97 protein-coding genes and 1 pseudogene (2 of these 98 running past the window's edge) are annotated in these 113,982 nt (G+C 67.4%); 58 read left to right on the forward strand and 40 right to left on the reverse strand.

All coding sequences use genetic code 11. The annotated features are described in order from the left end of the window. The 3 genes from M5C98_RS06620 to M5C98_RS06630 form a co-directional block, all read left to right on the forward strand. A protein-coding gene (locus tag M5C98_RS06620) for a cupin domain-containing protein (RefSeq protein ID WP_272551744.1) crosses the window boundary here: on the forward strand, positions 1-946 show its 3' portion. The gene continues 188 nt to the left of window position 1, outside the view; only the last 946 of its 1,134 coding nucleotides appear in the window; its start codon lies beyond the left edge, outside the window; its stop codon occupies positions 944-946. A 34-nt stretch (positions 947-980) separates the two neighbouring features. After that, positions 981-1,502, forward strand: coding sequence for a hypothetical protein (locus M5C98_RS06625; protein ID WP_272551746.1), 522 nt, complete (start codon positions 981-983; stop codon positions 1,500-1,502). Positions 1,503-1,702: 200 nt separating this feature from the next. After that, positions 1,703-1,981 carry a hypothetical protein gene (locus M5C98_RS06630; protein ID WP_272551748.1) on the forward strand — a complete coding sequence of 93 codons (279 nt, stop codon included), beginning with the start codon at positions 1,703-1,705 and terminating at the stop codon, positions 1,979-1,981. A gap of 172 nt (positions 1,982-2,153) precedes the next feature. Here the strand turns inward: M5C98_RS06630 and M5C98_RS06635 are convergent, their stop codons facing one another. The 6 genes from M5C98_RS06635 to M5C98_RS06660 all read right to left on the reverse strand — a co-directional run bounded on the left by M5C98_RS06635 (position 2,154) and on the right by M5C98_RS06660 (position 7,078). After that, on the reverse strand, positions 2,154-2,933 hold the full coding sequence (locus M5C98_RS06635; RefSeq protein ID WP_272551749.1) for an MBL fold metallo-hydrolase: 780 nt from the start codon (positions 2,931-2,933) through the stop codon (positions 2,154-2,156). A 17-nt stretch (positions 2,934-2,950) separates the two neighbouring features. Continuing rightward, on the reverse strand, positions 2,951-4,039 hold the full coding sequence (bamC, locus tag M5C98_RS06640; protein ID WP_272551750.1) for an outer membrane protein assembly factor BamC: 1,089 nt from the start codon (positions 4,037-4,039) through the stop codon (positions 2,951-2,953). A gap of 52 nt (positions 4,040-4,091) precedes the next feature. Then, the gene (dapA, locus tag M5C98_RS06645) at positions 4,092-4,985 is read right to left on the reverse strand and encodes a 4-hydroxy-tetrahydrodipicolinate synthase (RefSeq protein ID WP_272551752.1); all 894 of its coding nucleotides are present in this window, start codon (positions 4,983-4,985) and stop codon (positions 4,092-4,094) included. 35 nt (positions 4,986-5,020) lie between these two features. After that, a complete protein-coding gene (locus M5C98_RS06650; protein ID WP_272551754.1) occupies positions 5,021-5,587 on the reverse strand; it encodes a class I SAM-dependent methyltransferase in 567 nt (188 codons plus the stop codon). Positions 5,588-5,652: 65 nt separating this feature from the next. Then, positions 5,653-5,841 carry a hypothetical protein gene (locus M5C98_RS06655; protein WP_272551756.1) on the reverse strand — a complete coding sequence of 63 codons (189 nt, stop codon included), beginning with the start codon at positions 5,839-5,841 and terminating at the stop codon, positions 5,653-5,655. Positions 5,842-5,857: 16 nt separating this feature from the next. Further along, positions 5,858-7,078: an MFS transporter gene (locus M5C98_RS06660; protein ID WP_272551757.1), complete on the reverse strand. Its 1,221-nt coding sequence runs from the start codon at positions 7,076-7,078 to the stop codon at positions 5,858-5,860. A 136-nt stretch (positions 7,079-7,214) separates the two neighbouring features. Between M5C98_RS06660 and M5C98_RS06665 the strand changes: the two genes are divergently transcribed. From M5C98_RS06665 to M5C98_RS06680, 4 genes are all read left to right on the forward strand, one after another. Continuing rightward, the gene (locus M5C98_RS06665) at positions 7,215-9,197 is read left to right on the forward strand and encodes a DNA topoisomerase IV subunit B (RefSeq protein WP_272551759.1); all 1,983 of its coding nucleotides are present in this window, start codon (positions 7,215-7,217) and stop codon (positions 9,195-9,197) included. 69 nt (positions 9,198-9,266) lie between these two features. Beyond that, on the forward strand, positions 9,267-10,049 hold the full coding sequence (locus M5C98_RS06670; protein ID WP_272551761.1) for a lytic transglycosylase domain-containing protein: 783 nt from the start codon (positions 9,267-9,269) through the stop codon (positions 10,047-10,049). Between the two features lie 15 nt (positions 10,050-10,064). Next, on the forward strand, positions 10,065-12,416 hold the full coding sequence (parC, locus tag M5C98_RS06675) for a DNA topoisomerase IV subunit A (protein WP_272551763.1): 2,352 nt from the start codon (positions 10,065-10,067) through the stop codon (positions 12,414-12,416). A gap of 135 nt (positions 12,417-12,551) precedes the next feature. Continuing rightward, on the forward strand, positions 12,552-14,393 hold the full coding sequence (locus tag M5C98_RS06680) for a methyl-accepting chemotaxis protein (protein WP_272551765.1): 1,842 nt from the start codon (positions 12,552-12,554) through the stop codon (positions 14,391-14,393). Between the two features lie 89 nt (positions 14,394-14,482). Here M5C98_RS06680 and M5C98_RS06685 read toward each other — a convergent pair whose 3' ends face one another. After that, on the reverse strand, positions 14,483-14,941 hold the full coding sequence (locus tag M5C98_RS06685) for a RidA family protein (protein WP_272551767.1): 459 nt from the start codon (positions 14,939-14,941) through the stop codon (positions 14,483-14,485). A 205-nt stretch (positions 14,942-15,146) separates the two neighbouring features. Next, positions 15,147-16,811, reverse strand: a complete 1,665-nt coding sequence (locus M5C98_RS06690) for a methyl-accepting chemotaxis protein (protein WP_272551768.1) — start codon at positions 16,809-16,811, stop codon at positions 15,147-15,149. A gap of 178 nt (positions 16,812-16,989) precedes the next feature. Here M5C98_RS06690 and M5C98_RS06695 point away from each other — a divergent pair, with 178 nt between their 5' ends. From M5C98_RS06695 to M5C98_RS06705, 3 genes are all read left to right on the forward strand, one after another. Then, positions 16,990-19,539 (forward strand): DNA internalization-related competence protein ComEC/Rec2, encoded by a 2,550-nt coding sequence (locus M5C98_RS06695; protein WP_272551769.1) that lies wholly within the window; start codon positions 16,990-16,992, stop codon positions 19,537-19,539. Positions 19,540-19,635: 96 nt separating this feature from the next. Next, positions 19,636-21,096 carry a circularly permuted type 2 ATP-grasp protein gene (locus M5C98_RS06700; RefSeq protein ID WP_272551771.1) on the forward strand — a complete coding sequence of 487 codons (1,461 nt, stop codon included), beginning with the start codon at positions 19,636-19,638 and terminating at the stop codon, positions 21,094-21,096. 40 nt (positions 21,097-21,136) lie between these two features. Further along, complete coding sequence (locus M5C98_RS06705) at positions 21,137-22,111, forward strand: alpha-E domain-containing protein (RefSeq protein ID WP_272551772.1); 975 nt, start codon at positions 21,137-21,139, stop codon at positions 22,109-22,111. 28 nt (positions 22,112-22,139) lie between these two features. Here M5C98_RS06705 and M5C98_RS06710 read toward each other — a convergent pair whose 3' ends face one another. From M5C98_RS06710 to M5C98_RS06720, 3 genes are all read right to left on the reverse strand, one after another. After that, positions 22,140-22,511: a DUF4148 domain-containing protein gene (locus M5C98_RS06710; protein ID WP_272551774.1), complete on the reverse strand. Its 372-nt coding sequence runs from the start codon at positions 22,509-22,511 to the stop codon at positions 22,140-22,142. Positions 22,512-22,674: 163 nt separating this feature from the next. Next, on the reverse strand, positions 22,675-23,004 hold the full coding sequence (locus tag M5C98_RS06715; RefSeq protein WP_272551776.1) for a VF530 family protein: 330 nt from the start codon (positions 23,002-23,004) through the stop codon (positions 22,675-22,677). 118 nt (positions 23,005-23,122) lie between these two features. Then, positions 23,123-24,034 carry a LysR family transcriptional regulator gene (locus M5C98_RS06720; protein ID WP_272551778.1) on the reverse strand — a complete coding sequence of 304 codons (912 nt, stop codon included), beginning with the start codon at positions 24,032-24,034 and terminating at the stop codon, positions 23,123-23,125. A 166-nt stretch (positions 24,035-24,200) separates the two neighbouring features. Between M5C98_RS06720 and M5C98_RS06725 the strand changes: the two genes are divergently transcribed. The 9 genes and pseudogenes from M5C98_RS06725 (at position 24,201) to M5C98_RS06765 (ending at position 36,132) form a co-directional block, all read left to right on the forward strand. Beyond that, on the forward strand, positions 24,201-25,040 hold the full coding sequence (locus M5C98_RS06725) for an alpha/beta hydrolase (RefSeq protein WP_272551780.1): 840 nt from the start codon (positions 24,201-24,203) through the stop codon (positions 25,038-25,040). A 235-nt stretch (positions 25,041-25,275) separates the two neighbouring features. Continuing rightward, the gene (locus M5C98_RS06730; protein WP_272551781.1) at positions 25,276-26,523 is read left to right on the forward strand and encodes an efflux RND transporter periplasmic adaptor subunit; all 1,248 of its coding nucleotides are present in this window, start codon (positions 25,276-25,278) and stop codon (positions 26,521-26,523) included. A 25-nt stretch (positions 26,524-26,548) separates the two neighbouring features. Beyond that, positions 26,549-29,788, forward strand: a pseudogene (locus tag M5C98_RS06735) (efflux RND transporter permease subunit). Positions 29,789-29,805: 17 nt separating this feature from the next. Beyond that, positions 29,806-31,299 carry an efflux transporter outer membrane subunit gene (locus M5C98_RS06740; RefSeq protein ID WP_272551782.1) on the forward strand — a complete coding sequence of 498 codons (1,494 nt, stop codon included), beginning with the start codon at positions 29,806-29,808 and terminating at the stop codon, positions 31,297-31,299. Positions 31,300-31,483: 184 nt separating this feature from the next. After that, on the forward strand, positions 31,484-32,920 hold the full coding sequence (locus M5C98_RS06745) for an NAD-dependent succinate-semialdehyde dehydrogenase (RefSeq protein ID WP_272551783.1): 1,437 nt from the start codon (positions 31,484-31,486) through the stop codon (positions 32,918-32,920). Between the two features lie 151 nt (positions 32,921-33,071). Further along, a complete protein-coding gene (locus M5C98_RS06750; protein ID WP_272551784.1) occupies positions 33,072-33,698 on the forward strand; it encodes a LysE family translocator in 627 nt (208 codons plus the stop codon). Positions 33,699-34,126: 428 nt separating this feature from the next. Then, entirely contained in the window at positions 34,127-34,651 is a 525-nt protein-coding gene (locus tag M5C98_RS06755) for a GNAT family N-acetyltransferase (protein WP_272551785.1), read from the forward strand. Positions 34,652-34,686: 35 nt separating this feature from the next. After that, on the forward strand, positions 34,687-35,664 hold the full coding sequence (locus M5C98_RS06760; RefSeq protein ID WP_272551786.1) for a hypothetical protein: 978 nt from the start codon (positions 34,687-34,689) through the stop codon (positions 35,662-35,664). A 3-nt stretch (positions 35,665-35,667) separates the two neighbouring features. Next, the gene (locus tag M5C98_RS06765; RefSeq protein ID WP_272551787.1) at positions 35,668-36,132 is read left to right on the forward strand and encodes a hypothetical protein; all 465 of its coding nucleotides are present in this window, start codon (positions 35,668-35,670) and stop codon (positions 36,130-36,132) included. A 142-nt stretch (positions 36,133-36,274) separates the two neighbouring features. Here the strand turns inward: M5C98_RS06765 and M5C98_RS06770 are convergent, their stop codons facing one another. The 7 genes from M5C98_RS06770 to bfr all read right to left on the reverse strand — a co-directional run bounded on the left by M5C98_RS06770 (position 36,275) and on the right by bfr (position 44,968). Continuing rightward, positions 36,275-38,380, reverse strand: coding sequence for a TonB-dependent siderophore receptor (locus tag M5C98_RS06770; RefSeq protein ID WP_272553186.1), 2,106 nt, complete (start codon positions 38,378-38,380; stop codon positions 36,275-36,277). A gap of 272 nt (positions 38,381-38,652) precedes the next feature. After that, positions 38,653-39,372: a DUF4198 domain-containing protein gene (locus M5C98_RS06775; protein ID WP_272551788.1), complete on the reverse strand. Its 720-nt coding sequence runs from the start codon at positions 39,370-39,372 to the stop codon at positions 38,653-38,655. Between the two features lie 141 nt (positions 39,373-39,513). Next, the gene (locus M5C98_RS06780) at positions 39,514-41,637 is read right to left on the reverse strand and encodes a TonB-dependent siderophore receptor (RefSeq protein WP_272551789.1); all 2,124 of its coding nucleotides are present in this window, start codon (positions 41,635-41,637) and stop codon (positions 39,514-39,516) included. 141 nt (positions 41,638-41,778) lie between these two features. Beyond that, entirely contained in the window at positions 41,779-42,105 is a 327-nt protein-coding gene (locus M5C98_RS06785; protein WP_272551791.1) for a DUF3325 domain-containing protein, read from the reverse strand. A 5-nt stretch (positions 42,106-42,110) separates the two neighbouring features. Then, positions 42,111-43,799: a PepSY-associated TM helix domain-containing protein gene (locus M5C98_RS06790; protein WP_272551792.1), complete on the reverse strand. Its 1,689-nt coding sequence runs from the start codon at positions 43,797-43,799 to the stop codon at positions 42,111-42,113. Continuing rightward, positions 43,796-44,101 carry a DUF3649 domain-containing protein gene (locus M5C98_RS06795; protein WP_272551793.1) on the reverse strand — a complete coding sequence of 102 codons (306 nt, stop codon included), beginning with the start codon at positions 44,099-44,101 and terminating at the stop codon, positions 43,796-43,798. Before M5C98_RS06795 ends, M5C98_RS06790 begins: the two co-directional genes overlap by 4 nt. 390 nt (positions 44,102-44,491) lie before the next feature. Continuing rightward, positions 44,492-44,968 carry a bacterioferritin gene (bfr, locus tag M5C98_RS06800; RefSeq protein WP_272551794.1) on the reverse strand — a complete coding sequence of 159 codons (477 nt, stop codon included), beginning with the start codon at positions 44,966-44,968 and terminating at the stop codon, positions 44,492-44,494. 282 nt (positions 44,969-45,250) lie between these two features. Between bfr and ahpC the strand changes: the two genes are divergently transcribed. Together ahpC and ahpF are read left to right on the forward strand one after the other, a co-directional pair. Beyond that, positions 45,251-45,826, forward strand: a complete 576-nt coding sequence (ahpC, locus tag M5C98_RS06805) for an alkyl hydroperoxide reductase subunit C (RefSeq protein ID WP_272551795.1) — start codon at positions 45,251-45,253, stop codon at positions 45,824-45,826. A gap of 176 nt (positions 45,827-46,002) precedes the next feature. Further along, the gene (gene ahpF, locus M5C98_RS06810) at positions 46,003-47,571 is read left to right on the forward strand and encodes an alkyl hydroperoxide reductase subunit F (RefSeq protein ID WP_272551796.1); all 1,569 of its coding nucleotides are present in this window, start codon (positions 46,003-46,005) and stop codon (positions 47,569-47,571) included. Positions 47,572-48,030: 459 nt separating this feature from the next. Here the strand turns inward: ahpF and M5C98_RS06815 are convergent, their stop codons facing one another. Together M5C98_RS06815 and M5C98_RS06820 are read right to left on the reverse strand one after the other, a co-directional pair. Beyond that, complete coding sequence (locus M5C98_RS06815) at positions 48,031-48,912, reverse strand: substrate-binding domain-containing protein (RefSeq protein WP_272551798.1); 882 nt, start codon at positions 48,910-48,912, stop codon at positions 48,031-48,033. Between the two features lie 47 nt (positions 48,913-48,959). Next, positions 48,960-49,931: a Bug family tripartite tricarboxylate transporter substrate binding protein gene (locus M5C98_RS06820; RefSeq protein ID WP_272551800.1), complete on the reverse strand. Its 972-nt coding sequence runs from the start codon at positions 49,929-49,931 to the stop codon at positions 48,960-48,962. Between the two features lie 109 nt (positions 49,932-50,040). Between M5C98_RS06820 and M5C98_RS06825 the strand changes: the two genes are divergently transcribed. Continuing rightward, entirely contained in the window at positions 50,041-50,937 is an 897-nt protein-coding gene (locus tag M5C98_RS06825) for a LysR family transcriptional regulator (RefSeq protein WP_272551801.1), read from the forward strand. An 80-nt stretch (positions 50,938-51,017) separates the two neighbouring features. Here the strand turns inward: M5C98_RS06825 and M5C98_RS06830 are convergent, their stop codons facing one another. Further along, positions 51,018-51,530, reverse strand: coding sequence for a GAF domain-containing protein (locus M5C98_RS06830; RefSeq protein ID WP_272551802.1), 513 nt, complete (start codon positions 51,528-51,530; stop codon positions 51,018-51,020). Between the two features lie 293 nt (positions 51,531-51,823). On the opposite strand from M5C98_RS06830, the gene M5C98_RS06835 reads away from it, so the two are divergent. Next, a complete protein-coding gene (locus M5C98_RS06835; RefSeq protein ID WP_272551803.1) occupies positions 51,824-52,165 on the forward strand; it encodes a hypothetical protein in 342 nt (113 codons plus the stop codon). 57 nt (positions 52,166-52,222) lie between these two features. Here the strand turns inward: M5C98_RS06835 and M5C98_RS06840 are convergent, their stop codons facing one another. Both M5C98_RS06840 and ppsR read right to left on the reverse strand, forming a co-directional pair. Beyond that, positions 52,223-52,519, reverse strand: coding sequence for a hypothetical protein (locus M5C98_RS06840; protein ID WP_272551804.1), 297 nt, complete (start codon positions 52,517-52,519; stop codon positions 52,223-52,225). Between the two features lie 111 nt (positions 52,520-52,630). Continuing rightward, entirely contained in the window at positions 52,631-53,452 is an 822-nt protein-coding gene (gene ppsR, locus M5C98_RS06845; protein ID WP_272551805.1) for a posphoenolpyruvate synthetase regulatory kinase/phosphorylase PpsR, read from the reverse strand. Positions 53,453-53,670: 218 nt separating this feature from the next. Here ppsR and ppsA point away from each other — a divergent pair, with 218 nt between their 5' ends. From ppsA to M5C98_RS06865, 4 genes are all read left to right on the forward strand, one after another. Further along, the gene (gene ppsA / locus M5C98_RS06850) at positions 53,671-56,061 is read left to right on the forward strand and encodes a phosphoenolpyruvate synthase (RefSeq protein ID WP_272551806.1); all 2,391 of its coding nucleotides are present in this window, start codon (positions 53,671-53,673) and stop codon (positions 56,059-56,061) included. A 19-nt stretch (positions 56,062-56,080) separates the two neighbouring features. After that, a complete protein-coding gene (locus M5C98_RS06855; protein ID WP_272551808.1) occupies positions 56,081-56,437 on the forward strand; it encodes a DUF4212 domain-containing protein in 357 nt (118 codons plus the stop codon). Beyond that, on the forward strand, positions 56,430-58,520 hold the full coding sequence (locus tag M5C98_RS06860; RefSeq protein ID WP_272551809.1) for a VC_2705 family sodium/solute symporter: 2,091 nt from the start codon (positions 56,430-56,432) through the stop codon (positions 58,518-58,520). Before M5C98_RS06855 ends, M5C98_RS06860 begins: the two co-directional genes overlap by 8 nt. 146 nt (positions 58,521-58,666) lie before the next feature. Beyond that, the gene (locus M5C98_RS06865) at positions 58,667-59,158 is read left to right on the forward strand and encodes a hypothetical protein (RefSeq protein WP_272551810.1); all 492 of its coding nucleotides are present in this window, start codon (positions 58,667-58,669) and stop codon (positions 59,156-59,158) included. Between the two features lie 63 nt (positions 59,159-59,221). Here the strand turns inward: M5C98_RS06865 and M5C98_RS06870 are convergent, their stop codons facing one another. The 4 genes from M5C98_RS06870 to M5C98_RS06885 form a co-directional block, all read right to left on the reverse strand. After that, positions 59,222-60,301: a TIGR03118 family protein gene (locus M5C98_RS06870; protein WP_272551811.1), complete on the reverse strand. Its 1,080-nt coding sequence runs from the start codon at positions 60,299-60,301 to the stop codon at positions 59,222-59,224. Between the two features lie 216 nt (positions 60,302-60,517). Then, on the reverse strand, positions 60,518-60,877 hold the full coding sequence (locus M5C98_RS06875) for an FKBP-type peptidyl-prolyl cis-trans isomerase (protein WP_272551812.1): 360 nt from the start codon (positions 60,875-60,877) through the stop codon (positions 60,518-60,520). 145 nt (positions 60,878-61,022) lie between these two features. Continuing rightward, positions 61,023-61,328: a winged helix-turn-helix transcriptional regulator gene (locus M5C98_RS06880; protein ID WP_092744314.1), complete on the reverse strand. Its 306-nt coding sequence runs from the start codon at positions 61,326-61,328 to the stop codon at positions 61,023-61,025. 202 nt (positions 61,329-61,530) lie between these two features. Continuing rightward, positions 61,531-62,442, reverse strand: coding sequence for a LysR family transcriptional regulator (locus M5C98_RS06885; protein ID WP_272551813.1), 912 nt, complete (start codon positions 62,440-62,442; stop codon positions 61,531-61,533). A gap of 88 nt (positions 62,443-62,530) precedes the next feature. Between M5C98_RS06885 and M5C98_RS06890 the strand changes: the two genes are divergently transcribed. The 3 genes from M5C98_RS06890 to M5C98_RS06900 all read left to right on the forward strand — a co-directional run bounded on the left by M5C98_RS06890 (position 62,531) and on the right by M5C98_RS06900 (position 65,869). Further along, complete coding sequence (locus tag M5C98_RS06890) at positions 62,531-63,532, forward strand: hydroxymethylglutaryl-CoA lyase (RefSeq protein ID WP_442867241.1); 1,002 nt, start codon at positions 62,531-62,533, stop codon at positions 63,530-63,532. A gap of 18 nt (positions 63,533-63,550) precedes the next feature. Next, complete coding sequence (locus tag M5C98_RS06895) at positions 63,551-64,780, forward strand: CaiB/BaiF CoA transferase family protein (protein WP_272551816.1); 1,230 nt, start codon at positions 63,551-63,553, stop codon at positions 64,778-64,780. A gap of 78 nt (positions 64,781-64,858) precedes the next feature. Continuing rightward, positions 64,859-65,869, forward strand: a complete 1,011-nt coding sequence (locus M5C98_RS06900) for a tripartite tricarboxylate transporter substrate binding protein (RefSeq protein ID WP_272551818.1) — start codon at positions 64,859-64,861, stop codon at positions 65,867-65,869. 85 nt (positions 65,870-65,954) lie between these two features. Here the strand turns inward: M5C98_RS06900 and M5C98_RS06905 are convergent, their stop codons facing one another. The 4 genes from M5C98_RS06905 to M5C98_RS06920 form a co-directional block, all read right to left on the reverse strand. Continuing rightward, a complete protein-coding gene (locus M5C98_RS06905; protein WP_272551820.1) occupies positions 65,955-66,437 on the reverse strand; it encodes an SgcJ/EcaC family oxidoreductase in 483 nt (160 codons plus the stop codon). 168 nt (positions 66,438-66,605) lie between these two features. Further along, on the reverse strand, positions 66,606-67,289 hold the full coding sequence (locus tag M5C98_RS06910; RefSeq protein WP_272551822.1) for a response regulator transcription factor: 684 nt from the start codon (positions 67,287-67,289) through the stop codon (positions 66,606-66,608). After that, positions 67,286-68,923 carry a sensor histidine kinase gene (locus M5C98_RS06915; RefSeq protein WP_272551823.1) on the reverse strand — a complete coding sequence of 546 codons (1,638 nt, stop codon included), beginning with the start codon at positions 68,921-68,923 and terminating at the stop codon, positions 67,286-67,288. Before M5C98_RS06915 ends, M5C98_RS06910 begins: the two co-directional genes overlap by 4 nt. 152 nt (positions 68,924-69,075) lie before the next feature. After that, the gene (locus M5C98_RS06920; RefSeq protein WP_272551824.1) at positions 69,076-70,029 is read right to left on the reverse strand and encodes a LysR family transcriptional regulator; all 954 of its coding nucleotides are present in this window, start codon (positions 70,027-70,029) and stop codon (positions 69,076-69,078) included. A gap of 115 nt (positions 70,030-70,144) precedes the next feature. Here M5C98_RS06920 and M5C98_RS06925 point away from each other — a divergent pair, with 115 nt between their 5' ends. The 5 genes from M5C98_RS06925 (at position 70,145) to M5C98_RS06945 (ending at position 75,191) form a co-directional block, all read left to right on the forward strand. Further along, entirely contained in the window at positions 70,145-71,083 is a 939-nt protein-coding gene (locus tag M5C98_RS06925; protein ID WP_272551826.1) for a dihydrodipicolinate synthase family protein, read from the forward strand. A gap of 85 nt (positions 71,084-71,168) precedes the next feature. Next, positions 71,169-72,137, forward strand: a complete 969-nt coding sequence (locus M5C98_RS06930; RefSeq protein ID WP_272551827.1) for a Bug family tripartite tricarboxylate transporter substrate binding protein — start codon at positions 71,169-71,171, stop codon at positions 72,135-72,137. After that, positions 72,127-72,840, forward strand: coding sequence for an SDR family NAD(P)-dependent oxidoreductase (locus M5C98_RS06935; RefSeq protein WP_272551828.1), 714 nt, complete (start codon positions 72,127-72,129; stop codon positions 72,838-72,840). The genes M5C98_RS06930 and M5C98_RS06935 overlap by 11 nt, the downstream gene beginning before the upstream one ends. 28 nt (positions 72,841-72,868) lie before the next feature. Beyond that, positions 72,869-74,035 (forward strand): mandelate racemase/muconate lactonizing enzyme family protein, encoded by a 1,167-nt coding sequence (locus M5C98_RS06940; protein ID WP_272551829.1) that lies wholly within the window; start codon positions 72,869-72,871, stop codon positions 74,033-74,035. A 256-nt stretch (positions 74,036-74,291) separates the two neighbouring features. Further along, on the forward strand, positions 74,292-75,191 hold the full coding sequence (locus M5C98_RS06945) for a LysR family transcriptional regulator (RefSeq protein WP_272551830.1): 900 nt from the start codon (positions 74,292-74,294) through the stop codon (positions 75,189-75,191). Positions 75,192-75,215: 24 nt separating this feature from the next. Here the strand turns inward: M5C98_RS06945 and M5C98_RS06950 are convergent, their stop codons facing one another. From M5C98_RS06950 to M5C98_RS06970, 5 genes are all read right to left on the reverse strand, one after another. Beyond that, the gene (locus tag M5C98_RS06950) at positions 75,216-76,160 is read right to left on the reverse strand and encodes a methyl-accepting chemotaxis protein (protein WP_272551831.1); all 945 of its coding nucleotides are present in this window, start codon (positions 76,158-76,160) and stop codon (positions 75,216-75,218) included. Further along, positions 76,161-76,883, reverse strand: coding sequence for an MCP four helix bundle domain-containing protein (locus M5C98_RS06955; protein ID WP_272551832.1), 723 nt, complete (start codon positions 76,881-76,883; stop codon positions 76,161-76,163). A gap of 445 nt (positions 76,884-77,328) precedes the next feature. Next, complete coding sequence (gene rpoD / locus M5C98_RS06960) at positions 77,329-79,695, reverse strand: RNA polymerase sigma factor RpoD (RefSeq protein WP_272551833.1); 2,367 nt, start codon at positions 79,693-79,695, stop codon at positions 77,329-77,331. Positions 79,696-79,949: 254 nt separating this feature from the next. Next, entirely contained in the window at positions 79,950-81,944 is a 1,995-nt protein-coding gene (dnaG, locus tag M5C98_RS06965) for a DNA primase (RefSeq protein WP_272551835.1), read from the reverse strand. A gap of 54 nt (positions 81,945-81,998) precedes the next feature. Continuing rightward, on the reverse strand, positions 81,999-83,033 hold the full coding sequence (locus tag M5C98_RS06970; RefSeq protein ID WP_272551836.1) for a helix-turn-helix domain-containing protein: 1,035 nt from the start codon (positions 83,031-83,033) through the stop codon (positions 81,999-82,001). Between the two features lie 320 nt (positions 83,034-83,353). Between M5C98_RS06970 and M5C98_RS06975 the strand changes: the two genes are divergently transcribed. The 6 genes from M5C98_RS06975 to M5C98_RS07000 all read left to right on the forward strand — a co-directional run bounded on the left by M5C98_RS06975 (position 83,354) and on the right by M5C98_RS07000 (position 91,173). After that, positions 83,354-85,786, forward strand: a complete 2,433-nt coding sequence (locus tag M5C98_RS06975; RefSeq protein WP_272551837.1) for a hypothetical protein — start codon at positions 83,354-83,356, stop codon at positions 85,784-85,786. A 17-nt stretch (positions 85,787-85,803) separates the two neighbouring features. Next, positions 85,804-86,889 (forward strand): RCC1 domain-containing protein, encoded by a 1,086-nt coding sequence (locus M5C98_RS06980; protein WP_272551838.1) that lies wholly within the window; start codon positions 85,804-85,806, stop codon positions 86,887-86,889. A gap of 9 nt (positions 86,890-86,898) precedes the next feature. Next, positions 86,899-88,599 carry a multicopper oxidase family protein gene (locus M5C98_RS06985; RefSeq protein ID WP_272551839.1) on the forward strand — a complete coding sequence of 567 codons (1,701 nt, stop codon included), beginning with the start codon at positions 86,899-86,901 and terminating at the stop codon, positions 88,597-88,599. A 285-nt stretch (positions 88,600-88,884) separates the two neighbouring features. Next, positions 88,885-89,685, forward strand: a complete 801-nt coding sequence (locus tag M5C98_RS06990; RefSeq protein WP_272551840.1) for an EAL domain-containing protein — start codon at positions 88,885-88,887, stop codon at positions 89,683-89,685. A 99-nt stretch (positions 89,686-89,784) separates the two neighbouring features. Continuing rightward, positions 89,785-90,531 (forward strand): transporter substrate-binding domain-containing protein, encoded by a 747-nt coding sequence (locus M5C98_RS06995; RefSeq protein WP_272551842.1) that lies wholly within the window; start codon positions 89,785-89,787, stop codon positions 90,529-90,531. 216 nt (positions 90,532-90,747) lie between these two features. Beyond that, positions 90,748-91,173, forward strand: a complete 426-nt coding sequence (locus M5C98_RS07000; RefSeq protein WP_272551843.1) for a cupin domain-containing protein — start codon at positions 90,748-90,750, stop codon at positions 91,171-91,173. 80 nt (positions 91,174-91,253) lie between these two features. Here M5C98_RS07000 and M5C98_RS07005 read toward each other — a convergent pair whose 3' ends face one another. From M5C98_RS07005 to M5C98_RS07020, 4 genes are all read right to left on the reverse strand, one after another. Further along, entirely contained in the window at positions 91,254-93,083 is a 1,830-nt protein-coding gene (locus M5C98_RS07005) for a gamma-glutamyltransferase family protein (RefSeq protein ID WP_272551844.1), read from the reverse strand. Positions 93,084-93,259: 176 nt separating this feature from the next. Further along, positions 93,260-94,891 (reverse strand): alkaline phosphatase D family protein, encoded by a 1,632-nt coding sequence (locus M5C98_RS07010; protein WP_272551846.1) that lies wholly within the window; start codon positions 94,889-94,891, stop codon positions 93,260-93,262. Positions 94,892-94,963: 72 nt separating this feature from the next. Continuing rightward, positions 94,964-96,496: a GGDEF domain-containing protein gene (locus M5C98_RS07015; RefSeq protein WP_272551848.1), complete on the reverse strand. Its 1,533-nt coding sequence runs from the start codon at positions 96,494-96,496 to the stop codon at positions 94,964-94,966. Between the two features lie 106 nt (positions 96,497-96,602). After that, positions 96,603-97,577, reverse strand: a complete 975-nt coding sequence (locus M5C98_RS07020; RefSeq protein WP_272551849.1) for an NADPH:quinone oxidoreductase family protein — start codon at positions 97,575-97,577, stop codon at positions 96,603-96,605. A 162-nt stretch (positions 97,578-97,739) separates the two neighbouring features. Between M5C98_RS07020 and surE the strand changes: the two genes are divergently transcribed. From surE to hflX, 17 genes are all read left to right on the forward strand, one after another. After that, complete coding sequence (gene surE / locus M5C98_RS07025) at positions 97,740-98,534, forward strand: 5'/3'-nucleotidase SurE (protein ID WP_272551851.1); 795 nt, start codon at positions 97,740-97,742, stop codon at positions 98,532-98,534. Next, the gene (locus M5C98_RS07030) at positions 98,531-99,298 is read left to right on the forward strand and encodes a protein-L-isoaspartate(D-aspartate) O-methyltransferase (protein WP_272551852.1); all 768 of its coding nucleotides are present in this window, start codon (positions 98,531-98,533) and stop codon (positions 99,296-99,298) included. Before surE ends, M5C98_RS07030 begins: the two co-directional genes overlap by 4 nt. Positions 99,299-99,310: 12 nt before the next feature. Beyond that, a complete protein-coding gene (locus M5C98_RS07035) occupies positions 99,311-100,189 on the forward strand; it encodes a peptidoglycan DD-metalloendopeptidase family protein (protein WP_272551853.1) in 879 nt (292 codons plus the stop codon). Next, positions 100,186-101,202 carry an RluA family pseudouridine synthase gene (locus tag M5C98_RS07040; RefSeq protein ID WP_272551855.1) on the forward strand — a complete coding sequence of 339 codons (1,017 nt, stop codon included), beginning with the start codon at positions 100,186-100,188 and terminating at the stop codon, positions 101,200-101,202. Before M5C98_RS07035 ends, M5C98_RS07040 begins: the two co-directional genes overlap by 4 nt. 148 nt (positions 101,203-101,350) lie before the next feature. After that, positions 101,351-102,109 carry an SMC-Scp complex subunit ScpB gene (gene scpB, locus M5C98_RS07045; protein WP_272551856.1) on the forward strand — a complete coding sequence of 253 codons (759 nt, stop codon included), beginning with the start codon at positions 101,351-101,353 and terminating at the stop codon, positions 102,107-102,109. Next, entirely contained in the window at positions 102,106-103,551 is a 1,446-nt protein-coding gene (locus tag M5C98_RS07050) for a pseudouridine synthase (protein ID WP_272551857.1), read from the forward strand. The genes scpB and M5C98_RS07050 overlap by 4 nt, the downstream gene beginning before the upstream one ends. A gap of 95 nt (positions 103,552-103,646) precedes the next feature. Then, positions 103,647-104,072 carry a nucleoside-diphosphate kinase gene (gene ndk / locus M5C98_RS07055; protein ID WP_272551858.1) on the forward strand — a complete coding sequence of 142 codons (426 nt, stop codon included), beginning with the start codon at positions 103,647-103,649 and terminating at the stop codon, positions 104,070-104,072. A gap of 87 nt (positions 104,073-104,159) precedes the next feature. Beyond that, positions 104,160-105,281: a 23S rRNA (adenine(2503)-C(2))-methyltransferase RlmN gene (gene rlmN, locus M5C98_RS07060; RefSeq protein WP_272551859.1), complete on the forward strand. Its 1,122-nt coding sequence runs from the start codon at positions 104,160-104,162 to the stop codon at positions 105,279-105,281. Positions 105,282-105,438: 157 nt separating this feature from the next. After that, positions 105,439-106,272 carry a type IV pilus biogenesis/stability protein PilW gene (gene pilW / locus M5C98_RS07065; protein ID WP_442867242.1) on the forward strand — a complete coding sequence of 278 codons (834 nt, stop codon included), beginning with the start codon at positions 105,439-105,441 and terminating at the stop codon, positions 106,270-106,272. Beyond that, on the forward strand, positions 106,265-107,191 hold the full coding sequence (locus M5C98_RS07070) for a helix-turn-helix domain-containing protein (protein WP_272551860.1): 927 nt from the start codon (positions 106,265-106,267) through the stop codon (positions 107,189-107,191). The genes pilW and M5C98_RS07070 overlap by 8 nt, the downstream gene beginning before the upstream one ends. Positions 107,192-107,223: 32 nt before the next feature. Then, entirely contained in the window at positions 107,224-108,468 is a 1,245-nt protein-coding gene (gene ispG, locus M5C98_RS07075; protein ID WP_272553188.1) for a flavodoxin-dependent (E)-4-hydroxy-3-methylbut-2-enyl-diphosphate synthase, read from the forward strand. A gap of 73 nt (positions 108,469-108,541) precedes the next feature. Further along, entirely contained in the window at positions 108,542-109,876 is a 1,335-nt protein-coding gene (gene hisS, locus M5C98_RS07080; RefSeq protein WP_442867274.1) for a histidine--tRNA ligase, read from the forward strand. An 11-nt stretch (positions 109,877-109,887) separates the two neighbouring features. Next, complete coding sequence (locus tag M5C98_RS07085) at positions 109,888-110,568, forward strand: YfgM family protein (protein ID WP_272551861.1); 681 nt, start codon at positions 109,888-109,890, stop codon at positions 110,566-110,568. A 68-nt stretch (positions 110,569-110,636) separates the two neighbouring features. Beyond that, positions 110,637-111,734: an outer membrane protein assembly factor BamB gene (gene bamB / locus M5C98_RS07090; protein ID WP_272553190.1), complete on the forward strand. Its 1,098-nt coding sequence runs from the start codon at positions 110,637-110,639 to the stop codon at positions 111,732-111,734. A 12-nt stretch (positions 111,735-111,746) separates the two neighbouring features. Next, positions 111,747-113,090, forward strand: a complete 1,344-nt coding sequence (gene der / locus M5C98_RS07095; RefSeq protein ID WP_272551862.1) for a ribosome biogenesis GTPase Der — start codon at positions 111,747-111,749, stop codon at positions 113,088-113,090. Positions 113,091-113,189: 99 nt separating this feature from the next. Then, a complete protein-coding gene (gene hfq / locus M5C98_RS07100) occupies positions 113,190-113,444 on the forward strand; it encodes an RNA chaperone Hfq (RefSeq protein WP_272551864.1) in 255 nt (84 codons plus the stop codon). A 55-nt stretch (positions 113,445-113,499) separates the two neighbouring features. Continuing rightward, positions 113,500-113,982, forward strand: the beginning of a protein-coding gene (gene hflX, locus M5C98_RS07105) for a GTPase HflX (protein ID WP_272551865.1). Its footprint extends 696 nt past the window's final position; 483 of the gene's 1,179 nt are visible here — the first part of the coding sequence; the start codon lies at positions 113,500-113,502; its stop codon lies off the right edge, out of view.

Genomic DNA, 113,982 nt, shown 5'->3' on the forward strand with positions numbered 1-113,982 from the left:
GGCCGGCGTGTGGAAGCTGCGCCACGGCCCTTTCACACGCCGCGCGCTGCCCCCGCTCGCCACGCGGGAATGGACGCTGCTGGTGCAGGGCGTCGATCTTCACGACGACGGCGTGCACGCTTTGATGGAGCCGTTCCGCTTCGTTCCCCGCGCACGGCTCGACGACCTCATGATCAGCTACGCCACCGATGGCGGCGGGGTCGGGCCGCACTTCGACAGCTACGACGTCTTCCTGCTGCAAGCCCACGGGCGCCGCCGCTGGCGCATCGGGCGCCAGAAGGACCTTACGCTGCGCGAAGGGATTCCGCTCAAGGTGCTGGCGCAGTTCGAGCCAGAGCAGGAGTTCGTGCTCGAACCCGGGGACATGCTGTACCTGCCCCCGCGCTATGCCCACGATGGCATCGCCGAAGGCGAGTGCATGACCTATTCCATTGGCTTTCGCTCCCCGGCCCGCACCGGCATCGCGCAGGAGCTGCTGTCGCGCCTGGCCGACGATGCAGCCGATGACGACGCTCCGCCCCAGCTTTATCGCGATCCGTCGCAGCCCGCCGTGGCGCAGCCGGGTGAAATCCCGCAGGCGCTGCAGGTCTTCGCACGCGAAGCGCTGGAACGTGCCCTCTCCGAGCCGCTGGCGCTGGAGCGCGCCCTGGGCGAGAGCCTGACCGAGCCCAAGCCCAACGTGTGGTTCGAGCCCGGGGCGGTGGGCGGCCTGCTGGAAGGGGTCCGACTGGATCGCCGCACCCGCATGATGTATGACGCACGCCATGTATTCATCAACGGCGACAGCTACCTGGCTGCGGGCCGCGATGCCACCCTCATGCGCCGGCTGGCCGATGAACGTGTGCTGCACGCCCGTGATGTGGCGCGCGCCAGCGACGATGCGCTGGAGCTGCTGTCGTCCTGGTGCGAAACCGGCTGGGCACATGCCTGGTCGCCATCGGATTGATTGACCGCGCAGGGCGGTGACGAAGGAGCTGCCGATGTCCGAAGAATTCCCTCGCCATGCCGACGCAGCGGCGGCACTGCCTGCCGGGCGTTTCAACGGCCGGGAAGATTTTCGCCAATGGGTGCGCGATGCGCTGGCGTGCGCTGCGAAGGAGGGCTGGAGCGAAATCGTGCTGAGCGATTTCGACTTTCACGACTGGCCGTTGGGAGAGCGCGAAGTGGTGGCCTCGCTGCAGTCCTGGGCTCGCCGTGGACGGCGCCTGACCTTGCTGGCCGGAACGTACGACGAAATGGTGCGGCGCCATGCGCGCTTCGTGCAGTGGCGGGGCGTGTGGGACCATGTGATCGAGTGCCGCCGCGCGCCCACTGCGGACCGCCTGGAGCTGCCCAGCGTTCTGTGGTCCGATGCCTGGGTGCTGCAGCGCCTGGACCCCGAGCGCTGTGCCGGCGTAGCGGGCCGCGAGCCCGAGCGCCGCCTGTCGGCGCGGGAGGCCCTCGACGAGTGGCTTCTGCGCAAGAGTTCTCCCGGTTTTCCCGCGACCACGCTGGGGCTTTGAGCGCCGCAGCCCATTTGGCGATTTACTGAAGAGAAACAAAACGTCCCGTCAGTGTTAGTCTGTATTGACGGAATCTCCCTATAATTTGCGGTTGAAGTAAAAAAGGCGCCCCTGAGCGCCACGCACCGCCAGAGAGCACGCTGCAAGAGGGCGCCAATGGCGGCAATTCAAGATCCGTCTGTCCAATAGGAAAAACTGAAATGAAGAACTCTCTCGTTCTGGCTGCCCTGGTTGCCTCCGTCGCTCTCGCTGCTTGCGGCAAGAAGGAAGAAGCCGCTGCTCCTGCACCGGCTCCCGCTCCTGTGGAAGCACCCGCACCAGCACCCGCTCCCGTGGTGACGCCTGCTGCTTCCGATGCAGCCGCTCCTGCCATGACCGCCCCCGCATCCGACGCCGCTTCCGCTCCCACGGGCGACGCTGCCAAGGCTGCTGCCGACGCTGCTGCTGCAGCCGCGGCTGGCGCTTCCACCGCCAAGTAATCGCTTCCACAGGTCTTCGGCACCCTGTGCCGGAGATCGGCAAAAGCCCCGTACCACCAGGTCGGGGCTTTTTTATTTGTTACGCCGTTCAACGATGGGGGGTTGACGATCTGCCTGGCAAAGCCCTTTCCAGAGCGTTCCGGCGGTGGTGTGCGCATCGTCCCTGCGATCTCTAGCCGCAGGCGATCCAGTCGGAGCCGGTGACCGGGCTGGCGACATCCACGCGCGCCGTCTCCCAGCCCAAAGCCGAGGCCAGGGCGGCCTGGGCCAGCTCGGGGCGATTGTTCTGTGCGCTGAGGTGGGCCGCCACCACGCGGCTCAGTCCGCTGTGCTGCATGGCCCGCAGAATGTCAGCCGCCACCGTGTTGGCCAAGTGCCCGTAGAGGCCGCTGATGCGGCGCTTTAAAAAAGCCGGGTAGGTGGAGACCGCGAGCAGGTCGGGATCGTGGTTGGATTCCAGCAGCAACGCGTGGCAGCCCTTCAGGTGGGCCAGCACGTGGTCGGTGGCATGCCCGAGATCGGTCAGCAGGCCGATGTGCGTCGCGCCGTCGCTGCAGCGCAGTTGGAGGGGTTCGCGGGCGTCGTGGGGCACGGTGAAGGGCAGGGCTTCGAATGCACCCAGATCGATGGGCACGCCGTCGCGCGCAATGTTCAGCAGCCCGTCCAGATCCGGTGCGCCGATGGCCGTATAGGTGCCATGGCTCATCCAGACCGGAATGCGGTGCCTGACCACCAGCTTCTCCATGCAGCCCACGTGGTCCGAATGCTCGTGGGTGATGAACAGGGCGTCGAGGTCATCGATCGACAGCCCGGCCGCGCCGAGGCGCACTGCCAGTTGCCGTGGCCCCAATCCGCAGTCGATGAGCAATCGCCGCACCTGCGTGCCGCAGCGCCCTTCGACCACCGTGGCGTTGCCCGAACTGCCGCTGCCCAGGTTCTTGAAGCGCAGCACGCAGTCCTGGGGTCCGGTTACTTGAGGTCGTCCGTCAGCACGCGCACGATGCGCTCGGCGTTGGCCGAGGTCTCCGCCGTGCCGGCTGCGTTCAGCACCGACACCGTGCTCTTGTTATCGACGCTGCGCACCACGACGCGGTACTTGACCGGCGCTGCGGCATCCGACGAGCGGCCCAGCAGCTTGCCGAAGAAGCCCGGGTCCTTCTTCTCGGTGGGCTCGACATAGCGCACGAAATACACACCCTGGGCGCGGTCGCGGTCTTCCACCGTGAAGCCGGTGCGATCCAGTGCCAGGCCGACACGGCGCCAGGCGCGGTCGAAGTTTTCGTCCAGTTCGACCACGGGCACATTGCCCTGGCGTGCCATGCGGGCCGTGGGCACTTGCTGCGCGGGGGCGGCGGCGATGGCGCGGGACTGCTCCTGGCTCACGCCCAGCTTGACCATCAGGCGGCGCAGGAATTCGGTTTCCAGTTCCGGATCGACCGGACGGGGCTGCCAGACGGTGCTTTCCTTCTGGGCGGAGGTATAGACCTCGACCATGCCACGGTGGCTGATGAAGATCTCGGTACTGCCGTTGGGGCCGCGTTCCAGTCGGGTGCGGAACTTGTCGCGCTCGCCGGTGGAATAGACCGAGTCGAACATCTTGCCGATGGTGGAACGGATGATGTCCTGCGGCAGCTTGGCGCGGTTTTCGGCCCAGTCGGTTTCCATGATGCCGAGGTTGGCCTGGTCCTGCACCAGCACGAAGCCGTTCTCGGTCCAGAAGTCGCGCACCGGGTCCCACAGGGTGTCGGCGGGGCGGCTCACAACCAGCCAGCGCTGGTTGCCGTCGCGTTCGATGCGCACGTCGCCGATGGTGCGGGAGGCTGCATTCACCGAGCCCGCAGGCTTTTGCGACTGGCCGGCCTCGAAGGCCGCTGCCGACACCACGCCGCCGGGCACTGCATAGCGCGAATCGCGCGAGATCTGGTTCAGGTCGGGCGGCACTTCGAGCGTCGCCCCCTTGGTGGCGCTCTTGTAGTCGATCTTGTCGTTCTCCAGGACGGAGCAGGCGGACAGGGCCATGGCAAGGCCCAGCAGGCCCAGTCGGTTGATAGCGTTCACGCGGAAATCCTCTTTGGTGTCTGGGGAGAGCGGGGCAGGCAGGGCGGCTGGATCACAGCAGCCCGCTGGCGCGAAGGGCGGCTTCGACCGCGGCTTCGTTGCCTTGGCTGAGCGGAGTCATGGGCAGGCGCATCGCGCCGCCGCACCGGCCCAGGCGGTGCATCGCCCACTTCACCGGAATCGGGTTGGCTTCGACGAACAACTGCTTGTGGGTGGGCATGAGCTGGAACTGGATTTCCATGGCGCGGCGCACATCGCCTGCGAGCGCCGCCACGCACAGTTCGTGCATGAGGCGCGGCGCGACGTTGGCGGTCACGCTGATGTTGCCCTGGCCGCCGCACAGCATGAGCGCCACGGCCGTCGGATCGTCGCCGGAGTACACGGCGAAGCCCTTGGGCACATCACGGATCAGCCATTGCGCGCGTTCGATGTTGCCGGTGGCTTCCTTGATGCCGATGATGCCGGGCACCTGCGCCAGGCGCAGCACGGTGTCGTGCAGCATATCGGCCACGGAGCGGCCGGGCACGTTGTACAGCACGATGGGCAGGTCGCCCACCGCTTCGGCGATCGCCTTGAAATGCTGGTACTGGCCTTCTTGGGTGGGCTTGTTGTAGTAGGGCACCACCTGCAACTGCGAGTCGGCGCCGACCTTCTTGGCGAAGCGGGCCAGTTCGATGGCCTCTGCCGTGGAGTTGGCGCCGCAGCCGGCCATGATGGGCACGCGCTTGGCGGACTGCTCGACGGCCACGCGGATGATTTCGCAGTGTTCTTCGACGTTCACCGTGGGCGACTCGCCGGTGGTGCCCACCACGCCGATGCAGTCGGTGCCTTCGGCGATGTGCCAGTCGATCAGTTGGCGCAGGGTGGGATAGTCCACGCTGCCGTCCTCGTGCATGGGGGTGACGAGGGCGACGATGCTGCCGGTGAGAGAGCTGGGAGGGGTCATGTCCGCGGTGGAAAACGGGTAAAGGAGCATTCTAACTAGAGCGGCGGTGCGAGCCGGTGGCGCGCCGGTGCGGCACCTTCGGCACCTTCGCGGGGCCGGACCGCTGCGATGCGCTGGACGAAGCGCTCCGGCGCATCGAGGAAGCCATCTTCATAGGCCACCGTGCACAGACCCGCGCAGGCCTGCAGCAGTTCCCCGGGCCGCAAGAGAAAGTCCGGCCGGGCCGGGCGGCCGACGGTTTCGTTGCCCGCGGCGAAGGTTTCGTACAGCAGCACGCCGCCGGGCGCGACGCTGGCCGCCAGCGTGGGCAGCAGCGGCCGCCACAGGTATCGGGTGACGACCACGGCGCCGAAGGTGCGGCCCGCAAAGGGCCAGGGACCGGCTTCGATGTCCGCGCAGAGTATTTCGCCCAGGCCTTGCAGCGGCGCCAGCGCTTCGTGGTCGCGGTCCACGCCGGTCACGGGATGGCCGCGCCCGTGGAGCCAGCGCAGGTGCCGGCCGCTGCCGCAGGCCACGTCCAGCACGCTGGCGCCGGGCGGCACGAGGTGGGCCCAGCGCCGGACCCATTCCGAAGGTGGCTCAAGGCCGTGCGTTGTCGGCATTTGCTATGAAAATAGTAGCTGCCATGGCAATGAAATCGCCGGCGTGAAGGCGGTTTGATCCATATTCAGAAGCAGGCCCACAGCTGGTCGGCCATCATCACCACGAAGTCCGGCTCCGCATACAGCAGGAACACGGCGGTCAGCAGCGCCGCGCCGACGGCACCCCACGCCCACGCCCTGCGAACGCGGGCCGTGCGCACGGCGCCGGCATGGCCCGGCTGCGGGCTGGGCGAGGGGTGCGGGGTGGATGGCATGGTTCCTGAGCGCCTTTCAAGCAGAAGCCGGTTGCGGCGCCCGGTGGATCGGGCTTTCCTTGACTGGCAGGTTCACCAGCCCGGCCAGCACGCCCAAGCCGATGGACAGATACCAGACCAAGCTGTAGCTGCCCGTGGTGTCATACAGATAACCTCCCAGCCACACGCCCAGGAAGCTGCCGATCTGGTGGCTGAAGAACACGAATCCGCCCAGCATGGACAGGTGCTGCACGCCGAAGATCTGCGCCACCGTGGCGTTGGTGGGCGGGATGGTGGACAGCCACAGCACGCCCATCACCGCCGAGAACACGTACACCGACAGGGGCGACAGCGGCACCAGCAGGAACACGCTGATCGCCACGGCCCGCGCGAAGTAGATGAAGGCGAGGATGTAGCGCTTGGGGTTGCGCTGGCCCAGCGTGCCGGCGATGTAGGTGCCGAACACGTTGAACAGCCCGATCAGCGCCAGCGCGTAGCTGGCCACCTGCGGCGACATGCCGTGGTCCTTGAGGTAGCTGGGCATGTGCACGCCGATGAACACCACCTGGAAGCCGCACACGAAATAGCCCGCCGTCAGCATCAGGAAGCTCGGGTAGCGCAGCGCCTCGCCCATCGCCTGGCCCACCGTCTGCGATCGCTGGGCGGCGGCGCGGCCCTGAAAGCCGGGCTCGCGCAGGCCGAAGGCCAGCGGCACGATCAGCAGCACCATCGCGGACAGCACCAGCAGCGCCTCCTGCCAGCCCAGGCGCACTATGAGCTGGCCTTCCACCGGCACCATCAGGAACTGCCCGAACGAGCCGGCCGCCGCCGCCACGCCCATGGCCCAGGAGCGCCTCTCCGGCGCGATCTGCCGGCCCAGCACGCCGTAGATGATGGCGTAGGTGGTGCCCGCCTGCGCCGCGCCGATCAGCACGCCGGCCGTCAAGGCGAAGAGCGCCGGCGTGGGCGACAGGGCCATGCCGACCAGTCCCAGTCCGTACAGCACCGCCCCGCCGATCAGCACCCGGAACGCGCCGAACCGGTCGGCCGCCATGCCCGCGAAGATGCCGAAGCAGCCCCAGGCGAGGTTCTGCACCGCGATGGCCAGCGCGAACGACTGGCGGGTCCAGCCCATGTCCTGGGTGATGGGCTGCAGCCACAGCCCGAAGCCGTGGCGGATGCCCATGGACAGCGTGACGATGGCGGCGCCGCACACCAGCACCTGGACCATGGACAGTTTTTTGGGGTCTTGAGGCATCCGGCAAATGTATCCAAGGCGGACCATTCGCGCGTGCGCCTTGGCGACCGATTCCGTGGCGGACATCCGCTGCGACCAGAAAGGGGCTGGGTTTATATCCAGCCCATCCGGCCCTGCGGCACTACAATCCGCCCCCATGGCAGCCAAACCCTCCTCCACCCCGCCAAGCGAATACTCCGAAGGCTCGATCCGCGTCCTCAAGGGACTGGAACCCGTCAAGCAGCGCCCGGGCATGTACACCCGCACCGACAACCCGCTGCACATCATCCAGGAAGTGCTGGACAACGCGGCCGACGAGGCGCTGGCCGGCCATGGCAAGAAGATCAAGGTCACGCTGCATGCCGACGGCTCGGTCAGCGTGGAAGACGACGGCCGCGGCATCCCGTTCGGCCTGCACCCCGAAGAAAAGGCCCCGGTGATCGAACTCGTGTTCACCCGGCTGCACGCGGGCGGCAAGTTCGACAAGGGCTCGGGCGGCGCCTACAGCTTCTCGGGCGGCCTGCACGGCGTAGGCGTTTCGGTGACCAATGCGCTGGCCCTGCGGCTGGAGGCCAGCACCCACCGCGAGGGCAAGGTGGCCCGCCTGGTGTTCGAAGGCGGCGACGTGACCGAGCCGCTGGTGGCCCGCCCGCTCGCGGCCGGCGAGCGCAAGCAGGGCACCACGGTGCGTGTGTGGCCCGACGGCAAATACTTCGAGGCGATCGCGCTGCCCATGGGCGAGCTCACGCACCTGCTGCGCAGCAAGGCGGTGCTGATGCCCGGCGTGTCGGTCTCCCTCGTGAACGAGAAGACGCGCGAGACGCAGACCTGGCAGTACAAGGGCGGCCTGCGCGACTACCTCGGCCAGACCTTGAACGCCGACCCGGTGATCCCGCTGTTCGAGGGCGAGGGCTTTGCCGACCGCCACCACGAGAGCTTTGCCGAAGGCGAGGGCGCCGCCTGGTGCGTGGCCTTCACCGAGGACGGCCATCCGGTGCGCGAGAGCTACGTCAACCTGATTCCCACCAGCGCCGGCGGCACGCACGAAAGCGGCCTGCGCGACGGCCTGTTCAATGCCGTCAAGAGCTTCATCGAGCTGCATTCGCTGCTGCCCAAGGGCGTCAAGCTGCTGCCCGAGGACGTCTTCGCCCGCGCCAGCTACGTGCTGTCGGCCAAGGTGCTGGACCCGCAGTTCCAGGGCCAGATCAAGGAGCGGCTGAACTCCCGCGATGCGGTGCGCCTGGTGAGCGGCTTCGTGCGCCCGGCGCTGGAGCTGTGGCTGAACCAGCACGTCGATTACGGCAAGAAGCTGGCCGAGCTGGCCATCAAGGCGGCGCAGACGCGCCAGAAGGCCGGCCAGAAGGTCGAAAAGCGCAAGGGCTCCGGCGTGGCCGTGCTGCCCGGCAAGCTCACCGATTGCGAGAGCCGCGACCTGGCCCACAACGAGGTCTTCCTGGTCGAGGGCGATTCGGCCGGCGGCAGCGCCAAGATGGGCCGCGACAAGGAAAGCCAGGCCATCCTGCCGCTGCGCGGCAAGGTGCTCAACACCTGGGAGGTGGACCGCGACCGGCTCTTCGGCAACACCGAGATCCACGACATTTCCGTGGCCATCGGCGTGGACCCGCATGGCCCCAATGATTCGCCCGATCTCTCGGGCCTGCGCTACGGCAAGGTCTGCATCCTGTCCGATGCCGACGTGGACGGCTCGCACATCCAGGTGCTGCTGCTCACCCTGTTCTTCCGCCATTTTCCGAAGCTCATCGAGACGGGCCACATCTACGTGGCGCGCCCGCCGCTGTTCCGCGTGGACGTGCCGGCGCGCGGCAAGAAGCCGGCTTCCAAGATGTATGCGCTGGACGAGGGCGAACTGGTGGCCATCCTCGACAAATGCGCCAAGGACGGCGTGGCACGCGAGAAGTGCCAGATCAGCCGCTTCAAGGGCCTGGGCGAGATGAACGCCGAGCAGCTGTGGGAAACCACGCTCAACCCCGACACCCGCCGCCTGCTGCCCGTGCAGTTGGGCGATATGGACTTCGCCGCCACCGAAGGCCTCATCACCAAGCTGATGGGCAAGGGCGAGGCCGCCGCGCGCCGCGAACTGATGGAACTGCACGGCGACGCCGTGGAAGTGGACATTTGAGCCATGGCCTGGCGTGATCGGTTCGGGGGTTTGGGCCTTTTTGGCCTCTGGCGCATGATTTGCGCCGGCATGCTGCTATTGTTTTTGCAGCAAACGGCGCGCGCCGACCTGTGGGCCTATGTGGACGAGCGCGGCGTGACCCACTTCGCGGCCGAGCCGGTGGACGCGCGCTACGGGCTGTTCTTTCGCGGCAATGATTTCGACTCCACCCGCGACGGCCCGGCCGCGGCATCCGCGGGCGCCAGCGCGGCCACGCCGTCCGGCGCCCGGCTGCTGGCGTTCTTCGACATCTCCCCCGACTACAAGCGCGTCAAGCACCACCTGCGCGCATCGGCCAGCCAGAACGGCGTGGACTACGAACTGCTGCAGGCGCTGATCGCCACCGAGTCGGGCTTCGACGCGCGCGCCGTGTCGCCCAAGGGCGCGGTGGGGCTCATGCAGCTCATGCCGGCCACGGCGTCCCGCTTCGGCGTGGCGGGCGAGGCGCGCCGGTCGGTGGAGCAAAAGCTCACCGAGCCGGCCATCAACGTGTCTGCCGGCGCGCGCTACCTGCGGCACCTGCTCGACCTCTTCGATGGCCGCACCGACCTGGCGCTGGCCGCCTACAACGCGGGCGAGGGCGCCGTGCAGCGCGCCGGCAACCGCATTCCGGCCTACCGCGAAACGCAGAACTACGTGAAAAGCGTGCTGGGCCTGTATGCCCAGCTCAAGCCACCCGCCCCGCTGCTGGCCCACCGGGCCGCGCCGGGCCGCGTGCGCATGGAACTGGGCAGCGGCCCGGACGAAACCTCTCCCTCCAGCGCTGCGGCCGGCCTGCCGGCCCGCAACGTCGGCGCCCCGCGCGCCCCTTGACCTTCGATTTCCCGAATGAGCGACCAAACCCCTCTCGATCTTGCCCCGCCCGAATCGGACGACAACCTGAGCCTGGCCGGCTACGCCCAGCGCGCCTACCTGGAATACGCCCTGTCCGTGGTCAAGGGCCGCGCGCTGCCCGACGTGTGCGACGGCCTCAAGCCGGTGCAGCGCCGCATCCTCTATTCCATGGACCGCATGGGCCTGGGGTATTCGGGCCCGACCCGCAACGTGGCCGCCAAGCCGGTCAAGAGCGCCCGCGTGGTGGGCGACGTGCTGGGCCGCTTTCATCCGCACGGCGACCAGTCGGCCTACGACGCGCTGGTGCGCCTGGCGCAGGATTTCAACCAGCGCTACCCGCTGATCGACGGCCAGGGCAACTTCGGCAGCCGCGACGGCGATGGCGCCGCGGCCATGCGCTACACCGAGGCGCGGCTGTCGCGCATCACCAGCCTGCTGCTGGACGAGATCGACGAGGGCACGGTCGATTTCATGCCCAACTACGACGGCAGCACGCAGGAGCCGCGCCAGCTGCCCGCGCGCCTGCCGTTCGCGCTGCTCAACGGCGCCAGCGGCATCGCGGTGGGCCTGGCGACCGAGATCCCGAGCCACAACCTGCGCGAGATCGCCGATGCCTGCGTGGCGCTCATCAAGGCGCCGCAGCTGTCCGAGGCGGAGCTGATGGCCATCGTGCCCGGGCCGGACTATCCCGGCGGCGGCCAGATCATCAGCACCGCGGGCGACATCGCCGATGCGTACCGCACGGGGCGCGGCAGCTTGAAGGTGCGTGCGCGCTGGAAGATCGAAGACCTCGCGCGCGGCCAGTGGCAACTCATCGTGACCGAGCTGCCGCCCGGCGTCAGCACGCAGAAAGTGCTGGAGGAGATCGAAGAGATCACCAACCCCAAAGTCAAGGCCGGCAAGAAGGCCCTGTCGCAGGACCAGGTGCAGCTCAAAGGCAGCGTGCTGGGCGTGCTCGATGCCGTGCGCGACGAGTCGAGCAAGGACGCTCCGGTGCGCCTGGTGTTCGAGCCCAAGACCGGCAAGGTGCCGCAGCAGGAGCTGATCACCACCTTGCTGGCGCACACCAGCCTGGAGACGTCCTCTCCCATCAACCTGACCATGGTGGGCGGCGACGGCAAGCCCATGCAGAAGTCGCTGCGCAAGATGCTGGAGGAGTGGATCGCCTTCCGCCAGGGCACCATCGTGCGGCGTTCGCAGCACCGCCTGAACAAGGTGCTGGATCGCATCCATATTCTCGAGGGGCGGCAGATCGTGCTGCTCAACATCGACGAGGTGATCGCCATCATCCGCGCGAGCGACGAGCCCAAGGCCGCGCTGATCGCGCGCTTCGCGCTGTCGGACCGGCAGGCCGAGGACATCCTGGAAATCCGCCTGCGCCAACTGGCACGGCTGGAGGCGATCAAGATCGAGCAGGAACTGAAAGAGCTGCGCGTGGACCAGGGCAAGCTGGAGGACATCCTGGGCAATCCGGGCTCGCTGCGCCGGCTCATGATCAAGGAGATCGAGGCCGACGCCAAGACCTTCGCCGATGCGCGCCGCACCCTCATCCAGGCCGAGAAGAAGGCCATCGCGGAGGTGCGCGTGGTGGACGAGCCCGTGACCGTGATCGTCTCGCAAAAGGGCTGGGTGCGCGCGCGCGGCGGCCATGGGCACGAGCCGGGCAGCTTCGCCTTCAAGGCGGGCGACGGCCTGTATGCCACGTTCGAATGCCGCACGGTCGATACGCTGCTGGCCTTCGGCAGCAACGGCCGGGTGTATTCGGTGGCGGTGTCGCTGCTGCCGGGCGCGCGCGGGGATGGACAGCCGGTCACCACGCTCATCGAACTGGAGTCGGGCACCCAGCTGCTGCACTACTTCGCCGGGCCGGCGGCGGCCACGCTGCTGCTGGCGGGATCGGGGGGCTATGGCTTCCTGGCCTCGGTCGAGAACATGACGGCGCGCCAGCGGGGCGGCAAGGCCTTCATTTCGCTGGGCGAGGGCGAGACCGTGTGCCGCCCCTCCCACGCCTGGGGCACCAGCGGCGCGCAATTGCTGGCGCCGGCCACGCACGTGGCCTGCGCGTCGGCGGGCGGGCGCATCCTGACCTTCGAGATCGGCGAACTCAAGACCATGGCCAATGGCGGACGCGGCCTGATGCTGATCGACCTGGAGCCGAAAGACACCCTGGCGGGCGCGGTGGCGTACACGCGCAGCATCCGCCTGGAAGGCCTGGGGCGCGGCGGCAAGGAGCGCGAGGAGACGCTGGAGATCCGGTCGCTGAACAACGCCCGGTCGCCGCGCGGGCGCAAGGGCAAGGCCGCCGATCTGGGCTTCAAGCCGTCGGCGGTGTTCCGGCTCGAATAGCCCTTTGCGGCTGGCAACCGGTGCGCACCTGCCGGTTTGTGCAGCGCACAAGGGTTTTCGCCCTGCACAAGGCTGCCCGACCGTGGGCACCATGGAGATCTCTTTATTGGTTGCTGGGGCGAACGGAGATCGGCCATGAAAAATCTGCGCATTTCCCACAAGCTCTGGGGGGCCGTCGTCGCGATCGTGATCGCGCTGGCCGCCGTGGTCGGTATCTCGGCCTACCGCTCGGCCGCCACGCAGGCCCGCTCCGCGCAGGTCACGGCCGACATGTCCACGCGGGTGGAGGCGGCGCTGCGCTGGGCCGGGCTCACCGAGACCAATGCCGCGCGCACGCAGGCCATCATCGTGGGCAGCGATCCGGCCGTGGAGGCGGAGTTCAAGGACCTGATCGCCGCCACCTCCGCGCAGATCACCGAGGTGCAGAAATCGCTGGAGGCCTTGCCGCTGTCGGACACCGATAGGGCGCAGATGGCCGCCATCGCCACCGCCCGCAAGACGATGACCGACCTGCGCGCGCGGGCGCGGCAATTGAAGGCCGATGGCCAGCAGGCCGAAGCCACGGCGCTCGTCAAGCAAAGCTACAACCCGGCGGTGGCGGCGTACCTGAAGACGCTGCGGGACTTCGTCCAGCTGCAGCAAAGCAATGCCCAGGCCGGGCAGCAGGCCGTGGCGGCCGAGCGGCTGGTGACCGTGCGCGTGGGCGCGCTGGCCGTGGCGCTGCTGGTGGCGGCCATGGTGGCGGGCGCTTATTTTCTGATCCGCAGCATCCAGCAGCCGCTGGCCGAAGCCAACGCCCTGGCCGCGCGCATCGCGGGCGGCGACCTGAGCGCCACGCACACGTCGGTGCGCGGCGATGAGTTCGGCGAGCTGCTGCGCTCGCTGCAGACCATGGGCGATGCGCTGGGCCGCATGGTGCAGCAGGTACGACGCAGCACCGACAGCATCGCCATCGCCAGCGCGGAGATCGCCGCGGGCAACCAGGACCTGTCGGCCCGAACCGAGCAGACGTCCAGCAACCTGCAGCAGACCGCCGCGACCATGGGGCAGTTCTCCAGCACCCTGCAGCAAAGCGCCGGCAGTGCGCGCGAGGCGAGCGGCCTGGCCGAAGGTGCTTCGGGCGTGGCGCGGCGCGGCGGCGAGGTGGTGGCGCAGGTGGTGGCCACGATGGAGGAGATCCAGCAAAGCAGCCGCAAGATCGAGGACATCATCGGCGTGATCGACGGCATCGCCTTCCAGACCAACATCCTGGCGCTCAATGCCGCGGTCGAGGCGGCGCGTGCGGGCGAGCAGGGCCGGGGCTTTGCCGTGGTGGCGGGCGAGGTGCGCCTGCTGGCCGGGCGCAGCGCCGAGGCCGCGCGCGAGATCAAGGGGCTGATCGGCGCCTCGGTGGAGCGGGTGCATGCGGGATCGCGTCTGGTGCAGGACGCGGGCGCCACCATGGCGGACATCGTGCAGTCGGTGCAGCGCGTGGCCGACATGATCGGCGAGGTCACGGCGGCGGCATCGCAGCAAAGCTCGGGCATTTCGCAGGTGAACCAGTCCGTCGGCCACCTGGACCAGATGACGCAGCAAAACGCCGCGCTCGTGGAGCAAAGCGCCGCTGCGGCGCAGAGCCTGCGCGAACAGGCCGATCAATTGACGCGCATCGTGTCGGTGTTCCGGGTGGACAGCGATGCGGCATGGGCGCCGGGCGCCGTGGCTGCGAAGGCCCCGGTGGCCGCGCCGGCAGTGCGCCCTGCGCCGCGTGCCGTCGCTGCGTCGGCCAAGGCGCTGGCCCCGCATGCCAGGCCGGCGCCCGCGCTCAAGGCCGCAGGCGCCTCGGCAGCCAGTGGGGCATCCTCGGCGAACCCGCCGGTTTCAACCCCTGCGCGGGCGGCCAGACCGGCGGCGCCGAAGAGCGCACCCGCTCCGAGGCCCGCAGCCGCTCAGCGCGAAACGGCTGGCGGTGGTGACGATGACTGGACGTCGTTCTGACAAGCCGGTAAAGCACCGGCAGGGGATGGGGGCGGATGCCCCAAGGCCCGTGCCCGCGCGGCTGGCCTTGGGCGATCGGTGAAGCGCGATCAGCCCAGTTCGGCGATCAACTCGATTTCCACGCAGGCGCCCATGGGGATCTGCGCCACGCCGAAAGCGCTGCGGGCATGCACGCCCTTGTCGCCGAACACCTGGCCGAACAGCTCGCTCGCGCCGTTGGTCACCAGGTGCTGCTCGGTGAAATCGCCTGTCGAATTGACCAGGCTCATGACCTTGACGATGCGCTGGATGCGGTTCAGGTCGCCGCCGGTGGCGGCATGCAGCGTGCCCAGCAGGTCGATGGCCACGGCCCGTGCGGCGGCCTTGCCTTCTTCGGTGGTGATGTTGCGGCCGAACTGCGCGGCCCAGGGCTTGCCGTCCTTGCGCGCGATGTGTCCGCTCAGGAACACCAGGTTGCCGGTCTGCACGTAGGGCACATAGGCCGCGGCGGGGACCGAGACGGGCGGCAGGGTGATGTCGAGTTCTTTCAGCTTGTCGTAAACGCTCATGGTGTTCCTTGGCAACGGGGAGGAGTAGGAAGGCAGAAAGGCCGCAGGCCAGGGGGCCTGCGGCGCAGCGCGCAAGTGTTGCACAACCTGCTTTCGTTTCTTCCCATTCGTTGCTCGCGGTGCCAATCCCTCTGGCCGCGTTGGTTCGCGGCCGCACCGTGATCGTCCCTTCCGTGGCCGCCCGGAGCGGACGGCGCGCGTGGGTTCAGGCCAGGGCCGGGCGGCGTGGCTGGAAGGCCGAGGGCAGGGCGGTTTTGGCTGCGCTGCGCAGGGCTGGCTGGCCGGGGGCGGACAGCATGGCATGGGCATCGAGCTTGAAGATGGCGACCGCATCCACCAGCCGGCGCGTCTGCTGCTCCAGGCTCTGGGCCGCTGCGGCGCTTTCTTCCACCAGCGCGGCGTTTTGCTGCGTGGTCTGGTCGATCTGGCTGATGGCCTGGCTGATCTGGCCCACGCCGGCGCTCTGCTCGGCGCTGGCGCCACGGATCTGCGCCACCATTTCCGTGACGCGCTGGATCGCACCGACCACTTCCTGCATCGTGCGGCCGGCCTGGTCCACCAGCTCGGTGCCCTGCGACACCCGCTCCACGCTGGTCCCGATCAAACCCTTGATCTGCTTGGCGGCATCGGCCGAACGGCCGGCCAGGCTGCGCACCTCGGACGCCACCACCGCGAAGCCGCGGCCCTGCTCGCCTGCCCGGGCGGCTTCCACCGCGGCGTTGAGCGCCAGGATGTTGGTCTGGAAGGCGATGCCGTCGATCACGCCGATGATGTCGGAGATCTGCCGCGAGCTGTCGTTGATGTCCCTCATGGTCTTGACCACCTGGGTCACCACGCCGCCGCCTTGCGTTGCGACCGTGGCCGCGTTCTGCGCCAGTTGATCGGCCTGCTTGGCGTTGTCCGCGTTGTTGCGCACGGTGGTGCTGAACTGTTCCATGGTCGAGGCCACTTGCTCCAGCGAGCTGGCCTGCTCTTCGGTGCGCTGGCTCAGGTCGGTGTTGCCGGTGGAGATTTCCATCGAGCCCGTGGCGATGGAGTCGCTGGCGTTGCGCACTTCGGCCACGATCGACACCAGGCTCTGCTGCATGGTGCCCAGAGAGGCGAGCACGCTGCCGGCCAGGGCGCTGGCCACACGGGGCATGTCGGACAGGTCGCCCTGCGCGACGCGCTGGGCTGCGAAGCTCAGTTCGGCGGGCTCGGCACCCAGCGAGCGGGTGAGGCTGCGCGTGATCAGCACGCCGGCGATGGCGGCCGCGGCGAAGGCCAGCAGGCAGGCGCCCAGCAGCAGGGACCGCTGCCACTGGAACTCGGCCTCCGCTTCCTTGACCAGGGCCGTCGCCCGGCTGTCCGTGGCGGCCGCGTATTCGTTCGTCTTGGCGATCAGCGCCGCCAGCAGGGGGCGGCATTCCGCGTTCATCTTGGTGGTGGCCTGTTCGCGCTGGCCGGACACGGCCAGGTTGATGATGTCCAGCGCCACGGTGCCGTAGGCCTGCTCCACCTTGTCGATCTCGCCCACCAGGGTCTTGATGGCCGGGGGCACCTCGCCGTGGCTGACCATGTCTTTGAGCTTGGCCATGCTGGCCTGCACGTCCTTGTGCGCGTCGATCGCCGCCGCCTTTTCAGCCGCGATGTCGGCATCGCTCTTCACCAGCACCAGATTGCGGGCCGCGATGGCCCTGCGGTCCACCGCCGTGCGGATCTGCTCGGCCAGCTTGGCGCGTGCAGCAACGCCGTGCACGTAGCCGCTGAAGTTCTCGTTGGCCCCGTTCAGCCCCCACACCGCCACGCTGGATGCCACCAGCACCAGAAGGGCCAGCATCCCGAAGGAAAGCGTCAACTGGGCTTTGACGGTGAGATTTCGCAGCGACATACGGCACTCCTAAATTGGATTAATTGATAAATATGATTCAAATGATAAGCGGCATTTTGCAAAAGTAAAGTTGAATCGGCGCCGGCCCGCGCCATGAATAAAGCGATGCCGACAGGCGGAAAGCATTTGGTTGGGGCGGAAAGGAAGCGTTGCTCAGGCACGCCATTAGCATGCGCGCATGCCGCTGCCGTCTCCTGCCTTCGCTGCTCCCGCAACGCCTGCCGTGGCGCGCCCCTGGCGCTGGCCGTGGTGGCTTGGCGGGGTGCTCGCCGGAGCGGCGCTGCAACTCATGCAGGCGGCGCTGTGGCCGCTGGCCGTGTATGCGGTGGCGGCGCTGGGCGGGCTGTTGGCGGCCATTGCGGCAGCCGTGCCTTCACGCCGCATGCTGCCTGCCTGGTGCCGCTCGCGCGGCTGGATGTTCGCCGCGGGTCTGGTCTTCATGGCGGGTGCGACCGGCCTGCGCGCGCTTGTGTTTTTGCAAGGGGCGTTGCCGCCGGCGCTGGAAGGCCGCGACATTCACCTGGTGGGCGTCGTGGCTGCCATGCCGCAGACCGGCGAATCCGGCGTGCGGCTGCGCATGGTGGTGGAATCGGCCTTGCTGGACGGTCGAGCGGTCGCCGTGCCTGCGCTGATCGACGTGGCCTGGTATGTCGGCGCGTTCGGCGAGGCGCCCGGCGCGGCGGATGTGCGGCGCCTGTCCACCGGCGTGCGGGCCGGCGAGCGTTGGCGCATGACGGTGCGCCTGAAGGCGCCCCACGGCCTGCGCAACCCCCAAGGCTTCGATGCCGAACTGGCCTGGTGGGAGCAGGGCGTGCAGGCCACCGGCTACGTGCGCACCGGCGCGCGGGACGAGCCGCCGCTGCGGCTGGAGGCGACCTGGCAGTATCCCGTGCAGCGGGCGCGGCAAGCGGTGCGCGATGCCATCCTGGCCCACCTGGCGCCCGTTGGTGCGGCAGCCGATTCGGACGACGGCGGCACCGCCGCCCGCGCCCGGGCCGCGGGCGTGGTGGCGGCCCTGGTCACCGGCGACCAGCGGGCCATCGACCGGGCCGACTGGGATGTGTTCCGGGCCACGGGCGTGGCGCACCTGGTCAGCATCTCGGGCCTGCACATCACGCTGTTTGCCTGGCTGGCGGCCACGGTGGTGGGCGCGTTCTGGCGCCGCGTTCCGCGCCTGTGCCTGGCGGTGCCCGCGCCGACGGCGGCGCTGGCCGGGGGCGTCCTGCTGGCCTGGGCCTATGCCGTGTTCAGCGGATGGGGCGTGCCGGCGCAGCGCACGGTGTGCATGCTGGCCACCGTGGCGCTGCTGCGGCTTTCGGGGCGGCGCTGGCCGTGGCCGCACGTCTGGCTGCTGGCCTGCGCAGTGGTGGTGCTGGCCGATCCCTGGGCGCTGCTGCAGGCAGGGTTCTGGCTGAGCTTCGTCGCGGTGGCGGTGTTGTTTGCTACTGATTCAATAGCAAAGGAGGCAGATAGATCTAGGGCATCGGGCCGATTGGTGTCCATGCTGCGCGAGCAGTGGGTCGTCACGCTCGCCCTCACGCCGCTCACGCTGCTGCTGTTCGGGCAGGTGTCCATCGTCGGACTGCTGGCCAACCTGGTGGCGATTCCCTGGATCACGCTGCTGGTCACGCCGCTGGCTTTGGGCGGCACCCTGTGGGCGCCGCTGTGGACCGCCGCCGCGTGGTGCGTGCTGCCCTTTGCCGGCCTGCTGCAGTGGCTGGCCGCGCTGCCATGGGCCGCCGTCTCGCTGCCCGCCGCGCCGGTGTGGGCGGGCGTGGCCGGGGTGGCGGGCGGCACGCTGCTGGCCTTGCGCTGGCCCTGGCCGTTGCGGGCGCTGGGCGTGCCGCTGCTGATTCCCGTGCTGTGGTGGCAGCCGCACCGCCCGCTGCCGGGCCAGTTCGAACTGCTGGCGGCCGATGTGGGCCAAGGGCAGGCCGTCCTCGTGCGGACCGCGCACCACGCCATGCTGTACGACGCGGGCCCGCGCTATGGGCTGGAGAGCGATGCCGGCGACCGCGTGCTGGTGCCGCTGCTGCGCAGCATGGGCGAGCGCATCGACCTGTTGATGTTGAGCCACCGCGACACCGACCACACCGGCGGTGCCGCCGCCGTGCTGGCGCAGCAGCCGCAGGCGGGGCTCATGGGCTCGATCGAGAACGAGCATGCCCTGCAGCAGTTGCGCCCCGCCGTGCCTTGCCTGGCGGGCCAGCGCTGGGCGTGGGACGGCGTGCTGTTCGAGCTGCTGCATCCGCTGCAGGCGCAGGCGCACGACGATGCGCCGCAGGCGGCGCCCCGGCCTGCCGTGCGGCCCAACACCCTGAGCTGCGTGCTGCGGATCACGGCGGCCCCATCGCAGGAGGGTGCCCCGCCTTCCGCCCTGCTGGCGGGCGACATCGAGCAGGCGCAGGAGTCCGCGCTGCTGGCCCGTGGCGCCATCGGGCCGGCCGATGTGCTGCTCGTGCCGCACCATGGCAGCAAGACATCTTCGACGGCGGCGTTCCTGGATGCGGTCCGCCCCCGCACCGCGCTGGTGCAGGCCGGCTACCGCAACCGCTTCGGCCACCCCGCGCCGGACGTGGTGGCCCGCTACCGCGAACGGGGCGCCGTGCTGCTCGACTCGCCGCGCTGCGGCGCGGCCACATGGGCGTCCGAGGCGCCCCGCGAATGGCGCTGCGAACGCGATGCGGGCCGGCGCTACTGGCACCACGCACCGGCGCCTTTGCCGTAGCCACCGGTCCCGGGCCCGTGGCGGGGGACGCTGGCCACCCGAAGTCGCCAAAACCCGGCTCACAACTTGCTATGCTGGTTGCAGGAGGCACCAGTTATGCAGAAGTTCGATGAGATGTACACGACGCTGCCGTTCGACGGCAGCGATGTGCGCCCCCACTACAAGCGCTACGGCCAGTGGTTGTCGGGCCAGCCAGACGAGGCCATGCAGGCGCGCCGCGCCGAGGCCGAGATGATTTTTCGCCGCGTTGGCATCACCTTCGCGGTGTACGGCGCCAAGGACGAGGAGGGCGCCGGCACCGAGCGGCTCATTCCCTTCGACCTGATTCCCCGCATCATCCCCGCGCACGAGTGGGCCCGCATGCAGCAGGGGCTGGTGCAGCGCGTCACCGCCCTCAACCGCTTCATCCACGACGTCTATCACGGCCAGGACATCCTGCATGCCGGCATCGTGCCCTCCGACCTGATCCTGAGGAACGCCCAGTACCGGCCCGAGATGGCCGGTGTCGATGTGCCGCGCAACCTCTACGCGCACATCGCCGGCATCGACATCGTGCGCGCCCCGGATGCGAGCGGCAACGGCATCTACTACGTGCTCGAAGACAACCTGCGCGTGCCCTCGGGCGTGTCGTACATGCTGGAAAACCGCAAGATGATGATGCGGCTGTTTCCCGAGCTGTTCCGCACCCACCGCGTGGCGCCCGTCGCGCACTATCCCGACCTGCTGCTGGACACCCTGCGCGCGAGCGCCCCGGCCGCCACGGCGCAGCCTACGGTGGTGGTGCTGACGCCCGGCATGTACAACAGCGCGTACTTCGAGCACGCCTTCCTCGCGCAGCAGATGGGCGTGGAATTGGTCGAGGGCCAGGACCTCGTGGTCAAGGACAACTTCGTGTACATGCGCACCACGCGCGGCCTGAAGCAGGTGGACGTGATCTACCGCCGCGTGGACGACGATTTTCTCGACTCCAAGGTGTTCCGCTCCACGTCCACCCTGGGCTGCGCCGGCCTCATGGACGCCTACCGCGCCGGCAACGTGGCCATCTGCAATGCCGTGGGCACGGGCATCGCCGACGACAAATCGGTGTACCCCTACGTGCCCGACATGATCCGCTTCTACCTGGGCGAGGAACCCATCCTCGCCAACGTGCCCACCTGGGTGTGCCGCAAGCCCGACGACCTGGCCTATGTGCTCGATCACCTGCACGAACTGGTCGTGAAGGAGGTGCACGGTGCCGGTGGCTACGGCATGCTCATCGGCCCGGCCGCGACGAAGGCCGAGATCGAGGAGTTTCGCGCCGCCGTGCTGGCCAACCCCTCGGGCTACATCGCCCAGCCCACGCTGTCGCTCTCCAGCTGCCCGACCTACGTGGAATCGGGCATCGCACCGCGCCACATCGATCTGCGCCCCTTCGTGCTGAGCGGGCAGAAGGTGCAGATCGCCGCTGGCGGCCTGACCCGCGTCGCCCTCAAGGAGGGATCGCTCGTCGTGAATTCATCGCAAGGCGGGGGCACCAAGGACACCTGGGTGCTCGGGGAAGAAGGGAGCGTTGCATGAAGCCGCTGGCCCACGATCGTCTTTTGCCCGAGGAGAACGCATGCTGAGCCGCACCGCCGATCACTTGTTCTGGATGTCCAGGTACACCGAAAGAGCGGAGAACACCGCCCGCATGCTCAATGTGAGCTACGAGACCTCGCTGCTTCCGCAGTCCGCCGCAGTGGCGCAGGAAAGCTGGCTGGGCCTGCTGTCGATCAGCGAGCTGATCCCTGCCTACACCGCGCGGCACGGCGAGGTCACGCGTGAAGGGGTGCTGGAGTTCATGGTGCGCGACGGCAACAACCCGTCATCCATCCTGTCGTGCCTGCGCGCTGCGCGGGAGAACGCACGGGCCGTGCGCGGCGCGCTCACCACCGAGGTGTGGGAGACGCAGAACCAGACCTGGCTGGAGCTGCATCGCCAGCTGGAAGGCAGCCTGTTCGAGCGCGATCCGGGCCAGTTCTTCGAATGGGTCAAGTACCGCTCGCACCTGTCGCGCGGCGTGACGCTGGGCACCATGCTGCAGGACGAGGCCTTCCATTTCCTGCGGCTGGGCACGTTCCTTGAGCGGTCGGACAACACCGCGCGGCTGCTGGACGTGAAGTTCCACGCCGTGCAGAGCGATTTCCATGGCTCCGGCACGCGCGACCGCAGCCGCGCCGCGCCGCAGGAGTTCGACTTCTACCACTGGAGCGCCATCCTGCGCAGCGTGTCGGCGTTCGAGGTGTACCGCCGCGTGTACCGCGACGTCATCACGCCCGAGCGCGTGGCCGACCTGCTCATCCTGCGCCGCGACATGCCGCGCTCGCTGCACGCCAGCCTGCACGAAGTGGGCGAGAACCTCGCCGTGGTGGCCAACGACCAGTCGTCGGAAACCCTGCGCAAGGCAGGCCGGCTGCTGGCCGACCTGCGCTATGGCCGCATCGACGAGATCCTGTCCACCGGGCTGCATGCGTACCTCACGCAGTTCCTGGACCGGGTGAACGAGCTGGGCGCGGGCATCAGCCGCGATTTCCTGGTGCCGGTGCCGGCCTGAAAGCGCATCGGGCGCTGCCCGCATTCGCTCAAGGGGCTGGCTGTGGCGCCGTGTGGCCAGCCACCGCTGCGCCGCCGGGGGCGCGGCACTCGGGCACCGCCCGGTTCACGGGTTGGGTGGGCACGCCATAGGCCTGCATCGCCATGGCTTCCATTTCGCCCGAAGCCCGCGCGCACTGCAATTCGGCGATCACTTCGGCGCGCGTGCGGCCTGCGGGGGCATCCATGGAAACCACCGAGGGCGAGGGCGTGGCAGCGGCGCTCGAATTCGCCGGGATGTTGCCACTGCTGCTGGCCTGGGCCAGGGCCAAGGAACAGGCCAGCAGGGCGCAGGCAGCGAGGGCCGTGCGGCCCACGGCGTTGGCGGGCGCCGCTGGGCGGAGATGGAAAACGGTGGGCATGAAGGGCTCCTTGGGGCTTGGGTGTTCGGACAGGCCCATGCCTTTCCGTGCCTCCAATGTGCCCACCGGGGCCTGCCGCCGCGAGCCGATTGCGACGAATGCACGGCCCGTGCGCCCGAACTGCCATGGCGCAGCGCGAGCGGGCCGCCGAGCCCCGCAGCGTTCAGCCCGGACCGCCGCCCTGGCGCTTTTGTTCGCGCAGCATGAACAAATACAGACTCTCGACCTTCTCGCGTGCCCAGGGCGTCTTGCGCAGGAATTTCAGGCTGGACGCCACGCTGGGATCGCTTTCAAAGCAGCGCAAGGCCACGCGCTGGGCCAGGCCTTCCCAGCCGTAGTAGCCGTGCAGCGCGACCACGATGGCTTCGAGCGTGAGTCCGTGCAGCGGGTTGCGCGGCTGCTTGGCCGGTGGCGCAGCCTGCGCTGGGGCCTGGGTCTGAGATGCGGGGGACGAGGGCGTTTCGCCAGGTTCGGGGACTTCGGATTCGGTCATGCAAAGGAGCATACGGCCCGCGCGGCCAGCATGGAGCGGTCCGGCGGGGCTGTGCATCAAAAAAGGCTTCAGCGCAATCAATACTAGGGCAGGTAGCTATGAAAATAATAGCAATCGCTCAGGTCTGCAAATACCGTTCGTTGGCGAACAGCTCCGCCGCCCAGTCCACGAAGGCCCGCACCTTGGCGCTCAGGTGCCGGTTGGGCGGGTACACCACGTAGATCGGAATCGGCGGAATGGACCATTCGGGCAGCAGGCGCACGAGGTCGCCGCGCTCCAGTTGCCGCGCTGCCTGGAACAGCGTGACCTGTCCCACGCCGCGCCCAGCGATCAGGGCGGCGGCGTAGGCATTGGCTTCGTTCACCGCCAGTTGGGACGGGCCGGTGATCTCGATCATTTCGCCGTCGCGCAGAAACTCCAGCGGATAGCGGCGCGTGGACAGCGGCGAGAAATAAATCACGCTCTTGTGGTCGCCCTCCAGATCCAGAGGGTGGCTGGGCGTGCCGTAGCGCTCCAGGTAGGCCGGCGAGGCCACGGTGACGAAGTCCAGGTTGCCGATGCGCCGCGCCACCAGCGACTGGTCGGTCAGCTCGCCGCCGCGGATCACGCAATCGACGTTGTCGCCGATCAGGTCCACCGGCCGGTCGCTCACGCCCAGGTCGATCTGGATGTCGGGAAAGCGGGAGTGGAACTCCTCCAGCCGCGGAATGATGAGCAGCCGCGCCACCGAGGTGCCCACGTCCACGCGCAGCCGGCCGCTGGGCGTGGCGCGCGCGTGCGTCATGCTCGCCTCGATGTCGTCGAAATCGGCGAGCAGGCGCACGGTGCGGTCGTAGTAGGCCGCGCCGTCGGCCGTGACGGTCACGCGCCGCGTGGTGCGGTTGAGCAGCTTCACGCGCAGCCGCGCCTCGAGCGCCTGCACGTACTTGGTGATGGTCGCCTTGGGCAATTGGAGCGAATCGGCTGCCCGCGTGAACGTGCCCGCTTCCACTACCCTTGCAAAAACCCGCATGGCCTGGATCTGGTCCATGGGCCCTCCTTCTCTCTCTGGCCCCGGATGGGGCCAGGGAATTCTCACACGGGCCAGCGCCGCCGATTGTTCGGCAATCGGAAACAGAGCTGTGGCGTTTGCCTGGTTTATCGTCGGCGGCTGCGTCGCTACATTTCACTCACCCGGTCCTTGTCCGGTCAACGCCATGTCCAGCACCCTCACCACACCGCCGCCGTCTTCCACTTGCACCGACACCACCATTGAGGTGGCCAAGGGGCAGGAAGTGGCCGTGCGCATGTATGGCCGCAAGAAGCCCAAGGAAACGCTGCCGCTGGTGGTGCATTTTCATGGCGGCGCCTTCGTGGCGGGCGATCTGGACAATGGCTGCACGGTGGCCCGGCTGCTGGAGCGTGCCGGGGCGCTGGTGGTGTCGGTGGCGTACCCGCTCTCGCCCGACCATCCGTTCCCGCAGCCGGTGGACGCCGGCTATCTGGTGCTCAAGTGGGTGCACAAGCACCGCACGCGCCTGGCCGGCTCCGGCGCCGCGGTGTACGTGGCGGGCGAGGAGGCCGGCGGCAACCTGGCCGCCGGCGTGGCGCTGATGGCGCGCGACCAGTCCCATCCCCCGCTGGCGGGGCAGATCCTGCTGTCGCCCATGCTCGACCCCTGCGGTGCCACGCCTTCGGTGCGTGCCGCCATGGGCGAATCGACCGCCTGCAAGTGGGCCGATGGCTGGCTGCAGTTCCTGCGCTGCACCCGCGATGCCGAACACCCCTATGCCGTGCCCGCGATGGCGCAGCGGCTGGCCGGCTTGCCGCACACCTTGGTGCTGGTGGGCGACGACGATCCCATGCGCGACGAAGCCCTGGCCTACGCCACGCGGCTGCAGTCGGCGGGGTTGCAAGTCACGCAGCACGTGTTCGCCAAGGCCAACCAGTGGCCCGATGCCCTGCTGCAGCCCGGTTCGGGCGAATGTCCCTGTGCGCCCGAGGTTCAGGCGCAGTTCAGCCGTTTCTTCGAGGCCACCCGATGTCCTGCGCCCTGACCCTCACCACCACCGACCTGCCGCGCTGACCAGCGGGGTGCATTGACCTCAACCCCGATTGAGGTTTGATACTGCGATCCGCTCCGGCGAGCCGCACGACCCGCCTTTCGCCGCCTTTCCGCTGTTGACCGCGTTCCCTTTTGTTTCTGGCCCCCGTGGGCCGGAAGGGGCAACCCTTGCCCGATCGATTTCGACTTTTTGCCTTTGCCTTGAAAAAACCCGGAGGACTTCCACCATGAACCCGCAACACACCACCCCTTCCCGTCGCCGCTGGTGGGCCGCCGCTGGCGCCGCGGCCGCCATTGCCGCGGCGGGCGGCACGCTTTTCGGGCTGCCCAGCTCGCACGCCGAATCCCCCGGTCCCGAGGCCGCGCCGCCGGCCGTGCCCGTCTCCGTGGCCGCCGTGCTGCAGCAGGAGATCGCGCTGTGGGACGAGTTTTCGGGCCGGCTCGAAGCCGTGCAGCGCGTGGACATCCGCCCGCGCGTGGGCGGCGCCGTGCAGGCCGTGCATTTCCGTGAAGGCTCGCTGGTCAAGCAGGGCGACCTGCTGGTCACGGTGGACCCTGCGCCCTACGCCGCTGACGTGGACCGCGCCGAAGCCCAGGTGGTCGCCGCACAGGCCCGCGTGTCCTACACCCGCAGCGAAATGGAGCGCGCCACGCGCCTGTGGGAAGAGCGTGCCATCGCCCAGCGCGAGCACGACGAACGCATGAACGCCCAGCGCGAGGCCGATGCCAACCTGCGCGCCGCGCAGGCCGCGCTGCAGACGGCGCGCCTGAACCTGGGCTACACCCAGGTGCGCGCCCCGGTCGCGGGCCGCGTGGGACGCATCGAGGTCACCATGGGCAACCTGGTGGCCGCGGGCGCTGGCGCGCCGGTGCTGACCACGCTGGTGTCGGTGAGCCCGATCTACGCGAGCTTCGACACCGACGAGCAGATCGTGGCGAAGGCGCTGGAGGGCCTGCGTTCGGGCAAGAGCGCGCGCACGCTGATCGAGAGCATTCCGGTGCAGATGGGCACGGGCACGGCCGGCGGCACGCCGCACACCGGCCACCTGCAGCTCATCGACAACCAGGTCGATGCCCGCAGCGGCACGGTGCGCGTGCGCGCCGTGTTCGACAACGCCGACGGCGTGCTCATGCCGGGCCAGTTCGCCCGCATCCGCATGGGCCAGGTGAAGAACACCCAGGCCGTGCTGATCAACGAGCGCGCCGTGGGCACGGACCAGAACAAGAAGTACGTGATGGTGGTGGGCGAAGGCAACAAGGCCGAGTACCGCGAGGTGCAGCTGGGCGCGCCGGTGAACGGCTTGCGCGTCGTCACCTCGGGCCTGAAGGCCGGCGAGCGCATCGTCGTGAACGGCCTGCAGCGCGTGCGCCCTGGCGCCCAGGTCGCCCCGCAGGACGTGCCCATGACCGCCAAGGCCGGCATGGCCGGCGATGGCGCCGAGGCCCGCACCGCCGCCAAGCAGCCCGCGGCGTGATCGCGGAGCGCCAAGAAAGAACGCTATGAATCTCTCCCGCTTTTTCATCGACCGCCCCATCTTCGCCGGGGTGCTGTCGGTGCTCATCTTCCTGTCGGGGCTGATCGCGCTGCGCGCGCTGCCGATCTCGGAATACCCCGAAGTCGCGCCGCCCTCGGTGGTGGTGCGCGCCACCTATCCCGGTGCCAACCCCAAGGTGATCGCCGAGACCGTGGCCACGCCGCTGGAGGAATCCATCAACGGCGTGGAAGGCATGCTCTACATGGGCAGCCAGGCCACCACCGACGGCGTGATGACCCTGACCGTGACGTTCGCTTTGGGCACCGACCCCGACAAGGCCCAGCAGCTGGTGCAAAACCGCGTCTCGCAGGCCGAGCCGCGCCTGCCCGAGGAGGTGCGCCGCTTGGGCATCACGACCGTCAAGAGCGCGCCCGACCTGACGATGGTCGTGCACATGGTCTCGCCCAACGGCCGCTACGGCATCGACTACCTGCGCAACTACGCCGTGCTGAACGTGAAGGACCGGCTCGCCCGCATCCAGGGCGTGGGCCAGGTGCAGATCTTCGGCGGCGGCGATTATTCGATGCGCGCCTGGCTTGACCCGCAGAAGGTCGCGCAGCGCGGCCTGTCGGCGGCTGACGTGGTGGCCGCCATCCGCGGCCAGAACGTGCAGGCCGCGGCCGGCGTGGTGGGGCAGTCGCCCGGCCTGCCCGGCGTGGACATGCAACTGTCGATCAATGCGCAGGGCCGCCTGCAGACCGAAGAGTAGTTCGGCGACATCATCGTGAAGACCGGCAGCGACGGCGCGGTGACGCGCCTGCGCGACGTGGCCCGGCTGGAGCTGGGCGCGGCCGACTACTCGCTGCGCTCGCTGCTCAACAACGACCCGGCCGTGGGCATGGGCGTGTTCCAGGCACCGGGCTCCAACGCGCTCGACATCTCGTCGAACGTGCGCAAGACCATGGCCGAGCTGCAAAAGAACATGCCCGAAGGCGTGGAGTTCCGCATTGCCTACGACCCGACGCAGTTCGTGCGCGCCTCCATCAAGTCGGTGATCCAGACCCTGCTGGAAGCCGTGGCGCTGGTGGTGGTCGTGGTGATCCTGTTCCTGCAGACTTGGCGCGCCTCCATCATTCCGCTGCTGGCCGTGCCGGTGTCGGTGGTGGGCACGTTCGCGGTGCTGCACCTGCTGGGTTTCTCGATCAACGCGCTCTCGCTGTTCGGCCTGGTGCTGGCCATCGGCATCGTGGTGGACGACGCCATCGTGGTGGTGGAGAACGTGGAGCGCAACATCGAGGCGGGACTGACCCCGCGCGAGGCCACCTACCGCGCCATGCGCGAAGTGTCCGGCCCCATCATCGCCATCGCGCTGGTGCTGGTGGCGGTGTTCGTGCCGTTGGCGTTCATCAGCGGGCTCACGGGGCAGTTCTACCGCCAGTTCGCGGTGACCATCGCGATCTCCACGGTGATCTCGGCGATCAATTCGCTCACGCTGTCGCCCGCCCTGAGCGCGCTCTTGCTCAAGGGCCACCATGAACCGAAGGATGCGTTGACGCGCGGCATGGACAAGGTGCTGGGCGGGTTCTTCCGCCGCTTCAACAGCGTGTTCCACCGGGGTTCCGAGGCCTACAGCGGCGGCGTCAAGCGCGTCATCGGCCGCAAGGCGCTGATGCTGGTGATCTACGCCGCGCTGGTGGCGGCCACCTGGGGCCTGTTCAAGATCGTGCCGGGCGGCTTCGTGCCGGCGCAGGACAAGCAGTACCTGGTGGGCTTTGCGCAGTTGCCCGACGGCGCCACGCTGGACCGCACCGAGGACGTGATCCGCCGCATGGGCGAGATCGTCAAGAAGAACCCGAACGTGGAAGACGCCATCGCCTTCCCGGGCCTGTCGATCAACGGCTTCACCAACAGCTCCAACTCCGGCATCGTGTTCGTCACGCTCAAGCCCTTCGCCGAGCGCGGCCGCGCGGACCAGGGCGGCGGTGCCGTCGCGGGCCAGTTGAACCAGGCCTTCGGCAGCATCCAGGATGCGTTCATCGCCATGTTCCCGCCGCCCCCGGTGGCCGGCCTGGGCACGACGGGCGGCTTCAAGCTGCAGATCGAAGACCGTGCCTCGCTGGGCTACGAGGCCATGGACGCCGCCGTGAAGGCCTTCATGGGCAAGGCGTACCAGACGCCGGAACTCGCTGGCCTGTTCACGAGCTGGCAGGTCAACGTGCCGCAGCTGTACGCCAACATCGACCGCACCAAGGCGCGGCAACTGGGCGTGCCGGTGACGGACATCTTCGAGACGCTGCAGATCTACCTGGGCAGCCTGTATGCCAACGACTTCAACCAGTTCGGGCGCACCTACAGCGTGCGCGTGCAGGCCGATGCGGCCTTCCGGGCGCGGGCCGAGGACGTGGGCCTGCTCAAGGTGCGTTCCACCACGGGCGAGATGGTGCCGCTGTCGGCACTGATGAAGCTCGAGCCCAGCTTCGGCCCCGAGCGCGCCATGCGCTACAACGGCTTCCTGTCGGCGGACGTGAACGGCGGGCCCGCACCCGGCTTCTCGTCGGGCCAGGCGCAGGCCGCCATCGAGCGCATCGCCGCCGAGACGCTGCCGCAGGGCATCGGCTTCGAGTGGACCGAGCTGACCTACCAGGAAATCCTGGCCGGCAATTCCGCCGTGCTGGTGTTCCCCATCGCGATCCTGCTGGTGTTCCTGGTGCTGGCCGCGCAGTACGAAAGCCTCACGCTGCCCATCGCCATCATCCTGATCGTGCCCATGGGCCTGCTGGCTGCGATGACGGGCGTGTGGCTGTCAGGCGGCGACAACAACGTGTTCACGCAGATCGGGCTCATCGTGCTGGTGGGGCTGTCGGCGAAGAACGCCATCCTGATCGTGGAGTTCGCCCGCGAGCTGGAGTTTGCCGGCCGCACGCCCGTGCAGGCCGCCATCGAGGCCAGCCGCCTGCGGCTGCGCCCCATCCTGATGACGTCGCTGGCGTTCGTGATGGGTGTGCTGCCGCTGGTGCTGTCCACCGGCGCGGGCGCAGAGATGCGCAGCGCCATGGGCGTGGCGGTGTTCGCCGGAATGATCGGGGTGACGGCCTTCGGCCTGTTCCTCACGCCGGTGTTCTACGTGGCGCTGCGCCGCTTGGCCGGCAACCGGCCGCTGCAGCAGCACGGCAGCCACACCGCGCCCTTGACCGATACCTCCGGGACCGGCGCTGGCGCCGTGGCCCACCCCGTGCTGGCGTCGCCGCGCGGGCATAACGAATGAGCGAAGGAGTTCATGCGATGACTGCCCCCTTGAAGTCGATTTTTCTGCCGTCCTGGTCCCGCCTGGCGCCGCTGGCGGCCGCCCTGGTGTTGGCCGGCTGCATGAGCAGCCCGGTCGCCCCCGTGCCCGAGCATGCCGGCGTGGCCGTGCCGGCCACGTTCAGCGAGGCCGACGGCGCGCGGTCGTGGACCACCGCGCCCCCTGCCGAGGCGCAGCCGCGTGGCGAGTGGTGGCTGGGATTCCAGGACCCGGTGCTGAACGGCCTGGTGGAGCGCGCCGGCCGCGGCAACACCACCGTGCAGGAGGCCGCGGCGCGGCTGGCCGAAGCGCGGGCGCTGCTGCGCTCGGCCGATGCCAACCGCGCGCCGCAGGTGGGCGTGTCCACCGGCGTGTCGCGCCAGGCGGGCGCCAACACCGCCACGGGCGGCCCGGTGCCGGCCACGCTGGCCACGGCCGGCCTGAACGTGTCGTATGAGCTGGACCTGTTCGGCCGCCTGTCGCAGGCCAGCGATGCCGCGCGGCTCGATGCCCAGGCGCGCGATGCGCTGCTGCAAAGCACGCGCCTCATGGTGCAGGCCGACGTGGCGCAGACCTATCTGCAATGGCGCGCGGTGCAGGCCGAGCGCGTGCTGGTGGACGAAAGCCTGGCCGCCTACCGCGACACGCTGCGCCTCACCCAGCGCCGCTACCAGGCGGGCGACGTGGCCGAGCTGGACCTGGCGCGCGTGCAGACCGAGGTGGCCGCCACCGAATCGGAGGCTCTCGCGCTGGAGCGCCAGCAGGTGCTGCTGAACAATGCGCTCGCGGTGCTGGTGGGCGACGTGGCGAGCGGTTTCGCCGTGGCGCCTGCGGGCAGTGCAGGCAGTGCAGGCGCTGCCGGCGAAGCGGTGCTGCCCGTGATCCCGGCGGGCGTGCCCGGCACGGTGCTGGCGCGCCGGCCCGACGTGTCGGCGGCGCAGGCTTCGGTGATGGCAGCGCAGGCCCGCGTGGGCGTGGCGCAGGCGGCGTGGTTTCCGGCCGTCACGCTCACGGGCAATGGCGGCTATGCCTCGCCCGAACTGGGCGACCTGTTCAAGTGGTCGGCCCGGTCGTGGGGCATCGGCGCGCTGCTGTCGCTGCCGATCTTCGACGGCGGCCAGCGCGCCGCGCAGGAAGAGAGCGCCCGCGCCCGCCTGGAAGGCGCCCTGGCCGCGCACCGGGGCCAGGTGCTCACCGCGTTCCGCGAGGTCGAGGACCAGCTGGGCGCCTTGCGCCTGCTGGCGGGCCAGGCCGAGGCACAGGGCCGCGCCGTGCAGGCCGCCGCGCGCGCCACGCAGCTATCGGACTCGCGCTACCGCAACGGCCTGGTGAGCCAGCTCGAACTGCTGGACGCGCGCCGCAGCGAACTGCGCAACCGCCGCCAGGCGCTTCAGGTGCGCACCGCGCAGTACACCGCGACGGTGGGGCTCATCCGCGCGCTGGGCGGGGGCTGGGGCGACGCGCCCGCACAGGTGGCGGCAGCGCGGCCTTGATCCGCTGCGTGTCCGCGCGTGGCGCGGCCCCGGCCCCGCGCGCGCTTTGGGGATGTAACCGCGCGGACTGCACGGGCCGGCGAACGGGCCTATAGTTGCCCGTTGCTGCCGCGCAGCCTAGGCCCCCGCGGCAGGGTTCGCCCCCTTCTTTTCACCCATCCCCGACAGCAGGAGCATTCACACAATGAGTTACCCCAGCACCCGCCTTTTCATCGCCGGCCAATGGCAGGACGCCGCCGACGGCAAATCCATCGCCGTGCACAACCCTGCCACCGGCAAGGAAATCGGGCGCGTGGCGCATGCGGGCAAGGCCGACCTGGACCGTGCCTTGGAGGCCGCGCAAAAGGGCTTCGAGGCCTGGCGCGACATTCCCGCGGTGGACCGCGCCAAGACCATGCGCCGCGCCGCCGCCCTGATGCGCGAGCGCGCCGACGCCATCGCCGCGATCATGGTGCAGGAGCAGGGCAAGCCCCTGGCCGAGGCCCGCATGGAAACCATGGCCTCCGCCGACATCATCGAGTGGTTCGCCGACGAATCGCAGCGCGTGTATGGCCGCATCGTGCCGTCCCGCAACCTGGCCGCGCGCCAGATGGTCGTGAAGGACCCCGTGGGCCCCGTGGCGGCGTTCACGCCCTGGAACTTCCCGATCAACCAGGTGGTGCGCAAGCTGGCCGCGGCCCTGTCGGCCGGCTGCTCCATCCTCGTGAAGGCGCCGGAAGAAACGCCGGCCAGCCCGGCCGAGCTGATCCGCGCGTTCGCCGATGCCGGCGTGCCCGCGGGCGCCGTGGGGCTGGTCTATGGCGACCCGGCCGAGATCTCCAACTACCTCATCCCGCACCCGATCATCCGCAAGGTGACCTTCACCGGCTCTACGCCCGTGGGCAAGCAGCTGGCGGCCCTGGCTGGCAAGCACATGAAGCGCGTGACCATGGAGCTGGGCGGCCACGCCCCGGTGATCGTGGCGGAGGACGCCGACGTCGAGCTGGCCATCAAGGCCGCGGGCGGTGCCAAGTTCCGCAACGCGGGCCAGGTGTGCATCTCGCCCACGCGGTTCCTGGTGCATGAAAGCATCCGCGCCGAGTTCGTGGCCGCGCTGTCGCGCCACGCGCAGGGCCTCAAGGTGGGCAACGGCCTGGCCGAAGGCACGCAGATGGGCCCGCTGGCCAATCCGCGCCGCATCACCGCCATGGCCGACCTGATGGCCGACGCCGTGCAGCAGGGCGCGCAACTGGCCACCGGCGGCGAACGCATCGGCAGCGAAGGCAACTTCTTCCAGCCCACGGTGCTCAACGACGTGCCGCTGTCGGCCCGCATCTTCAACGAAGAGCCCTTCGGCCCCGTGGCCGCGGTGCGCGGCTTCGAGAAGATCGAGGACGCCATCGCCGAAGCCAACCGCCTGCCGTTCGGCCTGGCGGGCTATGCCTTCACGCGCTCGCTCAAGAACGCGCACCTGCTGGCCCAGCGGCTGGAGGTCGGCATGCTCTGGATCAACCAGGCCGCCGCTCCGGCAGCCGAGTTGCCCTTCGGCGGGCTGAAGGACTCGGGCTACGGCTCCGAAGGCGGCTCCGAAGCGGTGGAAGCCCACCTGAACACGCGCCTCGTGTCGATCATGAACGTGTGATCGAACGACCGGCCGATTTGGCCGTTTGAAAGGGCCGCGCTGCAAGGCGCGGCCCTTTTTGCATTTCGGGATGGCTGGTGTGCCGATGGGCGGTCAAGGCGGTGCCGAGGTGCGCGGGAGGCCGCGCCAAGGGCGGCCGTATCATCGCCCGATGCTGACTCTCGCCCAACTGCTCTCGTCCCTGTTCGCCGCCGTGCTCATCACCGCCACGCCGGGTCCGGACAACCTCATGGTGCTGGGCGTGGGCATGTCCCGGGGGCGCTGGCAGGGCATCGTCTTCGGCCTGGGTTGCGCGCTGGGCTGCCTGAGCCACACGGTGCTGGCGGTGGTGGGCGTGAGCGCGCTGATCGCCGCATCGCCCGTCGCCTTCACCGTCTTGAAATGGTTGGGCGGCGCGTATCTCGTGTGGCTGGGCATCCAGGCGCTGCGCAGCACGGGCGCGGGCCGCGTGGCGGCCTCGGGCGCACCCGCGCAGTCGCTGCGCAGCCTGTTCTTCAAGGGCATGGTCGCCAACGCGATCAATCCCAAGGTGGTGCTGTTCTTCCTGTCGTTCCTGCCGCAGTTCGTGGTGCCGGCGCAAGGCCAGGTGGGCTGGCAGCTCGGCGTGCTGGGGCTGGTGTTCACGGCGCAGGCGGCCGTTCTGTTCGGGCTGCTGGGGTACTTCGCCGGCACCATCGGCGCCTGGCTGAACCGCCGGCCCCGCGCCGGCCTGTGGCTGGACCGGGTGGCCGGCGCAGTGTTCGTGGGGCTGGGCCTGAAGATGATCGCGGGCCGCTAGCGGCCCGCCCGGGCCCTTGGGGCCCCATTGTTCAGTCCTCCATTGCAGGCCCGGCGGGCGCTCACCTGACATCCCTTGTCTTGACGATGAATGCGCGGTCCAGTCAGGCATGGCTTCTGATGCACTTCGCAATGCAATGCGGTGCTTGGCTCGCGTGGCGTTATTCGTGGCGCTCAGAGTGATCGGTGCTTTGCACTAAAACGGTTTGCAACAAATTGCTTTAAACGGACAAGCCCCAAACCGTTAGAGTTCAACGCGTTAATTGCTTGAGCATTATTTGAAATGCTTATAGGGCCGCAATGGAAAACTTCAGGGTGTTTTTAATGCCCTGCCCCTGATACGAATGGCCGGTCTGTGGACGAAGTCCAGTGGGTTTTAGATTCCCAGTGTTTTGCCTCGTATTTTAATAAATTATAGGGAGAATAAAAATGATCAATTTCCTGTCCAGTTGGCGCGCGCGGCGCCGACTCGCTCACGTTCCGAAGATCACCATGGATGTGACAAGAAATTACTACATGACGTTCACCGCGCCCAATCCAGACGTGAAAGTTGTCATCAGGAATCAAGAGGGCATGACGGTGGGGGAAGCCTGTTATGCAGTCTCGCCGTTGAACGACCGGGTTTATGTCTATGACGTCGAAATTCTCAGCGCCTATCGAAGGCAGGGCTATGGCACCGCCTTGCTGAGTTTTTTGGCCCAGAACTACAAGATTCCAATCACCGTGGTGAGAGAACTCTCCAGTTCCTGTGGGTTTTGGCGATTTGCCAGAAGCCTGGGTAGCGCTGGCATTCACTTCACCCAACAACTGTCAGTCTCCGAGATGGCGATCGAGTCGGAGCGTTGGGCGCACCTGCAGCCACAGTCTCCAAAGCTCCATGAAACGGTCAGGCATCGCCTCGCAGTGGAGAAACAGCCTTGGCGTGATGCCACCACTCGCGGACTCGAAACCTGAAAGAAGTCGGGCGCGCTAATATGCAATAAAAATTGATGGAAGAAATTAAAGAACCGGCTGATAGTGCAGAGCTGAGGAATGTTTCAATGAAGAATCATGCAGTTTTCATAATTGGAGGAATATTAATTTCTGGAGGCGTCGTCGCGGTGGCACATTGGCAAGATGATGCCTTGATAATAAATGAATCCGTCGAAATCGCTCCTTTCGTCAATTCAACTCCTGCACCGTTGGTACGCAGTGCATCCAGCACCCTCGATACGGCTGACAAAAGCGCTCTCCCGGCGGCGAGTACCAAAGCGCTTGTCAGCGGTTTGAAAGCACCGGCACGCCCTGTTTGGGAGGGCGTGGTTGACTACCGCCAAGGTAAAAAAGGGCGGTCGATACAAGAGGAAGTCATTGCAGGACTTTCTTTTTGTGCCTCTGCCGAACTAAAAAGGGAAGCAGCGGTGGCAGAGAAGAGTCGCACAGGGGTGACAGCCCAAACTGCGGCCCTTGACTCCATGGTGCAGGCCCAAAGCGAGATATGTACTCGCCTCTCAGACGCCGACTACGAACTGCGCTCGGAGATTCTGGGCATTTGGGCCAAAGAAGGTGATTTGGAGGCGATGGTCGCTTTCTACACAGCAGGCCCACTCGGCAAATGGGGTGCAACCACGGGGCCTCAAACCCTCGAGAACCCGAGAATAAAAGAGTGGCAGTCGCAGGCAGTGTCATGGTTGAACGTGGCCGCACAACAAGGACAGATCGGAGCCCTGTTGCTCCTTTCGGATGTGTACGACAACCAGCCGGCAGCCGAGCGTCCAAATGCGGTTTTCAGTGATCTTTACGATCCCGTGCGCTCTTACGCCTATGCGCACGCATGGCATTACTTGGTGGGTCGTGATGAATCAAAACGCCAAGCCTTGCTCAAGAGTGATTTTCTCAAGGGAGCTGAAGCCGGGCTTTCTAAGGAGCAGCGCGACCTGGGACGCACCGAGTCAAAACGAATCATCGACTCATTGAACAGAAATTAATTCATGAAGAAGATCAAAAAGAAAATAATTGCCGCGAGCCTCGTTTCTCTGGCGCTTATTGTTGTAGCTGCTGATTATGGTCGTTTTCTTTGTAATAACTGTTCTTCCATGCCTCCGTCTCAGGAAGATATCGTGTTTTTCGTGCGTACCGTTGTGAACTATGAGGTCAAAGCTTGGGTTAAAGGGGATAGTTTTGCGTTATGCAATGGGTCTGTTTGTCAGCAGCTTATTAATGAAACGGCGGATGCCAAAATATTCGCTTATGGAATTCCGTATCCAGATCCTAGAGCGGGATATAAGCGTGAAGGCAGTATCATCGCAGGTGGGGGTGGGAATTTTTACCCCGGAGAGTCGGTCTATTTTGGTGGTGGACCAAGTCTGGGTGATGGAAATGGGACGGTCATTGTTGGCGCTATTGGCAGGGAATGTACGATTTTTAATTCCTGGGAGTATGCCCATTGGTGTTGACTGAAGATTATCCAGTTCAAAATTCGATCACCGCATGCCTATATTCGATAAATGACCGAGGAAGTCAATTCGTCGTGGTGGATGAACGCGGCTCGCCATCGATAGCGAAGGCGAGCCGCGCGCTGCGATCCAGGCCTTTCGGTCAGAACCGATACGTGCCCGTCATCGTGTAGGTGCGCCGCTGGCCGTAGAAGCAATCGCCGCGCGCCAGGCACTGGGTGATCTGCACCTTGTCGGCCAGGTTGACCACGTTGAAGGCCAGGCGCCAGCTGCCGGCGTCGTAGGCCGCCATGGCATCGGCGATGAGCGCCGATGGCGTGGTGATGGCGGTGGTGCCGGTCCATTGCGAGCCGGTGTAGCGCACGCCGGCGCCCACCGTCCAGCCGCCTCGCCCTTCGGCCGCGAAGCGGTGCATGAGCCAGCTCGATGCCGTGTGCTTGGGCACGCTGGCCACGGGCAGGCCCTGGTCGCCGGCGTTGCTGCGCGAGATGACGGCGTCGGTGTAGGCGTAGCCCACCGTCCAGTCCCAGCTGCGGGCCAGGCTGGCGGTCATCTCGGCCTCGAAGCCCTTGGTCTTCACCTCGCCGATCTGCAGGCTGTTGAGCGGGTTGGAGGGGTCGTTGGTCTTGCGGTTCTTCTCGCGCAACTGGTACACGGCGGCATAGGCGCTGATGCCCCGGTCCTGCGGCTGCCACTTCACGCCGGCTTCCCACTGCTCGCCGCGCTGGGGCTTGAACGGGGTGCCGAAGAAGTCCACGCCGCCCAGCGGCTGGAACGATTCGGAGTAGCCCACGTACGGTGCCCAGCCGCCATCGGCCTGGTAGGTGGCGCCCACGCGCTTGGTCCAGGCGGTGTCGTCCACGGCGGCGGCGGGGCGGCCGACCGTCTCGGTCTTGGCGCTGTCGTGGCGCAGGCCGAGCGTGGCCGTCCAGCGGCCCCAGCGGATCTGGTCCTGGGCGTAAAAGCCCAACTGGCGCTGGGTGACGTTGGGCTGGCGCACCAGCGCGGAGGCCGAGGGCGCGGTGAAGTTGCCATACACCGGCGCGTACGCATCGATGCCCGAGATGGTCTGGAACCACGAGGACTGGCTGGTTTCGTTGCGCTGCGCGTCCATGCCGGCGAGCAGCGTGTGCTCGGTGGCGCCAGCCTGCACCTTGCCTTCGATCTGCGTATCCGCCAGCAGCAGGCGGCTGGAGTTGACCTGCCAGGAGGCGTCGCGCAGCAGCGTGCGGTTGTCCGCTTCGAACACCGGGCGCGCCGGCCGGCCGGTGGCGCGGTTGGCGGAGAAGCTGGTGTAGATGCTGCGGTAGTCCACCTCGCTCACGGTGCGGCGCAGGTTCTGGCGCACGGTCCAGTTATCGTTCAGGCGGTGGCTGAACAGGTAGCCCCAGGAGTTGTTCTCGGTGTCGAAGGCGTCCCAGCCCGGTTCGCTGATGAAGGTCGAGGTCGGGATCTGGCCGTAGGGGCTGGACAGCCGCGTGCCCTGCCAGGGGAAGAAGCCGATCAGCGAGCCGCTCTGGTCCTTCTGGTGCGTGAACTGCAGCGTGAGCGAGGTGGCCGCGTTGGGCTTCCAGGTGAGCGACGGGGCGAGGATGAGGCGGTCGTCGCTCACGTGGTTGACCTGCGAGTCGCTGTCGCGGCCTACGGCCACGAGCCGGTAGAGCCACTCGCCGTCCTGCGTGAGCGGGCCCGTCATGTCGGCGGCGATCTGCTTGCGCGCGTAGTTGCCCAGCTGCACCTGCACTTCGCGCAGCGGCTCGGCCTGCGGGCGCTTGCTGGTGAGGTTGAGCACACCGCCCACGCTGCCCTGGCCGTACAGCACGGACGAGGGGCCGCGCAAAAATTCGACGCGCTCCAGCAGGTAGGGTTCGGCCTTGGTGTTGTTGTAGGTGCCGTAGGTGCGCATCAGGCCGTCCTGGTACTGTGTCACGCTGCCGCCGCGCGCCGTGAAGCTGTCCACCCGGCTGTCGAAGTAGTTGGACACCATGCCGGCGGTGTAGGCCGTGGTCTGGCGCAGGGTCAGCGCGCCTTGCGCCTCCATCTGGTCGCGCGTGACGACGCTGATGGCCTGCGGGGTTTCGATGAGCGGCGTGTCGGTCTTGGTGGCCGACAGCGCCCGCTTGGCGACGAAGCCGCTGACGGGCGCGGTGGGGCTTTCCTGCTCGGTGCCGGCCTTGACGGTCACGGGGGCCAGGGTGGTTTCGGCCACGGGCGCGGCGGTCTGCGCATGGGTTGCTGAGGTACCCATGCCGCACAGCAGCGCGATCGCGGTGTGCAAGGCGGCAGCCAGGGGCAGGGGGCGGCAGGGCGTGCCATGGGAGCGCGGGGTGCGCGGGGTGCGCGGAGTGTGTGAAGGCATTTTGCTATTGAATTAATAGCGCTCCTGGCAATGAATCCGCTGGCAGGAGGGCTGGTTGATTGGAAAATGCAGCGCGCAGGGCGCCGCAGCGTTCACTGCGCGGTGGCAGTGAACGGTCTTCGGTGGGGAAGTGGCCCGTCAGCGCGGGCCGGGTGCAGCGGTCAGTGCGCGGCTGGGGCGGGCAGCGGGGGCGATTCCATGCCGGCCGCCTGCACGAAGGTCAGCGTGGTGAGGTAGCTGGCTTCGCCGTACTTCTCGCCTGCGTGTTCGCCGGGCTGCTTGTCGCTGTGCTTGACCTCGGCCACGTACTGGCCCTTCCAGGGCAGATCGAAGTGCACGGTGCCTTCGGCATTCGTGGCGGCCTCGCGTGCCCAGCCCGAGGGCGAGACCAGGGTCACCTGGGCCTTGGGCAGCGGCTTGCCGTTGAACACCACGCGCAGTTCGCCCGCCTTGCCGGTGGGCACCACGTCCAGCGGCGCGGTGGCTGCCACGGGCTGCGCAAGGCTCGCCACCCAGCGCGCGGCGGGGCGCCACAGCAGCGGCGGCAGGCCGGCCTTGGTGCGTTCGATGAGCGGGTACGGCGCCTCGGCGAACAGCGTGTCGGCCGGCGCCGGCAGGGCGTAGGTGAACGCGGTGGCGGTGCGCTGGCCTTCGATGCGCCGGGCCTCGCCGCCGCGTGGGTGCTGCTGCTCCAGCACGGGCACGCCCTTGAACTTGTCGAGCGCGCCGGGCGATTTTTCCAGCAGGCCGTCGGCATATTCGCCGAACTGCACGCGGGCCTGGGCGCCGCTGGCCTCGATCCACACCTGGTGGGCCTGGGCGGCGGTGGCCGCCAGCGTGGACAGCAAGGCGGCGGTGATGGGCTTGAGCAAGGGGGACATCGAAAAGCTCCTGTGAAGACAGAGGTTGGGAAAACGGTTTGCTATTAAATTAATAGCTATATCCCCTAGGGGAATATGCGGTAGAGGCCTTTTTGATGCGGACGGCCTTGGGCGCCGGCCGCCGGCATCCGGCCCCCCCGCTCAGTAGCGCGCCTTGAGCGCCACCGTCACGCGGCGCGGCTCGCCGTAGAAGTTCTGGCGGCCCAGGCTGGAGACCTTCTCGTAGTAGGTCTTGTCGAACAGGTTGTCCACGTTCAGGCTCACCGAGACCTTGTCGTTGATCTGGTAGGCCACCTGGGCGTTGAACAGCGCGTAGTCGCCCGAGGTCAGGCGCACCGTGCCGCTTTGCGCGAAGAACTCGCTGCGGTAGCTCATGCCGCCGCCCACGCTCAGTCCCTGCAGCACTGGGCCCTTGAAGGCATAGCGCGTGGACAGGTTCACGCTGTGGCGCGGCGTGATGGGGCTGAACACCTGGCCCTGCTGCGACACGGGGGCCTGCAGGTACTTGGTGGCTGTGAAGGCGTAGCCGGCCAGCACGTCCCAGCCGGGCGCGACCTGGCCGCTGACCTCGGTCTCGAAGCCCTGCGCGCGCACCTTGCCGCCGGCCAGGGACGCGGTGGGAACGTCCGGGTCGGCGATGGCACGGTCCTTGTCCAGGATGCGGAAGAGGGCGAAGTGCGTCTGCAGGCGCTTGTTCAAAAACTCGCCCTTCACGCCCGCCTCGATCTGCGAGCCCGAACGCGGCGCGAGCAGTTGCCCTGCGCGGTCCAGGCTGGACTGCACCACGAAGGTTTCGGCGTAGCTCGTGTAGGCCGACAGGTTCTCGTTCAGCTCGTAGATCGCCGCCACCGAGGGGATGAACTGCCGCCCCGGGTCGGCCGTGGCTGTGGTCTGGCCCGTGCTGAGCGTGCGCGTTTCGGCCTTGGCCCAGGACAGGCGCCCGCCCGCCAGCACTTTCAGGCGCTCGGCCACGCTGATCTGCGCCTGGCCGTACAGCGCATTCTCGGTGCGCCGCGTGGCGCTTTGAAAGCCCGGCAGCGTGATGTTCGGGTAGGGCAGGTCGTACTGCGGATTGAAGATGTTGGCCGTGCGGCTGAGCCCGAAGGCGGAGTTGCCGTCCAGGCTCTCGCTGGTCGTGTGGCTCACGCCCAGCAGCACGCGGTGCGTGCGGCCAGCCAGCGACAGCGGCGAGGCGATGTACAGGTCGTAGTTGCGGTCCTGCACGTCCTGCTGGAAGTCCACCGACTGCAACTGGTAGGTGCCGTTGGCCGCCACCGCGGAGTTGGCGCGCACCGAGCGGTACAGCGATTCGCGGTGCACGTCGCGCGCCGCGAACTTGACCAGCCCGCCGTTGGGCAGGCGGTGCTCCAGCTCGGCGAAGGTGTCGGTGCTGTCCAGGTCCTGCCGGTTGGCGGCGATGCCGGCGAAGGTGGAGCGCGGCACGTCCAGCAGCCGGCCGTCGGCATAGGCGGGCAGGCCCTGGTCCACCGTGGCGCGCACCTTCTGGCGCGTGTGTCCGATCGACAGCGTGGTGGCGGAGGTGATGTCCAGCTCCAGCGTGCCGTAGCCCAGCGTCTTGTCGTTCTTCAGCGTGGCGACGTGGCTTTCGCGGTCGTCCTTCACCGCCACCACGCGGCCGCGCAGCGTGCCAGCGGCGTTGAGCGCGCCGGTCAGGTCCACGTCGGCGCGGCGCATGTTCCACGAACCCGCGGACACGTTGGCGTTCAGCCCCAGGGCGGATTGAGCGCGCTTGCGCACCAGGTTGATGGTGCCGCCCGGCTCGCTGGCGCCCTGCAGCAGGCCGGACGGGCCGCGCAGCACTTCGATGCGGTCGTAGATGGCGGTGTCCATCGCGGTGGCGAAGTTGGCGCCCTGCGGAATGGGCACGCCGTCCAGCAGCACCGCGCCGATGTCGAAACCGCGCGACTGGATGGTGTTGTAGTTGCCCGCGCCATCCAGGCGCGTCACGTTCACGCCGGTGGTCTGCTTGACGGCATCCTCCAGCTTGGTGAGGTTCATGTCATCGAGCCGCTGGCGCGTGATCACGCTCACCGACTGCGGCGTCTCGCGCGGCGACTGAACCAGCTTGCCCACGCTGATCTCGCGGGCGATGTACTGGCCCGAGCCTTCGGTGGCCTCGCCCTGCGGGGCGTCGGTCACCTTCACCTCGGGCAGGGCGGCGGTGGGCACTGCCGTCTGGGCGTGCGCGGTGGCTGCGGCGAGCAACGCAGCCGCGGTGAGGGCGTTCAGGGGAGGCAATCGCATGAAAGGCTTTCCGTCGATGAAAGAAACGACACGGCGTGGATGAATTGGCTTCCCGCGCGCCAGAGGCTGGTGTGCGGGTGGCTGAAAAAAGAAATCGATAGCCAGGCGGGGAGCGGGCCCTCGCCCGCGCTGCCGCGCGGCCTAGAGCGCCAGGGCCAGCAAGGCCGCGGCGGCCGCCACCAGGCCCAGAACGGGCAGTCGGCGCGGCTGCCAGGTGGCCACGGCGGTGGCGCACACGGCGGCCAGCGAAAGGGCCATGGTCCACCACGTCACGCTGAGCGCGGCGGTGCTGTCGCCCGGCCAGCCGGCGGCATGCGCGAGCGACAGCGCCAGCAGCGCCCAGCCCACGCGGCGCAGCGTGCGCAGCTGGCGTTCGCCGCCTTCGCGGTTCCAGGCATCCTGGTGGTGGCGGTCCATGCCCAGCGCAAGGCCCGACCAGCCGGCAAAGCAGAGAAAGAATTCGAACATGGCGGTCAGGCTCCTGCGGCAGGGGTGGAAGGGGTGGAGGGCGTGGAAGGGGACGCAGTGCTGCCGGTGTCCTTGGCCGAACGGCCGTGGGCTGCCGCGGCGGCTTGCAGGCCCCGCGCCGGGCGCAGGCGCCAGGCCATCCAGCCCAGCAGCGCGCCGGTGAACAGGAACGACAGGTCCATGCCCGCCCACATCCATTCGCCGGCCGGCAGCGTCACGCCCAGGTGCGTGTGCGTGGTGAAGGCGTTCAACACGGGCAGCGCGGCGAACACCGCGCCCGCCAGGCCCAGCAGCACGCTCCAGCCCCAGCGGTCCGGTCGAACGATGCCGATCAGCAGGGCCAGGCCCCAGGCGCCGAAGAAGCACGCCAGCTCGGCATCGGCGCGGCCTTCCAGGTCCAGCGGCAGCAGCCGGTTGGAGGCCAGGAACACGCCCGTGGCCAGCGGCAGGCCGCCCAGCAGGGCCACGTTGAGGCTGGCCACCAGGCGCTCGCCGCGTTTGAGCGGCGGCGCGGCGGCGCCCTTGCGCTGCGCCTGCTGGCGGCGCTTGACGCTCCACAGCACCATGCCGGTGGCGATCATCAGGCTCCCCAGCACGCCGAAGCCGAACAGGCCCCAGCGCATGCCGGGCCCGGCGAAGCGCGCCAGGTGCAGGCCGTAGATCACGCGGTAGGTGCGCAGGGCGGGGGAGTCGGGGTCCATCCGCGCGAGCGTCTCGCCAGTGGCGGCATCGAAGCGCATGCGGGCGGGGCCGTACTGCAGGCGGTCGCCGTCGTGGCGGGTGACCTCGATCACCGCCCGGTCGCCGTCGCGGCGGGCGCTGAGCCCGCCGATGCGTGCATCGCCCCAGGTGCGGTGTGCGCTGGCCAGCAGGGGCGCCAGATCGGTCAGGGGCAGCGCCGGGGCGGCCTCGCCCGGCGCGCGGCGCGCGCTGCGCCCCGAGGCCGTGTCGCCCTGCATCTCGGCGAAGTACGTCTGTGAATCCGTGCCCTTGGGGCCGGGGTAGGCGGCGGCAATCCCTGAGGGCATGTACATCGAGTGGAAGATCATCAGCCCGCTGAAGGTGATCATCAGATAGAACGGCAGCACCAGCACGCCCGAGACGTTGTGCGCGTCCAGCCACGCCCGCTGCCCGCCCTTGGTGGGCCGGAAGGTGAAGAAGTCCTTGAAGATGCGCCGGTGCGTGACCACGCCGGTCAGCAGCGCGATGAACATCAGCATCGTCGCCACGCCCACCACCCAGCGGCCCTCCAGCGTCCAGCGGCCCTTCTGCGCGGTGCGCAGCTCGAAGTGGAAGCGGTAGAAGAACTCGCCGCCCATGGTGTCGCGCGTCTCGATGGCCTCGCCAGTCTGCGGGTTCATCAGCAGGGTCTTGAAGCGCCCGCCCTCCTTGCCGCGCCACAGGATGGTCACGCCGGGCTGGCGCTCGTCGGGCAGGCGCATGAACCACTGCGTCACGTCCGGCGACTTGCGGTGCAGCGCCTGCTGCGCGCGCTCGGCCACGTCGGCGCTGGCGGGCGGCAGGGCATGCAGCTCGGGCCGCATCCACAGGTTGAATTCGGTCTTGAAAAAGCTCAGCGTGCCGGTGAAGAAAATGGCGAACAGCAGCCAGCCCAGGATCAGGCCTGACCAGGTGTGCAGCCAGGCCATGGCCTGGCGGAAGCCTTCGCGCTCGGGTGCGGCCTGAGGCTTCATGCGCCCTCCAGCCAGCGCGGCGCCATCGCCAGCGCGCCCAGGGCGAGCGCCGGCAGCCCGAGCGCGCCCCACGCGCCCCAGGCCGTGCGCGCATAGAAGGCCCAGGCCACCGCGCAGGCATAGACCAGCCACGACAGCAGCGTGGCCGTGAGCACTGCCTCCACGCGCGCCATGAACGGCATCAGACCGAGGGTGAGGGCGGCGGTGAAGGCCGCCGCCAGCGCGTAGCCGCCGAGCCCACCCGCCAGTGCGCGGGAGGTGATCGCCAGGCGGTAGCGCCAGTCGAGCCGGGCCGCCTTCATGGCCGGACGGCGCCCGCCGAAGCGATGGCGCCCACGTGGGGGCAGGGGGCGGACGAAAAGGGATTGGCTGGGGTGGCGAAACAGGCGCGCGCAGGACAGTGCAGCATCGAAGGCTCCATGCAGGTTGGGGCGCTGGCTGCAGGCGGGGCACGAAGGGCCCTGGGCGAACTGACTGGCTGGCTAGGCCGGTATTCTAGGTTTCATGAGAATCGTTCGCATTCCGTTGTGTGCAATCGCAACAAACAGTGGGAACTTGAGCGCCATGGGCACGCCACCTGATGCGTGCGCGCCACACTTCGGGCGGCGTGGCCGGGCCAGAAACGACAAACCGGCCCGAAGGCCGGCTGGAGCGCGGGGCGCCCGGGGGGCGGGCGCCGGGCGGGCGGGGCGTTATTCGATCTCGCCCATCTGCGACTGCAGGTAATTCTGCAGTCCGACCTTGGCCACCAGGTCGATCTGCGTTTCGAGAAAGTCGATGTGCTCTTCGGTGTCGTCCAGGATGCCCTGGAGCAGATCGCGCGAGACATAGTCGCGCACCGTTTCGCAATGGGCGATGCCGTCCTTGATGGTGGCCTGGGCGCCGCGCTCGGAGCGCAGGTCGCATTCGAGGATCTCGGGCACGTCCTCGCCGACTTGCAGCTTGGCCAGGTCCTGCAGGTTGGGCAGGCCGTCCAGCATGAAGATGCGGTCCATGAGCTTGTCGGCATGCTTCATCTCGCCGATCGACTCTTCGTATTCCTTCTTCGCCAGCTTGTCGAAGCCCCAGTGCTTGAGCATCCGGTAGTGCAGGAAATACTGGTTGATGGCCGTCAGTTCGTTCTTGAGCTGGGCCTGCAGATGCGAAATGACCTGTGCGTCGCCTTGCATGGAGATTCTCCTTGTGTGGGTTTGGGGTGCGATTGTCATGACGCGGGCCATGCGGCGCAAGGCAATCTCCCTGCCAGGCCGGTATGGCTGCGTTTGATGCTGAGTTGTGTTCGCGTTGACCGTCCTCAGATACAGTCATTCGCCCCCGGCCCGTGCCCCGCAGTCCCTCGCTTGATATAGCCTGTGGCAATTGACTTGATGAAGTCAATTAATTGGATTGATGGGTTGGGAGCGCCTAAACTTCAGTTTTTCGTGTTCAGCCATCAACCTAGGAAACAGCAAATGTCCCTGATCAATACGCAAGTCCAGCCCTTCAAGACCACCGCTTTCGTGAACCGCGACGGCAAGGGCGACTTCATTGAAGTGACCGAGGCCAACCTGAAGGGCAAGTGGTCCGTCCTGATTTTCATGCCTGCGGCGTTCACCTTCAACTGCCCCACCGAAATCGAAGACGCGGCCGACAACTATGCCGAGTTCCAGAAGGCCGGTGCCGAGGTCTACATCGTGACGACCGACACGCACTTCTCGCACAAGGTGTGGCACGAAACCTCCGACGCCGTCGGCAAGGCCAAGTTCCCGCTGGTGGGCGACCCCACGCACCAGCTGACCAACGCGTTCGGCGTGCACATTCCTGAAGAAGGCCTGGCACTGCGCGGCACGTTCGTGATCAACCCCGATGGCGTGATCAAGACCCAGGAAATCCATTCCAACGAAATCGCCCGCGACGTGTCGGAAACCCTGCGCAAGCTCAAAGCTGCCCAGTTCACCGCCGCCAACCCAGGCCAGGTCTGCCCCGCCAAGTGGAAGGAAGGCGCCAAGACGCTGACGCCTTCCCTGGATCTGGTCGGCAAGATCTAAGCCCCTCGGCCTTCCAGGAGCGGGGCGCCCCGGGCGCCCCTGGCCGGACAGCAGCATGGCGTGCGCGCCATGCCGTCCGGCTTTTTTTCGCCCGCTGACACCCGTTTTCTCCGCTCCGTGCCCGGCCGCCTGCCGCGCCGCGCAAAGACATAACTCGAATCGCAAAGGACACCACCATGCTCGACGACCAACTCAAAACCCAACTTTCGGCTTACCTGGAGCGCGTGACGCAACCGTTCGAGATCGTGGCGTCCCTGGACGGCAGCGAGGTCTCCACCCAGACCCGCGAACTGCTGGAAACCATCCATAGCCTGCGCAGCGACAAGATCACCCTGCGCACCGACGGCAACGACGCGCGCAAGCCCTCGTTCACGCTGCAGCGCGCCGGCACGCAGACCCACCTGCGCTTTGCCGGCCTGCCGCTGGGCCATGAATTCACGTCGCTCGTGCTGGCCCTGCTGTGGACCGGCGGCCATCCCCCGAAGGTGGAGCAGGACGTGATCGAGCAGATCCAGGCGATCGATGGCGACTTCGAGTTCGACGTCTATATGAGCCTGACCTGCCACAACTGCCCGGACGTGGTGCAGGCGCTGTCGCTGATGGCCATCTTCAACCCGCGCATCCAGACCACGGTGATCGAGGGCGGCGCCTTCCAGCAGGAAGTGACCGACCGCGAAATCATGGCCGTGCCCATGGTGTTCATGAACGGCCAGGTGTTCGGCTCGGGCCGCATGACCGTGGAGGAGATCGTGGGCAAGCTGGACACCGGCGCGGCGGCGCGCGATGCGGCCAAGCTCTCGGCCAAGGAAGCCTTCGACGTGCTGGTGGTGGGCGGTGGCCCCGCTGGTGCCGCAGCCGCCGTATATGCCGCCCGCAAGGGCATCCGCACCGGCGTGGCCGCGGAACGCTTCGGCGGCCAGGTCAACGACACGCTCGATATCGAGAACTACATCTCGGTCAGCAAGACGGATGGCCCCCAATTCGCCGCGGCGCTGGAGCAGCACGTGCGCGACTACGAGGTGGACCTGATGAACCTGCAGCGTGCCAAGGGCTTGAAGCCCGCCACAACGGAAGGCGGCCTGATCGAGGTGGAGCTGGAAAACGGCGGCACGCTGCGGTCGCGCTCGGTCATCATCACGACCGGCGCGCGGTGGCGCAACATGAACGTGCCCGGCGAAGACCAATACCGCACCAAGGGCGTGACCTACTGCCCCCACTGCGACGGCCCGCTGTTCAAGGGCAAGCGCGTGGCGGTGATCGGCGGCGGCAACTCCGGCGTGGAAGCGGCCATCGACCTGTCCGGCGTGGTGGCGCACGTCACGCTGCTGGAGTTCGCAGCCGAGTTGAAGGCCGACGCCGTGCTGCAGCGCAAGCTGCGCAGCCTGGCCAACGTGACGGTGATCACCCAGGCGCAGACGACCGAGGTGCTGGGCGACGGCAACCGCGTGACCGGCCTGGCCTACCAGGACCGCGAGAGCGGCGAAGCGAAGCAACTGGCGCTGGAAGGCATCTTCGTGCAGATCGGCCTGCTGCCCAACACCCAGTGGCTGCAGGGCACGGTGGAGTTGTCGAAGTTCGGCGAAATCGTGGTGGACTCGCATGGCCGAACCAACGTGCCGGGCGTATTCGCCGCGGGCGACGTGACCACGGTGCCGTACAAGCAGATCATCATCGCGGCGGGCGAGGGCGCCAAGGCGGCCCTGGGCGCATTCGACCACCTGATCCGCACGTCCGCCCCTGCCTGACGGAGTAGTCACCGGGCGGCTTGTGCTGGCCGCCTGGCTTGATCCGCTTTTTTGGCAGAGGCCGGCGCAGGTGTGGCCGGCCATGCGTTTTCCCGTCGAACGCTTCGTTTCGCGCGCCCCGTTGGGTGGCATCCTGTTGCGGGTGCGGCTGTCCCCCCCCGAACTGGCGTGAGGCATCTGCCCCGACTGCGGGGCCGCGTACCGTGAGCCGTCGGGTGGCTCATCTCAGGCCTGGTGCGCGGCAGGTTCCCCGCCGACCTTGGCAGAGGCGCCAGCAATCGTTCCTGCACGGATCGCACCCTGGCGCGAGAACGACTGGCTGTCTTGAGGTGTGATTGAGCAGCGGTGAGCTGCTTCGGTTTGATTGCTATATTTTGAATAGCAAAAGACCGTTTTCCTTATTGCGCTGGAGGCCAATTGGCCCCTCAGCTTTTGACGAAACGCAATGCCGGGCCGGTTTTAGTTGTGCTTCAGCGAGGGGGCTGTTGCAGGCTCCATGCCGGTGCTTCGCACAATGGTGGCGGCAGCCGGTGCAGCCAGGAAGCGGATCAGATGGCTTGCAGCTTCGGGGTGCTGCGCGCCCACGGCCACGCCCGCCGAGAAGAACACGCGCTGCTGCACCTCGTCGGGCAAGGGCCCCACGAATTCCAGCTCCTTGAACGGCAGCAATTCGCTGACCTGCTGGAACCCCAGTTCGGCATCGCCCCGCAGCACCACCGCGCCGACGCGTTCGCTGTAGATCTTGGTGGCCTTGGTCTTCATCGCATCGGCCACGCCCAGGCGCGGGAACAGTTCGTTGACCAGGTAGGTGCCGCTGGCGCTGGCGGAATAGGCGACCGATTTGGCCTGGAGCAGCGTCTGCCTGAGGGCCTCCGGGCTGCTGATGTCCGGCTTGGGCGTGCCTTTGCGCACGCTCATGCCGATCATGGAGCGGGCCAGGTCCACGCGGCTGCCCGGCTGCACCTTGCCCTGCGCCGTCAATTCGTCCAGCCCCGAATCGGCCAGGATCACGATGTCGAACTGCTCGCCCCGCGCCATGCGGCTGGGAATGGAGTCGGGCGCGTTGCCCAGCGACGCGCCGCGCGCCGTGACGACCGTGTGGCCGGTGGCCTGCTCGTACAGCGGCACCAGCTGGTCGTAGGCGGCCGAGAAGCCGCCGGAGGTGACCACGCGGATCTCCGCAGCCTGGGCGGCGGGCGGCGCGGCGCCCCCCAGGGCCAGCCCCAGGCCCAGCGCGGTGCCCAGCAGGGCGCGCAGCACGCGGCGCCGGGCGACGGTGGACCTGGTGGGCTTGGTGGGCCTGGCGATGGAAGGCGTTGCGAACGGGAGGTTGAGCGGCATGTTCCTTGTCTCCTGCTTTTTGGGATGGGAATGTCCGGCCTGCCGTCTCAGTCGGCGGTGATCTTGCGTTCGCGGATGATGCGGCCCCACTTGGCGTGCTCCGCCGCGATGAATTGGCCGAGTTCTTCGCGGCTGGTGGGGCTGGCGGTCTGCCCGTGCTTGAGCAGGTTGTCGCGCACTTCCGGCGTGTTGAGCACCTTGACGATCTCGGTGTTCCAGCGGTCCAGCAGGGGCTTGGGCGTCTTGGCCGAGGTCACGAACGCATACCAGTTGGTGGCGTTGAAGCCCGGGTAGGTCTCCGCCACGGTGGGCACGTTGGGCAGGTAGGCCGGGCGGGTCAGGCCGGTGGTCGCCAGGGGAATGAGCTTGCCCGATTCGATGTGGGGCAGGGCCGAGGGCGGTGCGGCGTAGAACGCGGTGACCCGACCGCCCAGCACGTCCTGCAGGGCCGGGGCGCCCCCTTTGTAGGGAACGTGCAGCGTGTCGATCTTCGCCACGTCGTTGAGCAGTTCTCCCGCCAGATGCGCGGCCGAGCCCGGGCCGGTCGAGGCGTAGTCCAGCTTGCCGGGCTCGCGCTTGGCTTTGGCCACGAAATCGCCGAGCGTCTTGATGCCGGTGCTCGCGGGCACCACCAGCACATTCGGGAAGGCCACGCCCATCGAGATGGGCGCCAGGTCCTTGAGCGGATCGTAGGCCACCTTCATGAAATGGGGCGCGATGCTCAGCGGCCCGATGGAGCCGAACAGCAGCATGGATCCGTCCGACGGGCCGTTGGCCACCTGGGCATGGGCCAGGTTGCCGCCGGCCCCCGGCTTGTTGTCCACCACCACGCTCTGGCCGATGTTCTCGCCCAGCTTCTTGGCGATGATGCGGGCGGCGATGTCGGCCGAGCCACCCGCGGCGAAGCCGACCACGAGGGTCGCCGGCTTCTTAGGCGGAAAGTCCTGCGCCTGGGCGGTGCTGGCGAGGGGGAAGCTGGCGGCCAGGAAGGCTGCCGCGATGAGGGGGCGTCGTTGCATGGGGTATGTCTCCGGGAAAGCGCCGCCGGGTCGTTGGCCCGGCGATCAAGGGCGCATCGTAGGAGGGGCACAATGATCCGTAAATTGCAATTTACGAAACGACTGTTGCATGCGAAGCATCAAATTCGACCTCAAGGAACTGCAGGCCTTCGTAGTCACTGCGGACCAGTCCAGCTTCCGCGTGGCGGCCGAGATCCTGTGCCTGTCCGCCCCGGCCTTGAGCCGGCGGGTGGAACGGCTGGAATCCGCGCTCGGTGCCCGGCTGCTGGAGCGGACCACCCGCACGGTGGAGCTGACCGCGATGGGGCAGGAGTTCCTGCACGAGGCGCGCATGGCGTTGGCCGGGCTGGACGAGGCCGTCCAGCGCTTCGGCGACCAGGTGCAGTTGCGCCGGGGCCGCGTGACCATCGCCTGCGTGCCGTCCGTGGCCAACCACCTGCTTCCGCGGGCGCTGCAGGCCTTCGCGCAGGCGCTGCCGGACGTGCAGGTGCACGTGATCGACGAGAACGCCCAGCAGGTGCTGGAAGCCGTGGCCCGAGGCGAGGCGGATTTCGGCCTGAGCTTCACCGGCACCCAGGAGTCGGCGCTGCTCTTTCAGCCGCTGCTGCGCGAACGCTACGTGCTGGCCATGCCGCGCAGCCACGCCTGGGCCCAGCGCACCGAGGTGCGTTGGGAGGAACTGGCCGGCCAGCGGCTGGTGTCGGTCTCCAGCCGCAGCAGCAACCGCCTGCTGCTGGATCAAGCCATGGCGGAACTGCCGAATCCTCCCGTCGCCTGGTATGAATGCAACCATGTGACCGGCGCGCTGGCCCTGGTGGAGGCGGGGTTGGGGCTGGCGGCCTTGCCGCAACTGGCGCTGCCCGCGCATTCCCAGGTATGCGGCGTGCCGCTGACCGGGCCCGACCTGTGGCGCACCCTGGGACTGCTGCAGCGGCGCTCGCGCGAACTCAGCCCGGTGGCCGAGGCCCTGCGGCAGCGCCTGCTGCAGATGCATGCCGCGGTCTGACGCGCCCGATCGAACTCAAAGGGAGGGGCGTTGACGGCCGGCGCGCATCCGCTGCGCCGATGGCACGGCGCCAGGCCTGCTCAAGCCCCTGCCGAACCCGGCGCCAGCCGCGCGGCCAGCAGGTTGGCCGTGTAACGCAGCCGGTCGATGTCCGCATCGGCGCGAACACCGCGGCTGAAGCAGCACAACGTGCCATACACCGCCCCTCCGGACAGGCGCACCGGCGTGCTCAGATGGGTGCCGACGGGAAACCCCGGGTCCGGCGCCTTGCCGGACGCGATGTACGGCGCGGCATCTTCCATCCGTTCCGGAAACCGTCCTTCGACCACCCGCTGGCACCAGCTTTCTTCGACCGGGTCGGAGAGACCGGCTTGAATCGGCGCGAAATCCGGCGCGCTGTCCACGGCCATGATGGTGCGGTGGTCTTCCGTGAGCTGGGACACGAACGCGACGTCCATGCCCAGCCGCGTGCGCAGCAGTTTCAGCACCTCCGGGACGGCGGCAGGAAGTTCAGGGTCGGCGGAGTCGCTGGTGGCGACCAGCAGCTCCGAAATCTTGACGTCGAGATCGTCGGGGTCATAGTCCAAAAGCATGCCTGCCAGTCTAAGCCAGAGCCTGCGTTCGGCGGAGCACCGGGCCGAATGATCATCATCGGCTTGAGAATTATTCTCATATACTGTGTGCAGCCAGCCAGGCGCCAACCCGTGGGGTGCGGCGCTCCGAGCCAGCGCCTTTCGTTCCCTGAATGATCCAGGTCTGCGCCTGTTCGCGTGGCGCACCCGCTGTCCGGCCCGTGGGTCATGGACTCCGCTTGCGGTGCCGCAAGCTGCCAGCGGTGCGGCCGATGGCTGGCCTGGTCTGTTGCAATCCCGAAGGAGGCTTGACCATGGCTGCCGATGCACCGCGCCCGGACACTGAAAACCCCACCGACGAGGAATACCGCCTGCCCTGCACCGAGGCGCTGCTGGCCAGCACGATGGCACTCATGACTGGCCACGCGCACACCGCCGAGGCGCCGTTTCGCGATGCCATGGCGCGCAAGATCATCGTGAACCTGCAGGCCCTGTCGCAGATGCCCGGGCTGACGTCGCACTTTCGCACCATGCTGCGCAGCCTGCAGACCCACTGGACCCCGGGGCCCGAGCGCCGTGCGGCAGCGCAAGAAAACCGTGACCCCGAGCCCCGCCCCCAGGCCCTGTGGCACGCGGCGCCAGAGGCGGTGCAGTAGGCCGGAGGCCCTGGGGCACTTGCGTAGAAAGTGGGCCTGGCCGCAGGCCGCTTCGACTCAACCGGCCATCTTGGTCGCCAGGATCGCCAGGCCGAAAAGAACGAGTGCCACGGGCAGAACGCGGGCCCGGGGCCGGGAGGCTTTCACCGCGATGGCGATCTGCACCAGGACCACGATGGCAAAAATCGCACTGGCGGCCACGATGGCGTTGCCGGACCCATTTTCGATGGCGTTGGCAGGGATGGACGGGTCCATCTCGTGCATGAAGTCGTATGGATTCCCTGGCAGCAGCGCCATGACCAGCAGGCCGAGGATGGACGCTACATGCAGGGTGATCCGCAAGAACTTGTTCATGGGTTTGCTGGTCATTGGCGATGAGTTTCCGCCGGCCCTATCGTTGATCCTCTCCCGAGACAAACCTGCATTCCTTCCCTCGATCCTGGTGCGATACCGCTGAGCCAGGGCTCAATACACCAGCCGCTCCGGACGCACTTCCTGCAGGATGGTCGTGGCGATTTCCTCGATGCTCTTGGTGGTGGTGGACAGCCAGCGGATGCCCGAGCGCCGCATCATCGCCTCGGCCTCGGATACCTCGTTGCGGCAGTTCTCCAGTGCTGCGTATTTGGAGTTGGGGCGCCGCTCGTTGCGGATCTGCGAAAGCCGCTCGGGCTGGATGGTCAGCCCGAAGATCTTCTTGCGGTGCGGCTCCAGCGCCGGGGGCAACTGGCGCCGCTCGAAGTCCTCGGGGATCAGCGGGTAGTTGGCCACTTTCAGGCCGCACTGCATGGCAAGGTACAGGCTGGTGGGGGTCTTGCCGCTGCGCGAGACGCCGACGAGGATCACATCGGCGCCGGCCAGGTCGCGGTGGCTCTGGCCGTCGTCGTGGTCCAGGCTGAAGTTGATCGCCTCGATGCGGTCGGTGTATTCCTTGCTCAGGCTCACGTCCGAAAAGCGCCCCACGCGGTGGTGCGACTTGGTGCCCAGTTCGGTCTCCAGCGGCCGGATGAAGGTGCCGAACATGTCCAGCAGCATGCCCTTGCAGCCTTCCTGAATCACGCGCAGCACGCCCATGTTGACCAGGGTGGTGAAGACGATGGGCTTCTTGCCTTCGACGTCTGCCGTGTGGTTGATCTGCCGCACGGCCTGGTGGGCCTTGTCCTCGGTGTCGATGAAGGGCAGTCGGACGTGGCGCGGCTTCATGTCGAACTGGGCCAGAATGGCGTTGCCGAAGGTTTCGGCGGTGATGCCGGTGCCGTCGGAGATGAAGAAAACGGTGCGCGTATGCATGGGCAAAATTTCGAAGGAGGGTGGGATGGGCCGTCAGCCCGCCGCCAGCGCGGCCGCGCAGGGCAAGCCTACAATGCGCCCATTATCCGAATTCTCACCATGCACTCCGGCGGCCTACAACCACAACACCAAAGCCAAACGCCGTGCATGGGCGCTCGCCCGCGATTGCTCCCCGGGAGCGCAGGCGCAGACCCAGTTTCAACTTCTGGAGCTTTCCCATGTCTGCACTCTTCAACGCGACCGCCCTGGTCGTTCCGTTTGAAAACCTGAGAATGACCGACGTCGAGTCGGTGGGTGGCAAAAATGCCTCCCTCGGCGAGATGATCTCCCAACTGCCCCAGGGCGTTCGCGTGCCCACGGGCTTTGCCACCACCGCCCACGCGTTCCGCCAGTTTCTCGCCCACGACGGCCTGGCCGACAAGATCAGCAAGCGCCTGGCCGCGCTGGACACCGAAGACGTGCGCGCCCTGGCCGCTGCGGGCGCCGAGATCCGCGCCATGGTCGAGGCACAGCCTTTCCCGGCCGACCTGCAGCAGGCGATCGCCGAAGCCTTCGCAAAACTGTCCGAAGGCAACCCCCAGGCGAGCTTCGCCGTGCGTTCTTCCGCCACCGCGGAAGACCTGCCCGACGCCTCGTTCGCCGGCCAGCAGGAAACCTTTCTCAACGTGGTCGGCATCGACGACGTGCTGCACAAGATGAAGGAGGTGTTCGCCTCCCTCTACAACGACCGCGCCATCAGCTACCGCGTGCACAAGGGCTTCGCACACGATGTGGTCGCCCTGTCGGCCGGCGTGCAGCGCATGGTGCGCTCCGACCTGGGCGCGGCGGGCGTGATGTTCACCATCGACACCGAGTCCGGCTTTGACCAGGTGGTCTTCATCACCAGCAGCTACGGCCTGGGCGAGACGGTGGTGCAGGGCGCCGTGAACCCCGACGAGTTCTATGTGCACAAGCCGATGCTGCAGGCCGGCAACAAGGCCGTGATCCGCCGCAACCTGGGCTCCAAGCTGGTGCAGATGGTCTTCGCCTCGGCCGAGGAGAAGGCCGCCACCGGCAAGCTGGTCAAGACGGTGGACGTGGCGACCGAGCAGCGCAACCGCTTCTCGCTGTCCGATGCCGATGTGGAGCAACTGGCCCACTACGCCCTGGTGATCGAGCAGCACTACGGCCGCCCGATGGACATCGAATGGGGCAAGGACGGCACCGACGGCCTGCTCTACATCCTGCAGGCGCGTCCCGAGACGGTGAAGAGCCAGTCCAAGGGCCAGGCCGAGCAGCGCTTCAAGCTGAAAGGCACCGGCACCGTGCTGGCCGAGGGCCGTGCCATCGGCCAGAAGATCGGCACCGGCCCCGTGCGCCTGGTGAGCGACATCGCCGAAATGGACAAGGTGCAGCCCGGCGACGTGCTGGTCACCGACATGACCGACCCCAACTGGGAGCCCGTGATGAAGCGCGCCAGCGCCATCGTCACCAACCGCGGCGGGCGTACCTGCCACGCGGCCATCATCGCGCGTGAACTGGGCATTCCGGCCGTGGTGGGCTGCGGCGACGCCACCAGCCTGCTCAAGGACGGCACGCTGGTCACCGTGAGCTGTGCCGAGGGCGACACCGGCAAGATCTACGACGGCCTGCTCGAAACCGAAGTGACCGAGGTGCAGCGCGGCGAAATGCCCAAGATCGGCACCAAGATCATGATGAACGTGGGCAATCCCCAACTGGCCTTCGACTTCTGCCAGTTGCCCAACGACGGCGTGGGCCTGGCCCGGCTGGAGTTCATCATCAACAACAACATCGGCGTGCACCCCAAGGCCATCCTGGACTACCCCGCCGTCGATGCCGACCTGAAGAAGGCGGTGGAATCGGTGGCGCGCGGCCACGCCTCTCCCCGTGCGTTCTACGTGGACAAGGTGGCCGAGGGCGTGGCGACCATCGCCGCCGCCTTCTGGCCCAAGCCGGTGATCGTGCGCCTGTCGGACTTCAAGTCCAACGAGTACCGCAAGCTCATCGGCGGCAGCCGCTACGAGCCCGAGGAAGAGAACCCGATGCTGGGCTTTCGCGGCGCGGCGCGGTACATCAGCGCCGATTTCGGCGAGGCGTTCGCGATGGAATGCGACGCCATCAAGCGCGTGCGCGGCGAGATGGGCCTGACCAACGTGCAGGTGATGGTGCCCTTCGTGCGCACGCTGGGCCAGGCCGACAAGGTCACCCAGCTGCTGGCCAAGCATGGCCTGAAGCGCGGCGAGGCCGATCTCAAGGTCATCATGATGTGCGAGGTGCCCAGCAACGCCGTGCTGGCCGACGAGTTCCTGCAGTACTTCGACGGCTTCTCGATCGGCTCCAACGACCTGACCCAGCTCACGCTCGGCCTGGACCGCGACTCGGGGCTCGAGTTGCTTGCGCAGGACTTTGACGAGCGCGACCCCGCCGTGCTGGCCCTGCTGACACGCGCCATCGCCGCCTGCAAGGCCCAGGGCAAGTACGTGGGCATTTGCGGCCAGGGCCCCAGCGACCATCCGGACTTCGCCGAGTGGCTGGCCAAGGAAGGCATCTCGTCGATCTCGCTCAACCCCGACAGCGTGATCGCCACCTGGCAGCAACTGGCCCGCTGACTGCCCCGGTCCGGCCACCATGCCCACGCGCCCAACGGCGGTCGAGGAGCCCGGGGCCGGACATCCCTTTCCGCCCGACCTGCACGATGCCCGCCACCTCTGGCTGAAGGCGGGCCTGCTGCTGGTGTGGGCGGCGGTGTCCTTCGGGGCTTGCTATTTCGCCCGCGACCTGCAGGTCATGGTGGGCGACTGGCCGCTGGGCTACTGGATCGCGTCGCAGGGCGCGGTGCTGGTGTTCATCGGCATCGTGGCGGCCTACTGCGCTGCGATGAACCATTTCGAGCGGCAGGACGCGAACGCGGCGGCCGATGCGGGCGCCGGGTCGCCCGCACCCGACGCGCCGCGCGCCAGTGCCCCTGGCAGCCCGCATGGCTGACGCGCACCAGGCCGCTTACGGCCGGCGGCTGCGCCGCATCCTCGCGCTCTACGTGGCCGGGGTGATCGCCTTCCTGGCCATCATGGCCTGGGCCGAGCAGCGCGGCCTGTCGCGCCACTGGATCGGCCCCATCTTCCTGTTCCTGTCCGTCATGGTCTATGCGGCCATCGGCGTGTATGGGCGCACGACCGATGCCGACGAGTACTACGTCGCCGGACGCCGCATTCCACCCGTGTACAACGGCATGGCGGCGGCGGCCGACTGGATGAGCGCGGCCTCGTTCATCAGCCTGTCGGGCGCGCTGTACCTGCAGGGGTTCTCGGGCGTGCCGGGGCAGGCCGGCGGGCTGGCCTACCTGTTGGGCTGGACGGGCGGGTTCTGCCTCGTGGCGCTGCTCATCGCCCCGCATTTGCGGGCCATGAACCTCTACACCATCCCGGAGTTTTTCCAGGTGCGCTTCGGCGGGCGCTGGCCCCGCGTGATCGCGGCGCTCGCGGCGGTGCTGTGTTCGTTCACCTACGTGGTGGCGCAGATCTACGGCGTGGGCCTGATCGCCTCGCGCCTGACGGGCGTGCAGTTCGAGATCGGCATCATGCTGGGCCTGGGCGGCGTGCTGCTGTGCTCCTTCCTGGGCGGCATGCGCGCCATCACCTGGACGCAGGTGGCGCAATACGTGATGCTGCTGCTCGCGTTCCTCATCCCCGTTTCCTGGCTGGCGTACAAACAACTGGGCAATCCCCTGGCGCCCCTGGTGTACGGCACGCAGATCGGCAAGATCGCCGAGATGGAGGCCCGACTGCTCGCCGACCCCGCGGAACAGCAGGTGGTGGCGGCCTACCAGGCGCGGGCCCAGGAGCTGCAGGCCCGGCTGCAGGACGTGGGCGCGGCGCTGGAGCGAGAGCGCGAAGCGGCCCGCCAGCGCATTCGCCAGTTGCGCGACCAGAACGCGGACGTCGGCCTCATCGTGGCGGCCAGCCGGGAGCTGGCGACCATGCCGCGCGACGAAGACGCGGCCCGCGAGCGCTGGGCCCGCGAGATGCGCGACAGCGAAGAGCGCGCCCGCCCCCTGGGCGGCCTGCCGCCGCACAGCCAGCCCTACGTGGGCGACCCGGACGGCCCGCCCGAAGCGCAGCGGGCGTATGAGGACACGCGGCGCAATTTCCTCGCGCTGATGTTCTGCCTCATGGTGGGCACGGCCGGGCTGCCGCACCTGCTCACGCGCTACTACACGGTGCCGTCGGTGGCGGCCGCGCGCTCTTCGGTGGCCTGGTCGCTGTTCTTCATCGCGCTGCTGTACCTCAGCGCGCCGGCGCTGGCGGTGCTGGTGAAGTTCGAGGTCATGAGCAACCTGGTCGGCAGCCCGTTCGATGCGCTGCCCAACTGGATCGGGCAGTGGGCGCGGGTGGATGCGGCGCTGCTGTCGGTGGAGGACGTCAATGGCGACGGCATCGTGCAGTTCGGCGAGATCCGCTTCGGCGCCGACCTGATCATGCTGGCCACACCGGAAATAGGCGGGCTGCCCTACGTCATCTCCGGGCTGGTGGCGGCCGGCGGCTTGGCGGCGGCGCTGTCCACGGCCGATGGCCTGCTGCTCACCATCAGCAATGCGCTGGTGCGCGATCTGTACTTTCACCAAACGGGTCGAAAGGCATCTCCCGAGCAGCGCGTGATCCTGACCAAGTTCACGCTGCTGGCGGTGGCGCTGTCCGCCGCATTCGTGGCGGCGCTCAAGCGCTCCGAAATTTTGCCCATGGTGTCGGCCTCGTTCTCGCTCGCCGCCTCGGCCTTCGTGCCGGCGATGGTGCTGGGCATCTTCTGGCGCGGCGCCACGCGGCAGGGCGCGGTGGCGGGCATGCTGTGCGGGCTGGGCGTGACGGTGTACTACCTGCTCTCGCATGTGGATGCCGTTCGCGCCGTGGTGCCTGCCGTGCTGCTGGCGGACGGCCTGTGGTTCGGCATCCAGCCGATCTCGGCCGGCGTGTTCGGCGTGCCGGTGGGGCTGTTGGCCACCTGGCTGGTGAGCCTGTTCAATCGGGCACCGGGGGCCGGTCCGTCGGTCCATTCGCGCCTTCCCGGGATGTGAGTGGCGCGGTGGTCCGGCGGTGCGCTGTGCCGGATGCCGGTTATGGATAAACCCGGATTCACAAAGCCCCGCCTGCGTGCGACGCTGCGCCCACCATCGGCACGGGCGCATGCCCCCACCGCCGCCGACAACACCAGGGGGGAACCGTGCTACTCGTCAAGACATCTGCAGGCCATCTGGCCTTGAAGGACCGCCACGGGGCGCTCACGTCCCGGCAGCGTTCGGCGTTCATCCTGTTCGATGGCAAGCGCACGCTGGCACAGGTGCTGGCAGCCACTGCCACCATGGGAATCGGCATCGACGATGTGCTGGCGATGGTCGGGCAAGGATTGCTTTCATTGCCGGACGGCAGCGTGCCGGATCTGCCGAACGCCTTGCCCGAGAGCGCACTGGCCGTGGCAGGCGAGCCCGGTGCGGCAACGCCTGCGGGCCCGGCTTCATCGCCCATGCAGCGCTACCAGGCCGCCTATCCGATCGCGACGGAAATCACGTCCAGCCTGGGGCTGCGCGGCTTTCGGCTGAACCTGGCGGTGGAGGGCGCGCAGAGTTTCGACGACCTCGCGGCGCTGGCGCCGAAGATCCGTGAACTGGTGGGGGACGAAAAATACCGGCGCCTGGAGCGGGCGCTGTTCGGCTGACCGGCCCCGCGCAGTGAGCCGGTCCTGCCGCAGCGCCGTGGCGTCGCGGCAGGAATGCCCGGATCAGGGCTGCACGTCCACGCGGCCGTAGGCGCCGTTCACGCCCTTGTTCGGACCCGCCACGTAGAACAGCGTGTTCAGCGGCTGCTGGTTCAAGCCGTTGCCGAACGCGATGCCGCGCACGCCGTCCAGCTGCAGGGTCGTTCCGTCCTTTTGCGCCAGGGCACCGTTCCATTCGCCCGTTGCAGGGTCGAACGCCTGCAGCGTGCCGTCGCCTTCATTGGCGACGATCAGGCGGCTGCTGGCCCCGGCGAAATTGCCCGGCGCCTGGGCGATGCCCCAGGGCGCGTTGAGCGTGGCGCCGGGCGTGACGATGCGCTGCGCCAGCGTGCCATCGGTGTTGAAGGCGTTCAGCGCGCCCAGGCCGGCGCCGGAAACGGCGTTGCGGCGGTTGGCGTCCTGCTGCGCATAGGTCACGTAGATGCGCGTGCCGATGGTCTGGATGCCGTAGGGCGCATAGTTGGCGGGCAGCTGCGGATCAGCGAAGCTGCCCGCCAGCTGCACCTTCTGGAAGCTGGTGTCGAACACATCGACCTTGTTGTTGCGGAAGTCGGTGGCATACAGGAAGTCCGCGCCGCTGCGGGTGGCCACGGCCAGGCCCTTGTACACCGCGCCGCCGCTGTCCCGGTAGGTCACGATGGAATTGGCCAGGTCGGCCGCGGGGCTCCAGCCCGAGAGGCTGCCGTCTTCGCTGGAAAACACGAAGCGGCTGGGGCCGGTCACGCCGTTCTTGGTGACCGGGAAGCTGCTGGTGCCGCTGAAGATGATGCCGGTGGGATTGGCCGGGGCGCTGCCGGCCGGGGGCACGGTCACCACCAGGGTCTGGGGCACGCCGTTGCCGTCATACAGCGTGGACTTTTGCGTGGCGGTGGCGGTGATCCAGACGAAGCCGTTCGGGTTGAAGGCGATGCCCCAGCCGTTCTTCAGGTTGGCATCGGTTTGCGTGCCGGCAATGCTGCCGTCGGACACCACGGCCTTGGCGGTGAACGAGGTGACGGTCGGCGGGGAATCGCTACCGCCGCAGCCGGCCAACACCAACGCCGTCGCCGGCACCGCACCCCACAAGATTTTGGATATTTTCAAGATTGCTCCGTTGGAAGATCGCAGTCATTTTTCTGCCGTCGTGAGTGCAGGCTGCGTTGCCAAAGGTTGTCGGTGCGGTGAAAAGAAAGCGGCAGGGCGCGCCCAGGCGTGAGCCGATCGCCATGGAAAAAAGGGCCGTGCCTCTTTCGAAGCACAGCCCTTTGGGGGAGCCGGCGCCCATGGGGCGACCGTCTCGGTGGCGCTCGGTCGCGCCGATCAGCGGCCGACGCCGAGCAGTTCCACGTCGAACTTCAAGGTGGCGTTCGGCGGGATCACGCCACCGGCGCCGCGGGCCCCGTAGCCGAGAGCGGCCGGGATGATCAGCGTGCGCTGGCCGCCCACCTTCATGCCCTGCACGCCTTCGTCCCAGCCCTTGATCACCATGCCGGCACCCAGGCCGAACTCGAACGGATCGTTGCGGTCGCGGCTGGAGTCGAACTTGGCGCCTTGCTCTTCGTTGTTGTAGAGCCAGCCGGTGTAATGCACGCTGACATGGTTGCCGCGCGTGGCCTCGGCGCCTTCGCCCACGACGGTGTCTTCGTATTGCAGGCCGGAGGGGGTGGTGGTGAATGCCATGGGTGTTCCTTTCAAAATGCTACTGAAATGATAGCGATATGCCCTAGTGCTGATTGCGCTGGAGCCCTAAAATACCAAACCCGCGCAGCGCGCGGGTCGGGCGGGGTGGCGGATGCTGGAGGGGCCTCGCGCCGGCTTGGCTGGCTTACTTCTTGACCCGCGCTGCGACCCAGCGGGTGGCGAAGGCCTGCACATCGGACAGCCGCTTGAGCAGATCCACGCCCGAGGGAGTGACCGTGTAGCCGTCGTTGCCGTGGTCCAGCAGGCCGGCTTCGCGCAGTTCCTTGATGCGGGTGTTCAGCGTGTTGGGCGTGATGCCGCCCACGCTGTCCTGCAGCAACCGGAAGGTTTGGGGGTGGCCGTCGCGCAGGGCCCAGAGCACGCGCAACGCATAGCGGCATTCGAGCTTTTCGAACAGCTGATTGATGGCGGCGTTTTCCTTGGAGCTCATGAAAGCTTCTCCTTGCGCGATAGAGAGATAGAAATCCGGCAGCGGTAAAAACCCGGGCCGCCGGAACGCTGTGAATATAGCGTGGAAACCATTTTGCTACAAGTTTAATAGCTCCAGAGCTGCACCCCACCTGCGCTGCGGGGTAAAAATACTCAGGTGTTACAGGATTGTTGCACTCCCGCCACGGCCCCCGTGCAAGGGGCTATCGGGCCGCCAATGTGCCGGCCGATACCAGATGGTCCACCAGCAATTGGGCGGCGGGTGCCAACCCCGGCACCGGCCGAAAACACAGCGCGAACCGCCGCCGCGCCCAGGCGTCGCTCAGCGGCACGATGCGGACCCCCGTGGCCGCGGCGAACGGCGCCGCCACCTCGGCCGGCACCACGCTGATGGCGAGGTTGGCACGCACCACGCGCAGTGCGGCATCGAAGTTGGACACCAGCACCCGGTGCACCAGCGTCTTGCCCTCCACGGCCGCGGCGCGCGCCAGCAGCACGTGCACGGCGCTGAGGGCCGGCATGCTCACGAATTCGTAGCCCAGCACGTCGGCGAACCGCACGCTGTCCTGGCGCGCCACCGGGTGCGAGGGGTGGGCGACGATGGCCAGGTGGTCGTGCCGGTAGCTGCGCGTTTCCAGGCCCTGCAGATCGGCCGCGTCCCAGCAGATGCCGATGGAGGCGCTGCCTTCGCGGATGCCGCGGACCACCTCGGGGCTCACCCGTTCTTCCATGCTCACCTGGATGTCGCGGTGCGCCGGGTTCTGGAGGAAGGCCGCCACGTCGTCCGCCAGCGATTCGGCCATGACGGAGGCCGTGACCAGCATGCGCACATGCCCGCGGATGCCGGTGGCGAAAGCCGCCATGTCGCGCTCGATGCGGTCCACGCTGGCCAGCATGGCCCGGGCGTGTTCCAGCAGGGTTTCGCCGGCCGGGGTGGGCACCACGCCATGGCGCTTGCGCACCAGCAAGGGAGTGCCCAGCGTGTCCTCCAGTTGCGCCAGCCGCTTGCTCACCGCCGAGCCGACGATGGATTCCTGCTCCGCCGCGCGGGCGATGTTGCGGTGCTCGCACACGGCCACGAAGAGCTTGAGGGTTTGCAGGTCGGGCAGGCGCATGGAACCGGGCTGGAGAGGTTGAGGTTTTCCTGGGTGGAATCTTAAGCGTTCCAAAATTGGCATGAATTGATGAAAGGGAATTTCTAGAATGCCTTTCAAGAACACTGAGCCAGGAGACCCGAACGTGACTGCCACCCCGCCCGCCCATCCACCCGCCCGCGCCATCGTGAGAGAAGTGGGCCTGCGCGACGGGCTGCAGAGCATCGCCACCGTGGTGCCCACCGCCCGCAAGATCGAATGGGTCGATGCCGCCTATGCGGCCGGCCAGCGGGAGATCGAGGTCGGCTCGTTCGTGCCGGCCCGCCTGCTGCCGCAACTGGCCGACACCGCCGAGGTGCTCGCGCACGCCAAATCCCTGCCGGGCCTGGTCGCCTCGGTGCTGGTGCCCAACCTGCGCGGGGCGGAGCGGGCCATCGAATGCATGGCCGACCTGATGGTCGTGCCGCTGTCCGCCAGCCACGCGCACAGCCTGGCCAATCTGCGCAAGACGCCGGACGAGGTGGTGGCCGAGGTGGCGCGCATCCGTGCGGCGCGCGATGCGGCGGGCAGCCGCACCCTGATCGAAGGCGGGGTGGGCACGGCCTTCGGCTGCACGCTCCAGGGCGAGGTGGCCGAAAGCGAAGTGCTGCGCCTGATGCAGGCCCTGCTCGATGCCGGGGCCGACCGCGTGAGCCTGGCCGACACCGTGGGCCATGCCGATCCGTCGGGTGTGCAGCGCCTGTTCGAAAAAGCCCGCGGCCTGGTCGGAGAACGGCTGGCCTGCGCGCATTTCCACGACACGCGCGGCATGGGCCTGGCCAATGCCTATGCCGCGTGGCAGACCGGCATCACCCGCTTCGATGCCTGCCTGGCCGGCATCGGCGGCTGTCCCCATGCCCCCGGCGCGAGCGGCAACGTCGCCACCGAAGACCTCGCCTTCATGCTGGAGCGCATGGGTGTCTTCACCGGCCTGGACGTGGCCGCGCTGCTGGCGCTGCGCGAGCGCGTGGCCGGCTGGCTGGCGGGCGAGACGCTGCACGGCACGCTCTGGCAGGCCGGGCTGCCCAAGACCGCTGCACCCCTTTCCGCGGCGGCTCCCGCTGCGGCCTGACCCCTTATCGTTGCGCCCATGAACGCTCCCCAGAATCCTTCTTCCGCCCCATCCGCCGAACGCCCGCGCCTGCCCCTGGAGGGCCTGCGCGTGGTGGAGTTCACCCACATGGTCATGGGCCCCACGTGCGGCATGGTGCTGGCCGACCTCGGCGCCGAGGTCATCAAGGTCGAGCCGGTGGAAGGCGACCGCACGCGCCACCTGCTGGGCGCGGGCGCCGGGTTCTTTCCCATGTTCAACCGCAACAAGAAGAGCATCGCCCTGGACCTTCGCAAGCCCGAGGGGCTGGAGGTGGCGATCCGCCTGGCCTCGTCGGCCGACGTGGTGGCGCAGAACTTCAAGCCGGGGGTGATGGCCAAGTACGGCCTCGATTACGCCGCGCTGTCCCGCCTGAACGAGCGGCTGGTCTATGTGAACCACACGGGCTTCCTGCCCGGCCCCTACGAGCATCGCACCGCGCTCGACGAGGTCGTGCAGATGATGGGCGGGCTGGCCTACATGACCGGCCGCCCGGGCGATCCGCTGCGCGCGGGCACCAGCGTGAACGACATCATGGGCGGCATGTTCGGCGCCATCGGCGCCATGGCGGCGCTGATGCAGCGCGCCCGGACGGGCCGGGGGCAGGAGGTGGATTCCGCCCTGTTCGAGAACAACGTGTTCCTCGTCGGCCAGCACATGATGCAGTACGCCGTGACGGGCCAGCCCGCCGCGCCCATGCCCGACCGCATCTCGTCGTGGGCGGTGTACGACGTGTTCAGCGTGAAGGATGGCGGGCAGATCTTCCTGGCCGCCGTGAGCGATGCGCAGTGGGCCACCTTCTGCGACGCCATGGGCTATGCCGATCTCAAGGCCGACCCGGCCCTGGCACTCAACAACGACCGCGTGCGCGCCCGCGCCACGCTGCTGCCCGAACTGCGCCGACGCCTGGCCGAGCACACGGCCGAGGCGCTGTCGGCCATCTTCGAGCGGCACGGCCTGCCGTTCGCGCCCATCCTGCGCCCCGAGCAGCTGTTCGACGATCCGCACCTGAACGCCACCGGCGGCCTGGCCGACGTCACGCTGCCCGACGGCGAGCGCGCCGGCAGCACCGCGCGGGTCACGCTGCTGCCGCTGCGGATGGACGGCCAGCGCATGGGCGTGCGGCTGGACCCGCCGCAACGGGGCCAGCACACGCAGGAGTTGCTCGCCAGCCTGGGCTATACGGCCGAGGCCATCGCCTCACTGCACGGGGCCGCTGCCGTGGCCTGACACCCGAGGCCAGGCCCATCGAGCGCGGCAAAGACCGCGCCGCCCTTTCTTTCAAAAAACGATCACGGAGACAAAACCATGGCATCGCTTTCCACCCCCCACGCACGGGCCCCGCGCCCCAACGTCCTCACCCGCCGCCGCGCATTGGCCTGGAGCGCCGCCGCCCTGGCGGTGCCGGCACTGGCCGGCGCGCAGCCGGGCGACAAGCCGCTGCGCGTGATCCTGCCGCTGTCCGCCGGCTCGGGCGCGGACGGCGCCATCCGCGCCATCAGCAACAGCCTGTCCAAGGCCCTGGGCCACCCCGTCGTGATCGAGAACCTGCCCGGCGCGGGCGGTATCACCGGCACCACGCAGCTGGTGCGCGCGCCCAAGGATGGCTCGGTGATCGGGGTCGTGTCCAACAACCATGTGGTCAACCCCAGCGTGTACAAGAACATCCCGTTCGATTCGATCCAGGACATCACGCCCATCACCGTGATCGGCGCCACGCCCTTCGTGCTGGTGGCCCATCCCTCCGTGGAGGCCAAGAACGTCAAGGAGCTGATCGCGCTCGCCAAGGCCCGGCCCGGCCTGCTGAACTACGGCTCGTCCGGCAACGGCACCATCCTGCACCTGGGCGCGGCGATGTTCGTGGACCAGGCGAAGCTGGACATCAAGCACATCCCCTACCGCGGCATGGGGCCGCTCATGAACGACATCCTGGGCGGGCAGGTGCAGCTGGGCGTGGTGGCGGTGGCGCCGGCGGCGCCGCACATCAAGGCCGGCGCGCTGCGTGCCATCGGCGTCACCACCGCGGGGCGGGTGGCGGCGTTGCCGGGCGTTCCCACGCTGGCCGAGCAAGGCTTGCCGGCCTACGAGCTGGAGGGCTGGATCGCCGCCGTGGCGCCCGCAGGCTTGCCCAAGGCCGAGGTGGACCGCCTGTACCAGGGCTTCAAGGCCGCGCTCGACATGCCCGAGGCGCGCGATGCGCTGCTGGCGCAGGGCTACGAAATCAAGCTCACGCCGCCCGACGCCTCGGCGGCGTTCTTTCGCAGCGAACTGGCGCGCATGGCGCAGGTGGTCAAGAGCGCGAAGGTGACGATGGATTGAGGCCGAGGCGCTCCGTCCTGACGCACCGCAGCGCGGGGCCGGCATGCCGGCCCCGCGCTGCGGGAGGGTGAAGAATCTGACTCGTTTACTTGGCCGCGACCGTCTCGGGCATGGCCGACGAGTGGTGGTGGGCGATCAGCCACTGGCCGTTCACACGCTCGTACACATAGGTGTAGCGGGCCTGTACGGTCTTGCCGTCCTTGAAGCGGAACGTGTAGGTGCCCACGTCCTGCGCCACGTTGCAGCCGATGCGGATCGTGCGGCTGTCGATCTTGCCTTGCGGCTCGCTCTTGAGGAACTTCACGAAGTAGTCGCGGATTTCCAGCGGCGTCGTGCGGGGCTGGTTGGACACGGTGGGCAGCAGCACGCCGTCCAGCGCGTAGTTCGCGGTGACCTTGTCCGGGTCCAGCGTGCGCAGCGAATCGTTCCAGCGGTCGAACAGCGCGGCGATCTGCTTTGCGTCGGTGGGCATGCAGACCGGCTCACTCTGGCCCTGCGCGAAGGCCGGGGCAGAAACGGAGAACAGAGCCAGGGCAGCGGCGGAGAGGGCGGTGTGAATCGTCTTCATGGGGTCCTTTGAAAAAAGTGGGTCAGGCGCCGGCTTTCACCGGCACTGCATCGCTCACTGCGATACAGGACCTATTCTTCAAGGCGCGCATGAATACGGCCGTTGCAGCCCGATGAAGGGCAGATGACGCAAAAATGAACCGCGGATGAACAGGCTTTCGCCCTGGTGTCAGTCCTTGGCGGCGTCCAGCCGATACCCGAAGCCGCGCACCGTTTTCAGAAGCGCGATGGCATGGCCTTCGTCGATTTTTGCGCGCAGCCGGCGCACATAGACATCGACCACATTCGTCAGCGGGTCCTCGTTGGTGCCCCACACATTCGAGAGGATGCGCTCGCGGCTGTACACCCGGCCGGGCGCGCTCATGAGCAGCTCCAGGAAGGCCAGCTCTTTCGCGGTCAGCGCGATGGGCTGGCCGGCGCGGGTGGCCTGCATGCGCTCCAGATCGAGCACCAGATCGGCCACCTGCAGCGTGCTGGCGCGCTGGCGCTGCTCGCGCCCCCGGCGCATCAGCGCCTCGATGCGGGCCAGCAGTTCCTCGAACGCGAAGGGCTTGGTGAGGTAGTCGTCGGCGCCCAGCCGCAGGCCGTTGACCTTGTCCTCGGTGTTGCTGAGTGCGCTGAGCATCAGCACCGGCACATGGCGGCCTTCGGAGCGCAGCGTCTGGCAAAGCTCCAGGCCGCTCAGGCCCGGCAGCATGAGATCGAGCAGCAGCAGGCCGGGATCGCCGGTGCGCGCCAGGGCCAGGCCGTCCGGGCCGTTGCGCGCCAGCTCCACGCTGTAGCCTTCGGCCTTGAGGCCACGCAGCAGGAAGTCCGCCACGCGCGGATCGTCTTCGACCACCAGGATGTTCATGCGGTTTCCTCAGGGGGCAGGGTTTCGGGGTGGGTGGCCAGGGGCACGGCGATCAGGACCACCGTGCCCACGCCGGGCTGGCTGTCGATGTCGATGCGGCCGTGGTGCGCCTGCACGATGGATTGCGCGATCGACAGGCCGATGCCGGTGCCATCCGCGCGATGCGCCCGCGCGCGCTGGCCGCGCACAAAACGCTGGAACACCGCGGGCAACTCTTCGGCCGAGATGCCGATGCCTTCGTCGCGCACCAGCACCTGGGCTTCTCCATCGGGGCCCCATTGGCAGCCGACGCGCACCGTGCCGCCCCGCTGCGAATAGCGCACGGCGTTGTCCAGCACGATCATCAGGGCCTGGCGCAGGCGATCTGCATCGGCATTCACGGCCAGCGGGCCACCGGGGGCGGGCGGCAAGGGCTCCACCGTCACGCCATGCAGCCCGCCCAGCGCGGCCGCCTGTTCGGCCGCATCGGTGACCAGGGCCTGCAAATCCAGGCGGCGCGGGCGGATCACCAGCTGGTCCGCCTCGGTCTTGGCGATCAGCAGCAGGTCGTGGATCACCTTGGTGAGCTGATCGACGCCGCCCACGATGCGCTCCAGCGTCTGGCGGTATTCCTGCGCCGGCCGGTCGCCGCCGCGCAGCGCGATCTCGGCCTCGCCCCGGATGGCCGTGGCGGGCGTGCGCAGTTCGTGGCCCAGGTCGGCGAACAACTGGCGCCGGCGCTGGTCCACGCGCTGCAGGGTTTCGTGTGCCACGCTCAGTTCGTGCGTGCGGGCCTGCACCGCGTCCTCCAGTTCGCGGCGCGCCGCATCGGCATGGGCGCGGTGCTGCTGCAACTCGGCCGCCATGGCATTGAAGTGCTGGGCCACGCGGTCGAATTCGTCCTTGGACCCGGTGGCCACGCGGTGGTCCAGCTCGCCCGCCTGCAGGGCCCGCGTGCCGGCCAGCAGGCGGTCCAGCGGGCGCTGCAGCCGGCGGTTCAGGTGCAGCGCGAGCAGGGCCGCCACGGCGAGCGTGACGATCACCAGCGTGATCGCCTGCTGGCGCAGCACGTCCAGCCCGCGCTCGGTGGCGGCGCGCGCCACCGGGACGGCGCTGCGCTGGCGCTCGATGGCGCCGTTGATCAGCTCGCGCAGGTCCAGGCCCCGCGCCATGTCGAACGTGGCGTTCAGCTCTTCCCAAACCGCGGGGAAGTCGGCGCCGGGCTCCAGCGGCTGCAATTGCGTCAGGCGGGACTCCACGGCCCGGATGTTGTCCTCCAGCAGCTCCGTCACGCGCACGAGCTGCGGCACCTCCTTGGGCATGGACATGCCTTCGCGGTGGGCCATTTCGTTCCACAGGGCCAGGTCGCGGTGGGCCAGTTCCGTCAGGGCGGCGGCGCTGGCATGCATGCGTTCGAGCAGGCGTTCCTGAACTTCGGGCACGGCGTTGGCGTTCATCAGGCGCTGGGTGGCCCACACGCGCAGCCGCTGCTTGTTGGCCGACAGGTCCAGCAACTCCGAGAGGATGTCGCTGGCCAGCCGGCTGTGCTGGGCGTAGTCGTTGACGCGATGGGTGCCCCAGTACACGAACGCGGCCTGGATGCACACCAGGGCCACGAGGGCGGCGAATGCCAGGGAAAGTCTTGCGCGGTACATGGGGGCCGTCGGAGTACGAAGGGCCTGCATTATGTTCCGGGCCGCAGAGCCCCCCGGCTGCTGGCGGGGCTCAGGCCAGGTGCAATCGCAGGCATGATCCTGTTGCTATAAAAATAGTAGCAAAAAGGGCAATGAATACTAAGGCGCAGAGGCTATCGGGCTGGAATGGCATCGGCCATGGCCAATGCCCAGAGCGACTCGGCCACGGGCGACATTTCGGCGCGCTGGCGGTACAGGCGGATCTCCACCGGCACGTTCCAGGCCTCATCGCCGGCGGCCACCAGCGTGCCGGCCCGCAGTTCGTCGGCGATGAGGCTGCGCGGCAGCCAGGCCACGCCGCGCCCCTCCAGCGCCATGGTCTTGAGCAGCACCGCGTGGTGCGCGGTGAACACCACCGCCACACCGCCCGGCACGGCCGACTCCACACCATCGCCGTACACGCCGCGCATCCGCGCCCGCATGATGCGGCCCAGGCCCGAGGCGTCGCTGTACGCCAGCAGGGGCAGCGGCGCGCCGTCCCGGCCGATGGCGTGCAGCGGACCGCCGGCGGGGCCCGCCGCGCTCACCGGCTGCAGCACGTCGTCCGACAGCCGCTGCATGGGGTATTGCGCGTCGTCCAGGCGGCCTGGCGCTTCGGCGTGTCCGTGGCACAGCACGAACTGCACGCGCCGCTGCAGCGCCAGGTCTTCGCACGCGCGGGAGCTGTCCGACATGGTCTGTATCGGCCCCAGGCGCAGTTGCGCCTCCAGGTGGCCCAGCCAGCGCGGAAAGAACGTGAGCGACAGCACGTGCGTGGCCGCGAAGCGCAGGCTGGCGGCCGCCGTATCGTGCGCGGCGCGCGCCTTGATGCGCGCGGCCTCCAGGTTGGCCAGCAGGGTTTCCATCAGCGGCAGAAAGCGCTGCCCCGCCGGCGTGAGCGCGGCCGGGTGGGCGCTGCGGTCGAACAGCTCCACGCCCACCCATTCCTCCAGCGCGCGGATGTGGCGGCTGAACGCGGGCTGGGCGATGGCCCGGGCCTCGGCCGCGCGCGAGAAATTGCCGCACTCGGCCAGCGCCAGGAAGTCTTCCAGCCATTCCAGATCGAGGGGGCGGTTGCCAGGTCCCATGGGCGTCGTGTTCCGTGCAGATAGATGTATGCGATTCGGGTATTGGACGGTGCGGGGCCGTCGCCGGAAGATCCGCTGCGTTGTCGTTCCCCTGCACCCATCACGGAGACCTTGAATGCCTTCCATCGCGAATTATCGCGGGATCATCCCCGCCATCTCGTGCCCCTTCACCCCCGACCACCGCATCGACGAGCCCGCCCTGCGCAAGCTCGCCGCCTGGCTGGCCGGCCACGAGGGCGTGGTGGCCATCATGACCAACGGGCACACCGGCGAGGTGTTTTCCCTCACACCCGCCGAGCGCGCCGAGGTCACCCGCATCGTGGCCGACGAGCTGAAGGGCCGCACGCCCGTCATCTCCTCCATCGTCTGCGAGGGCCTGGCCGAAGCCGCCGAACATGCCCGCGCCGCCCAGGCCGCCGGCGCCGTGGCGCTGGATGTCATGCCCCCCCACCACTGGCTGCGCTTCGGCTTCACGCCGGGCCATGCGCTGCAGTATTTCGAGGCCATCCACCGGGCCGCGCCGGGCCTGGATCTGGTGTGCCACGTGTACCCGGCCTGGACGCGTGCTTCGTACTCGTCGCAGTTGCTGGCCGAACTGGCCCGGCTGCCCTACCTGCAGGCCTTCAAGGTGGGCCAGCGCGACATGAACAAGTACGCCCGCGACATCCAGGCGATCCGCGAGGCCGATGCCTCCAAGGCCATCCTGACCTGCCACGACGAATACCTGCTGGCCTCGATGGTGCAGGGCGTCGATGGCGCGCTGGTGGGCTTTGCCACCTTCATTCCGCAACTCATCATCGACCTGTGGAACGCCGTGAAGGCCGGCGACCTGAAGAAAGCCATGGCCGTGCAGGCGGTCATCACGCCGCTCAAGGACGCGGTGTACGGCGGCGGCGAGCCCACGGGCGAGGCCCATGCGCGCATGAAGGGCGGCATGTACCTGGCCGGCGTGATCGACGACGCCACCGTGCGCCCGCCCACCGAGGCGCCCAACGCACAGGAGGTCGAGGCTCTGCGCGCCGCCGTGCGGCAGGCGGGCCTGCTCCAGCGCTGACTTGGGCGGACGCCATGACAAGACGGGCCGCACCGCACGGCCCGCACCGGACATTCGCAACCCCCATAAAGACAGGAGACAAGCCATGCAACGCAAGCCATTCCTCCGCGCCGTGCTCGGCGCCCTGGCGCTCGCCGCGGCCACCACCAGCGTTTTCGCGCAGACCTATCCGGCCAAGCCGGTGCGCGTGGTGATCCCCTTCCCGCCGGGCGGAACGCTCGATGCCGTGGGCCGCATGCTGGCGCAAAAGCTGGGTGAGCAGACGGGTCAGACGTTCATCATCGACAACAAGCCCGGCGGCAGCGGCGTGATCGGCGGCGACACGGTCGCCAAGGCCCCGGCGCACGGCTACACGCTGCTGTTCAGCGCCTCCACCTTCACGACCGCGCCGATGACGCTCAAGTCGGTCCCGTTCAGCGTCACGCGGGACTTCGCGCCCGTGGCGCTGGTGGCCAAGGCGCCCTTGTCGGTGGCGGTCAACAAGGACCTGCCGGTGACCGACATCCAATCCCTGCTGGGCTACGCCAGGAGCCACCCCGGCAAGATGACCTTCGCCGTGGGCTCCATCGGGTCGGCGGGGCATCTCTCGACCGAGCTGCTGAAACGGGCCGGCAAGATCGACTACCTCATCGTGCCCTACAAGGGCACGGCCCCGGCCTTCCAGGACCTGATCGGCGGGCAGATCGACGGCTTCATCGACCCCATCCTCGGCTCGCTCCAGTACCACAAGAGCGGCATGCTGAAAGTGGTGGCCGTGACCTCCGCCCAGCGCGTGCCTAACCTGCCCGACGTGCCCACGGTGGCCGAGACCCTTCCCGGCTTCGAGTTCTACAGCTGGTACGGCCTGTGGGCCCCGGCCAAGACGCCGCCCGCGCTGGTGCAGCGCCTGAACGCCGAGGTGAACAAGGCCCTGGCCGGCGACATGGCCCAGAAGCTCAAGGACCAGGGCCTGCTCGTCACGCCGGGCAGCGTGGACGACTTCGCCAGGTTCCAGCGCGCCGACATGGAGCGCTCCCAGAAGATCGTGACCGAGGGCAATATCCGTGCGGAATGACGGCACGCCGCCACCCGGCGCCCATGCCGCCGTCACCGGCAGCAGCAGCGGCATCGGCCGCGCCATCGCCGAATCGCTGCTGGCGGCGGGCTGGCACGTGAGCGGGCTGGACGTGGCCGCGCCGACCATCGAACACGCCGCGTTCACGCCCGTGGCCGTGGATCTGGCCGATGGCGAAGACATCGCCCGTGCCGCCGCGGGGCTGCCGGCCGTCCAGGCCCTGGTGCATGCCGCCGGCGTGCTGCGCGTGGGCCCGCTGGGCCGGCTGGACCACGCGGGCGGCGAGCTGATGTGGCGCCTGCACGTCGATGCCGCCACGCGCCTGGCCGATGCCATCGTGCCCGCCATGGCCGCGCGCGGGCAGGGCCGGGTGGTGTTCATCGGCAGCCGCGTGGCGCAGGGCATGCCCGGGCGCGGCCAGTACGCGGCCACCAAGGCGGCGCTGGTCGCGCTGGCGCGCAGCTGGGCGGCCGAAGTGGCGGGGCAGGGCGTGACGGTGAACGTCGTCTCGCCCGCCGCCACGGCCACCGGCATGCTGAACGACCCGGCCCGCGCCGGCAGCGCACCGCGCCTGCCGCCCATCGGCCGCCTCATCGAGCCCGGCGAGATCGCCGCGCTCGTGGGCTACCTGTTGTCGCCACCGGCGGCGGCCATCACGGGGCAGGACATCGCCATCTGCGGGGGCTCTTCGCTCGCCCGCTGATCCTTCTTTTCTCAACCACCCGACCACCATGAAAATCGTCGATATCGTCGAATCCACCCGCCCGATCCAATCGGACATCCGCAACGCCTACATCGATTTTTCGAAGATGACCCTGAGCCTGGTGGCCGTCGTCACCGACGTGGTCCGCGACGGCAAGCCGGTGATCGGCTACGGCTTCAATTCCAACGGCCGCTACGGCCAGGGCGCGCTGATGCGCGACCGCTTCATCCCGCGCGTGCTCGAAGCCGACCCCGCCACGCTGGTGGATGCGACGGGCGAGAACCTCGACCCGCACAAGGTCTGGGCCCGCATGATGATCAACGAAAAGCCCGGCGGCCACGGCGAGCGCTCGGTGGCCGTGGGCACCATCGACATGGCCGTGTGGGACGCGGTGGCCAAGATCGCCGGCCAGCCGCTCTATCAGTTGCTGGCCGAACGCTACGGCAACGGCACGCCCGACCCGCGCGTCTTCGTGTATGCCGCCGGCGGCTACTACTACCCCGGCAAGGGGCTGGACGGCCTCAAGAAGGAAATGGAGAGCTACCTGGCGCGCGGCTATTCGGTGGTCAAGATGAAGATCGGCGGCGCCTCGCTGGCCGACGATTGCGAGCGCATCGAGTCGGTGCTCAAGATCCTCGGCCCGGGCCAGCAACTGGCGGTGGATGCCAACGGCCGGTTCGACCTGCCGACCGCCATCGACTACGGCCGCGCCCTGTCCCAGTACCCGCTGTTCTGGTACGAAGAGGCGGGCGACCCGCTCGACTACGAACTGCAGGCCAAGCTGGGAGAGGTGTACCAGGGCCCCATGGCCACGGGCGAGAACCTGTTTTCGATGCAGGACGCGCGCAACCTCATCCGCCACGGCGGCATGCACAAGGACCGCGACTGGCTGCAGTTCGACTGCGCCCTGAGCTACGGCCTGGTCGAATACCTGCGCACGCTGGACATGCTCAAGGACCATGGCTGGTCCCCCAGCCGCTGCATCCCCCACGGCGGCCACCAGATGTCGCTGGCCATCGCGGCGGGCCTGGGCCTGGGCGGCAACGAGAGCTATCCCGACCTGTTCCAGCCCTACGGCGGCTTTCCGGACGGCGTGAAGGTGGAGAGCGGCTACGTCACGCTGCCGCCGTTGCCGGGCATCGGGTTCGAGGGCAAATCCGACCTGATCGCGGAGATGCGTGCGCTGGCTTCCTGAAAAAGGTTTGGGGAGGTTTGCTATTAAAAAGTGAGCAATATGCCCTAGTGGAATATGCGCTGATGGCCTTTTTGATCATGATCGGTGCCCCGGTGGCATCGCCCTGCTGCCCGGCTTCGCCATGCGATGCCGGGCGTTTGACATTGGGGGTGGCGCGGGGCATGCGCGTGCCTTTATGCTGGCCGAGGCGCAGTGAAGGGGCGGTATTTGCTTGTATGGTCGTTGTTCTCGTGTCCTTTCGCGCCCACCCATCCCCATGGACATCAAGACCCTTCGCCTTTTCGTGGAAATCGCCAAACACGGCAGCTTCGCCGAAGCGGCCAAGGTGGTGTGTGCCACGCAGTCGGCGGTCAGCAAGGCGATGAAGGGCCTCGAATCCGAAATGGGCGTGCAACTGCTCGCGCGCTCGGGCCGGGGCAAGGGCCTGACCGCCGCGGGCGACCTGCTGCTTCGCCGCGCGGTGAACATCCTGCAAGAGGTGCGCGGGCTGGAGGGCGAGCTGGCGGAAATGCAGCAGGTGCAGCGCGGCAGCCTGCGCATCGGCTTTCCCCGCATGGGCACCAGCGCGTACTACGCGGGGCTGTTCACCGAGTTCCGGCGGCGCTTTCCGGCCATCGATGTCACCATGGTGGTCGAGCCGCTCGACCGGCTGGAATCGCAAATGCGTGCGGGCGAGGTGGAACTGGCGGCGCTGTTGGCGCCGGCCGCCCATGACTTCGAATGGCAGCATGTGCGCACCGAGCCCGTGGTCGCCATGGTGCCGCAGGCCTTCGTGCCCAGCGGCACCACGCGCATTTCGCTCGCTGCCCTGGCGCAATGGCCGCTCATCCTGTTCGAAGAGGGCACGACCGTGAACCAGGCCATCCTGCAGGCCTGTGCCCGGCAAGGCGTGCGGCCCAGCGTGTCGGTGATGGGCACCGGCCAGGTCGATTTCATGATGCAACTGGTGGCGCAGCAACTCGGGGTGATCCTGCTGCCGCGCGTCATCACGCGCTGGAACAAGCACCCCGGCGTGTGCTACCTCGACGTGGACGATCTGCCCTCCATCTGGCACTTCACGCTGGCGTGGCGCCGCGGCGTGCCCCACACGCCCGCGGCGCGCGCCTGGCTGGACCTCGCCCAGGACTACTTCCAGGTGCGCCAGCTGGGCTGCTGAACCCGCCGGGCGGTGCCGTTGGCTTCAGTAGGCGCCTGACGAGCCGATCAGCCGCTGCGAGGGTGCCGGCAACGCGCCAGGGCGGCTGGCACTGCGGGCGGTGGCGGCCGCAGGGGCGGCCGTGCCGGTATCGGTGTCGCCCGGCAGGCGGAACTGGGCCACCATGCGCGAGAGCGATTCGGCCTGGAACTTCAGGCTGTCCGCCGCTGCCGCGCTTTCCTCCACCAGTGCGGCGTTCTGCTGCGTGACCTGGTCGAGTTGCTGCACCGCATCGCCCACCTGGTTGATCCCGCTCGACTGCTCGGCGCTGGCCGCGCTGATCTCCGACAGCAGCGTGGACACCTGCGTGACCTGCGACACCACCTCGTCCATGGTGCGGCCTGCCTGGGCGACCAGATCGCTGCCGGAGCTCACGCGCGAAACGCTGGCTTCGATCATCGCCTTGATCTCCTTGGCGGCCTCCGCCGAGCGGCCCGCGAGCGAGCGCACCTCGCTGGCCACCACCGCGAAGCCGCGGCCTTGCTCGCCCGCACGGGCCGCCTCCACCGCCGCGTTCAGCGCGAGGATGTTGGTCTGGAAGGCAATGCCATCGATCACGCCGATGATCTCCGCCATGCGGCTGGAGCTTTGCTGGATGTCCTGCATGGTGGACACCACGTTGCTCACCACCGAGCCGCCCTGCGTGGCCACGGCCGAAGCGCCGGCGGCCAGCTGGTGCGCGCGGCGGGCGGAGTCCGCGTTCTGCTGCACGGTGGAGGTCAGCTCCTCCATCGACGCTGCGGTCTCCTCGAGGTTGCTGGCCTGTTCCTCGGTGCGCTGGCTCAGGTCGGCATTGCCATTGGCGATCTGCACCGAGCCCGTCGCGATGGAGTCGGCACTCGTACGCACGTTGCCCACGATCTGCACCAGGCTTGCGTTCATGCGCTGCAGCGCATTGAGCAACTGGCCCACTTCGTCCTTGCTGTTCACCTAGATGTGCGACGTCAAGTCGCCCGCGGCCACGGTTTCGGCGATCAGCACGGCGCGGCCGATGGGGCGGGTGATGGAGCGCGTGATGAGCCAGCCCAGCACGAAGGACACGGCCACTGCCGCGCAAGCGATGCCGATGATGAGCTGAAAGCCCGTCTTCACCTCGCGGTCCGCGCCGTCGCTGGCCTTGTCCATCTGCTGCTGCTGGTGATCGGACATCTTGTCGAGGGTTGCCATGTAGGCCAACTGGTTGCGCCGCAGCGTGTTGGCCAGCAGGCCCTTGGCTTCCTCGGTCTGGCTTGCGCGGATCAGCGAAAGGAAGGCGTCCACGTCCTTCGAATAGGCGGCACGCTGCTCCAGCGTATCTGCGAGCAGCCGCTTGCCCGTGTCGCTTTGCACTGTGGGCGTGAGTTTGGCGTACATGCCGGTGATGAGTTCGCGGCTGCCTTCGATGCCCTTGATCTCCTGCGCCCGCTGGGCCGCGTCATCGAAGATCACCAGGTTGCGCACGTAGCGGGCCTGCTGATCGACCTCGTCGGAAATGTCGGTTAGCAGCCGGACCTTCACGTAATAGTCCTTGGTCACCAGCGTGAGTGCCTGGTTCACGTTGCCCAGTGCCGACATGGAGATGCCCGCCACCAGGATCAGCAATGCGATCGTCGAAAGAAACGCCAGCGTGATGCGGGGGCCGATGCGAAGGTTTCCGAAAAATCGGTGGTTCATGGGAAGTGGTTCTTTCTTGGTGGGCCAGAAAAAAATGCGCCACCCGCATGTTCTTTGACGGAGTTGCGGATGGCGCGCACTTCACTTCCTCGATTGCGGCGCGCGTTTCGCCCCATGGGCCAGCCGCTTCGGCTTCCCTCCTCTCTCCCTCTCCATCTGCGTGGAAACTTGCTGGCAGTGCAATGTCTTTCGTAAGTCTATGTTTCAGATTTTCAAACCAAAAGCGAATTTTTGGAAAGCAACACGTGCCAATTTCGCATGTCTGGCCCAGCGCCGCATGTGGCGTCCGGCCATTTTTCGGAGGGTGGTGGGGCTCTTTCCTGCAAGGCCCAAAGGGTGCTTTCGGGAAAACATCCAGCCATGAAAAAAGCCTGTCCCCGCAAGGCGGGGACAGGCTTTGGATCGCGCAGGCCGAGGTGAGTCGGCTTTTTGCGGATGCTGCCGCTTACAGCGAGTCGATGAAGCTGCGCAGCTTGTCGGAACGGCTGGGGTGCTTGAGCTTGCGCAGCGCCTTGGCTTCTATCTGGCGGATGCGCTCGCGCGTCACGTCGAACTGCTTGCCCACTTCTTCCAGCGTGTGGTCGGTGGACATTTCGATCCCGAAGCGCATGCGCAGCACCTTGGCTTCGCGCGGCGTGAGGCCGTCCAGGATGTCCTTGACCACGTCGCGCAGGCCAGCCTGCATGGCGGCGTCGATCGGGGCGGTGTTGGCACCGTCCTCGATGAAGTCGCCCAGGTGGCTGTCGTCGTCGTCGCCGATCGGCGTTTCCATGGAGATCGGCTCTTTGGCGATCTTCATGATCTTGCGGATCTTGTCTTCCGGAATCTCCATCTTCGCGGCCAGGATGGATGCATCGGGCTCGAAGCCGAACTCCTGCAGATGCTGGCGCGAGATGCGGTTCATCTTGTTGATCGTCTCGATCATGTGCACCGGAATGCGGATGGTGCGGGCCTGATCGGCGATCGAGCGCGTGATGGCCTGGCGGATCCACCACGTGGCGTAGGTCGAGAATTTGTAGCCGCGGCGGTATTCGAACTTGTCCACCGCCTTCATCAGGCCGATGTTGCCTTCCTGGATCAAATCGAGGAACTGCAGGCCGCGGTTCGTGTACTTCTTGGCGATGGAGATCACGAGGCGCAGGTTGGCCTCGATCATTTCCTTCTTGGCATCGCGCGAGGACGATTCGCCCTCGTTCATGCGCTTGTTGATGTCCTTGAGCTGGGGCAGCGGCACCACGACGCGCGCCTGCAGGTCCATCAGGCGCTGCTGCAGTTCCTGCACGGGCGGAATATTGCGCTGCAGCACGGTGCTCCAGGGCTTGCCGGACGCGGCCTGCTTTTCCACCCACTTGAGGTTCAGCAGGTTGGGCGGAAATTCCTTGATGAAGGTTTCCTGCGGCATGCCGCACTTGTCCACGATGATGCGGCGCAGCTCGCGCTCTTTCTTGCGCACGTCGTCCACCTGGCCACGCACCATGTCGCACAGCTTCTCGATGGTCTTGGCGGTGAAGCGGATGGTCATCAGCTCCGCCGACAGGGCCTGCTGTGCCTTCATGTACGCGGGCGTGCCGTAGCCTTCCTTGTCGTAGATCTTGTGGACCTTCTCGAACAGCGAACGCATGGTGTCGAAGCGGGAAAGGGCTTCGCGCTTCAATTCCTCGAGCTTCTTGGTCAGCGCCTTGGAGCCGCCCTTGCCGTCGTCGTCGTCCTCTTCGTCGAATTCGTCGAAGTCTTCTTCGGCCACGTAATCGTCGGCTTCATTGGGGTTGGAGAAGCCGTCCACGATGGTGGAGATGACGACCTTGCCCTCGCGAATCTCTTCGCCCATGTTCAGGATCTCGGCGATGGTGGCGGGCGATGCGCTGATCGCCTCCATCATGGCCTGCAGGCCGCCTTCGATGCGCTTGGCGATTTCGATTTCGCCTTCGCGGGTGAGCAGCTCCACCGTGCCCATTTCGCGCATGTACATGCGCACGGGGTCGGTGGTTCGGCCGAATTCGCTGTCCACGGTGGACAGGGCCGCTTCGGCTTCCTCTTCCGCTTCTTCGACGGTCGCCGCGGTGGGCGTCACGTTGTTCTGGAACAGAGTCTCGGCATCGGGCGTCTGCTCGTACACGGCCACACCCATGTCGTTGAGCATCGTGACCACGACTTCCATCGTCTCGGCATCGACCAGCTTGTCGGGCAAGTGGTCGGAGATTTCGACCTGCGTCAGGTAGCCGCGCGTCTTGCCCAGGGTGATCAGGGTCTTCAGGCGAGAGCGGCGCTTGGCCAGGTCTTCCTCGGACAGGACCGTCTCGTCCAGGCCGAATTCCTTCATCAAGGCGCGTTCCTTCGCCTTGCTGATCTTCATGCGAAGGGGCTTGACCTTCTCGACCGTGGCCGTGGGGGTGGCTTCGGCTTCGGGCTCGCCTTCGAGGTCGGCTTCGATGTCCGACAGGTCGGCATCGTCGCCCACGGCATCATCGTCTGCGCCGGCCTTGGGCTTGCGGCCCCGCTTGGCGGGCGCCTTGTCGGCAGCGGCGGCGCCGGCGGCCTTGGCCGGGCGGCCAGGGCGCTTCTTGGGCGTTTCGTCGTCAGCGGAGGCCGCAGCGGCTTTGGCGCGGGCGGGCTTCTTGAGTTCTTCGGAGGCTTCGGCCTTGTCAGAGGACTTGTTCACGGGCACGGTATGGACTTTCTTGGCGGCTGGAGCAGCGGCGGCCAGGGCCTTCTTGGGCTCGGTCGTTGCGGCTTTGGCAGCAGGTTTGGAAGCGGCCTTCGCGGCGGAGCCTGGGGCGGACTTGGGCGACTTCGCGGACTTTTGAGCGGGCATGGACACCTCAGGATCAAAAACGGACACAAAGAAAACGCAAGCGCCATGGATCCCGGCGCGGGTGGCACGGCAAAGGCCGGAGCCTTCGCGGTTCGAGGGAGCGACCCTCAGGGGCAAGATGTGTGGGCGAACATTTGGTGTGCAGTCCTTGCGGTGTGAAGGGCGGTCGTGCGTGTGTGTCACGGTTGCCCGGCCCGGAGGTGCTGCTGTCGCTCTTGCCGATGAACCCTACATTATAGCGGCCAAGGGGAATTTCAAGCCGGTTTGAGCGAAATTCCGCGCAATGCCTTGAGCCGCTGCTCCAGCGCCTGGTATTGGGCCAGCGCCGCAGGGTCGCGCGCGGCCAAAAGGATGAGCTCGTTTTGCTGGCGCTTGAGTTCCTCGATGAGCATGCGGTTGAGCAGGTCGCGCAGCTCGGCCCGCAACTCCTGCACGTCGCCCTCGGTCTGGGCGTGCGAGCCGGTCATCACCCGCTCCGCCAGCCCTTCGCATTCGTGCCCGCGCAGGCTCTCGCGCAGCACGGCCCAGGCGAGCGGGCCGTGTTCGTGCAGTTGGCCCTCCAGCCAGGTGAACAGCGGCCCATGCGGCGCCGGCTGGGCGCACAGCACCGCATGGTCTTCATGGGCCAGGTCTTCCAGGAACTCCATGTGCGACAGCAAAAGCCGCACCGCGTGGTCCGTGCGGCTCGCGGCCGGGGTGCGCGGCAGGCGTGGCTGGACGGGGCGCTCGTCTTCCTTGCTAAAGCGGCCCTTGCCCTTCCAGTCCCCGTTGTTTTTGCGAAACGGCTTGGCGGAATAGCCGTAACCGCCGCCGGACGGTTCGCCGGCCGGCGCCCAGCCGGCGTCCTGGGCCGAGGCGCCCCAGGGCGGTTCGTCGGCATAGGCGGGAGGCGGTGTGCCGCCGAAGGCCGCGCGGTGCGCGCCGCCGCCCTGGCGGCTGGCGTCCTGCGCTGCGGCCTGGTTCCACAGGTCGGACAGGTCGCGCGCGTCGAGCTGGCCCAGTTCGGCCAATTCGGTCAGCAACTGCCGCTTGAGCGAGCCGTCGGGCAGGGCGGACCACAGCGGGCGCGCGTTGCTCACCATGTGGGCCCGGCCTTCGGCGGTGCCCAGGTCGCAGTTCTCGCGGGCTGCTTCCAGCAGGAAGCGGCTGAGCGGCAGCGCCTCGCCCACATGGCGGGCGAAAGCCTCGGTGCCGTGTTCGCGGATGAAGCTGTCAGGGTCGTGCTCGGCCGGCAGGAACAAAAATTTCACGCTGCGCGTGTCGGTGGCGTAGGGCAGGGCGCCGTCGAGCGCCTTGCGCGCCGCGCGCCGGCCGGCCGCGTCGCCGTCGAAGCTGAACACCACGGTGTCGGTGAAGCGGAACAGCTTGTGCACGTGGTCGGGTGTGCAGGCGGTGCCCAGCGTGGCCACGGCGTTCGGAAACCCGAGCTGCGCCAGTGCCACCACGTCCATGTAGCCCTCGGTGACCAGCACGTAGCCGTGTTCGCGGATGGCGGTGCGCGCCTCGAACAGGCCGTAGAGTTCTCGCCCCTTGTGGAACACGGGCGTCTCCGGCGAGTTGAGGTACTTGGGCTTGTCGTCGCCCAGCACGCGCCCGCCAAAGCCGATGAATTCGCCTTTCACGTTGCGGATCGGGAACATGACGCGGTCGCGAAAGCGGTCGTAGCGCTTGTCGTCCTCCTCGTTCACGATCACCAGGCCGCTTTCGGCCAGCAGGGGGCTGTCGTACTCGGGGAACACGCTGGCCAGGTTGCGCCAGCCCTCGGGCGCGTAGCCCAGCCCGTAGCGCTTGGCCACCGTGCCCGAGACGCCGCGCCCCTTGAAGTAGCCCACCGCGCGCGGCGAATCCTTGAGGTGCTTGCGAAAGGATTCGCCCGCCTTTTCGAGCACATCGGTCAGCGTGGCCTGCTTTTGCCGCTGGGCGGCGGCGCGCTCGCGCTCCTGGGGCGAGACATCGTCCTGCGGCACCTGCAGGCCCACTTGCTGGGCCAGGTCCTGCACGGCCTCCAGGAAGCCCATGCCGGCATGCTCCATGAGAAAACTGATGGCGTTGCCGTTCTTGCCGCAGCCGAAGCAGTGATAGAACTGCTTGGAGGGGCTGACGCTGAACGAGGGCGATTTTTCCCCGTGGAAGGGGCACAGCCCCATGAAGTTGGCGCCGCCCTTCTTGAGCTGCACATAGCGGCCGACGATATCGACCACATCGACGCGGGCGAGCAATTCCTGGATGAACGACTGGGGGATGGACACCCGGCGATTGTCCCCCAACGCGCCGGTGCCGGCACCCGCCGGTCGGCCCGCAGGTCAGTTCGCCGGGTGGCGCGCCTCGCGCGGGCTCGTGCCGAAGCGGCGCTTGAACATGCGCTGGAAGGTGGAGGGGTCAGAAAACCCGCACCGTAGGGCGATCTCCGAGAGGCTGGGCCGCTCGGTGCCGGCCCCTGCGGTCGCGGTGATCTGCTGCCAGGCCGCCTCCAGCCGGGCGCTCCAGATGGCCGCAGCCACGCCTTCGCCATGGCGTGCGAACAACCGGTACAGCGAAGCGCGGGAGCATTCCAGCAGCACCGCCAGCCGCTCGGCGCCGAAGGCCGGGTCGCCGCAGTGGCGCCGCACCAGGCCCCAGGCGGCCCGGTACAGGCTGTCGTCAAAGCGGCCCGCATCGGCCTGCAGGCCGGCTTTCTGCGATGTCTGCAGCAGGGCCAGGGCCATGTCGGTGCAGGCTTTCAGCGCCACGGTGCGTTCGTCGATCCCCATGCGCGGCGCCTCGCGCCAGGTGGCGGCCATCAGCGTTTGCAGCACGCTGCCCAGGCCCGGGCGCTGCGGCAGCTGGTCGGGCAGGGCGAAGCCGGGGCCCAGGGTGTCGTGGATGGTCTTGCGCGACACGATGAGGGACATGTCGCGGTGGCGGGAGCGCCGGATCTCCACGGGCCGGGCGTAGTCCACGAGGTAGAGCATGCCGGCCGAGATCTGCTGCGCCCCGTGGTTTTCCTGGGTGGCCCAGTCGCACTCCACCATGAGCGACAGGCTGATGTCGTCCGCGCCGTCCTGGCGGCACATGGCCTCGGTGCGCAGGGCGTGAACGGCCTCGCTCGCATGCTCGACCAGATCGGCACCCTGACCCACGATGCGCCGCAACCGCCCGCCGAACGCCGCCCCGGCCGGCGCGTCGGACTCGGGGCGCATGCGGCTGAGCACCGATTCCCGCCAGAAGTCGAGGCGCTCCCGTGGGGGGATGGGATCGGTGGCGACCTCCACCAGCGTCCCGGGCACGTGCGGACTGGCCAGCGCAGCGTGGCGGCGGTGTGGATGGGAATCGGGAGCCGGACGGATCTCGTTTGCCATGAATTTCCTTCGGCGGTCTGTTGCTTTCTGTGTGTTTCCATTCGAAATGTAGTGCACACGCGACAGGTCGAGAAAAACCCCCTGCGCGGCCAACGGGGTCGAAATGGACTCCGCGTCTCACCCGCTGGGTCTGGAATGGCCCCTTGTCTCAATTGCCCATCCGGCGCCCGAATTCAGAAGAAATCCCCACCGGATGAGCAGTTGATACGTCGATGGCGACACGTCACGATGCATGCGTGGATGGGTGGCCTGCCGCCCGATTCAGCGTGAAAAAGCCTTCGTCATCACCCCCAATGGACCGGCTTTGCCGGACACGACCCATGCACCCTGTGGACAGCCCTCTCGACCCCTCGCAGTACCTTGACCTGACACGAAGCTGCGGCGAGGGCGGCGTGGGCCCGGCCCCCCATGCGCTGGAAGTGTCGGTCTATACCGAACTGGCGGGTCCTCGCCAAGGCACGCTCACGGTGTTCGGCGCCTCGGGCAAGACGCTGGCGCAGACCGCCTTCGACGGCAACGCCACGGTGTCCGTGGACACGGCCGAGACCGATCTGCGGCTGGAGCTGGAGGTGGATCGCGGCTTGTCTCTGGCTGCGCGGGTCGAAGGTTACCGGTCCGGCACGGCGGTGGTGCTGTCTCCCCTTTCCACATTGGTGGATGCCTATCTCGGCACGCATCCGGGCATGGCCCTGGCGCAGGGGCAATCCCGGGTGCTGGATTCGCTGGGGTTGCCTGCGGGTGTTCCCATCGGGACGCTGGGCTTCAGCCTGGACCGCGAGCTGTTCGATGCCGATCGGTTCTATCAGGCTGTCGCCGCTGAAGGGGGCGTAGCCGCTTTGGTCCAGCGGATGGGGGGCTCCGCCAACGCGGGCGGACCGCTGCATTTCGGGCACGGCAAGGCTGTCGTGCCGGGTGCCGCCAAAAGCGCCGATGCCGCCATCAAAGAATTGGTGGACGGCCTGGTAGGCAACGTCACGGATTGGGCCGGCGGCAAGGTCAAAGGCTGGCTGATGCAGGTCTGCGGGCTCAACAGCTTGATGAACGAACTGGGGCTCGGCGAGGGCGAGGACACGACGGCCAAGCAGCTGGAAGCCTTGACGGTCGAGATCAAGCGGTTGGGCGATGAGATCAAAAAGGTGCCGCGCTCCACGGCCTACATCAACCGCCTGACGGCCCTGGAGGTTCTGGCTGCTTTCATCGATGAAAAGAACAAGGTGCTGGTGACCGCCTCCGGAGAGGCTCCGCCCTCCAATGAGCAGCTTCAGGAGACGTTCGTCAAGCCTGTGATCGACAGCCTCATCCTGAACAATCTGCACGACAACCAGGTGGGTTCCGGTGCCGATGCCAAGGGGTTGATCCGGCTGCTGCTGGACGACCACCCCAAGTTCTATTCGGGTCGCGCCGGTGTGGCCTATGACGACATCCTGTTCAATGCCTTCAATCAGGCGCGTGCACGGCAGGCCCAGGCCCTCAATCTGAAAATCGAGGCGGCCCACGCGGGCAACCCGCCGTTCCTGGCCATGGCGGAGCGGCTTCTGGACGACTATCACGTCAACATCAAGCGCCAGCGGCTGATGTACCCCAATGGGCTCAAGCCTTTTGCCGATGGCAGTATTCTGGACCGCGACACCGGATTGATGTGGAAGTCGGAAATGTTCGAATACGACGGCTATCAGGCCCTGATGGACGATCCGTCGAGCGCAGGACTGCCCTGGCGTCTGCCCGATATCACCGAACTGCAGAGCTTGTTGCCGGGGGCAGCGGTGCGCGCGCGGTTGCCTGCCGATGCGGTATCGGCCGCGGCGCCACAAGTCATGCGGCATTTCGGCTTCAAGCCCTTGACGGTCCAGCAGGACGGCACCACCCAATACCGCCATTTCGCGGACCTGGGGCAGGGCTCCCGCCCCTACAAGATCTTCGGTCCGGGATATATCGTCACCCGCAATGCGTACAAGCGCCGCGATCGTACCTGGGGTGAGTGGGACTATGAACTGCGCACGCTGGTGATGAACCTGTACAACGGCGACGAGGAAAACATCCGCATCAAATTCTGCCGTGGCGACGGCAAGTGCTATACCCAATACGGCTCCTCGCAGCCACCCGTGCCGTGGACCATGCCGGTGCTGTATGTCCGCAAGCCGCCCGTTCCCGTGGCGTTCAAGGTCGAGTTCTACGCAGGCTTCAAGTCCGATGCCGACACCGCGCAGGGGCGGGCGTTGGCGAAGTACTCCGACAGTGACGAGTGGAAGGATGTGACCCAGGATGCCATCTGGAGCGTCGTGGGCAGCAACGCGTCGGACGTGCACGTCTCCAACAACGACGGCACCAGCGGCCGCGTGCAGTTGCGCAGCAAGGAGCGTACCGAGCGTGCCTACACGATCAAGGCCGAACTGCCCTGGTACCTGTCGGACCAGCCCGGCCAGTCGGGCTGGCTCGAAGGCCAGGCGGTGCTCTACGGCAATCAGAGCGCGCCGCTTCCGGTGCTCAAGCGCGTGCTGCTGTCCCCGGCCAATCAGGTCACCAAGCAATACCCGTTCTCCTACGACCTGACCCTGCGGGGCGTGATGAGTTCGGGCGCTACGGAGGCCCCGGACACGGCCGTCTGGTCTTGGACTTCCGATGACCCCAATGTGCAAATCAGCCCTTCCGGACGGGTGGAAGTGCTCAAGCGTCCCCCATCGAAAAAGCAGATCCAGATCAAGGCCAAGATCGGCGCCGCCGAGGGGTTCGCCTATCTCGTGCTGATGCCCTGACCCGTGAGGCGCAACCCATGCAAATTCTGACCATCAGTGCCGGCCGAGACCGGTCCATCGCGCTGGCCGCAGACGGTGCGGCCTACGGTTGGGGCGGCGTCAAGCGGCTCGGCGTCCAACTGCCGCCCGGCTACCCGGGCGAGCTGTGCACGTCCAGCCCCACCGAGATCGGCCACAACCGCTACGCGCAGCCGCAACCCCAGCGGCTGAACCCGGGCCTGCCGTTCACCGCGGTGCACGATGGGCATTCCCACACGCTGGCCGTGCGCGAGGGCGGCGCCGTGGTGGCTTGCCGGCCCGTGGTGTCGCCGGAGCACGGCGCCGACCGCGTGGGCGTGTCGGGCCTGCCGTCCCCGGTCGTCCAGGTGGCGCAGACCGAAGCCGCCGCATTCGCGCTGCAGGCCGACGGCACGGTGCGCTCCTGGGGCATGGCGGCCTACGGGCAACTGGGCCGCGTGACGGCGTCGCGCGAATCCGGCCCGCAGGCCATCGAAGGCCTGGGCGCCATCGCGCACCTGGCGCCTGGCCATGCGCATGTGCTGGCGCTGGACCGTGCCGGCCGCGTCTGGGCCTGGGGGGCCAATGCCGCCGGCCAGCTGGGCAACGGGGCACTGAAGGAATCCGCCGTGCCGGTGCGGGTGGACCTGCCCGGGCGCATCGTGCAGGTGGCCGCGGGCGACACGCACAGCTTCGCGGTGGACGCGCAGGGCGGGCTGTGGGCCTGGGGCTCCAACCAATACGGGCAATCGGGGGATGCGGCCGCGCGCTATTTCGCCCGGCCCGTGCGGGTGCGCACCGGCTTTGCCGTGGCACAGGTGGATGCGGGCATGTTCTACACCGTGGCGCTGTCGCGCCAGGGCGATGTCTTCGCCTGGGGCTGGAACGGCATGGGCCAACTCGCGCGGGACGGTACGGCCTTTTCCGCCAGGCCGCTGCGGGTGCCCGCGCTGCGCGGCGTGCTGCAGTTGTCCGCCGGGGCCGGCCACGTGCTGGCGCGCACCGGCACCGGCCTGCTCGCCTGGGGCGACAACCGCGCGTCCGCCTGCGGGGCGTTTCCGTCCACCGCCGTGCAGATCCGACCCCATCCCATCGCATTCGCCTGAAGGCCCGCCATGACCGATTCTTTCTCGCCTTCCGAGCCGACGCGCCGTGCCAGCCTGCAGTGGATGTTCGGGCTCTCCCTGGGCACGGTGGTCGCACCGCTGGCCGGCTGCGGCGGCAGCGCCTCCGGCGCCACGGCGGACACGCTGCCCGAGCCCGCCGCACTGACGTCGTCCGGCGGCCAGCTCAGCCTGGACCTGTTCGCCCGCTACGGTGCGCAGCCGCTGCGCATCGCCGGATCGCAGCCGCCGGCCTATCCGGGCGTGGCCCGGACGGTGCAGACCGCGCTGCGCAGCTTCAACGGTCAGTACATGGCGCCCACGCTGCACCTGCAGCCGGGCGACACGCTGCGCATCCGGCTGGTGAACGAACTGCCGGCCAACGTGAAGGGCCAGTCCTCGCTGGACTACCTCAACCACCAGAACAGCACCAATCTGCATTTCCACGGCCTGCACGTCGATCCGCGGGAGATCCGCCCCGGCGTGTTCGGCGACTACGTGGTGGACATGGCCGAGGCCGGCGTGCTGCCGGGGGCCAGCCGCCAGCACGAGGTGGCCATCCCGGCCGACCACACCAACGGCATCTACTGGTACCACCCCCACCTGCACGGGTCGTCCAACGTGCAGGTCTCCAGCGGCATGTTCGGCGCCATCCTCATCCACGACCCCAAGGACACCTTCATCGACACGCCGGACATCCGCGAGCGGGCGATCCACGTGCACAAGGTCAACCTGACCGACGACGGCAAAACGGAATCGTTCTACGACTCCATCCGCACCGCGTCGTCGGGCTTTTTGCTCAACGGCGCCTACCAGCCCACCATCGTGATGCGGCCGGGCGAGGTGCAGCAGTGGCACTTCGTCAACACGGCCTCGTTCTACCCGTTCAATCCCGTGCTGGACGGCCACACGCTCTGGGCGTATGCCAAGGACGGCAACGTGTTCGACCGGCGCTTCAAGCCCATCAATGCGGCCACGTCGGACCAGTTCGACAACGCCCACTGGCCTGGCAACGCGCTGTACCCCGGCAACCGCCATTCGATCGTGGTGAAGGCCAGCGACGTGCCCGGCACGTACTACCTGCGTTCGGTCAAGGCGCCGTCGAGCGAGTCGCAGGACGAGATCGTCGCGCGCATCGTGGTGGAGGGCTCGCCGCTGTCCACCCCGCTGCCCCAGCCGGCGCGCCTGCCGCGCTATGCCGAGCACCTGCCCATCACCGATGAGGAACTGGCGGCCCACGGCGGCAAGCAGCGCAGCCTGGTGCTGGCCGTGCTGCCCAAGACGAGCGAGCGCCTGGCCCAGCCCATCCCGGCGGGTGAGGGCTGGTTCATCCCGCTGTCCGACGGCGTCGATGGCTTCACCGACACCGTATTCTCGTCCGGCGATGCCTCGCCGCAGGCCCGGCTGTCGCCGTTCCAGTCGTCGCTCACGGCCACGCAGACGGTGGCGCTGGGCGCGGTGGAGGAGTGGACCATCCAGAACCTCAACCGCTACCCGCACCCGTTCCACATCCACGTCAACGACAGCTATGTGGTCCGGGTCAACGGCGAGCCGGTCGATCCCTACTGGGCCGACACGCTGCCGGTGCCGCCGATGGGCAGCATCACCTTCCGCATGCGGTTCACCGACTTCCATGGCCAGTTCGTGTGGCACTGCCATGCGCTCGACCACGAAGACCTGGGAATGATGCAACTGGTGCACGTGGTGGCGTGACAGGCGACGAACACGAGCGAGCGAACACGGGCGAGAGCAGACGCGGACCCACAGGAACCAAGAGAGAGAGAGAGGGGAGAGAAGAAGAGCGCGGCGAGGGGCCCGGTGCGGTGCGCCGGGCCCCGGCGTCGTGCGCGGCCGGGGGCGTGATGGCGCGGCGCGGGGCGCCAATGCCCCGGCGGCCCAGTGGGACACGGGCCGCGCTCGGGACCGATGTGCCGCCGGATGGGCGTAAGCTGTCGAGTCGATCGCCGCTCCGCCATTGCCCATGGCCCAACGCCGTCCATGAATCCGCCCGCCTCCCCCCACGCCGCCCGTTCGGCCGCCGCCCCTTCGCCCGCCTGCGCCGCCTGCCGCGACGGCCAGCCGCTGGATTTCGAGTTCACGATGGCCTTCCAGCCCATCGTCGATCTGCGCGACCGCAGCGTGTATGCCTACGAGGCGCTGGTGCGCGGGCTGGACGGCAGCTCGGCCTACAGCATCCTGACCCGGGTGACCGAGCAGAACCTCTATGCCTTCGACCAGGCCTGCCGCGTGAAGGCGGTGGAACTGGCGGCGGCGCTGGGCATGCCCTGCCGGCTGAGCATCAACTTCCTGCCCAATGCCGTGTACCAGCCCGAGGCGTGCATCCGCGTCACGCTGCAGGCGGCGCAGCGCTGCGGCTTTCCCACGGAACGCATCATTTTCGAGATCGCGGAGCGCGAAAATGCCGCGGACAAGGCGCACCTGCAGGGCATCCTGCACGCCTACCGCCGCCACGGTTTTCTGAGCGCCATCGACGACTTCGGCGCCGGCTACGCGGGCCTGAACCTGCTGGCCGAGTTCCAGCCCGATCTGCTCAAGATCGACATGGACCTGGTGCGCGGCATCGATGGTCACCCGGTGCGGCAGGCCATCGTGCGCAGCATCGTGGGCCTGTGCGATGACCTGGGCGTGCAGGCGTTGGCCGAAGGCGTCGAAACCGAAGCCGAACTGCAGGTGCTGCGCCGCCTGGGCATCCACCTGTTCCAGGGCTACCTCTTCGCCAAGCCCGCGCTGCAAGCCCTGCCGCCGGTGAACTGGCCGCAAGAGGAAGTGGCCGGCTGACCCTGCGGCAGAAATACGCCTGGGCGTGCGTGCCGGGGTTTACACGGCGCGCCGCCTGGAAGATGCTCGGTTTTCGTCCAACCCATCGCCCACTGCCGCATGCCTCTCGATCCTTCCGTCCTCCAGGCCTTCGCACCCACCGGGGTGCTGCGGGCTTCCATCAATCTGGGCAATCCCATTCTGGCCAAGGCCGGCGCGCCGGGAGCCGATCCGTCCGGCGTGTCCGTCGATCTGGCGCGGGCCCTGGCCGAGCGCCTGGGTGTGCCCATCGCCTTCGCCGTGTTCGATGCGGCCGGCCGATCGGTCGAAGCCGTCACGCAGGAGCAGGCCGACGTCGGCTTTTTCGCCGTGGACCCGCTGCGGGGCGCCGGCATCGCGTTCACCGCGCCGTATGTGCTCATCGAAGGCTGCTACCTGGTGCGGGGCGATTCGCCGCTGCGCACCAACGAAGCGGTGGACCAGGCCGGGCACCGTGTGGTGGTGGGCAAGGGCAGTGCCTACGACCTGTACCTGAGCCGCGAGATGAAGGCCGCCACCCTGGTGCGCGCACCCACCTCGCCGGCGGTGGTGGACACCTTCCTGGCCGAAGGCGCCGACGTGGCTGCCGGCGTCAAACAGCAATTGCAGGCCGATGCGCAGCGCCTGGGCGGCGGCTTGCGCCTGCTGCCGGGCCGCTTCATGGTCATCCAGCAGGCCATGGGGCTGCCCAAGGGCCGGGGCGCCGCGGCGGCGGGCGTGCTGCACGCCTTCGTGGAAGAGGCCAAGGCCAGCGGCTTTGTGCAACAGGCGCTGGAGCGGCACGGCATCCAGGGCGCCTCCGTGGCGCCGGCCCAGGCACCGGTGTGAGGTGGGATTCGGTTGCTATTGTTTTAATAGCAATATGCCCTAGTGTTGATTGCGCTGGGGCCCGTTTTGATACAAAGCCGCTTCGCAGGATCCCGCCGGGGTGCTGGCCGGTGCGGTGCGCGTGGGGCCGCGCATAAGATCGCATCGGCACCGAACGGGCCGCGGCATCCTGCGGCGGCCCGCGCTGCCATCCGACCATCCAAGAGGAGACAACCCATGAAAAACACGTTCCGCCTGCTGGCCGCCGCAATCGCCCTGGCAGGGGTGGCATTGACGGCCTCGGCCGAGGTGTACCCCAAGGAGGCGCTGCTGAAGGCCAACAAGGAGGGCGCCGGCGGCGGCAAGGGCACGCTGGCCGGCGAATACGCCTTCACGCGCGACAAGGCGCTGAAAGACCAGGCCATCAAGGAGATCAGCTGGCTCACGCTGCAGCCGGGCGACTCCATCGGCTACCACAAGCACACCGGCAACGAGGACACCTACGTGATCGTCTCGGGCCGCGGCACCTTCAAGGACAAGGACGGCGTGGACGTGGCCGTGAAGCCGGGCGACGTGACCATCGTGCGCAAGGGCGAATCGCACGGGCTGACCAACACCGGCACCGAGCCGCTGGTGTTCCTGGACGTGATCGCCGAGCAGTAGGCGCTGGCGCAGCGGCCGGCCCCGGGCCGCAAAGCAAAAGAGCACCCGCCGGGTGCTCTTTTTTTTGGGCGGGCGGGCGCTCAGTCCCCCATCACGACGCCCTCGCGGCGCGGGTCGGCGCCGCCCAGCCACATCGGCTGCCCGTGCACCTCGGCACGGGTGATGGCCTGCAGGCCGCTGGTCATGTTCATCTCGCGCACTTCGGCGCCGCGGGCGCGCAGCGCCTCTACCGTGGCTGGCGGGAAGCGTTTTTCCTCCAGCATGGTCGGGCCATTGAGCGAGCCGAAATTGGGCAGGTTGATGGCCTGCTGCGGCATCAGCCCCCAGTTGAAGATGCCGTAGAGCGTCTTGGCCGTGTAGTGGATGATGAGCGCGCCGCCCGGGCTGCCGCCGCTCATGACCACCTGGCCGGTCTGCTTGTCGAACACCAGCGTGGGCGCCATCGACGAGCGCGGGCGCTTGCCGGGCTCCACCCGGTTGGCGACGGGCTGGCCCTGCGCGTCCTTGGGCGCGAAGCTGAAATCGGTCAGCTCGTTGTTCAGCAGGAAGCCCTTGACCATCTGGCGCGAGCCGAACTGGTCTTCGATGGTGGTGGTCATCGCCACCGCGTTGCCGAAGGCATCGACGACGCTGATGTGGCTGGTGCCGTGCTCGATCTGGTCGGGCATGGGCGCGTAGCTGGTCTGGACCGCGCCGGGATTGCCGGGCTGCGCCACCTTCATGCTCTGCGGGCCGATCAGTTGGGCGCGCTGGGCGAGGTAGGCGGGGGCGAGCAGGCTGCTCCAGCTGCCGCCCGGCGGCTGCACGAAGTCGGGGTCGGCCACATAGAGGCCGCGGTCGGCGAAGGCCAGGCGCGAGGCCTCGTTGTACAGGTGGAGCCAGTCGGCGCTGGGCAGCCAGTCGCCCGCGCCCTTGGGGCCTTCCTGCAGCGCCATGGTGTTGGCGTCGGTGTTCTTCAGGATGCCCAGGATCTGCCCCACGGCGATCGCGCCCGAGCTGGGCGGCGGAAAGCCGCACAGGCGAAAGTCCTTGGAGGCCACCTGGTAGTCCGTGCACAGCGCCTCGCGCTTCTTGGGCTGGTAGCCGGCCAGGTCGGCCAGCGCCAGGCGCCCGGGGTTGGTGGGGTGGCCCTGCACCTTGGCGACGATGGCCTGCGCCACCTCGCCCTCCAGCAGCGCCTTGGAGCCGTTGCGCGCGATGCCTTTTAGCACGGCGGCCAGTTCGGGGTTCCTGAGCACATGGCCCACGGGCCAGGGCTGGCCCGCCGCGTCGAAGAAGTAGGCGCGCGCGGCCGGGTCCTGGGCCAGGTACTTTTCGTTGGCCAGCAGCGTGTTCAGGCGCGGGCTCACCTTGAAGCCGTTCTCGGCCAGCTGGATGGCCGGCTGGAACAGCGATGCCCACGGCAGCTTGCCGTGCTCCTTGTGCGCCAGCTCCAGCATGCGCACCGCGCCGGGCGTGCCCACCGAGCGGCCGCCGACGACGCCGTCGTAGAAGGAAACGGGCTTGCCATCGGCGCCGAGAAAGAGGTTTTCGTTCGCGGCGGCCGGCGCCGTCTCGCGGCCGTCATAGGCCTCGACCTGGCTGCCGGCCGAGTGCAGCAGGAAAGCGCCGCCGCCGATGCCGCTCGATTGCGGCTCGACCAGCGACAGCACCATCTGCACCGCGATGGCGGCATCGATCGCCGAGCCGCCGGCCTTGAGCACCTGGTAGCCCGCATCGGTGGCCAGCGGGTTGGCGGCCGCCACGGCAAACTTCTGCGTCGCCCAGCCGGGCTTCTCGGTGTAGCCGGACGCGCCTTCGGGCTGGTCGGGCAGGGTGTAGTTCAGGCGGGGACTGGTGCCGCAGGCCGCGAGCAGGGCGGCGGCGGCGAGGACGGCCAGCCGGGCGGCGGGCAGGTGCTTTTGGGTCATGGGGTCTCCCTGTGTGGTGGGCGCCATGGTAATGCGGGGTGCAGGCCTGGCCTGCGGGTGTTACACCCCGCTACCGGACCGGCGCGCGTGGATGGCCCCTGCGTTGGAAGTCTTTGGTCTTTTGGGCCTCCAGCGCAATAAAGACTAGGGCATTTTGCTATTAATTTAGTAGCAAATCAAAGATCGCGCACGGGCGCGGGGCGACCGTCTTCCACCACGAAGCGGGCCAGGGTGGACGCGCCGCTGTCGGCCCGCAGCGGGTCGTCCACGGTGCGCAGCGTGGCCGTCCAGCGCCGGGGCGTGACCTCGGCCAGCCCCCAGCCGCGCAGGTCGCAGCGTGCCAGCAGCACGTGCGGGTTGTGCCGGGCGATGGCGTCCACCTTGTCCTGCGTGGTGCCCGAGCGCGAGCTGATCGAGGTGCCGCAGAACTCGCTGGCCAGCACGCGGGCCGTGGTGGCTGCGGGGGCCTCAGGCGATGCGGCCCCGTCGGACGGCGCCATCACGTTGCAGACATAGTTCTGGTGGATGTCGCCCCCCAGCAGCACCGTGTTGCGCGGCGCATGCCGGGCCACCGATTGCAGCAGCCGCTGGCGCGCGGCCGGGTAGCCGTCCCAGCTGTCGGTCGATTGCACGCCCGAGGGGTAGTGGCGCGGCGAGAACAGGGTCTGCTGCGCGATCACGCTCCAGCGGGTGCCGTCGCCGCTGGCGCTTCCCACACCGCCGCCGCGCGCATCGGCGGCCAGACCGGCATCCAGCCAGCGCTCCTGCGCCGCGCCCAGGAAGCTGCGCCCGGGCACCTGCAGCTCGGCGCAGTCGCCGGGCCGCACGGCGCCCGCGCCGCTGCTGCCCTCGGCCCGGCAGGCCTGGCGGTCGCGGAACTGGCGCGCATCCAGCAGGTGGATGGTCGCCAGCCGCCCCCAGGGCAGCGCGCGGTACACCTGCAGCGCACCGAACCCGCTGGCCGCCAGGCTCGCGGCGCGCAGCGGCGTGTGTTCGTAGAAGGCCTGCCATGCCGCCGTGCGCATCGCCAGGAAGTCGGCGGCGTCGCCGCGGCCGTGGGTGCCGGCGTAGTCGTTCTGCACCTCGTGGTCGTCCCAGGTCGTGGCCCAGGGGCACAGCGCGTGGGCGGCCTGCAGCGACGGGTCGCTCTTGTGCAGCGCGTAGCGGTCGCGGTAGTCGGCCAGCGTGTGCGCCAGGCGCAGGCCGTGCACGCGCGCCAGCCCGGCCGGGTCCTTGGGGCTGGCGTATTCGTAGATGTAGTCGCCCAGGAACAGCACCAGGTCGGGCGACTGGCGGCACACGTCGGCCCAGGCGGCGTAGTGGCCGTGTTCCCAGCGCTGGCACGACGCGAAGGCGATGCGCAGGCGCGCCTCCAGTTCGCCGGCCGCCGGCGCGGTGCGCGTGCGGCCGGTGGCGCTCACGGCATCGCCGTGCATGAAACGGTAGTGATACCAGCGCCCGGGCGCCAGCCCCTGCAGTTCGACATGCACGCTGTGCGCGAACTCCGGCAAGGCGGTGGCCGTGCCGCGCTGCACGATGCGGCGAAACGCGTCGTCGTGCGCCACCTCCCACCGCACGGCGAGCGGGCGGCTCCAGGCGCCGGGTTCGGCGGGCACCAGGCGCGTCCACAGCACCATGCCATCGGGCGAGGGGTCGCCGCTGGCCACGCCCAGCGTGAACGGGTCGTGCCGCGCAGGGCCCGTGACTGCAGCGGCCCAACGGGGCCAGGCGGCGGAGGCGGCCACGCTGGCGGCCCAGGCGGCCCGTTGCAGCAGGGCCCGGCGCGACAGCAAGGGCGTGTGCGTCATGGGAATGGGTTGCAGTGCGCGAGCGGAAAGCGGTCAGGCCGGGCGCGCGACAAGGGGGCGCCCGTGGGGCAGTCAGGCGGCCATCACCCGGTTCTTGCCCGCGCGCTTGGCCAGGTACATGCCCTGGTCAGCGCGGCGGATGGCTTCCGTGCTGCCCTCCTGCTCGGCCAGCTGCGCCACGCCGGCGCTGAAGGTGATGAGCACCTTTTCGCGGTCCTTGAGGAAGTAGCGCGTGGTCAGCTCGCGCTGCAGCCGCTTCATGGCCTCCACGCCCTGGTCCAGGTCGGTGTCGGGCAGCACCAGCACGAATTCCTCGCCGCCGTAGCGCGCCAGCATGTCCTGCGGGCGCATCACCTCGCGCGTGACGCCGGCCAGGTGCACCAGCGCCTCGTCGCCGGCCGTGTGGCCCAGGCGGTCGTTGATGAGCTTGAAGTTGTCCACGTCCAGCAAGGCCACGCACAGCGGCGAGCCGTTGCGCGTGGCGCGGGCGATCTCGCGCTCCATCACCTCGTCCAGGCCCTTGCGGTTGAGCGAGCCGGTGAGCGGGTCGTGCCGGGCCTGGGCGCTGGCGCGGTCCAGTTCTTCCTGCAGCTTGGCGATCTCGGCATGGCCCGCATCGGAGCGTGCGCGCAGGTCCTGCAGCTCGTCGCGCGCCACCCGGCTGTCCAGGGCCATGGCGCGCGTGGCGCTCATCACCTCCTCGAGCAGCGGGGTGATCTCCTGCAGGCTGTTGGCCTGGCCGATGCGCTCGGCGCAATCCTCCATCTTGTCGTGGTAGGTGCTGCTGGAGGCGGAGATCTGCACCAGCCGCTCGATGAAGGTGGCCAGCAGCTCCTTCATCTGTTCCTGCGCCTGCACGGTGCGCTCCTTGGCCTCCGTCTGCTTGAAGATCACGTCCTTCAGGCGGCGCTGCACGTCGTCCAGCCGGCGCAGGGTGAGCGGCGGCTTGGAGGCGGCCATCAGCGCCTCCACCTGGCCCTGCAGCCAGCGGTCGTCCTGGCTCAGCACGGCGATGTTCTCGAACAGCATGTGCAGCAATTCGAGCAGGCTGGAGCGGATGGCGGCCTGGTCCTCGGTGGCGAACGACAGCCGGTAGCTGAAGTTGTTCAGCATCAGGCCGAAGGTCGAGACCGGGGGCGAGGGCTGGCGCAGGAAGTTGGTCAGCTGCGCGGCCAGTTCGTGCACGCGGGCATCGTCCTCGCCCAGCGCGGGCAGGGTGTTGTCGATCAGGCGGGCCAGCTGCTCGGTCAGGTCTTCGGGCAGGTGCGTGGCGACGGAAGGCTCGGCCGCCGAGACGGCCGGCGCGGCGGCCACGTTGGCCAGCCCCAGATTGGCATAGCCCACCAGCACGCTCTGCAACTGGGCCCAGTCGCTGTGGTCGATGGCGGATTCGAACAGGCCCAGCAGGCGCTTTTGCGCCGGGGTCTGCCCGGGCAGAACGCGCAGGATGTGCCGCAGGGGACCGTCCGGAAAGGCGGGAGCGCTGGGGTTGCCGGCGATCTCGTCGTAGAGCGCCTGGTAGTTGTCGGGCGTGGGCGCCAGACGGCGCGTGGCCAGCTGCTTGAGGGTTTCTCGCGCGATTTCTGAAGGGGGGCGGTCGGCCATCTGGCGTGCACGGAAAGGCAAAGATGCGCGAGTGTGACAGACGGCGCACCGCTTGAACAGGCGCCCGCAGGGCGTCCGGGCCCGGCGAGCGCGGGCTGCTGCGGGATCAGTTCACCATGACCAGCTTGCCCATCACCCCGCGCGAGCCCATGTGGGCATAGGCCGCGGGCAGCTGTGCCATCGGCATGGTGCGGTCGATCACCGGCTTGATGGCGCCCTCGCCGTACCAGGCGGCCAGCTCCGCCATCATGGCGGCGTTGGCCTGCCGCTCGCGCTTGGAGAACTCGCCCCAGAAGACGCCCACGATCGAGGCGCCCTTGAGCAGCGCCAGATTCAGCGGCAGCGCCGGGATGGGGCCGGAGGCGAACCCCACCACCAGGTAGCGCCCGCGCCAGGCGATCGAGCGGAATGCGGGCTCGGTGAAATCGCCCCCCACCGGGTCGTAGATCACATCCGGCCCTTTGCCATCGGTCAGCGACTTGATCGCCTCGCGCAGGTTTTCCTCGGTGTAGTTGATGACGGCGTCGGCCCCCACGGACAGGCACAGCTTGCATTTTTCTTCGGTGGACGCCGCCGCGATCACGCGGGCGCCCATCTTCTTGGCGATCTGGATGGCCGCCGTGCCCACGCCGCCGGCCGCACCCAGCACCAGCACCGTCTCGCCGGCCTTGAGCTGCCCCCGGTCCACCAGCGCATGGTGTGAGGTGGCGTAGATCATGATGAACGCCGCCGCATCCACGTGCGAAAAGCCCTCGGGCAGCGGCATGCACAGCGCCGCGGGCGCCACCGCATGGGTGCCGAAGCCGCCGGTGCCGGTCAGGCAGGCCACGCTCTGTCCGGGGCGCAGGTGCGTGACGCCTTCGCCCACCGCCTCCACCACGCCCGCGTATTCCGACCCCGGCACGAAGGGCAGGGGGGGCTTCATCTGGTACTTGTTCTGCACGATCAGCAGATCGGGAAAGTTCAGGCTGGCGGCCTTGATCGCGATCAGCACCTCGCCCGCCTTGGGCGCGGGCGTGGGCAGTTCGGTCCAGGCCAGGGCATCGACGCCCGTCGGGTTGGTGCAAAGCCAAGCATGCATGGGAGGTCTCCTGTCGGTGTGGCCGCATGATAGGCGCGTGTGCCGGTGCCGCGAGTCCCTGGAGCGACGGCGGGCAGGGGCCGGTGCAGGCCAGGGATTTCCGCACGGCGTGTCGTTGTCGGACGCGGCCTACAATCGCGCGCACTCTGCCTTCTGCCACCCATGAAGATCCTCATTTCCAACGACGACGGTTACCAGGCGCCCGGCATCGTGGCCTTGCACGATGCGCTCAAGACCATCGCGGACGTCGAGGTGGTGGCGCCCGAGCACAACAACAGCGCCAAGTCCAACGCGCTCACGCTGCATTCGCCGCTGTACGTGCACCAGGCCGCCAACGGCTTCCGTTACGTGAACGGCACCCCGGCGGACTGCGTGCACATCGCGCTCACGGGCCTGCTGGGCTACCGGCCCGATCTGGTCGTCTCGGGCATCAACAACGGCGCCAACATGGGCGACGACACCATCTATTCCGGCACCGTGGGCGCTGCGATGGAGGGCTATCTCTTCGGCATTCCGGCCATCGCGTTCTCGCAGGTGGACAAGGGCTGGGGCGAGATCGAATCCGCCGCCCGCAAGGCGCGCGAGATCGTCGAGCAGATGCAGGCGCAGAACCTGGTCGGCGAGGCGCCCTGGCTGCTCAACGTGAACATTCCGAACATGCCGTTCGATGCGCTGCGGCCCCTGCGGCTGTGCCGGCTGGGCCGCCGCCACGCGGCCGAGCGCGTCATCGAGCAGCAGAGCCCGCGCGGCGAGGTCATGTACTGGATCGGCGGCGCGGGCGCTGCCAAGGACGATGCCGAGGGCACGGATTTCCATGCCACGGCCCAGGGCCATGTGGCCATCACTCCGTTGAAGGTGGACCTGACCGACCACGAAGGCCTGGGCTACTGGACGCAGACCGCGGCGCGCCTGGTGCCGTCCGAATCCACCGCACCCGCGCCGGCGCAAGCCCGATGACCCAGCGCCGCCCCGGCTTTCCGGCCCGCATCGATCGCCCTGCGGGGGCTGGGCCTCGGCCGCCATCCCAGCCCGCGCCGCGCCGCGATGCCCCGATGCCGCAGGGCGTCGGGCTCGATTCGGCCGCCGTGCGCGCGCGCATGGTGCAGCGCCTGGCGGCCTCGGGCATCGCATCGCCCGCCGTGCTGCAGGCCATGGGCTCGGTGGAGCGCCACCGCTTCGTGGACACGGCCCTCGTCAACCAGGCCTATGAAGACACCAGCCTCCCCATCGGGCTGGGACAGACCATCTCCAAGCCGAGCATCGTGGCCCGCATGACGGAGCTGCTGCTGGGCGCGGAAGGCGCGCGCGCCGCCGGGCTGGGACGCGTGCTGGAGATCGGCACGGGCTGCGGCTACCAGGCCGCGGTGCTCGGGCGCGTGGCCCGCGAGGTGTACACCATCGAACGTTTGCGCGCGTTGCACGAGAAGGCGCGCGACAACCTGCGTCCCTGGCGCCTCGCGAACGTGCACCTCATCTTCGGCGACGGCACGGTGGGCTATGCGAAGGGCGCGCCGTATGCGGCCATCATCGCCGCGGCAGGCGGCGAGACCCTCCCTCAGGCGTGGATCGATCAACTGGCCGTGGGTGGCCGCCTCGTGGCGCCCATGGTGGGCGCCGGCGGCCACCAGGTGTTGCTGGTCATCGACAAAACGATGCACGGATTGAAACAGAACGTTTTGGAGGCCGTTCATTTTGTCCCCCTAAAATCGGGGATTGCCTGAAGGGATTTGCTTATGTTGGTTACGCGTGGTCTTGTTGGTTGGGGTTCGGTGGCGCTGGCAGCCTTGGTGCTGACGGGTTGCGGTACCCGCGTCAACAGGGCACCGGTGGAAGATCGTGGCACGTCCGCTTCCACATCCGCCTCCCAGCCCGGCATGGTGGTCGCGCCTGCGGCCAAGCCACTGCCCGGCGCTGAAAACGCTGGCAAACCCGGCTACTACACGGTCAAGCCGGGAGATACCCTGATTCGCATCGGCCTGGAAAACGGCCAAAGCTGGAAGGACATCGCCCGCTGGAACAACCTGGACAACGCCAACCTCATCGAGGTCGGCCAGGTGCTTCGCGTGGCCGCGCCGTCGGCCACGCCGGCGCCGTCGGTGGCCGGCGATACCGGCGTGGTCACCCGCCCAGTCACTTCGTCGGCCATCGCACCGTCCACCCCCGCCAGCGGCGCCAAGCCGGGGGCATCGGCCCCTGTGGTGGCCGCCACGCCAGCCCCCGCACCTGTCTCGACGGGCGGCGAAGACGACATGGCGTTCATCTGGCCCTCGTCGGGTTCGCTGGTGGCGGGCTTCGACGAGGCGCGCAACAAGGGCTACGACATCGGCGGCAAGGCGGGCGACCCCGTGCTCGCTTCTGCGGATGGCCGGGTCGTCTATGCCGGTGCCGGCCTGCGCGGCTACGGCAACCTCGTGATCCTCAAGCACAACAACACCTACCTGACGGCCTACGCCCACAACCAGACCCTGCTGGTGAAGGAAGACCAGACGGTGCGCCGCGGCCAGAAGATCGCCGAAATGGGCAGCTCCGACACCGACCGGGTGAAGCTGCACTTCGAGATCCGCCGCCAGGGCAAGCCGGTCGATCCGTCCCGCTACCTGCCGGCGCGTTGAGCACGCTGCCGTCCGGCCCTGGCACGCTCCCTGAGGGCGATGCCAGCACCGAAGACCTGGAAGACGGGGGCGATGCCTCGCAGGAGGTTCGCCAGTTTTCCATCGGCGAGTTGCAGCACGGCGAGCGCCTGGACCGGGCGCTGGCCGAGCAGGTGCCCGAGTTCTCGCGCAGCTATCTGCAGCAACTGCTGGCGCAGGGCGGTGTTCTGCTCAACGGGCAGGCCGCGGCCAAGCCTGCTGCCCGCGTCAAGGCGGGCGATGTGGTCTCGGTCGAATTGCGGCCCACCCAGCAGAGCCAGGCGTTCCGGCCCGAGTCCATGCCCATCGACGTGGTGTTCGAGGATGCGCACCTGCTGGTCATCCACAAGCCTGCGGGGCTCGTCGTTCACCCGGCGCCTGGCAACTGGAGCGGCACGCTGCTCAATGGTCTGCTGGCACGCGACCCCAAGGCGCTGCTGGTGCCCCGCGCCGGCATCGTCCACCGGCTCGACAAGGACACGAGCGGCCTGATGGTCGTCGCGCGTGAGCGGGGCGTCATGGATGCCCTGGTGCGCATGATCGCCGCCCGCGAAGTCAGCCGGCAGTACCTCGCCATCGGCCATCGCCCCTGGAGCGGGCCGGAGCAGCGCATGGTCGAGGGGAGCATCGGCCGCGACCCGCGCAACCGGCTGCGCATGGCCGTGGTGGACCTAGCCACGCAATCGGGCAAGCCCGCGCGCACGGACATCGCCTTGCTCGACAGCGTCGATCCGGTGTGCTTCGTGCGCTGCACGCTGCATACGGGGCGCACGCACCAGATCCGGGTGCACATGGCCTCGCTTCGCCATCCCCTGGTGGGCGATGCCTTGTACGGGGGAGAGGCAGCGGGGGGGCTGTCGCGCCAAGCACTGCACGCTTACCGGCTGGCCTTTGCCCATCCCGTGACGGGGCAGCCGATGGAGTTCCATGCCCCTCTACCGCCGGACATGGAAAACGCCTTGGATTTTTGGGGCCTGCGCTACAATCGCGCCTAGCGGCTGCACCAGCCGACTCGCCCGCATGGACACACTGCAGGGCTGGGAACAGCACCAAGGTCTTTGCGTGCGGTCCCGCTGAACGAACCCTTTGACAGCCTGGCGCCCTTTCGACACGTGGCGTCCCTTTCCCCGCAATTGCTGAACCATGAATACGGTGGACGCTAAACGGGTCCTTGAAACCGCGCTGATCTGCGCTCCGCAACCGGCGACCCTGCGCGAGTTGCGCACGCTCTTCAACGACGCTCTCGGAACCGATACCCTGAAAACCATCCTGCTGGAACTCCAGCAGGATTGGGCTTTGCGGGGCGTGGAACTCGTGCAGGTCGCGACGGGCTGGCGTTTTCAGAGCCGCCCCGAAATGCGCGAGTACCTCGACCGGCTGCATCCGGAAAAGCCGCCGCGCTACACGCGTGCCACCCTGGAGACGCTGGCCATCATTGCGTACCGCCAGCCGGTGACGCGCGGCGATATCGAGGACATCCGGGGCGTGACGGTCAACAGTTTGATCATCAAGCAGTTGGAAGACCGGGGCTGGGTGGAAGTCATCGGGCACCGAGAAACCGTGGGCCGGCCGGCTTTGTTCGCCACCACGCGGCAGTTCCTGGATGACCTGGGGCTGCAGTCGCTGGACCAACTGCCCGTGATGGAAAATCCGGCGGTGCAGGCGAGCGTGCTGCAAGCACTCAGTTCTGGCGGCTCCTTGCTGCCGGATGAATCCGCAGGCTCCGGTGAAGCATCGCCGCCTGCGCAGGCGTTGTCCTCCGCGCGGCAGGGGGGCGAAGACGAGCCAGTGCCGGCACCCATGACGCAAGCACCGCCGCACCCATCCAATGAAGACGTGGCGACCTCTCCGCACGAGAATCCACAAGACACCGATAACGGCACACCAGAGAGCCTCCCATGAACGACCCCATTTCAGAACCAGCCGACGAACAGCCCGCATTGCCCGCTGAGGCGGACGCCGGTGCCAAGAAGCCTGCGGCCCGCAAATCGCCGCGCAAGAAGGCGCCGAAGGAGTCCGAATCGGCGGCAGAACGTCCCGCGGATGGCTCTGCCGAAACCCAGCAGGACGCCGAATCTGCAATGGCCGTGCCGGCCGTTGAGGCGGGTCCCAAGGAAACCCCGCCTGCTGCTGCATCGCAAAAATCTGCACGACCTTCGGGACCGCGCCCCGCAGGAGCGCGTACCACGCCGGGATATCAGTTCGCGGATGTGGTGTCCGGTCGCCTGGATGAAGACGAAACGGCAGCCGAGGCGGTCCCAGAGCGGCGCGTGTTGCTGCCGCAGGTTGAAACGCCGAAGCTGCACAAGGTGTTGGCTCAGGCGGGGCTGGGCTCGCGCCTTGAAATGGAGCAGTTGATTCTGGAAGGCCGTATTTCGGTCAACAACGAACCGGCGCACATCGGGCAGCGCGTGCAGTTCGGCGATCAGGTGAAGGTGAATGGCCGCCCCATTCGCTATCGCATCGACCCCCCCCCGGCCCGGGTCATTGCCTACCACAAGCCTGCAGGCGAAGTGGTGACCCATGACGATCCTCAGAACCGGCCCACCGTGTTCCGCAAGTTACCGCGCCTCGCCCACGGAAAGTGGCAGTCGGTGGGGCGGCTCGACCTGAACACCGAAGGCTTGCTGTTGTTCACCAGCTCGGGCGAGTTGGCCAACCAGCTGATGCACCCCCGTTTCGGCCTGGAGCGTGAATACGCCGTGCGTGTGCTGGGCGCCCTCAGCAACGAAGAAAAGCAACGGTTGCTGGATGGCGTGCAACTGGACGACGGCATGGCGTCGTTCGGGTCGATCGAGGACGGCGGCGGCGAAGGCTCCAACTGCTGGTATCGCGTGACGATCTCCGAGGGTCGCAACCGCGAGGTTCGCCGCATGCTGGAGGCCGTGGGCCATGCGGTCAGCCGACTCATCCGCATCCGCTACGGAGCGATGATGCTACCCCGCGGGCTCAAGCGCGGTGCGTGGCTGGAGCTGGACGAGCGCGACATTCGCGCGCTCATGCAGGCGGTGGGTGGGAGCATCAGGCCACCTCGGGAATCCGGCGAGGCGCCCGCCGGGCCGGCGGACCGCAAAAGTGGTCTGCGCCGTGGCGGGCCCCGTGGGCGCAACAACGGTGGGCCGCGGGATTCTGCGGCGCCGTCGTCCGCACGCAAGCCGGGCTATGGCCCAGGCGTGGGGCGCGGCAAAGACAGTGCGCCCGGTAACCGCCAGGGCGGCGGGGGCGGTGCGAGCAGCCAGCCTGATCCGATGAAGACCTCGGTGGGCTACATCGGCACGGACAGCCTGTCGCGCTACCGGCAGGACCAAAAGCGCAACGGCCCGCCGCGTCGCGGGGGACGCTGAACCTTTGCGGCTTGGGGACAAATCGGCCCAGTTAGAATCGAGGGCTTTGTCCGCAGGGCGAAAAATTAGATCAACCACTCTTCAGGAAAATCAAAATGGCTATCGAACGCACCCTCTCCATCATCAAGCCCGACGCAGTGGCCAAGAACGTCATCGGTCAAATCTACGCCCGCTTCGAAGCGGCCGGCCTGAAGGTGGTCGCAGCGCGCATGGCCCACCTGTCGCGTCTGGAAGCCGAGCAGTTCTACGGCGTGCACAAAGAGCGTCCTTTCTTCAAGGACCTGGTGGACTTCATGATCTCCGGCCCGGTGATGATCCAGGCCCTGGAAGGCGAAAACGCCATCTTGAAGAACCGTGAACTCATGGGCGCCACGGACCCCAAGAAGGCTGAAGCCGGCACCATTCGCGCCGATTTCGCCGACAGCATCGACGCCAACGCCGTGCACGGTTCCGACGCACTGGAAACCGCTCAGGCAGAAGTGGCCTTTTTCTTCCCCGGCCTCAACATCTACTCGCGCTGATATGCGATCCACCCTTGCGCCGGAGCGCTGCCCAGGCCGCGCGCCCTGTGCAAGGGGCGGTGATCGACGTGAACAGAATTCGCTCCGATGACCACCAACCTCCTTGATTTCGACCTCGACGGTCTGGCTGCTTTTTGCGAGCAACTGGGGGAGAAGCGTTTTCGGGCGACCCAATTGTTCCGCTGGATTCACCAGCGGGGCGCGCACGATTTCGACCAGATGAGCGATCTGGCGAAGTCGCTGCGGGAAAAACTCAAGTCCTGCGCACATGTGCAGGCGCTGCCGGTCGTGAGCGAGCATGTTTCCACGGACGGCACGGTCAAGTGGCTGTTCGACGTGGGCGACGGCAATGCCGTTGAAACCGTCTTCATCCCAGAGGATGACCGGGGAACGCTGTGTGTCTCGTCCCAGGCCGGCTGTGCTGTGGGATGCCGCTTTTGCTCCACCGGACACCAAGGCTTCAGCCGCAACTTGACCACGGGTGAAATCATCGCCCAGTTGTGGTTTGCCGAACATGCTCTGCGCCAAAGGCTCGGCAGCGAAGAGCGCGTCATCTCCAACGTCGTCATGATGGGCATGGGCGAGCCCTTGCAGAATTACACCGCCCTCGTGCCCGCGTTGCGTGCGATGCTCGACGACCACGGCTATGGCCTGTCCCGGCGCCGCGTGACGGTGTCAACCTCGGGCGTCGTTCCCATGATGGATCGTTTGTCCCAGGACTGTCCTGTGGCGCTCGCCGTTTCGCTGCATGCGCCCAACGATCCGTTGCGTGACAACCTGGTGCCGCTCAATCGCAAGTATCCGCTGCAGGAGCTTCTGGATGCGTGCCAACGTTATCTGGCGCATGCGCCGCGCGATTTCATCACCTTCGAATATTGCATGCTGGATGGCGTGAACGACCAGGCCGAGCACGCCCGCCAACTCATCGAGTTGGTGCGCCCGCGCCATGGGCAGGGCGTGCGCTGCAAATTCAACCTGATTCCTTTCAACCCATTTCCCGCCTCCGGCCTGCATCGATCGACCCCTCAGCAAGTTGCGGTTTTCGCAAAGTTGCTGAGTGATGCGGGTATCGTTACCACCGTGCGCAAAACGCGCGGCGACGATATCGATGCCGCGTGCGGCCAGTTGGCGGGAGATGTGAAAGACCGTACCCGGGCCGCTGAGCGCATGGCCAAGCAGCGCACCATCATGCTCAAGCCTGTGACGTGACCCTGCGGTACAGCGCGATCTTCGATGAGGGCGCGCTGTCTTGGGACACGTTGTGATCAGGCAAAGTGCGAGAGGCGGTGCCGCCATCGGGTTTTCAAATCACCTTTTCCGTAAGCTGGGCGCGTGGCACGCATTGCCCTTAAGCAGGAGGATCTACATGACGAGATCGGTCGCGGTTTTTGAGCGGCATGCGCGATTGGCGATGGCCTTGTGCTTTGCCACCATCGGCGTGGCTGGGTTGGGCGGATGCGCGGCGACTGGCGGAATGAATGCCACATCAGCAAGCGCGGAGTACGTCACGCCTTCGGAAGAGACTGAAACCCGCCGCCGCGCCAGGCTTCGGTTGGAATTAGCTGCCAACTACCTCGAGATGGGCCAGACCACGGTGGCACTGGACGAGGTGCGCCAATCGCTGGCCACCGACCCGTCCTATGGCGACGCCTACAACCTGCGTGGATTGATTTATCTGCGTTTGGGTGACCTGCCACTGGCGGAAGATAGCTTTCGCCGCGCACTCGGCTTTCATCCGTCGGAGCCCAACCTGCTGCACAACTATGGCTGGCTTCTTTGCCAACAGCAAAAGTACGCGGAGAGCCAGCAGTATTTCGAGCGTGCGCTGGCCAGCCGGACCTACAACGCCCGCAGCAAGACGCTCATGGCCCAAGGCCTTTGCCAGGAGCGTGCAGGGCAGATCGCAGAAGCAGAGCAGACTTTGCTCAAAGCCTATGAACTGGACGCAGGCAATCCCGTGGTGGGGTACAACCTATCGTCGCTCATGTTTCGCCGTGGCGAGGTCAAGCGTGCGCAGTTCTACATTCGCCGCTTGAATAACGGCGAGTTCGCCAATGCGGAATCGCTTTGGCTGGGCATCAAAATTGAGCGAGCGCAAAGTGACTCGGTGGCGATGCGCCAACTCGCCGAACAACTGCGCAAGCGTTTTCCGGACTCCAAAGAACTGATGGCATATGACCGAGGGGCGTTCAATGAATGAGGCGGTGGGGCACGACGAGCAGCTTCTGAACAGTGACGGTGCGCCAGCACAGGACAGCGTCGCGGCTGGACTGATGCTGCGGCAGGCCCGCGAGTCCGCTGGTGTGCACATTGCGGCGCTGGCCGTTGCCCTCAAGGTGCCTGTGCATAAACTGGAGGCATTGGAAGCAGGTTATTTCGAAGTTTTCCCGGACGTGGTGTTTGTGCGTGCCCTGGCTTCGAGCATGTGCCGGACGCTCAAGGTGGACCCCGCGCCGGTGCTGGCGTTGCTGCCGCGAAACCAGCCGCCTGCGCTTTCGGCGCACCGGGGGATCAACGCTTCGTTCAAGTCTGGCAACGGCCAATTGGCTTCGTCCTCGAGCGGATCGGGTTCTCGTACTGCCATCTTCGCGGTGATCGTGTTGCTTGTGGGTGCTGCCGCGGTGCTGCTCTGGCCCCATCGCCCCGATGGCGGGACTGGCGATGAGCCTGCCGCGGTGACCGGTTCTGCAGCAGAAGCCGAAAGCGCTAAAGGCGTTGAGCCGATGAGCACTTCTGCACAACCTTTGGCGGCGTCTTCCGTGTCCGCGCCATCTGCCTCTTCGCCTTCCTCCATGGCAGGCGCATCGAACGTGACACCTGCCGCGACGGCTGCCGTTGCTGCGCCGGACGCCACCGTATCCTCACCATCGGGTAGCCCGGATGCGGCATTGGTCATTCGCACGCGCGGAGAATCGTGGGTCCAGGTGCGAAGTGCCGCGGGGTCCACGGTGTTTCAGCGCGTCCTGGCCGCTGGCGAGAGTGTGACTATTCCAGGAACCCCGCCATGGGCGGTGGTCATCGGCAAAGCCGATGTCACAGATGTCGTGGTCCACGGCAAACCTTTGGAACTCAAAACCGTTTCGCGTGAGAACGTTGCCCGATTTGAGGTGAAACCGTGAACACATTTTTAACGTCCGCCCAGCCGATTGCGATGGCATCGCCCCAGCCGCGCCGTTCGCGGCAAGCTCGAATCACATGGGGCTCGCGCGTGGTGACCGTGGGTGGGGATGCGCCCGTGCGTGTTCAGTCCATGACGAACACCGACACGGTCGATGCCATCGGCACGGCGATACAGGTCAAGGAGTTGGCGCAGGCCGGCTCCGAATTCGTCCGGATCACCGTGAACACGCCCGAGGCGGCTGCAGCGGTGCCCTATATTCGCGAGCAACTGGATCGTATGGGGGAGACGGTTCCCCTGGTCGGAGACTTCCATTACAACGGTCATCGGCTGCTGACCGAATACCCTGATTGCGCCCAGGCGCTGTCCAAGTACCGCATCAATCCTGGCAATGTGGGCAAGGGCGATAAGCGCGACCGACAGTTTGGCCAGATGATCGACGCAGCCATGCGCTGGGACAAGGCCGTCCGCATCGGCGTCAACTGGGGCAGCCTCGATCAGGAGTTGCTCGCGGAACTCATGGATGAGAATAACCGGCGTTCCTCCCCGTGGGATGCCCGGCAAGTCATGTACGAAGCGCTGATCACCTCGGCCATCGAGTCGGCTAAGCGCGCCGAAGAGATGGGTTTGGATGGCAATCAGATCATCCTCTCGTGCAAGGTGAGCGGTGTGCAGGATCTGGTGTCCGTGTACCGTGAATTGGCAAAGCGCTGCGACTACGCGTTGCACCTGGGCTTGACCGAAGCGGGGATGGGTACCAAAGGCACGGTGGCGTCCACCACGGCTTTGTCGATTCTCTTGCAGGAAGGCATCGGCGACACCATCCGCGTTTCGCTCACTCCTCAACCCGGTGAGGCCCGTACTCAGGAAGTCGTCGTGGCTTCTGAAATCCTGCAGGCACTGGGTTTGCGCATGTTCGTGCCCAGCGTGACTGCCTGCCCTGGCTGCGGGCGCACGACCAGTACCACGTTCCAGGAACTGGCAAAGCAGATCGATGACTTTCTTCGATCGCAAATGCCGGTCTGGCGGCTCAAATATCCCGGAGTCGAAAAGATCAAGGTGGCCGTGATGGGATGCATCGTGAACGGTCCAGGAGAAAGCAAGCATGCCGACATCGGCATCAGCTTGCCGGGGACCGGAGAGGCGCCGGCAGCACCCGTATTCATCGATGGAGAAAAGGCTTTGACCCTGCGCGGCGACAATATCGCGCAGGAGTTCCAGCAGCTCGTCGAACGCTACATCGCCGATCGCTTCAGCCAAGCGGTAGCCCTTCCCTGATTTGAATTGAAAGCCGTCTACCGAGCCGGCGCATGCGTCGGCCGATGCCGACGCGCCAGTCCTTAACCCATTGATGCATTCCGTGAGCAACAAGACAAGCAATCCTCAGCCCAAAGCCGGCAAACTGGTGGCCGTCAAAGGCATGAACGACATTCTTCCCCCGGACTCGGCGCGCTGGGAGTGGTTGGAAGACAAGGTGAGGGCGCTCATGGCGCGATACGCTTATCGCAATGTGCGTACGCCCATCGTAGAACCGACAGCATTGTTCGTTCGCGGCCTGGGCGAGGTCACCGATATTGTCGAAAAGGAAATGTATTCCTTCGAAGACCGCTTGAATGGGGAGCATTTGACGCTGCGCCCCGAGGCGACGGCGGGCGTCGTTCGTGCCGCGGCCGAGCATTCGTTGTTGTACGACGGCGGCAAGCGCTTGTATTACATGGGCCCGATGTTCCGCCATGAGCGGCCGCAGCGCGGACGCTACCGGCAGTTTCATCAGATCGGTGCGGAAGCCATGGGCTTCCATGGGGCCGAAGTCGATGCCGAACTGATCCTGCTGGCGGATGCGCTGTGGAAAGAGTTGGGCCTGAAAGACGTTCGACTGGAACTCAATAGCCTTGGACAACCTGAGGAGCGAAAAGCCCACCGTGCGGCACTGATCGCCTATTTGGAAGGTCATTTGGATCTTCTGGACGAGGATGCTCGCCGCCGCCTGCACAGCAATCCTCTGCGCATCCTGGATACGAAGAATCCGGCCATGCAGAGCTTGGTACAAGCAGCTCCGCAACTGCTGGACTATCTCGGCGAAGAGTCCAAGCGCCACCTCGACACCGTCAAGGCCATCCTCGATGCGAATGGAGTGGCCTGGACTATCAATCCACGCCTGGTTCGTGGCATGGACTATTACAACCTCACTGTCTTCGAGTTCGTAACCGAGCAACTGGGGTCTCAAGGCACCATTTGTGGGGGCGGGCGCTATGACTATCTCTTCGAACAAATCGGTGGCAAGCCTGCGCCGGCGGTTGGCTGGGCCCTCGGAGTGGAGCGCGTGCTGGAACTCGTCAAAGAGCAGGAAGCTACGCCTCCGGTGCTGGTGGCTGATGCCTACGCCATCGTGCCGGATGAGGCGTCTTTGCCTGCGGTGATGGCGGTACTGCAGCGGCTGCGAGTTTTTGGCGTGAACGTGCAGATGCACAGTCCTTCCGTTCGAGGCGACGGCATGGGCAGCATGAAGTCGCAGTTCAAAAAGGCGGATGCCAGCGGCTGCCGGTATGCACTGATTTTTGGTGCAGATGAACTTGCGCGCTCGGCCGTGACGATCAAACCACTGCGGGAAAGCGGGGGTGAGCAGTTGGAGCGTGCGCTGGATGCGCTGCCCGATTGGGCGCCCACTCTACAATCCCCCCGCTAACAGAGACCTACATGGCAAATCACCTCGATCTTGAAGAACAAGAGCAGCTTGACCAACTCAAGCATTTCTGGAACACCTGGGGCACATTGATCAGTGGCATCCTGGTGTTGATTTTTGGCGCTTTTGCGGCATGGAACGGATACCAGTATTGGCAGAACCGCCAAGCAGCACAAGCTGCAGCGCTGTCCGATGCCGTGGAGGCGGCCGCTCAGGCAAAGGACACGGCACGTTTGGAGCAGGCTTTCGGCGACCTCAAGTCGCGATACGGCGGCACGACGAAAGCAGGGCAGGCAGGTCTGCTGGCGGCCAAGAGCTTGGCGGAAAGCGGTAATCCCGATGGCGCCAAAGCGGCCCTGATGTGGGTTGCCGACAATGCTTCGGACAATGGATACCAAGCGTTGGCCAAGCTACGGCTTGCCAGCCTGCTGATGGACCAGAAGGCCTATGACGAAGCGTTGAAACAGTTGTCCGGAAGTTTTCCCGCAGAGTTCGATGCCCTGGTGGCTGATCGCAAGGGCGATGCACTCGCGTTGCTGGACAAGAAGCCGGAAGCCATCGCCGAGTACCAACGCGCTTACAAAGCGCTCGAGGAAGGCATGGAGTACCGACGGTTGGTCGAGGTGAAGCTGAATGCCCTTGGTGTACAGCCACAACTCGTGGCTTCGGCAGCCGCTGCGGGAGATTCCAAATGATGCGGAATCACGTGGGTTTCTTGACGAAGGGTTTTGGCGCTTCGCGCGCGGTGGTCGGTGCCGTTGCAATGGCTTGTGCCCTCTTGACCGGTTGCTCCCTATGGAGCGGCCCCTCCAAACCCAAGCCGGCTGATCTGGGTGCGAACGTGCCGGTGATCGGTGTACGCCAAGCGTGGACTTCGAAGGTGGGAAGCATTGGGCGGTTGCCCCTGGATGTGCATGTCAATGGCAGCACGGTAACGGTGGCCTCTTCGGATGGCGTGATTGCCGCGGTGGATGCACGGACGGGTGGTGATGTCTGGCGCGCCAGTGTGGGTACCCCGTTGTCCGCTGGCGTGGGCAGTGACGGCAAATGGGCTGCAGTCGTCTCTGTCGATAACCAATTGATCGCCCTGTCTGATGGCCGTGAGATCTGGCGCAAGCCGCTTCCTGCGCAAGCGTACACAGCGCCGCTGGTGGCAGGCAATCGCATTTTCGTGTTGGCTGCCGATCGATCCGTTTCTGCCTTTGATGCTGCAACGGGGCTTCGTCTGTGGAGTCAGCCGCGGCCGGGAGAGCCGCTGGTGTTGCGGCAGTCGGGAGTATTGACGGCGGTAGGCGACACCCTGGTTGCCGGTCTGGCGGGGCGAATGGTCGGTTTCAACCCCGACAACGGCACGGTGCGTTGGGAAGCACCATTGGCCAGCCCCCGGGGCACCAATGACGTCGAGCGGCTGGTCGAATTGGTGGGGCGCACGAGCCGCGAGGGTGACAGTGTTTGCGCCCGTGCTTTCGTTTCCACGCTGGGCTGTGTGAACACGGTACGGGGCACCGTTGCCTGGACGCAGCCGGCCAATGGAACGGAAGGCATTCATGGCGATGACACGACGATTTTCGGAACCGAGAGCAACGGAGCAGTTGTCGCATGGCGGCGCGCAGATGGCTCCCGTGCCTGGTCTTCGGACCGACTTCAATATCGCCGATTGACAGCACCGTTGTTGCTCGGCCGGTCGGTCGTCGTGGGCGACGATACGGGCTTGGTGCATCTTCTCTCGCGTGAGGATGGCTCACCGCTGAATCGAATGGCGACCGATGGTTCGGGCATTGCTGCGGCGCCAGTGGCCGCGGGAGACACTTTGGTGGTTGTAACCCGCAATGGCGGCGTTTACGGCTTTCGTCCGGATTGATGGGTTATCTGGATGAAACCAGTCATCGCTTTGGTCGGTCGCCCCAATGTGGGCAAATCCACGCTCTTCAACCGGCTGACGAAATCCAGAGACGCGATCGTTGCCGACTTTGCCGGTTTAACGCGCGATAGACACTACGGAAACGGAAAGCAGGGCAAGCACGAGTACATCGTGATTGACACCGGAGGCTTTGAGCCGGATGCCGCAAGCGGCATTTACCGCGAAATGGCCAAGCAGACGCAGCAGGCTGTTGCGGAAGCCGACGTCGTCATATTCGTCGTGGATGCTCGCGCCGGGCTTTCTGCGCAAGACCATGACATCGCCAACTATTTGCGGCGCCTGGGCAAGCCTTGTCTTCTGGTCGGCAACAAGGCCGAGGGGATGCGCGAAGGGGTGCAACTCGTCGAGTTCTACGAATTGGGGCTCGGTGAGATCTATCCCGTTTCTGCTGCCCACGGGCAGGGCATTCGTAGCTTGGTCGAATTGGCTCTGGAGCCGCTGCACTTGCCGGATCCGGACGAGGACGGCGACGCGGAGGACAAGAGCGTAGTCAAGCTTGCGGTTGCGGGCCGTCCGAACGTCGGTAAGTCCACTTTGATCAACACATGGCTGGGCGAAGAGCGCCTGGTCGCCTTCGACATGCCGGGAACCACGCGGGATGCCATCTCCGTGCCTTTCGAGCGCAATGGACAGCGTTTCGAGCTGGTCGACACCGCAGGCCTGCGCCGCAAAGGCAAAGTGTTCGAAGCCATCGAGAAATTTTCGGTGGTGAAGACCCTCCAGGCCATCGAGTCTGCCAATGTGGTCCTGCTCGTCCTTGATGCAACCCAGGGCGTCACTGACCAGGATGCGCACATCGCCGGATACATTCTCGAAAGCGGTCGCGCAGTGGTTTTGGCGGTCAACAAGTGGGATGCCATGGATGACTATGGCCGCCAGTTGCTGGAGCGCTCCATCGAAACGCGTCTGTCGTTTCTCAAGTTTGCTTCGCTGCATTTCATCTCGGCCAAGAAACGCCAGGGGTTGGGCCCTTTGTGGACGTCCATCGTGCAGGCTCAAAAAGCGGCGATGTGCAAGATGTCCACGCCGGTGCTGACACGGCTGCTGTTGGAGGCGGTGCAATTCCAGGCGCCGAAGCGTTCTGGCATGTTCCGTCCCAAATTGCGATACGCCCACCAAGGCGGCATGAACCCGCCTGTCATCGTGATCCATGGCAATTCTTTGGAACATGTTACCGAGGCATACAAGCGTTTCCTTGAAGGCCGGTTCCGCAAAGAATTCGACTTGGTGGGCACGCCGCTTCGCATCGAGCTGAAGACGTCGCACAATCCATTCACTGACAAGGGCGATCACTAGCCCGCCCCCTGCGAGGGGCTTCCTCGGTTTTCCTTCGAAGCGGCTATAGCTGTGGTAAGGTGCCGCTTTACAACAATATTCCTGAACACGGAGAATATCGTGAGCAACAAAGGCCAACTTCTTCAAGATCCCTTCCTGAACGCGCTTCGTCGCGAGCATGTGCCCGTTTCGATTTACCTCGTGAACGGTATCAAGCTGCAGGGACAGATCGAATCTTTCGACCAGTACGTCGTGCTGCTGCGTAACACGGTCACCCAGATGGTCTACAAACACGCCATCTCCACCATCGTCCCAGGTCGTGCTGTCAACTTCTCGACAGCAGAGACGCCTGAAGCTGAGGCCGGCAACTCTTGACTGAAGGTGGTATGCCCAACGGGCATGTAGCTGTCATGTCTTTGGTCGGATCGCCTTGAGTTCGCAAGACACTCTGGATTCGCCTAAGACGCCTGTCATTCTTGTCGGCGTTGACTTCGGCCTGCCCCACTTCGATGCCGAGTTGGAGGAGTTGGGGCTGCTTGCGCAGACGGCGGGTTTGAATCCCGTCGCCCGAATCACCTGCAAGCGGAAGGCGCCTGACGCTGCATTGTTTGTGGGTAGTGGCAAGGCAGACGAAATCCGCTTGCTTGCTCAGATGCATCAGGCAGTAGAGATCCTGTTCGATCAGGCGCTGAGTCCGGCGCAGCAGCGCAATCTAGAACGGCATCTGGATCTCCCCGTCAATGATCGAACTCTTTTGATTTTGGAGATTTTCGCCCAACGCGCTCGCAGCCACGAGGGCAAGCTGCAGGTCGAGTTGGCAAAGCTTCAATACCTGAGCACCAGGCTTGTACGACGCTGGTCTCATCTGGAGCGTCAGCGAGGCGGCATTGGCGCTCGTGGCGGGCCAGGTGAA

It is taken from the genome of Acidovorax sp. NCPPB 3576, from assembly GCF_028473605.1.
Lineage (GTDB): Bacteria > Pseudomonadota > Gammaproteobacteria > Burkholderiales > Burkholderiaceae_C > Paracidovorax.

Excerpts from the sequence above, each read along its gene's own strand:
- M5C98_RS06625 (WP_272551746.1), top strand. The coding sequence starts at position 981 with ATGTCCGAAGAATTCCCTCGCCATGCCGACGCAGCGGCGGCACTGCCT.
- M5C98_RS06630 (WP_272551748.1), top strand. The coding sequence starts at position 1,703 with ATGAAGAACTCTCTCGTTCTGGCTGCCCTGGTTGCCTCCGTCGCTCTC.
- dapA (WP_272551752.1), bottom strand. The coding sequence starts at position 4,985 with ATGACCCCTCCCAGCTCTCTCACCGGCAGCATCGTCGCCCTCGTCACC.
- M5C98_RS06650 (WP_272551754.1), bottom strand. The coding sequence starts at position 5,587 with ATGCCGACAACGCACGGCCTTGAGCCACCTTCGGAATGGGTCCGGCGC.
- M5C98_RS06655 (WP_272551756.1), bottom strand. The coding sequence starts at position 5,841 with ATGCCATCCACCCCGCACCCCTCGCCCAGCCCGCAGCCGGGCCATGCC.
- M5C98_RS06660 (WP_272551757.1), bottom strand. The coding sequence starts at position 7,078 with ATGCCTCAAGACCCCAAAAAACTGTCCATGGTCCAGGTGCTGGTGTGC.
- M5C98_RS06665 (WP_272551759.1), top strand. The coding sequence starts at position 7,215 with ATGGCAGCCAAACCCTCCTCCACCCCGCCAAGCGAATACTCCGAAGGC.
- M5C98_RS06670 (WP_272551761.1), top strand. The coding sequence starts at position 9,267 with ATGCTGCTATTGTTTTTGCAGCAAACGGCGCGCGCCGACCTGTGGGCC.
- parC (WP_272551763.1), top strand. The coding sequence starts at position 10,065 with ATGAGCGACCAAACCCCTCTCGATCTTGCCCCGCCCGAATCGGACGAC.
- M5C98_RS06680 (WP_272551765.1), top strand. The coding sequence starts at position 12,552 with ATGAAAAATCTGCGCATTTCCCACAAGCTCTGGGGGGCCGTCGTCGCG.
- M5C98_RS06685 (WP_272551767.1), bottom strand. The coding sequence starts at position 14,941 with ATGAGCGTTTACGACAAGCTGAAAGAACTCGACATCACCCTGCCGCCC.
- M5C98_RS06690 (WP_272551768.1), bottom strand. The coding sequence starts at position 16,811 with ATGTCGCTGCGAAATCTCACCGTCAAAGCCCAGTTGACGCTTTCCTTC.
- M5C98_RS06695 (WP_272551769.1), top strand. The coding sequence starts at position 16,990 with ATGCCGCTGCCGTCTCCTGCCTTCGCTGCTCCCGCAACGCCTGCCGTG.
- M5C98_RS06700 (WP_272551771.1), top strand. The coding sequence starts at position 19,636 with ATGCAGAAGTTCGATGAGATGTACACGACGCTGCCGTTCGACGGCAGC.
- M5C98_RS06705 (WP_272551772.1), top strand. The coding sequence starts at position 21,137 with ATGCTGAGCCGCACCGCCGATCACTTGTTCTGGATGTCCAGGTACACC.
- M5C98_RS06710 (WP_272551774.1), bottom strand. The coding sequence starts at position 22,511 with ATGCCCACCGTTTTCCATCTCCGCCCAGCGGCGCCCGCCAACGCCGTG.
- M5C98_RS06715 (WP_272551776.1), bottom strand. The coding sequence starts at position 23,004 with ATGACCGAATCCGAAGTCCCCGAACCTGGCGAAACGCCCTCGTCCCCC.
- M5C98_RS06720 (WP_272551778.1), bottom strand. The coding sequence starts at position 24,034 with ATGGACCAGATCCAGGCCATGCGGGTTTTTGCAAGGGTAGTGGAAGCG.
- M5C98_RS06725 (WP_272551780.1), top strand. The coding sequence starts at position 24,201 with ATGTCCAGCACCCTCACCACACCGCCGCCGTCTTCCACTTGCACCGAC.
- M5C98_RS06730 (WP_272551781.1), top strand. The coding sequence starts at position 25,276 with ATGAACCCGCAACACACCACCCCTTCCCGTCGCCGCTGGTGGGCCGCC.
- M5C98_RS06740 (WP_272551782.1), top strand. The coding sequence starts at position 29,806 with ATGACTGCCCCCTTGAAGTCGATTTTTCTGCCGTCCTGGTCCCGCCTG.
- M5C98_RS06745 (WP_272551783.1), top strand. The coding sequence starts at position 31,484 with ATGAGTTACCCCAGCACCCGCCTTTTCATCGCCGGCCAATGGCAGGAC.
- M5C98_RS06750 (WP_272551784.1), top strand. The coding sequence starts at position 33,072 with ATGCTGACTCTCGCCCAACTGCTCTCGTCCCTGTTCGCCGCCGTGCTC.
- M5C98_RS06755 (WP_272551785.1), top strand. The coding sequence starts at position 34,127 with ATGATCAATTTCCTGTCCAGTTGGCGCGCGCGGCGCCGACTCGCTCAC.
- M5C98_RS06760 (WP_272551786.1), top strand. The coding sequence starts at position 34,687 with ATGGAAGAAATTAAAGAACCGGCTGATAGTGCAGAGCTGAGGAATGTT.
- M5C98_RS06765 (WP_272551787.1), top strand. The coding sequence starts at position 35,668 with ATGAAGAAGATCAAAAAGAAAATAATTGCCGCGAGCCTCGTTTCTCTG.
- M5C98_RS06770 (WP_272553186.1), bottom strand. The coding sequence starts at position 38,380 with ATGGGTACCTCAGCAACCCATGCGCAGACCGCCGCGCCCGTGGCCGAA.
- M5C98_RS06775 (WP_272551788.1), bottom strand. The coding sequence starts at position 39,372 with ATGTCCCCCTTGCTCAAGCCCATCACCGCCGCCTTGCTGTCCACGCTG.
- M5C98_RS06780 (WP_272551789.1), bottom strand. The coding sequence starts at position 41,637 with ATGCGATTGCCTCCCCTGAACGCCCTCACCGCGGCTGCGTTGCTCGCC.
- M5C98_RS06785 (WP_272551791.1), bottom strand. The coding sequence starts at position 42,105 with ATGTTCGAATTCTTTCTCTGCTTTGCCGGCTGGTCGGGCCTTGCGCTG.
- M5C98_RS06790 (WP_272551792.1), bottom strand. The coding sequence starts at position 43,799 with ATGAAGCCTCAGGCCGCACCCGAGCGCGAAGGCTTCCGCCAGGCCATG.
- M5C98_RS06795 (WP_272551793.1), bottom strand. The coding sequence starts at position 44,101 with ATGAAGGCGGCCCGGCTCGACTGGCGCTACCGCCTGGCGATCACCTCC.
- bfr (WP_272551794.1), bottom strand. The coding sequence starts at position 44,968 with ATGCAAGGCGACGCACAGGTCATTTCGCATCTGCAGGCCCAGCTCAAG.
- ahpC (WP_272551795.1), top strand. The coding sequence starts at position 45,251 with ATGTCCCTGATCAATACGCAAGTCCAGCCCTTCAAGACCACCGCTTTC.
- ahpF (WP_272551796.1), top strand. The coding sequence starts at position 46,003 with ATGCTCGACGACCAACTCAAAACCCAACTTTCGGCTTACCTGGAGCGC.
- M5C98_RS06815 (WP_272551798.1), bottom strand. The coding sequence starts at position 48,912 with ATGCCGCTCAACCTCCCGTTCGCAACGCCTTCCATCGCCAGGCCCACC.
- M5C98_RS06820 (WP_272551800.1), bottom strand. The coding sequence starts at position 49,931 with ATGCAACGACGCCCCCTCATCGCGGCAGCCTTCCTGGCCGCCAGCTTC.
- M5C98_RS06825 (WP_272551801.1), top strand. The coding sequence starts at position 50,041 with ATGCGAAGCATCAAATTCGACCTCAAGGAACTGCAGGCCTTCGTAGTC.
- M5C98_RS06830 (WP_272551802.1), bottom strand. The coding sequence starts at position 51,530 with ATGCTTTTGGACTATGACCCCGACGATCTCGACGTCAAGATTTCGGAG.
- M5C98_RS06835 (WP_272551803.1), top strand. The coding sequence starts at position 51,824 with ATGGCTGCCGATGCACCGCGCCCGGACACTGAAAACCCCACCGACGAG.
- M5C98_RS06840 (WP_272551804.1), bottom strand. The coding sequence starts at position 52,519 with ATGAACAAGTTCTTGCGGATCACCCTGCATGTAGCGTCCATCCTCGGC.
- ppsR (WP_272551805.1), bottom strand. The coding sequence starts at position 53,452 with ATGCATACGCGCACCGTTTTCTTCATCTCCGACGGCACCGGCATCACC.
- ppsA (WP_272551806.1), top strand. The coding sequence starts at position 53,671 with ATGTCTGCACTCTTCAACGCGACCGCCCTGGTCGTTCCGTTTGAAAAC.
- M5C98_RS06855 (WP_272551808.1), top strand. The coding sequence starts at position 56,081 with ATGCCCACGCGCCCAACGGCGGTCGAGGAGCCCGGGGCCGGACATCCC.
- M5C98_RS06860 (WP_272551809.1), top strand. The coding sequence starts at position 56,430 with ATGGCTGACGCGCACCAGGCCGCTTACGGCCGGCGGCTGCGCCGCATC.
- M5C98_RS06875 (WP_272551812.1), bottom strand. The coding sequence starts at position 60,877 with ATGGCATTCACCACCACCCCCTCCGGCCTGCAATACGAAGACACCGTC.
- M5C98_RS06880 (WP_092744314.1), bottom strand. The coding sequence starts at position 61,328 with ATGAGCTCCAAGGAAAACGCCGCCATCAATCAGCTGTTCGAAAAGCTC.
- M5C98_RS06885 (WP_272551813.1), bottom strand. The coding sequence starts at position 62,442 with ATGCGCCTGCCCGACCTGCAAACCCTCAAGCTCTTCGTGGCCGTGTGC.
- M5C98_RS06890 (WP_442867241.1), top strand. The coding sequence starts at position 62,531 with ATGCCTTTCAAGAACACTGAGCCAGGAGACCCGAACGTGACTGCCACC.
- M5C98_RS06895 (WP_272551816.1), top strand. The coding sequence starts at position 63,551 with ATGAACGCTCCCCAGAATCCTTCTTCCGCCCCATCCGCCGAACGCCCG.
- M5C98_RS06900 (WP_272551818.1), top strand. The coding sequence starts at position 64,859 with ATGGCATCGCTTTCCACCCCCCACGCACGGGCCCCGCGCCCCAACGTC.
- M5C98_RS06905 (WP_272551820.1), bottom strand. The coding sequence starts at position 66,437 with ATGAAGACGATTCACACCGCCCTCTCCGCCGCTGCCCTGGCTCTGTTC.
- M5C98_RS06910 (WP_272551822.1), bottom strand. The coding sequence starts at position 67,289 with ATGAACATCCTGGTGGTCGAAGACGATCCGCGCGTGGCGGACTTCCTG.
- M5C98_RS06915 (WP_272551823.1), bottom strand. The coding sequence starts at position 68,923 with ATGTACCGCGCAAGACTTTCCCTGGCATTCGCCGCCCTCGTGGCCCTG.
- M5C98_RS06920 (WP_272551824.1), bottom strand. The coding sequence starts at position 70,029 with ATGGGACCTGGCAACCGCCCCCTCGATCTGGAATGGCTGGAAGACTTC.
- M5C98_RS06925 (WP_272551826.1), top strand. The coding sequence starts at position 70,145 with ATGCCTTCCATCGCGAATTATCGCGGGATCATCCCCGCCATCTCGTGC.
- M5C98_RS06930 (WP_272551827.1), top strand. The coding sequence starts at position 71,169 with ATGCAACGCAAGCCATTCCTCCGCGCCGTGCTCGGCGCCCTGGCGCTC.
- M5C98_RS06940 (WP_272551829.1), top strand. The coding sequence starts at position 72,869 with ATGAAAATCGTCGATATCGTCGAATCCACCCGCCCGATCCAATCGGAC.
- M5C98_RS06945 (WP_272551830.1), top strand. The coding sequence starts at position 74,292 with ATGGACATCAAGACCCTTCGCCTTTTCGTGGAAATCGCCAAACACGGC.
- M5C98_RS06955 (WP_272551832.1), bottom strand. The coding sequence starts at position 76,883 with ATGAACCACCGATTTTTCGGAAACCTTCGCATCGGCCCCCGCATCACG.
- rpoD (WP_272551833.1), bottom strand. The coding sequence starts at position 79,695 with ATGCCCGCTCAAAAGTCCGCGAAGTCGCCCAAGTCCGCCCCAGGCTCC.
- M5C98_RS06970 (WP_272551836.1), bottom strand. The coding sequence starts at position 83,033 with ATGGCAAACGAGATCCGTCCGGCTCCCGATTCCCATCCACACCGCCGC.
- M5C98_RS06975 (WP_272551837.1), top strand. The coding sequence starts at position 83,354 with ATGCACCCTGTGGACAGCCCTCTCGACCCCTCGCAGTACCTTGACCTG.
- M5C98_RS06980 (WP_272551838.1), top strand. The coding sequence starts at position 85,804 with ATGCAAATTCTGACCATCAGTGCCGGCCGAGACCGGTCCATCGCGCTG.
- M5C98_RS06985 (WP_272551839.1), top strand. The coding sequence starts at position 86,899 with ATGACCGATTCTTTCTCGCCTTCCGAGCCGACGCGCCGTGCCAGCCTG.
- M5C98_RS06990 (WP_272551840.1), top strand. The coding sequence starts at position 88,885 with ATGAATCCGCCCGCCTCCCCCCACGCCGCCCGTTCGGCCGCCGCCCCT.
- M5C98_RS06995 (WP_272551842.1), top strand. The coding sequence starts at position 89,785 with ATGCCTCTCGATCCTTCCGTCCTCCAGGCCTTCGCACCCACCGGGGTG.
- M5C98_RS07000 (WP_272551843.1), top strand. The coding sequence starts at position 90,748 with ATGAAAAACACGTTCCGCCTGCTGGCCGCCGCAATCGCCCTGGCAGGG.
- M5C98_RS07005 (WP_272551844.1), bottom strand. The coding sequence starts at position 93,083 with ATGACCCAAAAGCACCTGCCCGCCGCCCGGCTGGCCGTCCTCGCCGCC.
- M5C98_RS07010 (WP_272551846.1), bottom strand. The coding sequence starts at position 94,891 with ATGACGCACACGCCCTTGCTGTCGCGCCGGGCCCTGCTGCAACGGGCC.
- M5C98_RS07015 (WP_272551848.1), bottom strand. The coding sequence starts at position 96,496 with ATGGCCGACCGCCCCCCTTCAGAAATCGCGCGAGAAACCCTCAAGCAG.
- M5C98_RS07020 (WP_272551849.1), bottom strand. The coding sequence starts at position 97,577 with ATGCATGCTTGGCTTTGCACCAACCCGACGGGCGTCGATGCCCTGGCC.
- surE (WP_272551851.1), top strand. The coding sequence starts at position 97,740 with ATGAAGATCCTCATTTCCAACGACGACGGTTACCAGGCGCCCGGCATC.
- M5C98_RS07030 (WP_272551852.1), top strand. The coding sequence starts at position 98,531 with ATGACCCAGCGCCGCCCCGGCTTTCCGGCCCGCATCGATCGCCCTGCG.
- M5C98_RS07035 (WP_272551853.1), top strand. The coding sequence starts at position 99,311 with ATGTTGGTTACGCGTGGTCTTGTTGGTTGGGGTTCGGTGGCGCTGGCA.
- scpB (WP_272551856.1), top strand. The coding sequence starts at position 101,351 with ATGAATACGGTGGACGCTAAACGGGTCCTTGAAACCGCGCTGATCTGC.
- M5C98_RS07050 (WP_272551857.1), top strand. The coding sequence starts at position 102,106 with ATGAACGACCCCATTTCAGAACCAGCCGACGAACAGCCCGCATTGCCC.
- ndk (WP_272551858.1), top strand. The coding sequence starts at position 103,647 with ATGGCTATCGAACGCACCCTCTCCATCATCAAGCCCGACGCAGTGGCC.
- rlmN (WP_272551859.1), top strand. The coding sequence starts at position 104,160 with ATGACCACCAACCTCCTTGATTTCGACCTCGACGGTCTGGCTGCTTTT.
- pilW (WP_442867242.1), top strand. The coding sequence starts at position 105,439 with ATGACGAGATCGGTCGCGGTTTTTGAGCGGCATGCGCGATTGGCGATG.
- M5C98_RS07070 (WP_272551860.1), top strand. The coding sequence starts at position 106,265 with ATGAATGAGGCGGTGGGGCACGACGAGCAGCTTCTGAACAGTGACGGT.
- ispG (WP_272553188.1), top strand. The coding sequence starts at position 107,224 with ATGGCATCGCCCCAGCCGCGCCGTTCGCGGCAAGCTCGAATCACATGG.
- hisS (WP_442867274.1), top strand. The coding sequence starts at position 108,542 with ATGCATTCCGTGAGCAACAAGACAAGCAATCCTCAGCCCAAAGCCGGC.
- M5C98_RS07085 (WP_272551861.1), top strand. The coding sequence starts at position 109,888 with ATGGCAAATCACCTCGATCTTGAAGAACAAGAGCAGCTTGACCAACTC.
- bamB (WP_272553190.1), top strand. The coding sequence starts at position 110,637 with ATGGCTTGTGCCCTCTTGACCGGTTGCTCCCTATGGAGCGGCCCCTCC.
- der (WP_272551862.1), top strand. The coding sequence starts at position 111,747 with ATGAAACCAGTCATCGCTTTGGTCGGTCGCCCCAATGTGGGCAAATCC.